The organism is Arthrobacter sp. AG258 (genome assembly GCF_004364695.1).
Classification (GTDB): domain Bacteria; phylum Actinomycetota; class Actinomycetes; order Actinomycetales; family Micrococcaceae; genus Arthrobacter.
The window spans coordinates 57,672-172,026 of the sequence record NZ_SOBI01000001.1 but is presented as its reverse complement, the minus strand read 5'-3'; the positions used below and the strand labels follow the sequence as shown (position 1 = coordinate 172,026).

Here is a 114,355-nt window from a genome sequence, read left to right as displayed (position 1 = left end):
GAACGGGTTGGTGCGGGAGGTGCCCAGGATGGTGCCACCCTGTTTCGCGATGCCGCGGACCATGGTGCGGGGGATGTCGATGATGTCGCCCTCCACCACGCCGCGCCAGCCATCGAGGAATCCGACGAATTCGTGGCCGTGGATGGCGATGCCCTTCAGCACGGCGCCGCGGATCACGGCGTTCAAGCCGGGGCAGTCGCCACCACTGGTAAGGATTCCAATTTTCATGTTCAGCTCAAATCCTGGGAGAAGGTTTACAGGCAGAGCGCCACGCTGAGCTCACCTAGAAGTGTAGTGGGGTGTGTGGGGTACGACACAAACCGGTTACATGCGGTGCGCTTTCCCGGCGGGTGGCCGCGGACAGGAAAAAGCCCCCGCATCCGTGATCCGTTCACGAGGGCGGGGGCCTGGTCCCCCAGTGGGGGAGGCACCTTCCGTAGCTACATCCGTGGGCCGTTGGTCGAGCGGCGCTCCAGGAAGGTTTGCAGCGGGATCTCGTCGCGCTGGTCCGGAAGCACCACCCAGGCCAGCAGGTAGAAGACGACGGCGGGTCCCGGGAGGAGGCAGAACAGCAGGAATGCGATGCGCACGTAGGCCACGTCCACGTTCAGCTTGGCCGCGATGCCGCCCAGCACCCCGCCGAGCCAGCGCTGCGGGCCGCGCTTCAGGCCAAGGCCCCTGACAATGCTGAAGAACTTATCCATGGTTCAAGACTTCCTTTTCAGTGGGTCGTTGTCACGTTTGCGGGCAGAGAGCAGGCCGCCGGCCACCAGGGCCACTCCGGCGCCAATCATGAGGCCGATCAGGACGTAGGTCCCGTTGAGGGTGACGATGCCCAGTTGCGCCACGATGATCAGCGCGGCCAAAGCCAGGACGATCAGGCCCCACACCACGGTTCCCACCCTGGCCGGCGCCGCATCGGCAGGCTCGTGGCCCGCCGTCGTCGGAATGTTGCTGTCCATGTCAGTTGCCTTCCTGGATTGTGACGTTGCTGAAGGTGCCATCGATCCGCACCACCAGGTGGTTGCCGGGTTTGTCCGCGTTGTAGCTGCTCTCGCGGGTGGTGGTCCCGCCGCGCTGGCCTGTGGCCTCGTTCAGGTTGCCTATGGTCATGTCCGCCTTGATATCCACGGGCACGTTCTGCGGGATCACCACGGTGACGTTGCTGGCCGTGATATCGAGCGGAACCACGACGTCGGAGGTCAGGGGGGCTAAGGGGGACAGGTCCGTGAGGTTCACGGTTCCCCGTCCGGCGGTGATGTCGATGCCGCCGCGCGCCTCCTCGATGCTGGCGGGGTTCCAGTCCACCTGCTGGAAACGCATCCTGCCGTCGTTCGCCACGTTGTAGACGCCGCCGGTAACCAGGGCGATCACGGCGAACAGGCTCAGGATCCCCGAGGTCCGGCCGCGCAGTCCCGCCACGAGGATGCCCAGGCCCAGGACTGCCGCGGCGCTGGCCCAGACAATCGCGTTGCCGGAGCCGCCAAGGTCGATGACATGCCCGGCGTCCAGTGCCTTGAGGCCTCCGCCCACCAGCAGGGCAGAGCCGGTGGCGATGGCGACGGCGGGGGCACCCGGGCCGGCCGGCCGGGGCTTGGGCGGCCGCGGCGGAACCCACGGCGCCGGGTATCCGTCCCCGCCGGAACCGCCCGGGGCGCCGGTCCCTCCGAATGCTCCCGGGCCATTCCCTGCGGGCCCGCCGGCGGTGCCGCCGCCATAGGCGGGCGCTGGAGGGAACGCCTGGGCGGGGCCGGACGTGGTGGCCGCGGAGAAGGACGACGTGTGTTCGGAACCTGGCCGTCCCGCCGTGTATGGCGCACCCGGAGCCGCCGGAGCATGGCCCGCCATGGTGGGACGTGCTTTGTTGCGCTGGGAGAGGTGGTAGATCAGGAAGATCGCGCCGGCCACCCAGAACACGGTCCAGAGGAGGCCGCTCAAGCCGTTGTGGCTCCACCCCCAGAACCCTCCGCCCAGGCCGGTGAATCCGAGGACGGTGGCGATCAGTGCGCCCGTCATGCCACTGGACCAGCGGCCCGCGCCGGCTTCCTGGACGTGGATCCGGCCGTCCGGTTCCGGGAGGAAGGCCCAGGCCAGGCCGTAGAGCAGTACGCCGATGCCTGCCAGGAGGGTCAGGACTATAAGGGCGCCGCGGATGATGATGGGGTCCACGCCGAGCCGGTGGGCTATGCCGCTGCAGACGCCGCCGATCCAGCGGTCGCTGCCCCGGGAGATGCCCTGGCTGCGGATCCAGCCGAAGAAGTCGCTTGAGGCTGCTGGCGGGGTGGGGCCGGCGTGGAAGGCATAGCCCTGTGCCGGGTCGGAAGCTGGGGGAGCGGTGGGGCCATCCTGCGAACCGCCGGGGCCGCCCTGGGCGGGGCCCGACGCCGGGCCCGGAGGAATCGCGTCGGAGGCCGGCAGCGGCTCGGTGGGCCGCTGGTTGCCGGAGCCGGGCAACGGCCCGGTTGGGTGTTCGTCGTCGGGGGAAGGGGTCTGCGAGTTCATACTTCGATCCTCCCGTCCAAGCCCGTCGCCGCTCTACTGGGGGAAACCCTGAACGGTCCCTGAGCCACCCCCGGGAAAGCGCACAACCCGGTCCGGGCTACCCTGATCCATGCTTGGATTGATCCATGACAACCCTCCCCGCGCGGCCGCCCCTGGCCCGGAGCAGTGACCGGGTCATCGCCGGCGTGTGCTCCGGCCTGGCCCTGCACCTCGGGTGGCCCGTGAAGACCGTCCGCTGGGGCATGGTCCTCGCGTCCTTCGCAGGCGGGGCCGGCCTGGTGTTTTACGCGTGGCTCTGGATCATGGTTCCCACCGCGGATGAGGCTGCCCGGCGCAATACCCGCCGCCCGGCGTCGCCCATTGCCCCGGCGGTGAGCCGGCCCGCCGCCGCAACAACGGACGACGACGGAAGTCCCACGGGTGCCGCGGGCTCCGGCCCGGCCGGCACGGGCGCAACCCCCGGCGCTCCCTGGTTCCGGGTGCGGGGCATGCGCTACGGCAAGGAGATCCTGCTCGGCTGCGGGCTCCTGCTGGTCGCCGGGATCATGATCGCCCAGTTGCTGGGTGTTGATGTGTCCCTGGGCACCCTCATCCCCGCCGCCGCTGTCCTGGGTGGCGCCTCGATCGCCTGGATGCAACTGGACGAGACCCGCCGGGCGGGACTGGTGGACAAGACCAAGGCGGACCAGGCCGGCGGCTGGGGCCGGCTCGCAGCGGGGCTGGCGCTGGTGGTTGCCGGTGTCCTGGTGATGGTGTCCGGCTCGGGTTCCTGGGAACAGACGTGGCTTGCGCTGCTGGCTTCCGTGGCGGTCCTGGGCGGCGTGGTGCTGGTCCTGCTGCCGTGGGCCTTGAAATTCTGGCGGGACCTCGAAGCCGAGCGTGCGGGCCGCATCCGGGAAACGGAACGCGCGGAGATCGCGGCCCACCTGCACGACTCAGTGCTGCAGACGCTCGCCTTGATCCAGCGGCGGGCGGGCAACGAGCACGACGTCGTCCGCCTGGCCCGCGCGCAGGAGCGTGAGTTGCGTGGCTGGCTCTTTCAGGACCACGGACGGGAAAGCGGCCAATTGTCGGACCGGATCAAGGCCGCAGCCGCCGAGGTGGAGGACCTGCTCGGCAACGCAGTGGAGGTGGTCACGGTGGGTGACGCCGACATGACGGAGGCTCACGAAGCCTTGGTCCAGGCCAGCCGTGAGGCGATGCTCAATGCCTCCCGGCACGGCGGCGGAACGGTGTCCGTTTATCTTGAGGCTTCGGACGGGCAAGCCGAGATCTTCATCAAGGACAGGGGCCCCGGTTTTGAGCTGGGGAACGTTCCCTCGGACAGGCTTGGCGTCCGGGAATCGATCATCGGCAGAATGAAAAGGCATGGCGGCTCGGCTGCCATCCTCAGTACGGATGACGGCACCGAGGTTCGGCTGAGGCTGCCGGCAGCGGAGAACGCGGAAGGGAAACCATGAGCACCATCCAGGGAACAGGGGGCGCAGCCGCCCGACCGGCCAAATCCGTGCGGGTGGTGATCGTGGACGATCACGCGATCTTCCGCTCCGGGTTGAAGGCCGACCTCGACGCCAGCATCCACGTGGTGGGGGAAGCCGCCACCGTGGAACAGGCCATCGCCGTGATCGCCGAGCAGCGGCCCGACGTCGTCCTCTTGGACGTGCACCTGCCCGGTGGGCTGGGGGGCGGCGGCCGGGAAGTCATCGCCGGCTCCGCACCCCTCCTCTCCGCCACCCGCTTCCTGGCCCTGAGCGTTTCCGACGCAGCGGAGGACGTGGTGGCGGTGATCCGCGCCGGGGCCAGGGGCTATGTCACCAAGACAATTTCCGGCGCCGAGATCACTGATGCCGTGTTCCGGGTGGCCGGCGGCGACGCCGTGTTCTCTCCGCGCCTGGCCGGGTTCGTCCTGGACGCATTCGGAACCGCTCCCGCGGACATTGCCGACGACGAGCTGGACAAGCTCTCGGCACGCGAACTGGAGGTCATGCGGCTCATCGCCCGGGGCTACAGCTACAAGGAAGTGGCCAAGGAACTCTTCATCAGCATCAAGACGGTGGAAACGCATGTGTCCGCGGTGCTCCGGAAGCTGCAGCTTTCCAGCCGGCATGAGCTGACCAAGTGGGCCGCCGAGCGCCGCCTCCTCTAACCGACGCCAGCTCACCTTTGACGCCTTAAACACCGACGCCCGCTCACTTCCTCAAGGAAAGTGAGCGGGCGTCGGTGTCTAACCGGCCGGAAGTGAGCGGGCGTCTACTGGGCCTTGCCCAGGAAGTCCTGCAGGCGCTGGACGCCGGTGGCGAGGTCGTCATCGCCCAGTGCGTAGGAGAGGCGCACGAATCCGGACGGGCCGAACGCCTCGCCGGGGACCACAGCCACCTCTACCTCATCCAGGATCAGGGCGGCCAGCTCGGCAGACGTCTGAGGCGTGGCGGTGCCTGACGCGGTGGGGAATTCCTTGCCCAGCAGCCCCCGGACGTCCGCGTAGACGTAGAAGGCGCCCTTCGGCGTCGGGCATTCCACGCCGTCAATGGCGTTCAGGCCGGCGACGATGGCCTTGCGGCGGCGGTCGAAGGCCACCTTCATCTCATCGACCGCGGTCAGCGGACCGGACACGGCGGCGAGGGCCGCAATCTGCATGATGTTGGAGACGTTGGACGTGGCGTGCGACTGCAGGTTGGTGGCGGCCTTGATGACGTCGGCGGGGCCGATCATCCAGCCCACGCGCCAGCCGGTCATCGCGTACGTCTTGGCGACGCCGTTGAGGATGACCACCTTGTCGCCAAGTTCGGGGGCTGCAGTGGCGATGGAGGTGAAGGGGACGCCGTCGTAGGTGAGGTGCTCGTAGATCTCGTCCGTGACAACCCAGAGGCCCTTTGCTGCGGCCCACTTGCCGATCTCAGCCACCTGCTCCGGCGAGTAGACGGCGCCGGTGGGGTTCGACGGCGAGACGAACAACAGGATCTTCGTCTTGTCCGTGACAGCCGCTTCCAACTGCTCGACGGTTACCAGGTACTCCTGCTCGGGCCCTGCGAAAACTTCCACGGGCACGCCGCCGGCCAGGCGGATCGCCTCGGGGTAGGTGGTCCAGAACGGGGTGGGCACGATCACTTCGTCGCCCGGATCCACCAAGGTGGCGAACGTGTTGTACACAGCCTGCTTGCCGCCGTTGGTGACCAGCACCTGCGAGGGGTCAACGGTATAGCCCGAGTCCCGGAGGGTCTTTTCGGCAATGGCCTTCTTCAGCTCCGGCAAGCCGCCCGCAGGGGAATAGCGGTGGTACTTGGGCTGGCCGGCCGCTTCGATGGCGGCCTGGACAATGTAGTCCGGGGTGGGGAAGTCGGGTTCGCCCGCGCCGAAGCCAATAACCGGCCGGCCTGCTGCCTTGAGCGCCTTCGCCTTGGCATCAACGGCAAGGGTTGCGGATTCGGCAATTGCGGATATGCGCTTGGAAACGCGGGCGGCAGACATGGCAGGTCCGTTCTTCGCTTGCAGCCTGAAGGCTGGAATGTGGGTTTCGACGAGTTCTACTCTAAGCTGTTCAGCGGACCCTCCGGGGAGCCGGTTTGGTTTTGTGACTGCTGACTGCTGCACAAGTCGGACCGGCCGGCGGATGGGCCGGGTCGGGCCGGTTTTACCTACGCGGACTTCTTGCGTAGACTGGTTCACCGGTGTTGAAACACGGATGATGGCGTGCGCCCCAGTTCAAACTGGTGCATGGGTCGTCAAAGAGTGGCATTCACTCCATAGGGTAGTGGCGCAATTGGTAGCGCAGCGGTCTCCAAAACCGCAGGTTGCAGGTTCGAGTCCTGTCTGCCCTGCGCAAGCTGTCTCCGGGCGAAAGCCCGGGGCAGGCGCAGCAACCATGGTTCTGATCAGGGCCGGGTAATCCACCATTGCAAAGATGAGCGAGGACCAGGTGACCGAAACAGCTGCCAGCAGCTCCAAGGGCCGCCCAGCTAAGAAGGAAGCCAAGGCAAGCTTCTTCGCCCGCATTGCTCTCTTTGTCCGCCAGATCATTGGCGAACTCAAGAAGGTTGTGGCCCCCACCCGCAAGGAACTGATCAACTACACGCTCGTGGTGCTGGTGTTCGTGGCCATCATGATGGTCATCGTCAGCCTGCTGGACATTGGTTTCGGAACCGCTGTCAGCTGGATCTTCGGCGGTACCGGCTCGACGGACAGCTAAGGCTGGATGGTCCGCAGGCCGCGTGTTTCGTCCGGGAAACCGGAAGGGAAGCGCCGGTGTGCGGAATTGAGCCATTTAAATAGGCATGTTAGGCAATGAGGAAGCAGGAGACCAAGTGTCTGAGCAGGAGCTCGAGGTAACCGAGTCTGGGCTGGAAGAGTCCCAGGACGTCGCGGCAGAAGCCGGTGAAGAGTCCGAGGTTGAGTCCTTCGCGCCCGAATCCGACGACGCCGGCTCCGATGCTGACGGTGCCGCCGGTGAAGAAGCCGACGCCACGGAAGACGGCGACGACGAGTCCGCCGACGCCCTCGCCGCCGCAGCGGCCACCGCAGCCGCTGATCCCGCCGAGGAGTTCAAGGCCAAACTGCGCCGCCAGGAGGGTGACTGGTACGTCATCCACTCCTACGCAGGTTACGAGAACCGCGTGAAGGCCAACCTTGAAACCCGCATCCAGACCCTGGACATGGAAGATTACATCTTCGAAATCCAGGTGCCCATGGAAGAAGTCGTGGAGATCAAGAACGCCCAGCGCAAGGTGATCAACCGCGTCCGCATCCCCGGCTACGTCCTGGTCCGCATGGACCTGACCGACGCCTCCTGGGGCGCCGTCCGCCACACCCCCGGCGTGACCGGCTTCGTGGGCAACGCCCACAACCCGGTCCCGCTGCGCCTGGACGAGGTCTTCTCCATGCTCGCCCCGGTCTTCGAGGAAGAGCAGGCCGAAAAGGGCAAGCCGGTCAACAAGCAGAACCAGGCTCCCGTGGCCGTCGACTTCGAGGTCGGCGAGTCCGTCATCGTGAAGGAAGGCCCGTTTGAGACCCTTCCCGCCACGATCTCCGAGATCAAGCCCGAGTCCCAGACCCTCGTGGTGCTGGTCTCCATCTTCGAGCGCGAAACGCCCGTCACCCTGGCGTTTAACCAGGTCACCAAGATCTGACCAACCGAGAATTCGTTCCGGCACCGCCCGCTTAGCGGCGCCGGAACGGCCGGCCGCCTTGCCATGGCGGCCACAAACCTGAGGCACGCTCCTGTGCCCCAGGACGTTATTGAGAGAAGGACCCTACATTGGCTCCCAAGAAGAAGGTCACCGGCCTCATCAAGCTGCAGATCCAGGCAGGTGCCGCCAACCCGGCCCCGCCGATCGGTCCCGCGCTTGGCCAGCACGGTGTCAACATCATGGAATTCTGCAAGGCGTACAACGCTGCGACGGAAGCCCAGCGCGGAAACGTCATCCCCGTGGAAATCACGGTCTACGAGGACCGTTCCTTCACGTTCATCACCAAGACCCCGCCGGCTGCAGAGCTCATCAAGAAGGCTGCAGGCGTTGCCAAGGGTTCATCCACCCCGCACACCGTCAAGGTTGCCAAGCTGACCCAGGCCCAGGTCAACGAGATCGCCTCCACCAAGATGGAAGACCTCAACGCCACCAGCCTCGAAGGCGCAGCCAAGATCATCGCCGGCACCGCCCGCTCCATGGGTATCACCGTCGAGGGCTAACCACCCTTCCCGCTGTCCAGCGTCAAGGTAATTGACGACGACGGGCGGCACCGCCGGGACACCGGTACCAAACACATTGAAATGTCGGTCATCCGGGCCGGATAACGAACCGGATCACCGACTGTGGCAGGGCCCAGCGCGGTCCGCAGACCACAACTGCACAAGGAGAAATAAGCAGCATGGCAAAGCGCAGCAAAGCATATGAGGCAGCAGCCGCCAAGATCGACGCGGAGAAGCACTACGCACCGTTCGAGGCAGTAACGCTGGCCAAGGACACCAACCCGTCCAAGTTCGACGCAACCGTCGAGGTGGCTTTCCGCCTGGGCGTTGACCCCCGCAAGGCTGACCAGATGGTCCGCGGTACGGTCAACCTGCCCCACGGCACCGGTAAGACCGCCCGCGTCCTGGTCTTCGCCACGGGCGACAAGGCTGAGGCAGCAATCGCAGCCGGCGCCGACTTCGTTGGTTCCGACGACCTGATCGAAAAGATCGCCGCCGGCTGGACCGACTTCGACGCAGCCGTTGCCACCCCTGACCTCATGGGCAAGGTTGGCCGCCTCGGTAAGGTCCTTGGTCCGCGTAACCTGATGCCGAACCCGAAGACGGGCACCGTGACCCCCGACGTCACCAAGGCCGTCAACGACATCAAGGGTGGAAAGATCGACTTCCGCGTCGACAAGCACTCCAACCTGCACTTCATCATCGGCAAGGTGTCGTTCGACGCCATCAAGCTGGCCGAGAACTACGCAGCAGCCCTGGAAGAGGTCCTTCGCCTGAAGCCGTCCGCTGCCAAGGGCCGCTACATCCAGAAGGCCACCGTTGCCACCACGTTCGGTCCCGGCATCTCCGTCGACCCCAACGTCACCAAGGTGCTCACCGAGGCTTAGTCCTTGATGAAAGTTCCTGCCCCGGGCTGATCCCGGAGCATCAGGAGCCCGCCCCGAGGCGCATGCGCCGGGGCGGGCTCCTTTGTTGTCCGGCGTATTTGCCTAAGCTGGCTGCATGGATAATCCGGACCCCGCTGGCGTCCCGCCTCTGCCGGCACGTGACGTACTGGTGATTGCCGCCGTCGCGATCCCTGCCGCCGGAAGCGGCCAAGGTCCCTCCGGTACGTTGGTGGACTTCCGGGAGTGCAAGTCCATGCGGGCAGCGGAGGACATGGCTGTGTGGGGAAGCCTGGAGCGTTGCCTGACCGACAAGGAGGCGCTTGAGTACTGGCGTGGCAACCCCTATGAAGAACGGCAGCTCTTCCTGGCCCGGATCGGCAGCGAACCGGTGGGCCTGTGCTCGGTCACCTTCCCGCTGCGGGACAACACGGCCACGGCGGGCATTGAGGTCCTGGTGGTTCCCCGCTGGCGCCGCCGGGGGATCGGGCGTGCGCTGCTGGGCCATGTCGAGGCCGTGGCCCACTCCCGGGGCCGGTCATCCCTTGGCGGCTTCCACGAAATACCCCTGGACGCTTCGGGACATGGCGCCGGCAGGCTGGCCGCGAAGTCCGGGGCCGGGCACTTGCCACTGGACCACCCCGCAAGCGCTTTTGCCCTGTCCGCGGGCTACCAGCTGGAACAGGTGGAACGCTCCAGCCGGCTGGCCCTGCCCGTGGCTGGTGACCGGCTGGCCCGGCTCGAAGCGGAAGGGATCGCGCGTGCAGAGTGCTACACGCTGACGGCCTGGGATGATCGTTGCCCGGAAGAGCTTGTTGCCGCCTTTGCCCGGCTCAAGGAGCGAATGAGCACGGATGCGCCTACCGCGGGCATGGACTGGGAACGCGAGGACTGGGATGCGGCCCGGGTCCGGGGGGACGAATCGGCCCTTGTCCGCAGTGGCGTCCAGTCTTCCGTGGCGGCCGCCGTGCACCGGCCCACTGGCGAGCTGGTGGCGTACACGGTCCTCACCTGGCGCCCCGAGGTGCCGGAGTCGCTGATCCAGCAAGACACCTTGGTGTCGGCAGAGCATCGCGGGCATCGGCTGGGCATGCTGGTCAAGGTGGCCAACCTCCGCCGCGCGCAGGAAAAGTGGCCCCCGGCGCGCTCGGTCCTGACATGGAATGCCAGCGAAAACCAGCATATGCTGGCGATTAATACCGCACTTGGATTCAAGCCTGCCGGCTATGAAGGTGAGTGGCAGAAACGGCTGGGATGATGCCCGAATGGCGATAGACGTAAAGATCGAACAGCTGTGGATTCCGGATTCCCTGGACACCCCGGACGCAGCCGACTTCCTGGCCGCCGTCGAGGTGGGGCGCAAGGTGCGGATGCAGACCTGGGGGAGTGACGATCTCGCCTACGGTCCGCTGGAAAAACTGCTCGAGTTCGCTGATCCCTATGAGCGGCAGCTGATCCTCGTCGCCAAGGTGGACGGAGACATCGTGGGCACTGTGGACATCGCGCTGCCGCTGACGGACCACCTGGACCTTGCCGAACTCACCCTGGACATACTGCCCGAGTTCCAGCGCCAGGGCGTGGGCCGGCGCCTGCTTGAGGCGGCCGAACAGCTGGCTCGCGGCGAGGGACGCACCATGATCCTGGTGGACACCAACCACCCCGGCGCATCACTCCACGAATTTGGTCAGGCCCAGTTGGTCCCGGGCAGCGGCCAGGGGTTCGTTCCCTTGGAAAGCCGGGAGGTGGAGTTCGCGCAGCGGACCGGGTACACACTCCAGCACATTGAGCAGTTCAGTTCCTGCATGCTTCCCCTCGACACGAAGCTGGTGGCCGACCTCCAGGCTGAGGCCGAGGAAGCCAATGGCGGCCGGTACCGGCTGCACCATTGGACGGACCGCTGCCCGGACCAGTGGCTGGAGGCCGTGGCGGTCTTGGAGAACCAGGCGGGTGCCGACGTCGACCCCTCCCTGGACGTGCCGGTTGAGCAGGACATGGTGTTCGACGGCGGGATCCTGCGTGAGGCCGAAGACGTCGCCATCGCGCAGGGAAGGCGGACGGTGGTCACCGCCGTCGAGCACATCGCCACGGGATCGCTGGTGGGACTGACCACCATCACCGTGCTGGCCCACCGCGCCGACGTCGTTTTCCAGGACGATACCTTGGTCCTGCAGGAGCACCGCGGCAACAAGCTGGGCCTGCTGATCAAAGTGGCCAACATGGAGCGGCTCAGCGAGCAGTTCCCGGATGCCCGCATCATCTACACCTGGAATGCCCCCGAGAACCGGTACCTGCTTACGGTCAACAAGCAGCTTGGGTTCCAGACGGCAGGGGTGACGGGTATCTGGCAAAAGGAACTTCCCACCTTGCGGACCAGCACCAGCTGACGCCCGATTTGGCGGACCGGTGCTCCCTCACGTAAGCTGGGAGTACCAAAGACCGTCGGTTGTTGGAAATCCACTCTCCTGTTCATGGCTCAACTCTGCAGTTGTGCGCCGGAGGCCACAGTAGGTTTCCGGACGAAGGACCCTCAACGCAGGGCGGCCGGCGCAGGTGAACGAAGCAAAGCTCCACGGCTCAGCCGTGTTGAGCCAAGCCCCGTGCATCTGCGCGGGGCGTTTTTAGTTTTAGCTCTCTTGAGCGGGGACCGTCGAATACCGGCACTATCCCCGGAAGGAGGGTTATGGCAACGCCTACCAAGGTTTCAGCAGTAGCTGAGATCACTAACGATTTCAAGGAATCGAACGCCGCTGTCCTGACCGAATACCGCGGGCTCACCGTTGCACAGCTCAAGCAGCTGCGTGTTTCTCTCGGCCAGGACACCAAGTTCGCGGTCGTCAAGAACACCCTGACCGCCATTGCAGCCAAGGAAGCCGGCGTCGAAGCATTCGACGGCCAGCTTGCCGGCCCCACTGCAATCGCGTTCATCAAGGGTGACGCAGTTGCCGCTGCCAAGAGCCTGACGGATTTTGCCAAGGCCAACAAGCAGCTGGTCATCAAGACCGGTTACTTCGAGGGCAAGGCATTGGACGCCACCGAGGTTGCAGCCCTGGCTGCCCTCGAGTCCCGTGAGCTGCAGCTCGCCAAGGTTGCGGGCGTCCTCAAGGCACCCGCCGCCGCAGCTGCACGCATCATCGACGCACTGCGCCTCAAGCTTGAAGAAGAGAACGGTGCACCGGCAGCTGCCGAAGCGCCTGCCGCTGAAGAATCTGCTGACTCTTCAGCTGAAGCAGTAGCCGAGGCACCCGCCGAAGCTGCCGCTGCCGAAGAGAACTAATTCTCTTTACCCCACCAGACTCCGGTGTCAGGCCCGGCTCCGCGCCGCTCGGACACCACAACAGGAAGGACGCCAACCATGGCGAAGCTCAGCAACGAAGAGCTCATTGAAGCTTTCAAGGAACTGACCATCATCGAGCTCTCCGAGTTCGTCAAGCTCTTCGAAGAGACCTTCGAAGTTACCGCCGCTGCTGTTGCAGTTGCCGGCCCCGCCGGTGGCGGAGCTGCTGAAGAGGTTGAAGAGAAGACCGACTTCGACGTCATCCTCGAATCTGCCGGTGACAAGAAGATCGCCGTCATCAAGGAAGTTCGCGCCATCACCTCCCTCGGCCTCAAGGAAGCCAAGGACCTGGTTGACAGCGCCCCCAAGGCTGTTCTCGAAGGCGCCAACAAGGAAGCTGCCGAGAAGGCCAAGGAGCAGCTCGAGGCTGCAGGCGCCACCGTTACCCTCAAGTAACAACGCCTTTTCCTCGGGAAACCCCGCCCCACTGCGAGCCAGTTGGGCGGGGTTTCCTGCTTTAAGCGGGGCCGAAGGGTCAGCCGGGATCTGAGATGTCGGCGACTACGGCATCCAGGGCTGCGGTCAGCGAGTCGGCGTCAACGAACGCACTGTAGCCGTGGGCTCCGGCGCCCATGGAGATCCTGCGCCCGGTGATCGTGGCGTCGGCATAGACAGGCCATGCCGTGGTGCTGCCCAGCGGCGTGATGGTGCCACGCTCGTAGCCGGTCACTTCCAGGGCAACGTCTGCCGGTGGCAGCGAGAGCTTGTTGACGCCCAGCAGGGACCGGAGTTTCGGCCAGGAAATCTGCCGGTCGCCCGGAACCAGCGCGAACAGGAATGAACCGTCCTTGTGCTTGACCACCAGTGACTTCACAATGTCGGCCGGCGGGATGCCCAGGATATCGGCCGCTTCGGCGAGGCTGGGTGCCTGCGGACGTTCCATGACGTCAACGTGCAGGCCGCGCGCGGCGGCGTCGGCCAGGAAACGTTCCCGCCCGACGCCGTCCGTTCCGTTTGCGGTCAGGCCCGCCATTAGTCGCGGTAGAGCAGGAGCGCTTCGCCCTGCCCCCCTCCGCCGCACAGGGCCACCGCGGCCTTGCCCGTCCCGCGGCGCTTGAGCTCATGGGCGGCGTGCGCGGCCAGCCGCGCCCCGGAAGCCCCGATCGGATGCCCCAGGGCGATCGCCCCGCCATGGATGTTGCACTTTTCCAGGGGGTAGTCCAAATCCTTGAGCGACTGCACGGCAACGGAACCGAAGGCCTCGTTGATCTCGATGAAGTCCAGGTCGGCCGTGCCCCAGCCGGCTTTGCCGAGGGCATTCATGATCGCGTGCGAAGGCTGTGAATGCAGGGAGTTGTCCGGTCCGGCAACCTGGCCCGGCTTCCCGACGACGGCCAGGTACTCCAGGCCGTGTTCGTCGGCGTAGGCGCGGGAAGCGAGCACCAGTGCGGTGGCGCCGTCGGACAGGGGAGAAGAGTTGCCGGCCGTGATGGTTCCGTCCGTAACGAATGCGGCGCGCAGCCCGGCGAGCGACTCCACGGAGGTGTTGGGGCGCACGCCCTCGTCGGTGTCCACCACCAGTGGATCGCCCTTCCGCTGCTTCACGCTGACCGGGGCGATTTCGCCGTCGAACGTTCCGTTCTTTGCCGCGAGGGCCGCGCGTTGGTGGGACTGTGCGGCCACGTTGTCCTGGGAGGTCCGGTCGATGCCCAGGGTGAGGTTGCGCGTCTCGGTGGACAACCCCATGGACTCGCCGTCGAAGGCGTCGGTCAAACCGTCGTGGGCGGCTGCGTCCAGTGCCTGGATGGAGCCGTAGGTCCATCCCTGCCGGGACCCGGGGAGCAGGTGCGGTGCCCGGCTCATGGATTCCTGGCCGCCGGCCACCACCACGGCTGCTTCGCCGGCACGGATCATGCGGGCGGCGTCGATCACGGCGGTGAGCCCGGAGAGGCATACCTTATTGACCGTCACGGCGGGGACGTTCCAGCCGATCCCGGCGCCGATGGAGCTTTGCCGCGCAGGGTTTTGGCCGGCACCCGCCTGCAGTACCTGGCCCATGATCACGGCTTCCACATCGGCTGCATCAATGCCGCTGGCCGCCAAGGCAGCCCTGATGGCGTGGGCGCCGAGGTCCACCGCCGTCAGGCTGGACAGTTGGCCGTTGATGCGGCCCTGCGGGGTCCGCGCTGCTGCAAGGATGACAACGTCACTGTTGTCAGGAGAGTTGCCCATGGTCATCACTTTCAATCCGGTTCAGGTGTAAGCCACCAAGGCTATCGTGAGCCTGGTCACCCATATACTCAAACGCCGAATCGCCTGTGTGCATTCCGGCGTCCCGGTTGCGGCAGGAATCCTCCCCTCCGGGCGGGAGGCCGCGGCAGGCGGGGGAGAGGTCCCCATCCCGGCATTGTGCACGACGGCGGCGCCTTGCGTAGGGTGGTGGGCGAGGCTTTCCAGGGGGACACCGGTTCCGGGGCCGTGACGGACGGAGCGAGAACATGAAGACGACATTTGCCGCAGCAGCCCTTGCCGCCGTTGCCGTGCTCACCGGCTGCTCGGTATCGACACCGTCGCCGGCGGACTCAACTCAGCCGTCCGCTTCGCCCTCGGTCCGGTCCGGCGATGGCAGCACGCCCCGTGCGTCAGCAACGTCAACAGGCGCCGGCAACGCGGCTGCGGGTACCAAGGAAGCCTGTGAACTCTTCAACACATTGTTCGCGGACTATGCTGCCGTTTCCCCCACCGATGCAAAAGGCTACGAGGACGTCTACCTGAAGGCCCAAGATGCCAAAGCCACGGTTTCCGGCGACCTTGAGGGACTCTTCGCCTCGCTCAGCCTGCTTGCGATCGACCACTCGGCTGCCGCTGAGTCCGGCGGCACGCCCGCCCAGGAGTCCAAGGACGCCGTGCGTGACGCCGTCTTCGCCAACTCGGGAACCTGCACGGCGGAAGGCGTCACGCTGCGCCTGTAGGGTGCCTGGTGCACAGCGTGAAAACAGGTGCTTGCAATCCGGCCGGATGTGGGGTAGACACGTAGGTTGTTTTGCCGTATCGTAGATATTTGCGTCTTCCCTGTTTACCTTCAGCCTTCATATAGCGGTGGGCTTTGCCTGGCAGCTGGCAATAAACGTGCCGTGACAACGTCACAGCATCGTCAGCGCGGGTCCCGGGTCATATAGCGGAACCGGATGGTAGCGCTGCGGAGTCACTCCGCAGGGTGCACAGCGGGGGAGATCTGAAAACGCCTGAAGGTCTGTGGAAGGATCCCTCTTGGTCGCCTCGAGCACCTCTAATAACGAAACCGCTAACACCGCCGACAGCACTGATGGTGCCACTCGCCGGCTCTCATTCGCAAAGATTCACGAACCTCTTGACGTTCCGAATCTGCTTGCCCTGCAGACAGACAGCTTCGACTGGCTGGTCGGCAATGAGCGCTGGCAGGCACGCGTGGCAAAGGCTGTCGAAGAAAACGATCTCAGCGTCGCCACCACGTCCGGCCTGTCGGACATCTTTGAAGAGATCTCCCCGATTGAGGACTTCCAGGGCACCATGTCCCTGAGCTTCTCCGATCCGGAGTTCGCTGACCCCAAGTACACAATGGCCGAGTGCAAGGACCGGGACGCAACGTACTCGGCTCCGCTGTACGTGAAGGCCGAGTTCATGAACAACAACACGGGCGAAATCAAGCAGCAGACCGTGTTCATGGGCGACTTCCCGCTGATGACCGAGAAGGGTACCTTCGTGGTCAACGGCACCGAGCGTGTCGTCGTCTCACAGCTGGTCCGTTCGCCGGGCGCCTACTTCGAGCGCGCCGCTGACAAGACCAGCGACAAGGACATCTTCACCGCCAAGATCATCCCGTCCCGCGGTGCCTGGTTCGAGCTCGAGATCGACAAGCGCGACCAGGTAGGTGTCCGCCTCGACCGCAAGCGCAAGCAGTCCGTCACCGTCCTGCTGAAGGCCCTCGGCTGGACCGAAGGCCAGATCCTCGAAGAGTTCGGCCAGTACGACTCCATGCGGGCAACCCTGGAGAAGGACGCCACCGAGACCCGCGAAGACGCCCTGCTGGACATCTACCGCAAGCTGCGTCCGGGCGAGCCGCCCACCGTCGAGGCTGCCCAGTCCCTGCTGGACAACCTGTACTTCAACTCCAAGCGCTACGATCTGGCCAAGGTTGGCCGCTACAAGATCAACCGCAAGCTCGGCATCGACCGCTCCCTTGGTGACAAGGAAGCCTCGGTCCTGCACGTTGAAGACATCGTTGCCATGATCAAGTTCCTCGTCGCGCTGCACGCCGGCGAGAAGACCATCAAGGGCACCCGCGATGGCCAGGAAGTGGACCTGCGCGTCGAAATCGACGATATCGACCACTTCGGCAACCGCCGCATCCGCGCCGTCGGCGAGCTCATCGAGAACCAGGTCCGCACCGGCCTGTCCCGCATGGAGCGCGTCGTCCGCGAGCGTATGACCACCCAGGACGTCGAGGCCATCACGCCGCAGACCCTGATCAACATCCGCCCTGTGGTTGCAGCCATCAAGGAGTTCTTCGGAACGTCCCAGCTGTCCCAGTTCATGGACCAGAACAACCCGCTCTCGGGCCTGACCCACAAGCGCCGCCTGTCCGCGCTTGGCCCGGGTGGTCTGTCCCGTGACCGTGCCGGCATGGAAGTCCGTGACGTGCACCCGTCCCACTACGGACGTATGTGCCCCATCGAAACTCCTGAAGGCCCGAACATCGGCCTGATCGGTTCGCTGGCGTCCTACGGCCGGATCAACCCGTTCGGTTTCATCGAAACCCCGTACCGGCTGGTCAAGGACGGCGTCGTGTCCGACGACGTCCAGTACCTGACGGCCGACGACGAGGCCGAGGTGCTGATCGCGCAGGCCAACGCCCCGCTGGACGAGAACAACAAGTTCGCCGAGGACACTGTCCTGGTCCGTGCCCGTGGTGGTGGAGGCGAGCCTGTCCTGGTTCCCGCCGCCGACGTCGAGTTCATGGACGTCTCCCCGCGCCAGATGGTGTCCGTGGCAACCGCCCTGATCCCGTTCCTGGAGCACGACGACGCCAACCGTGCACTCATGGGTGCCAACATGCAGCGCCAGGCCGTGCCGCTGGTCCGTTCCGAGGCCCCGTTCGTGGGTACCGGCATGGAACGCGCCGCCGCCGTCGACGCAGGTGACGTTGTCATCGCCAAGAAGGCCGGTGTGGTCACCGAGGTTTCCGCCGAGCTCGTCATCATGCTCAACGACGACGGTACCGAGACCAACTACCGCATCAACAAGTTCGCCCGTTCCAACCAGGGCAACTGCTACAACCACCGCGTCCTGGTGAACGAAGGCCAGCGCCTGGAAGTCGGCGGCATCATCGCCGACGGCCCGGCAACGGACCAGGGTGAACTTGCACTCGGCAAGAACCTGCTCGTGGCATTCATGTCCTGGGAAGGCCACAACTTCGAGGACGCCATCATCCTCTCGCAGCGCATCGTTGCCGAGGACGTCCTCTCCTCCATCCACATCGAGGAGCACGAGATCGATGCCCGCGACACCAAGCTTGGTGCCGAGGAGATCACCCGTGACATCCCCAACGTGTCCGAGGAAGTCCTGGCCGGCCTGGACGAGCGCGGCATCATCCACATCGGTGCCGAGGTTGAAGCAGGCGACATCCTGGTCGGAAAGGTCACCCCGAAGGGTGAAACCGAACTGACCCCGGAAGAGCGCCTGCTGCGCGCCATCTTCGGTGAGAAGTCCCGCGAAGTGCGCGACACCTCCCTGAAGGTGCCGCACGGCGAGTCCGGCACCGTCATCGGCGTCCGCGTCTTCGACCGCGACAACGACGACGAGCTGCCCCCGGGCGTGAACCAGCTGGTCCGCGTCTACGTGGCCGCCAAGCGCAAGATCACCGACGGCGACAAGCTCGCCGGCCGCCACGGCAACAAGGGCGTTATCTCCAAGATCCTCCCGGTCGAGGACATGCCCTTCCTTGCCGACGGCACCCCCGTTGACATCGTCCTGAACCCGCTGGGTGTTCCGGGCCGCATGAACGTGGGCCAGGTGCTCGAAACGCACCTCGGCTGGGTTGCCAAGACCGGCTGGAAGATCGAAGGCGAGCCCGAGTGGGTCAAGCAGCTGCCGAACCTGCCGCGCGAGAGTGGCCCCACCACTGTTGCCACGCCGGTGTTCGACGGTGCCCGCGAAGAGGAAATCACGGGCCTGCTGGATTCCACCAACGTGACCCGTGACGGCGACCGCCTGATCAACTCCTCGGGCAAGACCCGCTTGTTTGACGGCCGCTCCGGCGAACCGTTCCCGGATCCGATCTCGGTCGGCTACATGTACATCCTGAAGCTCCACCACCTGGTGGACGACAAGATCCACGCGCGCTCCACCGGCCCGTACTCCATGATCACGCAGCAGCCGCTGGGTGGTAAGGCACAGTTCGGTGGCCAGCGCTTCGGTGAAATGGAAGTGTGGGCGCTCGAAGCTTATGGCGCCGCCTACACGCTCCAGGAGCTCCTTACGATCAAGTCGGATGACATCCACGGCCGCGTGAAGGTCTACGAAGCGATCGTCAAGGGCGAGAACATCCCCGAGCCGGGTGTTCCCGAATCCTTCAAGGTCTTGATCAAGGAAATGCAGTCGCTGTGCCTGAACGTGGAAGTGCTTTCCACGGACGGAACCACAATTGAAATGCGTGACTCTGATGACGCAGTCTTCACGGCTGCGGAAGAACTGGGCATCGATCTGTCTCGCGCAGAGCCCAGCTCCGTAGAAGAGGTCTAGCAGGAGGCTGACGACGGCGGGTGACCACCCGCCGTCGTACGCCCCCTCCCTCCTCCCGCACCCAGGGCGCCCGGTGGTTGAGCTGTCGAAACCCCGGCGCCGTCAAGACTTCAGAATTTAGAGAACAAGAGAGAACAGGGACCATATGTCCAGCGAATCCTCCTTCGGCCTCATGCAGATCGGCCTCGCCACCGCGGAAGACATCCGCGGCTGGTCGTACGGCGAGGTTAAGAAGCCGGAAACCATCAACTACCGCACGCTCAAGCCCGAGAAGGACGGCCTCTTCTGCGAGAAGATCTTCGGCCCGTCCCGGGACTGGGAGTGCTACTGCGGCAAGTACAAGCGCGTGCGCTTCAAGGGCATCATCTGTGAGCGCTGTGGCGTCGAAGTCACCCGCGCCAAGGTCCGCCGTGAGCGCATGGGCCACATCGAGCTGGCCGCTCCCGTCACGCACATCTGGTACTTCAAGGGTGTTCCGTCCCGCCTGGGCTACCTCCTTGACCTGGCTCCGAAGGACCTCGAAAAGGTCATCTACTTCGCCGCCTACATGATCACCAGCGTCGACGAGGCCGCCCGCCACGAGGAACTGCCCAACCTGCAGGTTGAGCACGACATCGAGAAGAAGCAGCTGATCGACAACCGCGACGCCGACATCGCCGCGATCGCCCGCGACCTCGAAGGCGAAATCGCACGCCTCGAGGGCGAAGGCGCCAAGGCAGCGGACAAGAAGAAGGCCCGCGACTCCGCCGACCGCCAGATGGCCAACGTGCGCAAGCGCGCCGACGCCGACATCGAGCGCCTCGAGCAGGTCTGGGACCGCTTCAAGAACCTCAAGGTCGCGGACCTCGAAGGTGACGAAGGCCTGTACCGCGAACTGCGCGACCGCTACGGCATGTACTTCGAAGGCTCCATGGGTGCCGAGGCCATCAAGAAGCGTCTTGAGAACTTCGACATGCAGGCTGAGTCCGACCTGCTGCGCGACATCATCGCCAACGGCAAGGGCCAGCGCAAGACCCGCGCCCTCAAGCGCCTGAAGGTGGTCAACGCGTTCCTGACCACCAACAACAGCCCGCTCGGCATGGTGCTCGACGCCGTCCCGGTGATCCCGCCGGAACTGCGCCCGATGGTCCAGCTGGACGGTGGCCGCTTCGCGACCTCCGACCTGAACGACCTCTACCGCCGCGTGATCAACCGGAACAACCGCCTCAAGCGCCTGCTTGACCTTGGTGCTCCGGAGATCATCGTCAACAACGAGAAGCGCATGCTTCAGGAAGCTGTTGACAGCCTCTTCGACAACGGCCGCCGCGGCCGTCCGGTCACCGGACCGGGCAACCGTCCGCTGAAGTCCTTGAGCGACATGCTCAAGGGCAAGCAGGGCCGTTTCCGCCAGAACCTCCTCGGCAAGCGCGTCGACTACTCCGGCCGTTCGGTCATCGTCGTCGGCCCGCAGCTGAAGCTGCACCAGTGCGGCCTGCCCAAGCAGATGGCCCTGGAGCTCTTCAAGCCGTTCGTGATGAAGCGCCTGGTTGACCTCAACCACGCCCAGAACATCAAGTCGGCCAAGCGGATGGTGGAGCGCTACCGCCCGCAGGTCTGGGACGTTCTCGAAGAGATCATCACCGAACACCCGGTGCTGCTCAACCGTGCACCCACCCTGCACCGCCTGGGCATCCAGGCGTTCGAGCCGCAGCTTGTTGAAGGCAAGGCAATCCAGCTGCACCCGCTGGTTTGTGGCGCGTTCAACGCAGACTTCGACGGTGACCAGATGGCAGTCCACCTGCCGCTGAGCCCCGAGGCGCAGGCTGAGGCCCGCATCCTGATGCTGTCCTCGAACAACATCCTGAAGCCCTCCGACGGACGCCCGGTCACCCTGCCCTCGCAGGATATGATCATCGGCCTCTACCACCTGACCACCAAGCGCAAGGGTTCAGCCGGTGAAGGCCGCATCTTCGGTTCGGTTTCGGAAGCCATCATGGCGTTCGACGCCCGCGAGCTGCACCTGAACTCGCAGGTCAAGATCCGGCTCGAAGGCTTCGTGCCCTACGCCGGCTGGGAAGCTCCGGAAGGCTGGGAGCAGGGTCAGCCCGCTCTCGTCCAGACCTCCCTGGGCCAGGTCCTCTTCAACGAGACCCTGCCCGAGGACTACCCCTGGGTCGAGGCTGTTGCCGACAAGGGCGAGCTGTCCCGGATCGTCAACGACCTCGCCGAGCGCTACCCGAAGGTCGTCACCGCGGCAACGCTGGACAACCTGAAGGACGCCGGTTTCTACTGGGCCACCCGCTCAGGCGTCACGGTTGCCATCTCCGACATCGAGGTCCCGGCTGCCAAGCCGGAAATCCTTGCCGGTTACGAGGAACGGGCCGCCAAGATCCAGGGCCAGTACGACAAGGGCCTGATCGACGACGACGAGCGTCGCCAGGAACTGATCGAGATCTGGAACAAGGCCACCAACGACATCGCCTCGGTGATGCGCGAGAGCCTCTCACCGATGAACACCATCAACCGCATGGTGTCCTCCGGTGCACGTGGTAACTGGATGCAGGTCCGCCAGATCGCGGGTATCCGTGGCCTGGTGGCCAACCCGAAGGGTGAGATCATCCCGCGCCCCATCAAGTCCTCCTACCGTGAGGGCCTGTCGGTGCTGGAATACTTCATCGCCACGCACGGTGCCCGTAAGGGCCTGGCCGATACCGCCCTGCGTACCGCCAACTCGGGTTACCTGACCCGTCGCCTGGTGGACGTCTCGCAGGATGTCATCGTCCGTGAAGAAGACTGCGGCACCGAGCGCGGCTTGGTCACGCCCATCGCCGTCGCCGATTCCAACGGTGAGCTCGTCCTGGACGAGAACGTCGAGAACAGCGCCTACGCCCGTACGCTGGCCGTCGACGTCGTGGACTCCGAGGGCAATGTCCTCGCAGCCGCCGGCACCGACTGCGGCGACGTCGTCATCGCGGAACTCTTCAAGGCAGGCATCACCGAGGTCAAGGTCCGCTCGGTCCTCACCTGTGAGTCCAGCGTCGGCACCTGCGCCCTGTGCTACGGCCGTTCGCTGGCCACCGGCAAGACCGTGGACATCGGCGAGGCCGTGGGCATCATTGCCGCACAGTCCATCGGTGAACCCGGTACCCAGCTGACCATGCGTACGTTCCACACCGGTGGTGCAGTTTCCGCCGGCGGTGGCGACGACATCACCCAGGGTCTGCCCCGTATCCAGGAGCTCTTCGAAGCCCGTACTCCGAAGGGTGTCGCGCCGATTGCCGAAGCAGCCGGCCGCATCACCATCGAAGAGTCCGAGCGCCAGATGCGCCTGGTCATCACCCCGGATGACGGAACGGAAGAGATCGCTTACCCGGTCCTGCGCCGTTCACGCCTGCTCATCGAAGACGGTGACCACGTCACCGTTGGCCAGAAGCTGATCAACGGTCCCGTGGACCCCAAGCAGGTCCTGCGCATCATGGGTCCGCGTGCCGCCCAGAAGTTCCTGGTGGACGAGGTCCAGGGCGTCTACCGCAGCCAGGGCATCGGTATCCACGACAAGCACGTCGAGGTTATCGTCCGCCAGATGCTGCGGCGCGTCACGGTCATCGAGTCCGGTGAATCGGACTTGCTGCCCGGCGAGCTCGCCGAGCGGAGCCGGTTCGAGGAGGCCAACCGCCGCGTTGTGTCCGAGGGCAAGACTCCGGCTTCCGGACGTCCTGAGCTCATGGGCATCACCAAGGCGTCGCTGGCCACCGAGTCCTGGCTCTCGGCCGCTTCCTTCCAGGAGACCACCCGCGTCCTGACGCAGGCGGCCATGGAAGGCAAGAGCGATCCGCTGCTTGGCCTGAAGGAGAACGTCATCATCGGTAAGCTGATCCCCGCCGGCACGGGCCTCCCGCGCTACACGGAGGTCACGGTCGAGCCCACTGAAGAAGCGAAGGCCAACCTGTTCACCGGCCCCAGTGCATTCAGCGATTTCTCGTACGACACCCTGGGCGGTGACGGAGCTCCCGAGTTCCACGCCATCCCGCTGGATGACTACGACCTCGGCAACGACTTCCGCTAACCAGCAGAAGCCGGCTTAGCCGAAAGGGATGGTCCCGCACCGCACGGTGGGGGACCATCCCCCTTTAACCCGTCGATTAAGGCCTGGACACTGTCCGTGGTAGACTGGTTACCAATTGTTATTGTGGCAGTGGATGAGTGCGCCGGTATCAGCTGAAAGGTTGGACCAGAGCGACGTTTCCGGTTTGCAGGGTTCTTGTGCAACGTATGCCACATTTTTGCATGCCTAGGGACTGATGGGATCGCAAGCTCCTTCCCGGTATGCGATCCGACTATTAAAGGCTTCGCCTTCGCCGCCATGAAGATCCTCTTCAGGGCTCGGGCGGCGGGGCAACGCAACAAGAGAGTGGCCGGAAACAGCCACTCCGGATAAAACGGAGAACACGAGAGTGCCTACGATTAACCAGCTGGTCCGCAAGGGCCGCACGCCTAAGGTCTCAAAGACCAAGGCTCCCGCGCTTAAGGGCAGCCCCATGCGCCGCGGTGTTTGCACCCGCGTTTACACCACCACCCCGAAGAAGCCGAACTCGGCTCTGCGTAAGGTGGCGCGTGTTCGCCTCAACGGCGGCGTGGAAGTTACCGCCTACATCCCCGGTGTTGGCCACAACCTGCAGGAGCACTCCATTGTGCTCGTCCGCGGTGGTCGTGTTAAGGACCTCCCCGGTGTCCGCTACAAGATCGTCCGTGGCGCCCTTGATACCCAGGGCGTGAAGAACCGTAAGCAGGCCCGCAGCCGCTACGGCGCAAAGATGGAGAAGAAGTAATATGCCTCGCAAGGGTCCGGCCCCCAAGCGGCCGCTCGTTTCGGATCCGGTTTACGGCTCCCCGCTGGTAACCCAGCTCATCAACAAGGTGCTTGTTGACGGCAAGAAGTCCACTGCAGAGCGCATCGTCTACGGTGCCCTCGAAGGCGCACGCGCCAAGTCCGGTGGTGACCCCGTCGCAGCGCTGAAGAAGGCCATGGACAACGTCAAGCCTTCGCTTGAAGTTCGCTCCCGCCGTGTCGGTGGCGCCACCTACCAGGTCCCGGTTGAGGTCAAGCCGGGCCGCTCCACCGCACTCGCCCTGCGCTGGCTGGTTGGCTACTCCAAGGCCCGCCGTGAAAAGACGATGACCGAGCGCCTCCAGAACGAAATCCTGGATGCGTCCAACGGTCTCGGTGCCGCTGTGAAGCGTCGCGAAGACACCCACAAGATGGCCGAGTCCAACAAGGCCTTCGCACACTACCGCTGGTAATACTCCCCGGGCGCCGCCGGCTCAACAGAGCCGGCGGCGAACGTGTAGTCCATCCCAAAAGGAGACCCCGTGGCACAGGACGTGCTTACCGACCTTAGTAAGGTCCGCAACATCGGCATCATGGCCCACATTGATGCCGGCAAGACCACCACAACCGAGCGCATCCTGTTCTACACGGGTGTGAACCACAAGATCGGCGAAACGCACGACGGCGCTTCGACCACTGACTGGATGGAACAGGAAAAGGAACGCGGCATCACCATCACGTCTGCCGCCGTGACCTGCTTCTGGGAGAACAACCAGATCAACATCATCGACACCCCCGGCCACGTTGACTTCACGGTTGAGGTTGAGCGCTCCCTGCGCGTCCTCGACGGTGCAGTTGCCGTCTTCGATGGCAAGGAAGGCGTTGAGCCGCAGTCGGAAACCGTTTGGCGCCAGGCTGACAAGTACAACGTTCCGCGTATCTGCTTCGTCAACAAGATGGACAAGCTCGGTGCTGACTTTTACTTCACCGTAGACACCATCATCAGCCGCCTCGGTGCCAAGCCGCTGGTCATGCAGCTGCCCATCGGTGCCGAGAACGACTTCATCGGCGTCGTCGACCTGCTTTACATGCGTGCCCTGGTTTGGCCGGGCGACGCCAAGGGCGACGTGACCATGGGTGCCAAGTACGAAATCCGCGAGATCCCTGCCGACCTGCAGGAAAAGGCTGAAGAGTACCGCGCGAACCTCGTTGAGACGGTCGCCGAGTCCTCTGAGGAACTCATGGAGAAGTACCTCGAGGGCGAAGAGATCTCGATCGACGAGCTCAAGGCCGGCATCCGCAAGATGACCATCAACTCCGAGCTGTACCCGATCTTCTGTGGCTCCGCCTTCAAGAACCGCGGCGTCCAGCCGATGCTCGATGCCGTGGTGGACTACCTGCCGAACCCGCTCGACGTCCCCCCGATGGTCGGCCACGATCCTCGCGACGAAGAGAAGGAACTGACCCGCAAGCCTTCCTCGGAAGAGCCCTTCTCGGCTCTGGCCTTCAAGATTGCGGCCCACCCCTTCTTCGGCCAGCTCACCTTCATCCGCGTGTACTCCGGTCACGTGGAAGCAGGCGCCCAGGTGGTCAACTCCACCAAGGGCAAGAAGGAGCGCATCGGCAAGCTGTTCCAGATGCACGCCAACAAGGAAATGCCCGTCGAGGGTGCTACCGCCGGCCACATCTATGCAGCCATCGGTCTGAAGGACACCACCACGGGCGACACCCTGTGCGATGCCAACAACCAGATCGTGCTCGAGTCCATGAGCTTCCCGGAGCCCGTGATCTCGGTTGCCATCGAGCCGAACACCAAGGGTGACCAGGAGAAGCTCTCCACGGCCATCCAGAAGCTCTCCGCTGAGGACCCCACCTTCCAGGTGTCCCTCAACGAAGACACCGGCCAGACCATCATCGCCGGCATGGGCGAGCTCCACCTGGACATCCTGGTGGACCGCATGCGCCGCGAATTCAAGGTCGAGGCCAACGTGGGCAAGCCCCAGGTTGCTTACCGCGAAACCATCAAGCGCGCCGTCGAACGCCACGACTACACGCACAAGAAGCAGACCGGTGGTTCGGGCCAGTTCGCAAAGATCCAGATCGCGATCGAGCCGCTGGACACCGCCGAGGGCGAGCTGTACGAGTTTGAGAACAAGGTCACCGGTGGCCGCGTTCCCCGCGAGTACATCCCGTCCGTTGACGCGGGCATCCAGGATGCGCTGAACGACGGCGTCCTGGCCGGCTACCCGGTTGTCGGCATCAAGGCCACGCTGATTGACGGCGCGTACCACGATGTTGACTCTTCGGAAATGGCGTTCAAGATCGCCGGCCGCATGGCTTTCAAGGAAGCTGCGCGCAAGGCGAACCCGGTTCTGCTTGAACCGCTGATGGATGTCGAGGTCCGCACCCCTGAGGAATACATGGGTGAAGTTATCGGTGACCTCAACTCCCGCCGTGGCCAGATGCAGTCCATGGAAGATGCACAGGGCGTCAAGGTCATCCGTGCGCACGTTCCGCTGTCCGGCATGTTCGGCTACATCGGTGACCTGCGCTCGAAGACCCAGGGCCGTGCTGTGTACTCCATGACGTTCAACAGCTACGCCGAGGTCCCGAAGGCAGTTGCCGACGAGATCATCCAGAAGACCCGCGGCGAGTAGTCCTTCGGACTTTTCGCAGCGAAAAACTCGGGTGCGCTTGCCGGTTACGGAAAGCACAGCCGGTGCAGGTGGCCGGGGCTCGGTCGGATTCGTCCGGTCAAGCCGGGTCCCGGCCATCTGCACGAACAGGCTCTAGGGACTAGTATTAGTTCCTGAATCTGCAATTTCACCAATCCAAAGCCCCCCAAGTAGACTTACCTGAGTTTCTGCCGCGACAAGAGCGGCAGGAGGGTATGTCATTTGAAAACGTTCTAGGAGGAACCTGTGGCAAAGGCAAAGTTCGAGCGGACTAAGCCGCACGTCAACATCGGCACCATTGGTCACGTTGACCACGGTAAGACGACGCTGACGGCCGCCATTTCCAAGGTGCTGTACGACAAGTACCCGACTCTCAACGAGAAGCGTGACTTCGCGTCGATCGACTCTGCACCCGAAGAGCGTCAGCGCGGTATTACCATCAACATCTCCCACGTGGAGTACCAGACCGAGAAGCGTCACTACGCACACGTTGACGCCCCCGGCCACGCTGACTACATCAAGAACATGATCACCGGTGCTGCCCAGATGGACGGCGCAATCCTCGTGGTTGCCGCTACCGACGGCCCGATGGCTCAGACCCGCGAGCACGTTCTGCTGGCCCGCCAGGTTGGTGTTCCCTACCTGCTGGTCGCGCTGAACAAGGCCGACATGGTTGACGACGAAGAGCTCCTCGACCTCGTCGAAATGGAAGTTCGCGAGCTCCTGAGCTCGCAGGGCTTCGATGGCGACAACGCTCCGGTTGTCCGCGTCTCCGGCCTGAAGGCCCTGGAAGGCGACCCCGAGTGGGTCAAGTCCGTTGAGGACCTGATGGCTGCAGTCGACGAGTCCGTTCCGGACCCCGTACGTGACCGCGACAAGCCGTTCCTGATGCCGATCGAAGACGTCTTCACCATCACCGGTCGTGGCACCGTTGTTACGGGCCGCGCCGAGCGTGGAACCCTCGCCATCAACTCCGAGGTCGAGATCGTCGGTATCCGCCCGGTCCAGAAGACCACGGTTACCGGTATCGAGATGTTCCACAAGCAGCTCGACGAAGCATGGGCCGGCGAGAACTGTGGCCTCCTGCTCCGCGGTCTGAAGCGCGACGATGTCGAGCGTGGCCAGGTTGTCGTCAAGCCGGGTTCCATCACCCCGCACACCGACTTCGAGGCCAACGTCTACATCCTCTCCAAGGACGAAGGCGGACGTCACAACCCGTTCTACTCAAACTACCGCCCGCAGTTCTACTTCCGCACCACGGACGTAACCGGCGTTATCACCCTGCCCGAGGGCACGGAAATGGTTATGCCCGGCGACAACACTGAGATGACCGTTGCGCTCATCCAGCCCATCGCAATGGAAGAGGGCCTCGGCTTCGCAATCCGTGAAGGCGGCCGCACCGTTGGTTCGGGACGTGTCACCAAGATCATCAAGTAGTTTCTGCTGATCACGGACCATCCGAATCCTTGATTCGGTAATCCACAGGAAACCCCGCTGCCCAGTGCAGCGGGGTTTTCTTTTGCTACCATTTATCCAGTCGTTTGATAAATAAATGGGGATCGTTGTCTTATGGAAGAAGGCCCGACATGAGGGACGAGTCGTATGCCGCAGGGTACCGCGCCGGTCATCTGCAGGGGTGGCTGGACGCCATGGCTCAAGTAGACCAAATGCGGCGTCCGGCCAGTGCGGACCAACCCGCGGCGCAGGAAGTGAACCCGGCGCGGGTCTCTGTGGACGCGGCTCCTCCTGTGCTTCCGCCAGTTGCCGGAACGCTCGCTGCGGCAGCCGCTTTCGGGCAGCCCGCACCGGCATCCTCCGCACTGACCCGGCAGGCCGACGCCGACCGGTTGGGAAATGTCTCCGGCCCCGGACGGGCGGTACAGCCGCGTCCCCCCGCGCCAGTCCCATCGGGTGCCCGTGCCGTGCCGCGTGCCGTCACGCCGGCCGAGCGTCAGGCGCGCCGGGAACGCCGGGACCGGCAGAACATCAACATCACGCTCTACGTCGCAAGCATGCTCCTGGTGGCGGCTGCGGCACTCTTCGTCGGGAGCAGTTTGCCCCCGATGCTGCGCTTCGCCGGTGTTGGAGCCGTCACCGCAACGTTCTACTGTCTGGGCTTCGGGCTGCATGCAAAGATCGCCCGGTTGAGGCCGGCCGCCGTTGCCTTCACCGGCACCGGGCTGGCGCTGGTGCCGGTTTCGGGCCTGGCACTGTACAACTTTGCCTGGCACAACGGGCCGGCCACCTGGTTGCTGACGTCCCTGCTGGGGACCGCTGCCTATGTGGCGGCCGCCATCAGGCTGGACAGTAAAGTCCTGACCTACCTCTCGTTGACGTTTGTGGTGTCGACGGCGTGGTCGGGGGTTGCTGTCCTCGGAGGAGCACTCGTTTGGTATTTCGCGGCCATGATCAGCGTGGCCGTGGCCTTCACGTTGTTGTCGCATCGGCGCCCGTCTTGGCTGCCGCCTATTTTCGCCGGGCCGCTTGCCGCACTGCACCCCTATGTGGTGCCAGGTGTCGCGGCTGCGGCCACGTTATCGCCGTTCCTGCCCGGTGGCCCGGGATTGACCAAGGCCGAGTATGCGCTGGTCCTCGGCGCCTGCGGGGCATACTTCGCCGTGTTTGCAGTTACGACGGCTGGTCTGCGGGTGGTGTATTTCAGGGCCGCAAGGGTGGCTCTGACAATCGCGGCCACGGTGGGGATCTGGCACGTGTCAGGACGCGGGACGGTCGCCCTGTTCACCGTTGCCGTTGTGGTCGGCGCCCAGGCAGTGGCAGTGGCATTCATGGGCGGACACCTTGAAGGCTGGATCACGCGGGCAGCAAGCGGGTCCGGCGGGCACCAACGGACGGTCGACGCCGGCCCGCAGGCGGGCACGGCACGCTGGCGGCGTGACGCGTTCGTCACGTTCGGCATCCAGTTCGCGGCCACGGCCGGCTACGCGCTGGCCGTCGTCGTCGCGGGCTTCTTCCTGCCGGCCCGGATATCTGCAAGTCCGGTGCCACTGTGGTTTCCAGTCCTGCTGAGCCTTGCCACAGGCTTCGCGCTGGCTGCCAGGCTTCGCGGCCGCGCGGAGATCGCGCCACTCCCGGCACTGTTGCTGGCAGCCCTCGTCAGCCAGCACCTCGGTGAGGGCGTGTTTGCGCTGATGCTGTTCCTGGCCTGCGTCTTTTGGGCGGTCCGGGCCTGCGTGGCGGACGGGGCACTGCGGCACCGCATGGTGCTCAACGCGCGCCTGGCCTGCACGGTGCTGGCTCCTGCGCTGGCAGCAGCCCTGACCGAAGGCGCCGGGCAGAACCGGGCCGTGTGGTTCACGTTGCTGATCGCGGCGGCTGTGCAGCAACTTCTCTCTGCGGCGATGCAGCGTTTCGGAATGAGAGCCCTGGCGCCCAGCATGAGCCTGGTCGGCTTCACGCTCCTCGGCCTTGGGAGCATCGCCAGCCTCTCGTCAGTCGCGGGCCTCGGGTCCCAGGGGCTGGTGTGGGCGTCAGCGCTGATCCTGCTCACGGCTGCTCTCGTGACCGGCTTCTTGCTGACCGGCAAACCTGCGGACTGGCGCAACTGGCGGCCCGGCGCCGGAGAGGTACTGGCGCCGGTGGTGGGCGCGATGCTTGCGGCGTTCGCGTTTGGCAGGCTGACGGAGGGGGCCGGGAATGTGGTCCTCTTGCTGCTGCTGGCGTACCTGGTGGCTTCTGCGTCCAGGCTCCCGGCGCTGGGGCACCGGTGGGCTTATTGGTGGGCCGCCCGGGCGACAGGAACCGTTTTGGTGTTGACGGCGTCCTCCCAGTTGCAGCACAGCACCGGCAACCTCGTTGTCGGAGGGGAGGCGCTGCATCCGGCCACCGTTCTCGTCGCCGCCCTCTTTGCCCAGCTGTCCCTGCCGTTGGGCGCGAAGATCCTGCGACGGGCCCCGTCGGGCGTAGTTTTCGACGCTGCCGGTGTCATCGTGCTGCAGCTCGCCGCCTGTGCTGTCCTGGCGCTCCAGGCATCCGGGAGCTGGCAGCACCTTGCTGCCGTGTCCGGAGCTGCAGTTTCCGCCGCACTGACTGCCTACGTCCTGCGGACGGAGCCGGCCGCTGGAGTCTTTGCCCCTGTGTCCTTCATTGTTCTCGCGGGCCTGTCGCTCGGAAATGCCCGGGCAATGGAGGTTCTGCTGGGTGTCTTCGCGGTGTTTGCCGGCGTCATGGTGGCAGCGGTGCCCCGGCCTCGGAGCAAAGGGTGGTACTTCGTTGCCGCGCGCGTCCTGACTGCCGTCCTTGCCTTGGTGCTCAGCGACGACGTGACGGCGTCACCCACCGCTGTTTCCGTAACCTTTGCGCTCGTCCTTGCTGCCCAGCATGTCATTCGCTGGTTGATGCGTTTCCGGCTCGCTGCCGTGCCCTTCCAGCAGGCCGCCGTGTGGATCACCCTTGCAGGCCAGGCTCTGCTGCCCTTGGTGTACGCCGTGCAGCACGGGGCGTTGCGGCTTGGCCCGACCCTTGGTGCTCCGCTGCCGGGCGGTGGAACCGGGGTGGACGCCGCGGGCCGTTGGGTGTTGCTTCTAGAGCTCGGGCTGCTGGTGGTGTCGGCCGCCGTGGCCCGCAGGTTGTTCGTTGCCCGGGGTGCGCTGTACTTCGGCGTTTACGGGCTGCTCTTCGGCGTATTGTCCCTCAGCCCGGTGGTTGCTTTCGGGGACGTGGCTGCCTTCAGCTTCACCGGGACAGCCGTTGTGCTTCTGCTCCTGGGCCTTGCGGCAGCCGCCGCCGGTCCGGAGTGGCAGCGCCGCAGTGTCTCTACGGGCCCGGAGCGCCGCCTGTGGCTCGCCGCAGCAGTCACATTCACCGCTGCGGCGTTGGCTGTGTCGCCCCAGGCTTCCCACTGGGTTCCGGGAGCTTCCGTGCTTGCCGTTGCAACGGTCCTGCTGACGGCGTCCCATGTGGAAGCGAGGCCGCTCCTCTATCCGCCGGCTGCGGCCGCCGTGCTCGGCGGAGCCTTCATGCTGGCGGCCGCCTGGCTGGGAGAATCCGAGGGCAATGGCCCGGGGGAGTGGGCACAGTACCTGCCATGGCTGGCAGGGCCAGGCGTGGCGGCAGCGGGGCTCTACGCCGTGCGCCGGGCACGGTCCAGGGCCCTAACGGATGATCCGTTCCGGCGCTGGTCCTTGGCCGGCGGCGCTTTTGCCGGCCTTCTCCTGGCAGCGCTTGCGGGCCTCTACCGTGATGGAACTTCCTGGACCGGTGTGGGCGTCCTCGTTGCCGCCGCCGCTGTTGCTGTCGCCGAAGCGACACCCCGCATGCGCCGCCCTGCAGCGGAGCTGGGGGCATTCGCGATCGTGGCTGCTGTCCAGCGGGCCGCCCTGTTCGAGTTCGGCGCAGTCCAAGGACTCCTGCCGTGGCCAGCCGATTCCCACGCGGACCCCTTCTGGGTGGCGCAGTGGTACATGCTGCTGGCCTCCGTGCTGGCTGGCCTGCGATACCTGGCGAACAGTCGCACCATCGGCCGGCGCTATGTGTGTGCCGCCGCGGGGCTGCTCAGCCTGTCAGGGGCGGGCACAGTGTTCGGGGGTGAAGCCTCACAGCAATTGTGGGTACTGGTATGGCTCGCCGTGCTTCTGGTCGCCGGGCTGGTCCTTGGTGACAGGCTCTTTGTCAGGTGGGGCGCCGCGGGGATTGCCGTCTGCGTCCTTTGGGCAATGCGGCAGTACACGTTTGCGCTCCTGACCGTGGTGGCCGTCGGCCTTATTGCTTTTGCGGTCTGGCGCCTCAACCGTGGCAACGCTGGTGAGGACAAGGCCGGGAACGCGCCCTGATACTGTTTCAGCACTGAAAGGAGTCCATCATGGGGTGGCTTATTTTCCTGATCATCGCGGTTGTCGTCGTCGCCGGGGCGTTTTGGGCCAAAAGGTATTTCCGGCACGAGATCGATCGCGCCAAACGGATCAACAGGTCCAACAAGAACCAGTAACACCGTGCGGAGCAGATTCGCTGGTACACCGTAGCCCTACTTTTCGGTATATCTAAATTCGCGCTATCCTCGTCTTGTAGATGCCCGCAACGATGAGGACACGTAATGGCTGCTCCCACACTGACGGCCGGACCTGCAGGCCCCAAGGCCTGGTCCCGGCTCCTGCTGCTCGGACCCGCCTTTGTGGCGGCTATCGCGTACGTGGACCCGGGCAATGTCGCCGCAAACCTGACGGCCGGGGCCAACTTCGGGTACCTGCTGGTGTGGGTCCTCGTGGCCGCCAACGCCATGGCGGTGCTGATCCAGTACCAATCCGCGAAGCTTGGTCTCGCCACCGGCATGAGCCTGCCGGAGATCCTGGGCAAGCGCCTGGGTACCCGGCGCCGCCGCGCCTACTGGGCCCAGGCAGAGCTTGTGGCCGGGGCTACGGACATGGCCGAAGTGATCGGTGGCGCTGTCGCGCTGAACCTCCTTTTCGGAGTGCCCCTGCTGGCCGGTGGATTCATCATTGGTGTTGCCTCCATGCTGTTGCTGGCCCTTCAATCGCACCGCAGCCAGAAGTCCTTCGAGATCGCCATCCTGACGCTCCTGGGCGTGATAGCGGTGGGGTTCGTCTCGGGGCTGTTCGTCAGCCCGCCTGACGCGGGCGGTGCGCTGGCCGGCCTTGTCCCGCGGTTCGAGGGGACTGACACGGTTCTGCTGGCCGCCAGCATGCTCGGGGCAACGGTCATGCCGCACGCGATCTACCTGCACTCGGCCCTGGCACGGGACCGGCATGGCTTCTCGCCTGATCCCGGGGTCCGGTCCAGGCTCATCCGGGCAACGCGCGTTGACGTCGCCGGTGCCCTGCTTCTTGCCGGAATCGTCAACATCGCCATGCTGCTGCTGGCCGCCACCAGCCTCCGCGGGGTGGAAGGAACCGACACCATTGCCGGGGCGCATGCTGCTGTGACGTCGGCACTCGGGCCGGTGATCGGCGTCGTCTTTGCCGTAGGCCTCCTTGCCTCCGGCCTGGCCTCCACCTCGGTTGGCTGCTACGCCGGAGCCACGATCATGGGCGGCCTCCTGAAGGTGAGGGTGCCCCTCCTGGTCCGGCGGATCATCACCTTGATCCCGGCACTGGTGGTCCTGGGTGCCGGGATAGAGCCGACGCTTGCCCTCGTCTTGAGCCAGGTGCTCCTCAGCTTCGGGATTCCATTCGCGCTGATCCCCCTGATCCGGCTCACCGGCAGCCGCGAAGTGATGGGCATCCATGTGGATTCCAAGCCGCTGCGGCTTGCCGGTTGGACCAGTGCCGCGCTGATCGTCGGACTGAACTGTGTCCTAATCGTCCTCACGGTGTCCGGACATAGCTGAGCCGGCGCCGGCAGCCCTGCGCTAGCTGTCCCGGCGTGCCCGGGCCCGCGAGAGGGCCTGGTACCAGTAGAAGGACTTTTTGGGGGTCCGTTCAAGGGTCTCAAAGTCCACATGCACCAGGCCGAAGCGCTGCGAGTAGCCGGCTGCCCACTCGAAGTTGTCCATCAGGGTCCACACGTAGTAGCCGCGCAGGTCCACGCCCTCGGCAATACCGCCGGGCGCCGTGGCCTCCAGCGCAGTTCCCAGGTGCGTCGCCAAGTAGTCCACCCGGTCGGCGTCGTCCAAAGTCTCGGACACGCGGTCGGGCTCGGGGAAGCTGGCCCCGCCCTCGGTGATGTACACCGGCGGCAGGGCATCACCGTAACGGTCCCGCATTTCCTGCAGCAGGATCCCCAGATGGTGTGGCGCCACCGGCCAGCCGAAACCGGTGCTGCCGTACTCCGGATACCCCACTTCGTGGAAGGGAAGCTTGGCCAGTTCCTGGTGCATGTCCGCCGGCAGGGGCGTAATGCCGGGCCCCAGCGCCACCTTGACCGGGAAATAGTAGTTGAGCCCATAGAAATCCAGCGGCTGGTGGATGGTCTTCAGGTCTGCGTCGGAGATCCTGCCGATGGAACGCAACCACGGCCTGGCATACAACGGCAGGGACGGGTAGCGGCCCAGCAGGACGGGGTCGGCATACAGCCGGTTCATCAGCAGGTCGTACAGGCGGGCGACCATCCGATCGCCGATCTTCCGGGACGCTGGCCTGACCGGTGAGTGCAGGTTCGTCAGGCCGATGCCGCCAACAACTCCGGCGGCCCGCAACGCCTGGACCCCCAACCCGTGCGCCAGGAGCTGGTTGTGGATGGCGGGCAAGGCATCGAACATCAGGCGGCGTCCAGGTGCATGCACCCCTAAGGCATAGCCGTTCAGGGTTACCGATACGGGCTCATTGAGGGTGACCCACTGCGGCACCCGGTCCCCGAACCGCTCGCCGGCCGCCCTGGCGTACTCGGCGAAGCGATGCGCCGTGTCCCGGTTCAGCCAGCCGCCCCTGTGCTCGAGCGGCAAAGGAGTGTCCCAGTGGTAGAGAGTGGCCATGGGGGAGATGCCGGCCTCGAGGAGTTCGTCGATCAGCCGGTCGTAGAAATCCAGTCCCTGGGCGTTGAAGCTGCCCTGGCCGTCGGGCTGGATGCGGGGCCAGGAGAGCGAGAAGCGGTACGAGCCAACGCCGAGCTCCTTGAGCAGCGCCACATCTTCGGGCAACCTGTTGTAGTGGTCGCAGGCGACGGCGGGGGAGTGGCCGTCCAGGATTGCCCCGGGCTTTTCGGCAAAGGCGTCCCACCCGGAGGGTCCCCGGCCATCCGCCTTGAGGGAGCCTTCGATCTGGAACGCCGCAGCCGCAACACCCAGGGTGAACGACGGCGGCACCCGCCCGGCCAGTTCGGTCACCGATTCCGTGCCTTCCATGGTCATGCCCCTATCATCCAGTGGCTTCCGGTCCACGGCAATGGCAGTTCATGGGGCTGAAAAGCGGCGATTCGCATCTGGCAGGGTTTTCCGGCATACTAGATGAGTTGTTCAAGCGCTTCTTCGCGTCCCGATCCGGATAATGCCGGGTGCAGGGTCCAAGCTGAAGACCAAACATAACCCACCCCCATGGAACTGCGGATTCATATGCGCGCCCAGCGCGACACGCCCGACCGCGGGGGTCGGTTACGCCGGCAAGGTGAGGAACCCGGATTTATCCGGATTCAGTTTGTGCGGCGGATGGTGGTTACGACCTCAAATGCTTCGGCAGCCATACAACAGGTAAGTGAACAGGGCAGCCCTAAACCGGGGAAGCACAGACTGAAAGAGAGTCAGGCGACATGGCGGGACAAAAAATCCGCATCCGGCTGAAGTCATACGACCACGAGGTCATTGACGTTTCAGCACGGAAGATCGTTGAGACGGTCACGCGCGCAGGCGCAACGGTAGTCGGCCCCGTGCCGCTGCCGACGGAGAAGAACGTGTACTGCGTGATCCGCTCTCCGCACAAGTACAAGGACAGCCGCGAGCACTTTGAAATGCGCACGCACAAGCGTCTTATCGACATCATCGATCCCACGCCGAAGGCCGTCGACTCGCTCATGCGTCTCGACCTGCCGGCTGACGTGAACATCGAAATCAAGCTGTAGGGAGGTGCTGAGAAACTATGACCGCAACCCGTAACGTAAAGGGCCTGCTGGGCACGAAGCTCGGCATGACCCAGGTCTGGGACGAGAACAACAAGCTCATCCCCGTCACTGTGGTCCAGGCAGATTCGAACGTCATCACCCAGCTGCGCAACGCTGAGGCCGATGGCTACGTCGCCGTCCAGATCGGCTACGGCCAGATCGATCCCCGCAAGGTCACCAAGCCGCTGGCTGGTCACTTTGAAAAGGCAGGCGTCACGCCTCGCCGCCACGTCGTCGAACTCCGTACCGCAGATGCTGCCGAGTACGAGCTGGGCCAGGAGCTCTCCGTAGAGGTCTTCGAAGCCGGCCAGAAGATCGACGTCATCGGCACCACCAAGGGTAAGGGCTTCGCCGGTGTTATGAAGCGTCACGGCTTCCACGGCGTTGGAGCTTCCCACGGTGCCCACAAGAACCACCGTAAGCCCGGTTCAATCGGTGGCGCATCCACCCCGAGCCGCGTCTTCAAGGGCATGAAAATGGCCGGCCGCATGGGCGCCGTTCGTCACACCACGCTGAACCTCACCGTTCACGCGGTTGACGTCGAGAAGTCGCTGCTCCTGATCAAGGGTGCCGTTCCCGGTGCCCGCGGCCAGGTCGTCCTCGTACGTACCGCCGTGAAGGGAGCCTAGTTCAATGGCTAACACTGTCCAGGTTGACCTGCCTGCAGAGATCTTCGACGTTCAGACCAACGTGCCGCTGCTGCACCAGGTTGTCGTTGCCCAGCTCGCTGCTGCCCGCCAGGGAACCCACAAGACCAAGACCCGCGCTGAAGTTTCCGGTGCAGGACGCAAGCCGTTCAAGCAGAAGGGCACCGGCCGCGCCCGTCAGGGTTCCATCCGTGCTCCCCACATGACCGGCGGTGGCGTTGTCCACGGTCCCACCCCGCGTGACTACAGCCAGCGGACCCCCAAGAAGATGATTGCTGCTGCACTGCGCGGCGCACTCTCCGACCGGGCCCGCAACGGACGCATCCACGTTGTCGCTGAACTGGTTGAAGGCACCAAGCCTTCCGCCAAGACCGCACTGGCAACGCTCCGCGGTGTTTCCGACCGCAAGAACCTGCTGGTCGTCATCGAGCGCGACAACGACGTTGCCGCACTGTCCGTGCGCAACCTCGCCGGCGTTCACGTTCTGTACGCAGACCAGCTGAACACCTACGACGTTCTCGTCTCCGATGACGTTGTCTTCACCAAGGCAGCCTACGAAGCATTCGTAGCCGCCAAGGCAGCTAAGAACGAGGAGGATGCCAAGTGAGTGCAGCCACCATCAAGGATCCCCGCGACGTCGTGCTTGCACCCGTCGTGTCGGAAAAGAGCTACGGCCTGATCGACGAGGGCAAGTACACCTTCCTGGTGGACCCCCGTTCGAACAAGACCGAGATCAAGCTGGCCGTGGAGAAGATCTTCTCCGTCAAGGTCGAATCGATCAACACCATCAACCGTGCCGGTAAGCGCAAGCGCACCAAATTCGGATGGGGTACCCGCAAGAACACCAAGCGTGCGATTGTCACCCTCAAAGAAGGCACCATCGACATCTTCGGCGGTCCGCTCGCGTAGCGGAGACCACTTTAACGAGGAAATAAATTATGGGAATCCGTAAGTACAAGCCGACTACCCCGGGCCGTCGTGGCTCGAGCGTAGCGGACTTTATCGAAATCACGCGGTCGACGCCGGAAAAGTCGTTGGTACGTCCGCTGCCCAAGAAGGGCGGCCGTAACAACACCGGTAAGATCACCACCCGCCACAAAGGCGGTGGACACAAGCGCCAGTACCGTCTGATCGACTTCCGTCGCCACGACAAGGACGGCGTCAACGCCCGCGTTGCCGAAATCGAGTACGATCCGAACCGCACGGCTCGCATCGCCCTCCTGCACTACGTTGATGGCACCAAGCGTTACATCATCGCCCCCAACAAGCTCTCCCAGGGTGACGTTGTGGAGGCAGGTGCCGGTGCAGACATCAAGCCCGGTAACAACCTGCCCCTGCTCAACATCCCGGTGGGTACCGTCATCCACGCAGTTGAACTGCGCCCGGGCGGCGGCGCCAAGATGGGCCGCTCCGCCGGTGCATCCATCCAGCTCGTTGCCAAGGAAGGCCGTTTCGCCCAGCTGCGCCTGCCTTCCGGCGAAATCCGCAACGTTGACGTGCGCTGCCGCGCAACCGTCGGCGAGGTCGGCAACGCCGAGCAGTCGAACATCAACTGGGGCAAGGCCGGCCGTATGCGGTGGAAGGGCGTCCGCCCGACCGTCCGTGGTGTCGCCATGAACCCGGTTGACCACCCGCACGGTGGTGGTGAGGGTAAGACGTCCGGTGGACGTAACCCCGTCAACCCGAACGGTAAGCGTGAAGGCCGCACCCGCCGCCCGAACAAAGAGAGCGACAAGCTTATTGTGCGTCGCCGTCGTACTGGCAAGAACAAGCGATAGGAGCCTGGACACATGCCACGCAGCCTGAAAAAAGGTCCTTTCGTTGACCAGCACCTCTTTGTGAAGGTCGCCAGGGAAAACGAAAAGGGCACCAAGAACGTCATCAAGACCTGGTCCCGCCGTTCGATGATCATCCCCGACATGCTCGGGCACACGATCGCCGTACACGACGGACGCAAGCACATCCCGGTGTTTGTCACTGAGTCGATGGTCGGGCACAAGCTCGGCGAATTCGCTCCCACGCGGACATTCCGCGGCCATGTCAAGGACGACCGTAAGGGCAAGCGCCGCTAGGCGCCTGCGTTTACGTCAAAGACGAGAGAAGGAAAGCAATGGAAGCCAAGGCAATTGCGCGCCACATCCGCGTAACGCCTATGAAGGCCCGGCGCGTCGTCAACCTTGTTCGTGGATTGCAAGCGAATGAGGCTCTGGCAATTCTGAAGTTTGCCCCCCAGGCAGCTTCGGAGCCGGTATTCAAGGTAGTTCAGTCGGCAATCTCCAACGCCCGGGTCCTCGCGGACCGCGACGGCGTGGCGTTTGACGAAGGTGACCTCATCATCAGCGAAGCGTTTGTTGATGAAGGCCCGACCATGAAGCGGTTCCAGCCGCGTGCCCAGGGTCGTGCATTTCAGATCAAGAAGCGCACCAGCCACATCACCGTGGTAGTCGCTACCCCGGAGAAAGAGGAGGCTCGCTAAGTGGGACAGAAAGTAAACCCGCACGGGTTCCGACTCGGCATCACCACCGATCACGTATCGCACTGGTTCGCTGACAGCACCAAGGCCGGCCAGCGGTACAAGGACTTCGTTCGCGAAGACATCCGCATCCGCCAGCTCATGTCCACGGGCATGGAGCGCGCCGGTATCGCCAAGGTCGAGATCGAGCGCACCCGTGACCGTGTCCGCGTGGATATCCACACGGCCCGTCCCGGCATCGTCATCGGCCGCCGTGGAGCAGAAGCAGACCGCATCCGCGGCGAGCTCGAGAAGCTCACCGGCAAGCAGGTCCAGCTGAACATCCTCGAGGTCAAGAACCCCGAGATGGAAGCCCAGCTTGTGGCCCAGGGCGTTGCAGAGCAGCTGACTTCCCGCGTGGCATTCCGCCGTGCGATGAAGAAGGCCATGCAGTCCGCACAGCGTGCAGGTGCCAAGGGCATCCGTATCGCCTGCTCGGGCCGCCTCGGTGGCGCTGAAATGTCCCGCTCGGAGTTCTACCGCGAAGGCCGTGTGCCCCTGCACACCCTCCGCGCGAACATCGACTACGGCTTCTACGAAGCCAAGACCACCTTCGGCCGCATTGGTGTGAAGGTCTGGATCTACAAGGGCGACGTCACTGCCAAAGAACTGGCCGCCCAGGCTGCCTCGGCACCGTCCCGCGGCAACCGTGGCGACCGTCCCGGCCGTCCGGGTGGCGCCGACCGCGGTGACCGCCGCCGTCGCAACGACCGCCCGGCCGCTGACGCAGCTCCTGCTGCTGAAGCTCCGGCAGCTGAAGCTGCACCTGCAGCAGCAGAAGGAGGACAGGCTTAAATGCTTATCCCACGTCGAGTCAAGCACCGTAAGCAGCACCACCCGGGTCGTTCCGGCGCTGCAACGGGCGGCACCGAGGTCTCGTTCGGTGAGTGGGGTATCCAGGCTCTGAGCCCGGCATACGTCACCAACCGCCAGATCGAATCTGCCCGTATCGCGATGACCCGCCACATCAAGCGTGGCGGTAAGGTCTGGATCAACATCTACCCGGACCGTCCCCTGACCAAGAAGCCTGCCGAAACCCGCATGGGTTCCGGTAAGGGTTCGCCGGAATGGTGGGTCGCCAACGTCAAGCCGGGCCGGGTTCTGTTCGAACTCTCCGGTGTCAATGAAGAGGTAGCTCGCGAGGCCCTGCGCCTGGCAATCCACAAGCTGCCGTTGAAGGCACGCATTGTGCGTCGCGAAGGTGGTGAGTAGAAATGGCAGTAGGATCCAAGGATCTGGCTCCCGCACAGCTGGACGGTTTCGACAACGAGCGTCTCGTTGAAGAACTCCGCAAGGCCAAGGAAGAGCTGTTCAACCTGCGCTTCCAGTCCGCCACCGGACAGCTGGAGAACCACGGTCGCCTGCGTGCAGTAAAGAAGGACATTGCCCGCATCTACACCGTTCTCCGCGAACGCGAGCTGGGCATTCGTGCCGAGGTTGCCGCACCGGTTGTGGAAGCCAAGGAAGAAAAGAAGTCCAAGAAGGCTGCAACCAAGAAGGCCGAAAAGGCTGAAACGGTTGAGACCGAGGAGGATGCCAAGTGAGTGAAAAGGACGAGAACGTGACGGAAACTGCTACCGCCGCCAAGGCTGGGGAGCGCGGTTACCGCAAGACGCGTCGCGGCTACGTGGTCTCCGACAAGATGGAAAAGACCATCGTTGTTGAGGTTGAGGACCGCGTAAAGCACGCCCTGTACGGCAAGGTTATCCGCCGTACATCCAAGGTCAAGGCACACGACGAAGAGAACACCGCCGGAATCGGCGACCTCGTTGTCATCGCCGAGACCCGTCCGCTGTCCGCCACCAAGAACTGGCGGCTCGTGGAAATCCTCGAGAAGGCCAAGTAGCACCTGCTGCTTAGCTGTTGCCCCTGCTCCCTTCCGGGAGTGGGGGCTTCCTCGTTTAAATGGCCGGCAGTGTCACGCCAGGCACCCTTCGGACGCCGCGGACGACGCCGGCGCCTGGGCCGGCGGGGGACAGGCACCATGGGTGGGCCGAAAGGCTGCCGTGCGTGACGCCGTCGTCCGTCTTGCGGTGCGGATGCGAGGGGTGATATGGGGACTGGCGGAAAACGTGCTAGGATATTGAGTTTGTATGGCGCCTTCTGTGCGCCGTCATCAACCTCGTAAACAAGCGTGCCACAGCATAGTGCCCCTGTGCGCCCGGGATCCGTCCCGGACCGGATGGGAGCAACTGCTTCTGGCACGGGCGTTTAGGCCTGGTCTGGCAAAATCCAGGCAGGTCAAGAGACACCCCGATCAACCGTTCCGCAAGGCTCATTCCGTAGCAAGACCACGGCCTGAGAACCGGCGCGACGCAAGGAGTAAATAGTGATTCAGCAGGAGTCGCGACTGAAGGTCGCCGACAACACGGGTGCTAAGGAAATCCTTACCATTCGCGTTCTCGGTGGATCCGGCCGTCGCTACGCAGGCATCGGCGACGTCATCGTCGCCACCGTCAAGGATGCAATCCCGGGCGGCAACGTAAAGAAGGGCGATGTGGTCAAGGCCGTCATCGTCCGTACCAAGAAGGAACGCCGCCGTGCGGATGGTTCCTACATCAAGTTTGACGAGAACGCAGCTGTGATCCTGAAGAACGACGGTGACCCCCGCGGTACCCGTATCTTCGGACCGGTTGGTCGTGAACTGCGTGACAAGAAGTTCATGAAGATCGTTTCTCTGGCTCCGGAGGTGCTCTAGTCCATGGCTGCAAAGATCAAGAAGGGTGACCTGGTTCAGGTCATCACTGGCGCCAAGGCTGAGCGCGGCGGCGACCGTGGCAAGCAGGGCAAGGTTCTGCGCGTTTTCACCGACACCAACCGCGTGCTGGTTGAGGGCGTTAACCGCGTCACCAAGCACACTCGGGTTGGACAGTCGCAGCGCGGCACCAAGACCGGCGGCATCGAGGTTGTAGAGGCCCCGATTCACGTTTCCAACGTGGCCCTGGTTGACCCGTCGACCAAGAAGCCGACCCGCGTGGGCTTCCGCCTCGACACTGTGGAGAAGAACGGCGTCAAGAAGACCGTCCGCATCCGCGTGTCCAAGAGCACCGGGAAGGACATCTAATGACCGAGACTATCGAGACCCCGGCAACGAAGATCGTTCCTCGTCTGAAGACCAAGTACGCCGAATCCATCAAGGCTGCGCTGCAGGATGAATTCAAGTACTCGAACGTGAACCAGGTACCCCGTCTGGTGAAGGTTGTTGTGAACATGGGTGTTGGAGATGCCGCCAAGGACTCCAAGCTGATCGACGGCGCTGTCCGCGACCTCACCCAGATCACCGGCCAGAAGCCGCAGGTTACCAAGGCCCGCAAGTCGATCGCACAGTTCAAGCTGCGCGAAGGCATGCCCATCGGTGCACACGCAACCCTGCGTGGCGACCGCATGTGGGAATTCGTGGACCGCCTGGTCAGCCTGGCCCTGCCCCGTATCCGCGACTTCCGCGGCCTCAGTGGCAAGCAGTTCGATGGCAATGGCAACTACACCTTCGGTCTGACCGAGCAGGTTATGTTCCACGAAATCGACCAGGACAAGATCGACCGCGTCCGCGGTATGGACATCACGGTTGTCACCACCGCGAAGACCGACGACGAAGGCCGTGCGCTGCTCAAGGCGCTTGGTTTCCCGTTCAAAACCGAAGCTTAATTAACTACGTAAAAGGTCCGGCTGCTCCGCTCCCCAGCGGACGGAACGGCGGAAACCGTTATGAGGAAGGGCATGAGCCCACATGACAATGACAGATCCTGTCGCAGATATGCTTACGCGCCTGCGTAACGCAAACTCGGCGTACCACGACTCCGTGACTATGCCGTACAGCAAGCTCAAGGCACGCGTTGCCGACATCCTCAAGGCCGAAGGTTTCATCGCCGGCTGGAAGGAAGAGGACGCAGAGGTTGGCAAGAAGCTGACCCTCGAACTCAAGTTCGGTCCGAACCGCGAGCGTTCCATCGCCGGTGTACGCCGGATCTCCAAGCCGGGTCTCCGCGTTTACGCGAAGTCCACCAACCTCCCGCACGTGCTCGGTGGCCTGGGTATCGCAATCCTGTCCACCTCTTCCGGCCTCCTGACTGACAAGCAGGCCGGCAAGAAGGGCGTGGGCGGCGAAGTCCTCGCGTACGTCTGGTAACGGGAAAGGAAGAGAATAATGTCACGTATTGGACGTCTCCCCATCACCGTTCCTGCCGGCGTTGAGGTCAAGGTTGACGGCTCTGTCGTCAGCGTCAAGGGTTCCAAGGGGGAGCTTAGCCACACTGTGGCCAGCCCCATCGAGGTTGCCCTGGACGAGAACACCCTGACCGTTACCCGCCCGAACGATGAGCGCGCCTCCCGTTCACTCCACGGCCTGACCCGCACCCTGATCGCCAACATGATCCAGGGCGTCACCGCAGGCTACGAGAAGAAGCTTGAAATCGTCGGTACCGGTTACCGCGTTCAGGCCAAGGGATCTGACCTTGAGTTCGCTCTCGGCTTCAGCCACCCGGTCAGCGTTTCCGCTCCGGCCGGCATCACCTTTGCAGTAGAGGGTCCGACCAAGCTCTCTGTCTCAGGCATCAACAAGCAGCAGGTCGGCGAAGTTGCTGCCAACATTCGCAAGCTGCGCAAGCCTGACCCCTACAAGGGCAAGGGCATCCGTTACGCCGGCGAAGTCATCCGCCGCAAGGTCGGAAAGGCTGGTAAGTAACCATGGCCATCGCCATTAACAAGAAGCGTACGAACAAGAGCAAGGCAGCTGCACGCAGCCGCCGCCAGCTTCGTATCCGCAAGCGCATTGCCGGTACGGCTGCCCGCCCCCGTTTGGTGGTTAACCGCTCCGCACGCCACGTATTTGTCCAGGTTGTCGATGACAGCATTGGCCAGACCGTAGCAAGCGCGTCCACTCTGGAAGCTGACCTTCGTGCATTCGACGGTGACAAGACTGCCAAGGCCAAGCGCGTCGGCGAGCTCGTTGCCGAACGTGCCAAGGCTGCCGGTGTCGAGGCTGTCGTATTCGACCGTGGTGGTAACAAGTACCACGGCCGGATCGCCGCCGTCGCCGACGGTGCACGCGAAGGTGGGCTGTCACTGTGACCGAAGCAAACAAGGAAAAGGACACTGTGTCTGCAGATCAGAAGGCGCCCGAAGCCGCAGCTGCTGAGACCACTGCCCCCGCTGCTGAGGACCGCCGTGGTGGCGCCCGTCGCGGCGAGCGTGGAGACCGTGGCCAGGGCCGCGGCGACCGCGGTGGCCGTGGCGGCCGCGACGGTGGCCGTGAAGCCGAAAAGAACCAGTTCGTAGAGCGCGTTGTCACCATCAACCGCGTTTCCAAGGTCGTCAAGGGTGGTCGTCGCTTCAGCTTCACCGCTCTGGTGGTCGTTGGTGACGGTAACGGCATGGTCGGGGTCGGCTACGGCAAGGCCAAGGAAGTTCCCGCTGCTATCGCCAAGGGCGTTGAAGAGGCCAAGAAGTCCTTCTTCCGCGTTCCCCGCGTCGGCAGCACCATCCCGCACCGTGTTCAGGGTGAAGCCGCTGCCGGCGTCGTAATGCTGCGTCCGGCCTCCGCCGGTACCGGTGTTATCGCCGGTGGTCCGGTCCGTGCAGTACTGGAGTGCGTGGGCATCCACGACATCCTCTCCAAGTCGCTCGGTTCCTCCAACGCCATCAACATCGTTCACGCGACCGTTGATGCCCTGAAGCGCCTCGAAGAGCCGGCATCCGTGGCAGCACGCCGCGGCCTGCCGCTGGACGAGGTTGCTCCCCAGGCACTGGTGAAGGCCCTTCTCGCCCCGAAGGCAGGTGCCTAGTCATGGCTAAGAACCTGGTCCCCTCCGACGCTCAGTTGGAGATCACTCAGATCAAGTCCGCCATTGGCGGCAAGCAGAACCAGCGCGACACCCTGCGGTCGCTCGGCCTGAAGCGGATCGGACACACCGTTGTCCGCACCGCCGACGCCGTGACCGTCGGGATGATCAACACGGTTCCGCACCTGGTAAAGGTAGAGGAGGCGAAGTAAATGGCAGAGAACACTGCTGATAAGGCACAGGCTGCTGAGAAGCAGAACGCCCTGAAGGTTCACCACCTGCGTCCCGCTCCGGGTGCCAAGACCGCCAAGACCCGTGTTGGTCGTGGTGAGGCATCCAAGGGTAAGACCGCCGGCCGCGGTACCAAGGGTACGGCTGCCCGCTACCAGGTGAAGGCTGGCTTTGCCGGCGGCCAATTGCCGCTGCACATGCGCCTGCCGAAGCTGCGCGGCTTCAAGAACCCGTTCCGGGTTGAGTTCCAGGTTGTAAACCTGGACAAGCTCAACGAGCTGTTCCCGGAAGGTGGCGCAGTCACCGTGGAGAACCTGGTCGAAAAGGGTGCCGTTCGCAAGAACCAGCCCGTCAAGGTGCTGGGCACCGGCGACATCACCGTCAAGGTTGACGTCACCGCCCACGCATTCTCGGCCAGTGCCGCAGAAAAGATTGCCGCAGCAGGCGGAAGCACCACCGCCCTCTAAAGGGACGGCGCCAGCTGTTGAACTCCCGGTATCCGCGGGCTTTGGCCCCGGATACCGGGAGTTTTCCATATCCGCCGGGCGAATTTTTCCTGCCTTCCGGCGCACCCCGGCGGGGATGGATTGTTCGCATGGCGCATCAAACCGTTAGACTCGGTTGTCGGGATTTATCAAGTTCCGCAACCCCACTCTTATTGACACCACAGGAGGACGCTTGCTTAGCGCATTTGGCCGGGCCTTTCGCACGCCTGATCTGCGACGCAAGTTGTTGTTCACGCTGGGAATCATCACCATCTTCCGCTTGGGTGCTTTCATTCCCTCGCCCGGTGTGAACTACCAGAATGTCCAGCAATGCTTGCATAACGGTCAGACTGCCGGCGGGCTGTACCAGCTCGTCAACCTTTTCAGCGGCGGCGCGTTGCTCCAGGTGTCCATCTTCGCCCTGGGCATCATGCCGTACATCACGGCCAGCATCATCGTCCAGCTGCTCCGGGTGGTCATTCCCCGGTTCCAGCAGCTCTACGACGAGGGCGCATCGGGCCAGTCCAAGCTGACCCAGTACACCCGCTACCTCACCATCGCCCTGGGCCTGCTCAACGCCACCACTTTGGTGTCCCTGGCCCGCTCCGGCCAGCTTCTGCCGGGCTGCCAGCTCCCGGTGATCCCGGACACGAGCATCATCACCACCATCCTGATCATCATCACCCTCACGGCCGGCACCGGCCTGATCATGTGGATGGGCGAGCTCGTCACCGAAAAGGGTGTGGGCAACGGCATGTCGCTGCTGATCTTCACCTCCATCGCAGCGCAGTTCCCCACCTCGCTCGGCGCGATCTGGACCTCCCAGGGACCGGGGACTTTCTTCCTCGTCCTGGTGGTGGGCCTTCTCACGGTTGCCCTGGTGGTCTTCGTGGAACAGTCCCAGCGGCGCGTTCCGGTCCAGTACGCCAAGCGGATGATCGGCCGCCGGACCGTGGGCGGAACCAGCACCTACATTCCCATCAAAGTGAACATGGCCGGCGTCATTCCGGTGATCTTCGCTTCCTCCATGCTTTACATTCCAGGGCTGATCGCACAGTTCAACCAGCCTCGGAACGGCGAGCAGCTCCAGCCGTGGGTTGAATGGATAAACAACAACCTGACCCGCGGTGACCACCCGATCTACATGGCGGTTTACTTCCTCCTGATCGTGTTCTTCACCTACTTCTACGTCGCGATTACCTTCAACCCTGAAGAAGTCTCGGACAACATGAAGAAGTACGGCGGCTTCATTCCAGGTATCCGCGCCGGCCGGCCGACCGCGGACTACCTGCAGTACGTGCTCTCGCGGATCACGCTGCCCGGCGCCCTCTACCTGGGTTTCGTGGCACTGATTCCACTGGTGGCACTGGTACTGATCAACGCAAACCAGAACTTCCCGTTCGGTGGCACCTCGATCCTGATCATGGTGGGCGTTGGCCTGGAGACCGTCAAGCAAATTGATGCGCAGCTACAACAACGTCACTACGAAGGGCTTTTGCGATGACGAGAATGCTGATTATTGGACCTCCCGGTTCCGGAAAAGGAACGCAGGCGGAGCGGATTTCAGAACGCCTTGGCGTTGTGGCCATCTCCACCGGCGATATCTTCCGCGCCAACGTGAAGGGCGAAACCCCGCTCGGCATCGAGGCGAAGAAGTACATGGACAACGGTGACTTCGTGCCGGACAGCGTGACCAACAAGATGGTGCGTGACCGCCTGGGCGAATCCGACGTCGAAAACGGCTTCCTGCTGGACGGCTACCCGCGCACCACCGCGCAGGTGGACTACCTTGACGAGATCCTCGCCGACGGCGACGAGAAGCTCGACGTGGTGCTGCAGCTGACGGCCGACGACGAGGAACTGGTTCATCGCCTCCTGGGCCGGGCCAAGGAAACGGGCCGGAGCGACGACAACGAAGCCGTCATCCGCCACCGCCTTGACCTCTACCACGAGCAGACGGAGGCCGTGGTGGCGAAGTATGCCGAGCGTGGCATCCTGACCCAGGTGGACGGGATCGGTCCCATCGATGAAGTAACCAACCGCGTGATGCAGGCCATCAAGGCTGCACAGGCAGCCTGACCCAAGGCGCCACGGTTATCGAGGCTCCTCCCGGAATCCGGGAGGAGCCTCAGCCATTTGAAAGGACACACCATGGCCTTCGGCCAACCCCGCATCGAATTCAAGAACAACGCCCAGATGCGCACCATGCATGAAGCCGGACTGGTCCTCAGCCGCGCGCTGGATGCCGCCGTCGCCGCCGCAGTGCCTGGTGTCACCACCAAGCACCTGGACGACGTCTTCGCAGCGGTCCTCAACGAAGCGGGCGCGAAATCCAACTTCCTGGGCTATCACGGCTTCCCCGCCACCATCTGCACGTCAGTGAACGAGGAAGTGGTCCACGGTATCCCGGGCAGCCGGGTCCTGCAGGACGGTGACATCATTTCCATCGACGGCGGAGCCATCGTCGACGGCTGGCACTCCGATTCCGCGCGGTCCGTGATCGTGGGCACAGCGGATCCCGAAGACCAGCGGCTCTCCGACGTCACCGAGGCAGCCATGTGGCGTGGCATCGCGGCGCTGGCCACGGGAAGCCATGTGGGCGATATCGGTGCCGCCATCGACGATTACGTCTCTTCCGTTCCGGGCAAGCCCCTGGGCATCCTGGAGGACTACGTGGGCCACGGCATTGGCTCCGAGATGCACATGGCCCCGGACGTGCTGAACTACCGCACCAACCACCGGGGACCGAAGATCAAGCCAGGCCTGTGCCTTGCCATCGAACCCATGCTGGTCCGTGGCGGCATCGACACCGCGGTTCTTGAGGACGACTGGACCGTGGTCACCACCGACGGCAAGCGGTCCTGCCAGTGGGAGCATTCGGTTGCTGTGCATGAGAAGGGCATCTGGGTGCTTTCGGCCCCCGACGGCGGCGCGGAGCACCTGGTGCCGCTGGGCGTCACACCCGTTCCCATCCCTTAGGCCAAACCGCCAAGAGCGGTACGACGCGTGTTTTCCTCAGCGACACGCAAAAGCCCTGGCGAACCCATAAACGGGGTTCGCCAGGGCTTTTGCGTGTCGAAAAGCGTTAAGCCTTCAGCTTCGGCTTCACATCCCGGTCGTAGATCCCCTGCAGGGTGCTCTTCAGGTCCGTCATGGAGGACTTGACGTCGCCCTGCTGGGTGAGGATCTTCGCGGCAGCCTTCGCCATCTCCTGGTCTGCGCCCGGCAGGAACACCCGGGCGTTGTCCTGGACCTTCGTGACGGCCAGTTGGTCCATGGCCGTCTTGATCTGCGGCGTCTTGGCCAGGACCGCCGTCATGTCGGCAGACTTGCGGGTGGGCATGTAGCCGGTGGCGGCAGAGAACTCCGCGGTGCTCTCCGGCTGCGTGATGAACTTCAGGAACGTACCCGCGGCCAGCTGTTCCTCCTTGGTGATCCCGCTCGGAATGCCCAGGCCGGCGCCGCCGGTGGGGCATACGTTGGACTGCGCCTTCGGGCCGCCCGGCAGGAAGCCTACGCCCACATTGAACTTGGCGGACTTCAGGATTCCCAGCAGCGAGCCGGTGGAGGAAATGGTGGTGGAGGTCAGGCCGGCGGAGAAATCGTCTGCGGCTTCCTTGGAGGAGACGCCTGCCCACTTGTCCTTGTAGATCGAGTCCTGGGCCCACTGCAGCGCCGCCACGGACTCGGTTGAGTCGCACGTGATGTCCCATTCGTTGGACCAGCCGCCGCCCCAGCCCCACAGCATGTTCTGCAGCGTCCACCCCGCATAGCCGGCCAGGGCCGGGTAGATGTAGGCGTACTGGGCGCCGGAGCTCGCCTTCAGCTTGGGTGCCCATTCCCCGAACTCGTCCCAGGTCTTGGGGGCGCGGTCGGGCAGGCCCGCGGCGGCGAAGTGATCCTTGTTGTAGTAGAACAGGGGCGTTGAGCGGCCGTAGGGGAGGGCCCACTGCTTGCCGTCGTATTTGTAGTCGTCCACCAAGGACTTCTGGAAATCGTCCATCTTCATGTCCAGCTGCTTGGTGAGGCTGTCGACGGGGATGATGCTGCCGTTGGTGTAATAGCGGAACCACCAGACGTCGGACAGGACCACGACGCCGGGGAGGCCCGACTTGGCCGCCTGCGCGGTCTGGAATTTCTGGGCGATCTCCTCATAGTTGGCGCCGGCCGTAACCAGGTTGACCGTGATGTCCGGGTTCTGGACGTGGAATTTGTCGATCAGGCTCTTTTCGACGTCCTGGGACTGGCCAGGGTGGCTGGACCAGAAGTCGATCTTGGCCGCAGGCTTTACCCCGCTGAAGTCGATGTCGGCCGCTTGGGACGTGGCCTGGCCGCCGCCGGTGGTGGAGGGTCCGCCGCATGCTGCCAGGGCGGCCGCGGAGGCGGTAGCCCCTGCCAGGCCCAGGAAATGCCTCCGGTCCAGATGCAATGCCATGCGAGTTCCTTTCGGTTGTTGCCTTGTGGAAGGTGGAAGTTCGACGGCGGCCGGCAGCTTAGCCGGTCACGCTGCCTTGGGTGAGGCCCGCCACGATGTAGCGCTGCAGGGCCGCGAAGATGATCAGGATGGGCACGATGACCAGGACGGCGCCGGCCATGAGCACGCCCCAGCCGGCGGCGTTGCTCTCACTGTTTTGCAACAGCGTCAGGCCCACCGGGAGGGTCATGGTCTCCGGCCGGTCTGTGATGATCAGCGGCCAGATGTAGTCGTTCCATTCGGTCACGATGGTCACCAGTGCCACCGTGGCAATGGAGGGGACCGAGACCGGAACCACGATCTGCCACAGCCGGCGCCAGTGCCCGGCCCCGTCCATTTCCGCCGATTCCAGGATGGAGGCGGGCAGGGTCCGGAAGTGTTGGCGCAGCAGGAAGGTACCGAACGCGGTGCCGAGGCCCGGCAGGATGATGCCCCACAGGGTGTTCTTTCCGCCTATCCCGGCGATCAGGATGAAGTTGGGCAGGATGGAGACCTGCGGCGGCACCATGAGGGCCACCAGGATCAACAGGAAGATGAAGTTCCGGAACGGGAAGCGGACAAAGACCAGCGCGTACGCCGTCAGGATCGCGAGCAGCACCTTGATGGTGGCCCCCGCCAGGGTAACGATGGTGCTGTTCAGGAAGAACTGTCCAAACGGGACGGTGGTCATGGCGGTCCGATAGTTCTCCAGGTTCAGGCTCTCCGGGAGGATCTTCAGGTCCGTGGTGACAATCTCGCCGGAGGACTTGAAGGAGCTGAGGACCATCCAGAGCAGGGGCAGGAACACCACCAGGGTGGCAATGAGCAGCGGCAGGTAGCCGCCAACAATCGTCTGGACAAGGTTTCGGCGCGAAAAGGGGCGGTCGGGGCGGAGGGCCGGATCCGGCGTCGACACCGCCGGGGCCGCCGGGTCCGGGTTGACCGGTGATAGGGACGTCACGAGTAGTGCACCTTTCGTTCCACGAAGCGCAGCTGCAGCACGGTGATCACCAGGAGGATGGCAAACAGCACCACGGAAATGGCTGCCGAATAGCCGGCCCGGTTGTACGCCCCGAACGCTTGGAGGTAGGCCTCGTAGATCAGGGTGCTGGTGCCGGCGCCCAGCGGCGTCATGATGCGGATGAGGTCGAAGGCCTGCAACGAGCTGAGCATGGTGGTGATGAGGAGGAAGAACGTGGTGGGGGACAACAGCGGCAGCGAGATGCTCAGGAAACGCCGGAACCCGTTCGCACCGTCGAGGGATGCAGCTTCCATGACGTCCTTCGGCAGGGACTGCAGCCCGGCAAGGTACACCACGGCGCAATAGCCAAGGTTCTTCCAGACGTACACCAGGATCACCATGACCAGCGACAACTGGGGGTCGTTGATCCACTGTGGGCTCTGCTGGCCGATGCCGCGCAGCAGCCAGGCGAGGACGCCGTAGCCGGGGTCGAAGATGAACAGCCACACCAGGCCTACGCCCACGCCGGAGAGCACGTAGGGCGCAAACACGGCGGACCGGGCAAACGTGGTGCCACGGATCTTCCCGTTCAGCGCCACCGCCACCAGCAGGCCCAGCAGCATGGATCCGCCCACCGTCACCACGGTGAACACGGCGGTGGTCCCCAGGACCTTGGGGGCGTCATTGCTGGTGAAGAAGGTGGCGTAGTTGGCCAGGCCCACGACGGTGGCGGTGGGGGAACCCAGCGTCCAGTCCAGCGTGGAGTAGTACATGTTGCTGATCAGCGGACGGTAGGTGAAGACGGCGATCAGCACCAGGTTGGGCAGCGCCATGGCAAGGAAAACAAAGAAGTCCCGGCGGTTCCTTGCGGTCCACCGCCGGTGCGGAATTTTCGCTGCGGGTCCTGGCGGCCGCTTGGGCTTGGCGGACGGATGCGGGGCGAGTTGACGGGTCATGCGTGTCTCTCCCGGGTCGGGAGCCTGCTCGTGGCGGGCACTGGCTGAATCTAGGGACTAACTACACCAGACCGTCAGTGGGCTGAAGCCCGCATTTGCCCTTCTCGAAGGACTGTTATCCGAGGCTTCGTCGCCCGTTAACGCTGTGTTGGATGCAGTCTCGCATAAAGTTTGCCCTTGCGGCAGGGGCGCGCCCGCGACGTGGAGAATAGGGGCATGGGAACCATTGCAGACGTCCCGGGCGTCCGGGTAGGCCACTACCAGCGGACCGGCGATGGCTGGCTGACCGGAGTCACGGTGGTCCTGCCGCCGCCGGGCACCAAGGGGTCAGTGGACGTCCAGGGCGGCGGCCCCGCCACCCACGAAACGGATGCGCTCGACCCCACCACGCTGGTCAGCACCGTGGATGCGGTGGTCTTGGCCGGTGGCAGCGCCTACGGGCTTGCCGCCGCCGCCGGCGCCCAAGCCTGGTGCGAGGCCAACGGCCGCGGGTTCGCCGTGCCCGGGGGAGTCGTGCCCATAGTTCCGGCAGCCGCGATCTTCGACCTTGGCAGGGGCGGCGACTTCGCCGCACGGCCGACGTCGGACATGGGCTTCGCGGCAGCCGCCGCCGCGTCGGCTCAACCGGAAGGGCACGACGTCGAGCGCGGCAACGTCGGTGCCGGCACCGGAGCCCTCATCGGCAGGGGACAGTTCAAAGGTGGCGTGGGAACAGCATCGGTCATGCTGGAGAACGGCGTAGTTGTGGGTGCGCTGGCCATAGTCAACGCACTCGGGCTCCCCGTGGGTGGGCTTGTCGAGAACCGAACCCTGGATTCCGACAGGCTCCATCACCGGGAGGACAAGCCGGGACGTCCGGCGCCGTTGAACACCACCCTGGTCGTCGTGGCCACCAATGCCGTGCTGGATGCGGCGGAGTGCAAGCGCACGGCATCTGCCTCACACGCCGGGATTGCCCGGGCCCTGAATCCGAGCCATACCCTCGCCGACGGGGATACCGTATTCTGCCTCGCAACCGGCACCCTGGCGCTGGACCGCACGGACGAAGCCGCCCGGCAAACCAGCCTCATTTCGCTGCAAAGCGCGGCAGCCGACGTCGTCCGCCTGGCCGTCCTGGACGGCGTGGCCAGCGCGGAGGCCGTGACCACTCCTGCGGGTGCGTATGGTGCATACGGCGACCGGATGCGCTAGCATGGCTGGATTTAACTTTCGCCGCCAGATGGCGTAGTGTTGTCTGTTGGTTGTCTGGACTGCCGCGCCCTTTTGGGCTTGGAGATGGCAATCGATCCAACAAAAACGTTCGTAGTCATGTCCGGTGCAATCCGGCGGGGCTGCGGCAACAACAGTTAGCGGAGGGTATGGCCAAGAAGGACGGGGTCATTGAGATCGAAGGCGTTGTGACCGAGGCGCTGCCTAACGCGATGTTTCGCGTTGAGCTCACCAACAAGCACATCGTTCTGGCACACATCTCTGGAAAGATGCGTCAGCACTACATCCGGATCCTCCCCGAGGACCGCGTAGTGGTGGAGCTGAGCCCGTACGACCTCACCCGTGGTCGTATCGTCTACCGCTACAAGTAAATTGCTGGGCAGCTGCAGCGCATGCTGACTGCTGCTCCAGCTGACCAACTGTTACACGCAAAGGAACGCCATGAAGGTCAAGCCGAGCGTCAAGCAGATCTGCGAAAAGTGCAAAGTGATCCGCCGTAACGGCCGGGTCATGGTGATCTGCGAGAACCCGCGCCACAAGCAGCGCCAGGGCTAATTTCCTTCACTGAAGGAAATCCTGGGTTGCTAACCCACGCAAGTAAATAAAGGCAGCACAAGCTGATCTGGAACATTGAGCTCGAAAGAGTCCGGACAGCTAACCCCCGGTCGGAGGCTGGGGCCGTACGGAATGTGCGGGTGTACTGCCTACGACCTCCGGTTTATCAAGGAGTACTGCCACTATGGCTCGTCTCGCTGGCGTAGACATTCCCCGCGAAAAGCGGCTGGAAATTGCGCTTACTTACATCTACGGCGTGGGCAAGACCCGTGCACACGAAACCCTGGCTGCCACGGGCATCAGCGCTGACGTTCGCGTCAAGGACCTGACTGACGCCCAGCTGGTTGAGCTGCGTGACTACATTGAAGGCAACTACAAGGTTGAGGGTGACCTTCGCCGCGAAGTAGCAGCAGATATCCGCCGCAAGGTTGAAATCGGCAGCTACGAAGGCCTGCGCCACCGCAAGGGCCTGCCCGTACGCGGTCAGCGTACGAAGACCAACGCACGTACCCGCAAGGGCCCGAAGCGTACCGTCGCCGGCAAGAAGAAGGCCCGTTAAAATCCCCGCTCGGGATTTACGGACTTTCCCCAATAACTTTCTGTAGGAGAAAAAATGCCCCCGAAGACTCGTGGCGCGGTTCGCAAGCCGCGTAAGAAGGACAAGAAGAATATCGCGCTTGGCCAGGCGCACATCAAGAGCACCTTTAACAACACCATCGTTTCCATCACGGATCCCTCCGGTGCTGTTATTTCCTGGGCTTCCTCTGGCGAGGTTGGCTTCAAGGGCTCGCGCAAGTCCACCCCGTTCGCTGCCCAGATGGCTGCCGAAGCCGCTGCCAAGCGTGCGCAGGAGCACGGCATGCGCAAGGTTGACGTTTTCGTCAAGGGACCGGGTTCCGGGCGCGAAACCGCAATCCGTTCGCTGCAGGCCGCAGGCCTCGAGGTTGGCTCCATCCAGGACGTCACCCCCGCAGCGCACAACGGCTGCCGCCCGCCGAAGCGCCGCCGCGTCTAATTCTTTTCCGCAGCAGGAGCTTGCCCGGACCAGTGATGGCCCGGGCAAGCCCAGCGCGTTAAGTCTTCAGACCGAATTTCCACCACCTGTGTTGCGTCATATAGCGGATGCTCGCCGAAAGGAAACCTAAGTGCTCATTGCACAGCGCCCCACCCTCTCCGAAGAGGTAGTCTCCGAAAACCGTTCGCGGTTCATCATCGAACCGCTGGAACCGGGCTTCGGCTACACCCTCGGAAACTCCCTCCGCCGTACCCTGCTCTCCTCCATCCCCGGTGCTGCCGTAACCAGCATCCGGATCGATGGTGTGCTGCACGAGTTCACCACGGTTCCGGGTGTCAAGGAAGATGTCACCGAGATCATCCTTAACATCAAGAGCCTGTCGGTTTCCTCCGAGCACGACGAGCCCGTCGTGGCTTACCTGCGCAAGCAGGGCCCCGGAGTCGTCACCGCCGCGGACATCGCTCCGCCGGCCGGCGTCGAATTCCACAACCCGGATCTGCACATCGCCACGCTGAACTCGAAGGGCAAGTTCGAACTCGAACTGACCATCGAGCGCGGCCGCGGCTACGTTTCGGCAGCTCAGAACAAGTCCGGCGACGCAGAGATCGGCCGTATCCCGGTCGACTCCATCTACTCGCCGGTCCTGAAGGTTACTTTCCGCGTGGAAGCAACCCGTGTTGAGCAGCGCACCGACTTCGACAAGCTGATTGTCGACGTCGAGACCAAGCAGGCCATCGCCCCGCGCGATGCCGTCGCTTCCGCAGGCACCACCCTGGTGGAACTGTTCGGTCTGGCCCGTGAGCTGAACACCGCAGCTGAAGGTATCGAGATCGGCCCGTCGCCCACCGACGCTGCCCTGGCAGCCGACATGGCACTGCCGATCGAGGATCTGGACCTCACCGTCCGTTCCTACAACTGCCTCAAGCGTGAGGGCATCCACACCGTGGGTGAACTCGTTGCCCGCTCCGAGGCCGACCTGATGGACATCCGCAACTTCGGTGCAAAGTCCATTGACGAGGTCAAGGCAAAGCTGGTTGAACTGGGCCTGTCCCTCAAGGACTCGCCTCCCGGTTTTGACCTCGCAGCACGCGCCGCAGCAATCGAAGAGGACGACGCCGCCTTCGGCGACGACGAACTCTAAACCAGATCTTGGCCGCGGGCAGCACCATGTTGTGCCGCCCACGGCTTCCACATGAGGAGAAACAATTATGCCTACCCCCACTAAGGGTCCGCGCCTCGGAGGCGGCCCGGCTCACGAGCGCCTCATGCTCGCGAACCTGGCAGCATCCCTGTTCGAGCACAAGCGGATCACCACCACGGTGACCAAGGCCAAGCGCCTGAAGCCGTACGCAGAGCGCCTGGTGACCTTCGCCAAGCGTGGCGACCTCGCTTCCCGCCGCCGCGTTCTCGGCCTGATCAGCAACAAGGGCGTCGTCCACGAGCTGTTCACCGACATCGCCCAGGCAGTGGAGAACCGCGACGGCGGCTACACCCGCATCACCAAGATCGGCAACCGCAAGGGCGACAACGCTCCCATGGCTGTCATCGAACTGGTCCTGGAGCCGGTTTCCGCCAAGCAGGCCGTCGTAGCCGAGGCTACCTCTGCCGCCAAGCGCGACGCCGACAAGAAGGAAGCCGCCGCTGCCGCTCCGGCTGCCGAAGAGGCTCCGGCCGCTGAGGAAGCTGCCGCAACCGAAGAAGCACCCGCTGCCGAGGACGCCGCAACCGAAGAGGCTCCGGCCGCTGAGGAAGCTCCGGCTGCCGAGGAGAAGGACGCGAAGTAATTCGCTGACCTGCTTCGCATAGACTTAGGTCTGTGAACCACCAAAAACCCGCGGCCCCCGTCTTAGGGGGCGGCGGGTTTTTGCGTCTCCGGCTTGATCTTTCGTACGACGGCGGCCCCTTCAGCGGGTGGGCGTTGCAGCCGGGCCGCCGGACGGTCCAGGGAGTCCTTGAGGAAGCGATCGAGCTGGTGGTGCGCCGCGCGGTCCGGGTCACCGTGGCCGGCCGCACCGATGCCGGCGTCCACGCCCGCGGCCAGGTGGTCCACCTGGACCTCACTGAAGCTGAATGGCTGGCACTGCCGCGCGGGCACGAACTCGATCCCGCCGTCGCCCTGCTGCGCCGGCTCCGTGGCGCGCTGAACCGTGCCCTGGGCGACCTCCACGGCGCCGTCGAAGTCCATGACATCGCGTTGGCGCCTGTGGGCTTCGACGCCCGCTTCTCGGCCCTCTGGCGGCGCTACAGCTACCGGATCGCGGACGGACCAGCCCTCTGGGACCCGCTGGCAAGGTACTTCACGCTGTGGCACAAGAATCCGCTGGATGTTGGCCTGCTCAACCAGGGTGCCTCGCAGCTGCTGGGCCTGCAAAATTTCCTGTCGTTCTGCAAGCCGCGCGAAGGTGCCACCACCATCAGGGAGCTGCAGCGCTTCGAGTTCGCCCGCGGTGACGACGGCGTCATCGTGGCCACCGTGCAGGCCGATGCGTTCTGCCACAACATGGTCCGGGCCTTGGTGGGTTCGGCCCTTTACGTGGGGGAGGGCACCGTGGAACCCGGCTGGCTGCACGAACGGTTGCTCCTGCAGAAACGGGACGCCAAATCAGTTTTGGCCGCCCCGCACCCGCTGGTGCTGGAGGAAGTGGCGTACCCGTCCGACCACGAACTGCTGGCCCGCGCCGAACAGACACGGGCACTGCGCCACCATTAGAACGACGGCGGTGGGCCCTCGGCCGGCAGCGTCACCGTAAAGGTGCTGCCTTGGCCTTCGCCGCTCTGGCACGTGATGGTGCCGCCATGCCGCTCCACGATCATTCGGGTGATGGACAGGCCGAGCCCGGCACCGGGTATGGCGGCCTGACGCGCGGATTCGGCGCGGAAGAATCTGTTGAACACCCTGGCGGCGTCCTCCGCTGACATCCCCATGCCGGTGTCCTTGACGCTGAGTGAGACCCACTGGGCGTCCGCTTCGGCGCTGATGCTCACCGTACCGCCGTCGGGCGAGTATTTGATGGCGTTGGACACCAGGTTGTCCAGTACCTGGCCGATCCGGAGCGGATCCGCGTAGGCCCAGAGCGGTGAAGGGACGTCCGCGGCGAACTCCACGTGGGACCGCTGCGCCGACGCCTGCGCAGAACCGAGGCTGGTCTCCACCAGGCTGGCGAGGTCGGTCCGTTTCGGGTGGACGTTCATGGTGGTGGATGCCGAGGCCGTCAGGTCAGCCACGAGGTCGATCATCCGCTCCGCGTTGCGCTGCACCACCAGCAGGCGTTTGGCTGCGTGCGGCGGCAGGTCGGCGACGTCGTCGAGAACCAGGTCCACGTTGCCGATAATCGAGTTCAGCGGGTTCTTGAATTCATGCGACACGTTGGACACCAGGTCCTGGTTTGCCGCCAGCGACTCGACCCAGCCCGTCACATCGCTGTACACCACCACGGCGCCGGTGAGCTTGCCGTCTTCGCTTACCAGGGGACGGGCCGCGGTGGAGACTGCCCGCTGTTCCGGGCCCTCGCCCGCCCACACCAGGTAGTCGGCAAATGATTCCCCGGCCATCGCCCGGCTGATGGGCCGCCGGTCCGGTGGAAGCAGGGTCCGCCGGTCCTGGCCGTAGATCAGCTGGTGACCCCGGCCGGGGAATTCGTCGTCGGCGCCTGTGACCCGGCGGAAGTTGCGCTGCCGGCTGTTGGAGACCAGGAAGTGGCCTGAGCGGTCGACGGCGGCTATGCCGACGTCGGTGGCGTCCAGCACCGTTTCCAGCAGCTTCTCCCGTTCCCGGCTTGCGGCCAGCAGCTCACGGAGTTCCCGGTCCTTTTCGGCGAGTTCGCGTTGCTGCAGCCGCAGGTTCACGCTCGCGAAGCGGATGGCCAGGGAAACGGCGAGCATCATGAGGGGGAAGAGGACCACGGTGGTGAGGTCCGAGGCCGTGACGGACGGGAGGTGGGTCACGGTTGGCGGGACCATGATCAGGAAAGGGCCCACAAAGCTGAGCACCAGGCTGGTCCGGGTCAGCATTCCTGAGGCGGACAGCCAGATCACCGGGAAGACCACCAGCACGGCCAGGCCAGGGAGCAGCGGTGCGGCACCGTTGCGAAGGAACCCGATGGCCGCGAAGTCCAGGACCGGGATGAGCAGGTAGGCCCGGTGCGCCAGGCGTTCCCAAGGGACCAGGAAACAGGCAAGGAACAGGATCCCGTGCAACGCAATGCCGGCCAGGTACAGGGTGCTGTGCGTGAGCGAGGGCCAGGCGAAGGGTGTGGCTATGGCAATGATGGCCACAATGACCGTGATGGGGAGTTGGCACAGCGCCACTTGGGCGCGGGTTCCCAGCCTGCGGAAGATGCGGCCGGGTCCCCGGTGGAACAATGGCTCAGCCATGTTTCTGACTCGTACCCCTTTACCTGTGGAAAGCAAAGTGCGAGGGAGGCTTTCTTTACGGCTCCCATACCGGGCAGGTACCCCTTTCCGCCCATATTGCACATGTCTTGTCATAATAATTGACTTCTCAATTTTTAGGGCTGTTGCGGATGTCATCAGCAGGGCTTACTAGTAGCGTATAAATGGTTGGAGCGGGTATGGCATTGGCGCTGGGCCAATGGGGGGCCATTTCCGCCTGGCGCAGGGATAGCAATGGACGATCTTGGTGTAGCTGTTGTCATCGAAGATGACGCCGACGTGCGGAACCTCCTTGAAGGTGTTTTGACCCAGGCGGGCTTTGAAGTGCATACAGCTGATGATGGGCGGTCCGGGGTAGAGGTGGTCCGCAGCAAGCAGGCCAACGTTGTGACTCTCGATATCGGGCTGCCGGACATTGACGGGTTCGAGGTTTTGCGGCGGATCCGGACGTTCAGCAACGCCTACGTGGTGATGTTGACGGGGAGGACTGAGGAACCGGACCTCTTGTCAGCCTTGAACACCGGGGCTGATGACTACATCGCCAAGCCGTTCAGGCCGAGGGAGCTCCGCGCACGGGTGGCGGCGATGATGCGCAGGCCACGCCAGGAGGTCAGCGGGCTGCGCCCGTCCCCTGCCGCGTGGGGCCAAGCCGCGGCTCCTGGCGCCAGGGGTGCAGAGTCCGGTGTCCTGCAGCACAACGGGCTTCGCCTGAACCACCGGACGCGCACCGTGGAAGTCAGGGGGGAACCGCTGGGCCTGACGCGCAGCGAATTCGACCTGCTCCATGTGCTGCTGAAAGGTGGCGGCGCCGTGTGTACCAGGGCTGACCTGGTGCGGGCGGTCCGCGGGGAGTTCTACGACCACGACACGTACATCAGCGAAGCGGACGAGCGGGCCGTCGAAGTCCATGTGGGAAACCTGCGGCGCAAGCTCAAGGAGGACCAGCTCGCCCCGCGCTGGCTCCAGACTGTCCGCGGGGTGGGGTACAGGCTTGCGCCGCGCCGGCCCGACGACGCCTGACCGGACCGCTACCCCTGTTCGAGGATGAAGGTTGACTGGAGCTCGGACACCGTCCGCGCGCCGTCGTGGGCAACGCCGGCCATCATGGCCTGACCCTGGACGAAGTCGCCTTGCCGGATCAGGGCCTCGAGGACCTCGGCGAGCTTGGCCAGCCGGATACCGCCCACCATTGCGGAACTGATTTTGAGGCTGATCACCGCGTCCAAGGCTGAGGCCTCGTCCTGGCTGTCCACGGCTGTTCCCAGCCGGGCCAGGCGTGTGTCCCACATGGCGGCGTAATCCCGGGCGAAGCGCCGGGCCAGTCCGGACCCTGCGAGTTCATCGTCGAGTTCATCCAGCACGGATGCATCAATGAGAGGCAAGAGAGCGGCCGCCTCCAGCGAATGGGCCGCACCTGCGGCTGGAATGGGCGGCGGCACGATCCCGGCCGGCGGCACATCCGCAGCGGGGCTGTTTCCGCTGGAGCCGGGATCGGGATTGTGCATTGTCCAAGGCTACTTCCTGGAAATCCTTCGGTGAGCTGTTTCGGATGATTCTGTGTAAACCTTGAGGCAACCTTGCCGCCATGCTGAGCAACCCTACTGGCCAGTAAACGTGGCGATGGTATTAATGACCGCCGGCCCCAGAATGGCAATAAAGAGCACCGGAAATATAAAGAACAACAAGGGGAAAAGGATCATAACGGGCAGTTTCATGGCCTTTTCCTCGGCCCGCTGGCGCCGTTTGACGCGCATGACCTTGGCCTGGACACGCAGTACCCGGCTGATGGCGATTCCATACGTGTCGGCCTGCACCACGGCCTGCACGAAGCTGCGCAGTTCGGGAATGCTGGTCCGCTCGGCCAGGGCGATGTAGGACTCCCGGCGGCTGCGCCCCACCTGCATGTCCTGAAGGGTGCGCACCAGTTCGTCGGCAAGGGGGCCTTTGCCGTTTTCACCGGCCCGTGCCATGGCGCCTTCGAAGCCCAGCCCGGCTTCCACCGAAATGAGCATCTGGTCCAGGGTGTTGGCAAGTTCCAGCTGGATGGCCTTCTGCCGTTCCGACCCCTTGCTGTACAGCAGGAGGTCCGGGATGAAGTAGCCAAGAACCAGGATGAAGAGGCCGGCAAGCTTCATGATCGGTGAGCTGCCGATCGAGGTCAGGTACAGGCCAACGGCCGCGCCGGCCACGCCAAGTCCGAGCTTGGACCCCAGCACTTTTCCGAGCGGCATGGATGCGGGCCGGCCGGCCAGGGCCAGGAGCCGGTCAAGGAAGGCGACGTAAGCGGGGGGAGTCAGGCGCCTGCCCAACGCCTCGAGGAGTCCCGGCCCTGTTCCGGCGGGGGCGGCGGCCGCGGGCGGTGCGCCACGCGAGAGCAGTTCGGCGGCGGCGATCCGGCCCTGCTTGTCCACGGTCAGGACGGACCAGGTTAATGCGGCCAGGGGCAGGCAGACCAGCAGGATCGAGAGTACGACGGTCAGGTTCATGGCTTCCTCAGAACTTCAGGTCGATAATCTTGCGCATCCACAGCGCGCCGATGGTCATCAGGACGAACGAGGCACCGATCATCACCCAGCCCAGGGGGTGGGTGAACATTGAATTCATGTAGTTGGGGCTGACGGCCAGCAGCATGGCCACGATGCCGAACGGCATGGCGATGAGGATGTAGGCCGAGAACTTGCCTTCGGCGGCCAATGCCTTGATGTGGCCCTTGATCTCCGCGCGCTCGCGGATGGTCTCGTTCACCTGGTCCAGCACTTCGGCCAGGTTGCCGCCCACCTCACGGTTGATCTGGATGGCTTGCGAGATCCACACAAAGTCCTCGTTCTTCATCCGTTCGGCGGTGTCGTTCAGTGCTGCCAAAAGGTCGCGGCCCAGGCTGGTCTCGGTGATCACGCGGCGCATCTCTTCCGAGGTGGGTTTTTGCGATTCCATGGCCGCGGCGTCGATGGCGCGCAGGATGCTGTGTCCGGCGCGGAGGCCGCCGGAAAGCAGTTGCAGGGTATCGCCGAGCTGACCGTCGAACGCAGCCCGGCGCTTTCCGGCCAGGAACCCGAGGACAAGCTTGCCGGCGAACGGTGCCAGGAGCGCAAGGAGCAGCCCTGCCAGGGGGCCGATCGTGACGATGCCCACCAGCGTTCCCACGCAGGCTCCGATCCCCACCAGCAGGAAGAACTCCGCCTGGCTCAGCCGCAGCCCCGCGTTCTCCAGTTCCGCCCGGGAGAAGAGTTTCACTTGCCGGCCGGCGAGCAGCCGTTCGAAGGACTTGACCCCCGAGAGGGCCAGGCGGGTCAGGGAGGACGGCGGCTCGGGTTCAAAGGGGCGACGGCGGTCCAGCGGCACCGAGGGGGCGCCCGGCAGGAGGACTGCGACGCCGAGCATGCAGATGGCCGCCAGCAGGATGACGGCTCCAATGCCGATGATCATGAGTGTTGCCCCTGCTTCGCGCCCGGTGACAGCGGACCGGCGAAAACTCCCGGCGAGACATGGATGCCAAGGTCCTCGAACCGGTCGATGAACCGGGGACGGATGCCGGTGGCTACGGGCTTGCCCATGAAGCGGCCCTGGGCGTCCACGCCTGCGGAGTAGTCGAAGACGAACGCGTCCTGGAGGGTGACGATGTCGCCTTCCATCCCCTGGACCTCGGTGACATGGGTAATGCGGCGGGACCCGTCGCGGAGCCTGGAGATCTGCACGATCAGGTTAACGGCGGAGGCGATCTGTTCACGGATGGCCCGCAGCGGAAGGTCCATGCCGGCCATCAGCACCAGGGTTTCGAGGCGGGCAACGGCGTCGCGGGGCGAGTTGGAGTGCACCGTGGACAGGGAACCGTCGTGGCCGGTGTTCATTGCCTGCAGCATGTCCAGCGATTCGCCGCCACGGACCTCGCCCACCACGATCCGGTCCGGACGCATCCGGAGCGAGTTGCGGAGGAGCTCACGGATGGTCACCTCGCCCTTGCCTTCCGTATTGGGCGGCCGGCTTTCCAGCCGGACCACGTGGTCCTGCTGGATCTGCAGTTCCACGGCGTCCTCGATGGTGACGATCCGTTCATCGTGCGGCAGGAAGGAGGACAACACGTTCAGGAGGGTGGTTTTGCCCGTACCCGTGCCGCCCGAAACGATGATATTGAGCTTGGCTTTGACGCAGGCGTTGAGCAGCTCGGCCATTTCCGGGGTGAGCGTGCCGAAGTCAATGAGGTTGCGGACCGTCAACGGGGTCTTGGAGAACTTCCGGATGGTCAGCGAGGAGCCGCCCACGGCCAGCGGGGGGATGACGGCGTTGACGCGGGAGCCGTCTTCCAGGCGTGCGTCCACAAGGGGGGAAGACTCGTCGATGCGGCGGCCCACCTTGGATACGATCCGTTCGATGACCTTGCGGAGGTGTTCCTCGGAGCTGAAGCGGGATTCGGTAAGTGTCAGCTTGCCCTTTCGCTCGACGTAGATCTGGTCCATCCGGTTGACCATGATTTCGGTGACGGCGGGGTCGTCCAGCAGTCGCTGCAGGGGGCCGTAGCCCAGCACGTCGTCGGCCACGTCGCGGACCAGGCGGGCGCGTTCCTCCGCGCTGAGCGGAACCTGCTCTGCATCGATGATGCGGGTGAGCTCATCCTTGGCGGTGCTCCGCAGTTCCTGCTCGGTGACGGCGGCGTCGTTGAAGCGGGCTCCCATGCGTTCGAACAGGGCGGTGGCCGCCCTGTCCTTCATGGCTGCGAAGACGTCCACGCCGGGTGCCTTGGGCACAAAGGAAGTGCCGGCGTCGTGCGTTGAATGCACGACGGCGGCATGGGCGGGAAGGCGCTTGTCCGTACCGTCGGCGGCGGCCGGGGCGGGCGCGGGGGCAGGGTGCGGAGGCTCCAGCAGCGCGGTGCCGGCCGGTGCCGGGGGACGGCCCTGGGCCGCGTTGATGCGTTCGGAGAGTTTCATCAGATAACCACCCTTCGGTGAAGCTTCCGCTGGGCCTGCGTGCGCCATGCCGGGTTGAAGCGCTGGACGAGTTGGCGGAGGCTTTTGACGGCCGGGTCCTTCTTGGAGTCCTGGAGGACGGGGATGCCGCGGTTGGTGGACAATGCCACTGCCCGGGAGCGGGGGACGCTGACGTCCACCGGGGCGCCAATGGTGGATTCGACGTCCCGGACGTTCAGGCCTGCTTTGGCGTCGGCCATGTTCAGGACCACGTGGCGGGACTCGGGCATGATGTCCAGTTGGCGGAGGACTTCCAGGCCGGAACGGAGGCCGCGAAGGCTGGGGATGTCCATGGCACTGACCCAAACCACGTCAGTGCATTTTTCCATGGCGGCCAGCCCGATTTCCGGCATGCCGGGAGCGCTGTCCAGCACCACGTACTGGAACTCCTGGGCCAGCTGGTCCAGCAGGTGGCTGACCTGGTCCGGGGTGATATGGTCCGCGTCCACCGGGTTGGGCGGGGCGCACAGGGCATAGATGCCGGCCGGGTGCACGGTGAGGAAGGCCTTGAGGACCAGGGAGTCCTGGGCGGCGGCCGGGGTGACGGCGTCCGTGACGGTGTGTTCGGGGTTGAGGTACAGGCCGGAGGCGACGTCGCCGAACTGCAGGTCAAGGTCCACGATGACCACGCTCATGGGTGCCACCTGGCCCAGGCCGATGGCAATGTTGGTGGCCAGGGTGGTCTTGCCGACGCCGCCCTTGGGGGAGAAGACGCCGATGACCAGGCCCTTGCCGTCTCCCGGCTGCTGCGCTTCGGGGCCGCGGTGGCGGGTGGCGAACGACTGGCAGGCGCGTTCCAGCAGTACCCGGATTTCGGCGGCGTCCGCCAGGGGGCTGAGGATGTCGCGGATACCCGCCCGCATGGCGTGCAGCAGGCCGGCAGGGTCAACGTCGCTGACGAGGACCAGGCTGAGGCCGGGCAGCTGGACGTCGAAGACCTTGGCGAACCGGAGTGCTTCCTCGTACGGGACATCCGGGCCGATGATGAGCACCTCGGGCTGCTCCTGGTTGAGGAGGGCGAACAGTTCCGCCGGGCCCGCCGGGAGGATATCGCTGGAGATGGTCTGGACGGTGCCGCGCAGGCCGTTGGCGACGGCGGCGCGGAGCTTCTGGTCGAAGTCGCCGTTGGGGGAGAGGAGGACGAAGCGGCTCACTTGTACACCGTGTCCTTCCTGGCGATGAACCCGCCGTTGTCCTGGGCGTCGAGGGGCTCCTTGGTGAGCCAGAGATCGCCGTTGTTTGAGGAATAGATGATCTTGGTGGCGTCGATGTCGCTGACGGCAACGGTGACCATGAACGACCCCTGCGGGAGGGTGGTGTCCTGCGGGTTGGAGCCGTCCGTGGGCTTTGCGCTTGGTTGCGGGGCACGCTGGACGGCGGTCACCAGGATTTTGCGGAGGGTGAGCTGGGTTGTTGCCTCTCCGGGCTTCGTCTTGTCGGCGCCTGCGGCGAAGCTGAATCCAATGCCAACGTGGTCTCCGGCTTGGATCCGGCCGCCCACCACCCGCTTGGCTTCCAGTTCGAAGGTGACTTCCTGCATGCCCGCGGGCACTTTGACGGACCCGCTGGACTTGGCGTCTTGTGGGTCCACGAGCCGCTCGGCGAGGAGTTGCTCGCCCGGGACGAGGTCCACGGCGGCCACCTTGCCGGCTGAATCGTCGAGGTTCTTGAGGGCAGTCTTCGAAACGGCCGTTGCCGGAACCTGCTGCACCGCGACTGACGCCTGCACAATGTCGAAGGAGGAGCCGGCCGGTACCGCCTTGGTCACCACGAGAACCCCGGTGGGATCCATGTCCTTCATGGCGCGGGCATCGGCGCCCTGCGCGTACGTAACGATGAGGACCGCTCCGATGATGGCCAGCACCACTGCTGATACACCGGCCAACATACGTGACTTCACTGACTGCTCCTGTTGCTTTCACGAACCACTTGATGGTGGGGGCTAGCTGCTGAGGGCGACGATGGTAGCGCCGTCCGGATTCACCGGGCCCAGGGTGTAGCCGTTGGCCAGCGACACGTATTTGACGAACGTGCCGATGATTCCTTTGCATGGTTCGCGGCATTGCAGCGCAGCCGGTACGTCCGGCGTCCTGTTGTGGAAGGTGTAGGGCAGGCCGGTGGGCCCAAACTTCCAGCCCGCAACCTTGAAAGCGGCGAAGGTTGTGAGACCGAAAACGGCATTATTGCCGGTACCGGTGACTGCGTTGAAGATGGGGATCAGCACAATGACGTCCTTTCCAGCCGTTATGTCGGCCGCCCATGAATTCAGAAGACTGTCGCAGTAGGACGGGGGATTGTTGCCGGTGTCACCGCCAGCGGTGCTTTTCGAGATGTCGATGGTGGCGCCACATACAGAGGGGTCCTGCTTGAGACCGCCAAAGCCGCCTTCCACGGGGGCGCCGGACGGCCCATAGTTACACCCGGGGTTGGCTCCGCTTCCGTGCATCTGCAGGAGTTGCATGACCCCGTATTGTCCGCGGACCTGGCAGATTGAAATAGTGATCGGGAAGGCGGCCAAACCCTTGGTTGGACTGCCCCACTGGACGGCAGCCGGGGCATTGACCTCGGCGGTATTTATACCCAGTGCGCGGGCGAAGAAGAGGGACACTTGGTTTGCCGTGTGGCCTGCTTCCTGCGAACCCACAGTAACTGTCACCTTGCGGTTGGTCTTGTCCAGGACTACGGACTTGAGGTTGCTGAGGCTATCGTTGGCGTTGTTGTTCGCCAATGTTTTTGCCAGGGACGACGTGCTGGAACAGTCCGCGTCACTGGGATTCTTGGCGCACTTCTGGGCGATGGCAAGGGCCGCTGCATCCGCTCCGTTGCGAAGTTGGGTTCGTTCCGAGTACATCATCGCCACGTCCACGGCCATGGCGCCAAAGCCAAGAAAGACCACCAGCGTCAGCGCCACGATGACGCTCACGGCGCCGCGCTCGCCGTCGTTCTTTCCCATGGTCGGCTTCAGCCGCCGCATAGCATTGTTCCCTTGCCGGTCATCGTGAATGGTCCCGCTATTCCCGTCAAGGTGGACAAGGAGTAGGTGATCGTGACCGTGGCTTGGGGACTGGTTCCAGCGCTGACCGTTGAAGGGCATGGTGTGCCAAAGCTGATGTTGGTGTCTTTCAAGGCCGGCTTCAAGGAAACCGCGGTGTTCTTCGCTGCGGACCGCGCCGTTGTTTGATTACCGGTCACTGCCAACACACGCACGCCTTCGCGCGCCGCTGCTGAAAGCTCAGCCTGGGCGTTGTAAACCCGGCTGAACTCCATAATCCCCAGCAGCAACATGACGAGGACAGGCACCACGATCGCGAACTCGACGGCAGCAGCGCCACGCTCGGATTCTCGGGACATGGTGGTGCCTTCCGGTTATTCGGGTGAGGGGAACAAAAGTGGCGGCGGCCCCTTGCCGCCGCCACAAGCACACCTTGGTCGTGAGCCCAGACGGACCCTGATTATGGGGCGCAGGTTCCGCCAGCGGAAGTAGTTGCCGTCTGCGCAACCGCCGTCCAAGTACCGCCACCGACCTGGCACTTGACCTGTTCAAACATGGTGTTCAGGGACCCGCCAAGAAGTCCGACAGCGACGATGATGACGACGGCAATAAGGGCGACCATGATGCCATATTCAACGGCGGTGGCGCCCTTCTCTTCGCTGCGAAGGCGAATCATGAGGTTGGTGTAGAGAGAAAGCATTTTTGACTCCTGAGCGAGACGGATTGGCTGGCCCTGCACCAGCACTGAATTGAAGTTAGCAACGGGTTTTGCCGTCCTGACCGGATCTTGCAACATCCTGCGCAAAGCCTTTCCCTGTTGCCTGCGTCCTGCGCAAATGCTGGGCTTTTACTCGGTTGGCGGTGGGATGCAGGGACGTCAACACACAAAAACGGACCCCCTCGGTTCTGGGTGCCGAGGGGGTCCGGACTATGGGCGCAAGCTGCGCTGTTGGTGGAGGGATCAGGGGATTCCCAGAGCCGAGCTCAATGTTGTCGCGAGGTTCTGGTAGTGGAGGTTCAGGGCCTGGCCAAAAGCGGTGATGCCGATAACCAGAGCCATTGCAAGGAATGCGACCAATATCCCGTATTCGGTGGCTGTCGCTCCGCGCTGGTCCATCATCAACGTACGCAGAGCTTCGGCGCGTCGGGTTATAGAACCAGGGATCCAATTCAACATGGCTGCCCCCTAAGAGAAAACTGCCATGATCTGAAGGACAGCCGGCCCCAGCAAAATGATGAAGAGCGTCGGCAGGATGAAGAAGATCAGCGGGAAGAGCATCTTGACCGGCATCTTCATGGCGTGTTCTTCGGCCATCTGCCTGCGTTTGATCCGCATGTCTTTCGCCTGTGCCTTCAACACGCCGGCGATGGCAATGCCGTAGGTATCGGCCTGTACCACGGCCCGAACGAACGTCCGCACTGCGGGAACGTCAACTCGTTCCGAGAGGGCCAGGTACGCCTCCTTGCGGGAGCGTCCTACCTGAATGTCTTGAAGAGTCCTGATTAGTTCATCCGCAAGAGGCCCCCTGCCATTCTCACCGGCACGTCCCATGGCGGTTTCGAATCCGAGGCCCGCCTGAACCGAAATCAGCATTTGGTCCAAGGCATTCGGGAGCTCCAACCTGATTGCTTCCCGGCGCTTTTGGGCAAAGTTCCGCAAGAGGATGTCTGGAAGGAAATAGGCCAGTGCGACAATCACAAAGGCAATGAAGAACCTCCCGGCCGAGGGTGCGCCCATGAAGACCAGAAGGCCCAGGAGGGCGCCGCCGAAAGCCAGCATTGGCTTGATCATAAGGATCCGGGACAGCGGCCATTGTTTTGGTCGACCCGCGCCCGACAATTGTTTGTCAAGCCAGCCCTCGTAGCCGCGGGGTGTAATCCGCTTGGACAGGCTCGAGAATTGTTGGCTGATGTTGAGTGACTGTGATGCCTGCGCGGAACGGCCGCCCAGGTTGGCCTTGATGCGACGCAGGGCAGCCCGGTCGCCTGTGAACGACAACCAAACCATGCCCGAAATCGGCACGACGATGGCCAATATTGCTGCTAATGCGATGGGTTGCATGTCATCCCCCTAGTACTTCGGTTTGATGATGCGGCTGAGCCAGAGCCCGCCAACGGACAAGAGGATGATCGCCGCACCCAACATCGCGAATCCGACGAATGTCGTGGTAAACACCCGCGAGTAGGTTGGGTTGAACAGCACGAGGCCGATGAACATCAGGATCGGCAGGGCCATGAGGACCAATGCCGAGATACGCCCTTCTGCGCTGAGTGCCCTGACCTGGCCTTTAACTTGGTTTCGGTCGCGGATGGTCTCACCCACGTGGTCCAGGACTTCTGCCAGGTCCCCACCAACTTCGCGGTGGATCTCAATGGCTTGTGCTATCCAGTAAAAGTCCTCGCTTGCTGTCCTCCGGGAGACATCCGCCATCGATTCACCCAAATCGCGCCCGATCCTGGTTTCGTTGACGATTCGGGTGAGCTCCGCCGCCATCGGTCCATCATTTTCCTGCGCTGCTGCGTCGATAGCCCTCAAGAGGCTGTGGCCCGCCCGGAGACCGCCGGAGAACATTTGCAGCGTGTCCGGAACCTGTGCGTCGAAGGCCTTTCTGCGCCGGGAGATAAGGAAGTTCAGGCCCAGATAAAGGAGGAAAGGCGTGACAACCAGGGCCAGGATGCTCATGCCGAGGCCGCCGAGGAGGAATGCCGCCACCGTTGCCACCAAAGTGACTGTTCCGGCGATCAGGAGGTAATCCCCAGGCTCCTTGTTAAGGCCTGCCTGCTCCAACTTTTCGCGGTTGAAAATCGACGTGGGGCGCTTCTTCAGGCCGCGGTTCAGGGCGCCGACGGCTTGATTGGTCAGGCGTGTCAGGTTGGAGGATTGTTGCGCGATCTCGGGGCGTCGCCTGGAAAGGGGGACGCCTGGGCGTCCCTTCCAAACGAATACGAAAAGTAGCGCGAGCGACGTGTAGACCAGGAACAGGCCCGTCATGAAGAGGGCGACTGGCACAGACGGCGTCATGGCTATCTACCTCGGCCCGTTTCAGCGCCAAAGATGTGCGGCGAAACGTGGATGCCAAGGTCCGCGAACCGGTCCGTGAACCGTGGCCGAACACCAGTTGGCACTGGCTTACCAAGGAACCTTCCGTTCGAGTCGACTCCCGCAGCAAAATCGAAGATAAACGCGTCCTGGAGGGTGACGATATCGCCCTCCATGCCCTGAACCTCGGTGATGTGCGTCACGCGTCGGGTGCCGTCCCTCAGCCTGGAGATATGAACAATAAGGTTCACCGCGGAGGCCACCTGCTCGCGTACAGCGCGGAGCGGCAGATCCATCCCGGCCATCAATACCAAGGTCTCAAGGCGGGCTATGGCATCGCGGGGGGAATTGGCGTGGACTGTGGAGAGGGAGCCGTCGTGGCCGGTGTTCATGGCCTGCAACATGTCAAGGCATTCGCCGCCGCGGACTTCGCCGACTACTATGCGATCGGGCCGCATGCGGAGCGAGTTTCGTACGAGGTCGCGAATGGCGATCTCGCCTTTTCCTTCAATGTTCGCCGGCCGGCTTTCCAGCCTCACCACATGGTCCTGCTGAAGCTGGAGTTCCACCGCGTCCTCAATCGTGACGATGCGGTCCGATGCGGGAATGAAGGAAGACAAGGCATTGAGAAGCGTCGTCTTGCCGGTGCCTGTACCGCCGGAAACGATGATGTTCATCCTGGCCAGGACGCAGGCTTGAAGCAATTCGGCCATCTCGGGGGAGAGGCTGCCGAAGGCAATGAGCTTTTGTACCGTGAGGGCATCACCGCCGAACTTTCGGATAGTCAGCGCGGGGCCGTTGACAGCAAGCGGCGGGATGATGGCGTTAACGCGCGATCCGTCCGCGAGACGTGCATCCACGAGAGGAGAGGACTCGTCGATGCGGCGTCCAACCTTCGACACGATGCGCTCGATCACCCTCCTCAGTGCGTCGTCGGAGGCGAACTTGGTGTCTGTCAACGTCAACTTGCCGGCCCGTTCCACATAAACCTGGTCGAAACGATTGACCATCACTTCGGTGACGGACGGATCGTCCAGGAACCGCTGGATCGGACCATGGCCAAGGACGTCATCAATGATTTCGCGGATAAGGCGTTGGCGCTCGGACGAAGTCAGCGGAACCTGTTCCTCGTCGACGACGAGCTTCAACTCGTCCTTGACGAATTGGTGGAGCTCGCTCTCTTCGAGGGAAGAGTCAGTGATGCGGGCACCAAGCCGCTCGTAGAGGGCCGTGCTGGCGCGCTCTTTGAGTGCGCTCAGCGCGCCACTCGCCGCAGCCGCAGTGGGGCTCAGCTCGATGACTTCGGCCGCTTGCGCTGTTTCGGCGGTCTTGACGTCGTGGATGCGGCCCAACGTGGCCGGTTCAGCAGCGTCCTTGGCCAACACGAACGGATCATGCTTTTCTTCGACGACTGCCAAGCTCGGCTCGGTGCCGCGTGCCTTTTCAAGCCTGCGTGAGAGGTTCACTGGACTACCGCCCTTCTGTGCAACTTCTTGTGGGGTCTTGCTTCCCAGTTGGGTTCGAACCGCTTCACCAGTTGTCGGAGACCTTTTTGCGCGGGATCCCGGCTGCCATCCTGCAGGAGCGGGATCCCCTTATTGGTTGAGAACGGAAGGGTCCGCGAGCGGGGGAGCACCACATCCACCGGGGCCCCGATGGTGGCTTCAACATCCTGGAGCGTCAGCCCGCTGCGGCGGTCCGCCATGTTGAGGACCACGTGGCGGACTTCCGGCAAGAGGTTCAGTTCGGAGAGAATCTGGTTTCCGGAGCGAAGGCCCCGGATGCTCGGAACATCCATGCCGCAGATCCAAACGGCGTCCGAAGCCAGGTCAAGAGTCGCCAGTACATGTTCGCCGAGCCCCGGCGCCGTATCCACGACGACGTACTGGAACTCCTGCCGCAGCTGGCTAAGCAGGTGGCTGACGTTTTCTCCCGTGATCCGGTCCATTTCCACCGGGTTCTTTGGGGCGCACAAGGCATAGATGCCGGCAGGGTGCACGGTCAAATACGTCTTGAGGACCATGGAGTCCTGGCTCGCGGCACCAACAACGGCGTCCGTGATTGTGTGGTCAGGTTCCAGCATCAGCCCACTGGCGACGTCTCCGAACTGCAGATCCAGGTCCACGATGACCACTCCCATGGGGGCGATCTTTCCCAGCCCCACGGCCAGGTTCGTAGCCACCGTAGTCTTGCCTACCCCTCCCTTGGGGGAAATGACGGCGATGATTCGACCCCCCGCGGCGTGCTCATGATGCTCGGAGCTGCTTGGGGACAGGCCGCGCCGCCGTCCGGCTGAGGCAAGGCTTGCCCGCTCGACGATGATGCGGATGTGGTCCACTTCTGCGGCCGGATCCAAGAGATCCCGGATGCCTGCCCGCATGGCTTGGATCGCCACTTCGGACGATTCGTCGGTCACCAGGATCATGCTGATCTCCGGATACTGCAGATCCATGACCGCGGCGAACTTCAATGTCTCGTCGGCCGGGAGCCCGGGCCCGAGGATAAAAACTTCCGGAGGTTCGCCGAGGAGCTGCGTCAGGACTTCCTCGGGACCCTGGGGAAGATAGTCAGCCTGGAAGTATTGAAGGGTCCCCGGCATGGCGGCCGTGGCCAGACGAACTTTGCGCTCGAACTCCGTGTTTGGAGTGATCAGGACAAAGCGGCTCATCGGAATACCTTCGTCTTGTCCACGACACCAGTGGTGCCTTCTGTAGCCCCGGTGGGCTCTTTCGACATGTAGATCTTGCCGAATTCTGCTGCGTAAACGAGGCGTTCGGCGTCAACCGAGTTGCGGGCGACTGTGATCAGGTAGTTTCCGTCGCTTTGAGCATTGCTCCCGGAGTTGAGGGATCCTTCCGACTTTTGGGTCGAATCCTGCTGGGCCGGGCTGCCGTTGCTCAACTGGGTGGCAGTGACAAGTACTTTGTGGAAGGTCAGCTGGGTGCCCGCAGACTGCGTAGCCGTCTGCCCTGCCCCGTTGGTGGATGATTCGGTGAGGGAGATGAAGATGCCCACCGTGTCGCCGGCGGAGATCTTTCCGCCAACTACGCGTTCGATGGGGAGCTTGAGGGAGATCTCCTGCATTCCATCGGGAACGGCGACTCGTGACGGTCCTAGGAATGATTCCTTTTCCACCAGTCGGCTCGACAGCAGTTGCTCACCGGGAACCAGGGCAACGGCTGTGACCTTCGAGCCCAGGGAGTTCAGGTCGGTCACGCTGTCAGCGGTGAGCGCTGACTTGGGGAGCGGCTTCTTGGCTACCGACCCTCCCAAATCGTTGACTGCTGTCCCCGCTGGAACGGCGGACTGAACCACAAACACTTCCGATGTTTCGGTTCCGGCCATGGCACGGGCATCCGCGCTCTGTACGTATGTAATAAGAAGGACGGTGCCGGTTATCGCGATGACTAGCGCGGCGATGCCTCCCAGTAGGCGTGCTTTCACTTTCTTCCCCTTAGTTATTTACTTGGTCAGCCCGATGACAATGACGTTGCCATTAGGTGTGGTGGAACCTCCGGTGAAGAGGTTGGGGTCGGCGGAGTATCCGACGAACGTTCCGTATAGGCCCTTTTGGCTCCCGGTGAAGACGTTGGTTGGGTCATATTTGGCCTGACCAGTAAAGTTCCATGCCTGGAGTTTGAAGCCCGCCCACTTTTCGATGTAGTACTGAACGCTGGATCCATTGCATGAGCCGAACTGGGCTGCTGGCATTCCGGCGCAGGTGTACTTATAGACCGGAAGCGCGACGGTGGAGTTGGCGAGTGACGGGTTAAGCGTCGGGTTGAAGAGGTCGATGCATCCGTTTGGAACGGCAGCTCCTGCGCTTGTCATGCTCCACTGCCCAACTTCAGCGGTGACTTTGCATCCTGTGCTGCTGTCGGGATTCAGCCAAGCGAACCCACCTGGAATGATTTGATTCGAAGGGTTGAGCCCGTTGCAATCTTGTGCGCCGGCGCCCCCACCCTGGGTGAGGATCTTGTGGGGCAGCCCGTCATCTGCGAATTCGCACGTGGCGAAAGTCAGCGGGAGGATGGATATACCTTTAGTGACGTACTTCCACTTCGCCGTTGCTGTAGCGCCGACCGTCGCGGGTGGAGCGTTGAGGGCGCTGGCGAACATCTTTGTCAGGAAGCCGGCGTTTGTGGTGCCATCCTTTGTAGAGGTGGTCACGGAGACCTGGCCCGCGACGGAAAGATCCACTGACTGAACTGTCGACTGCGAGTCCAAGGAGTTGCTGTTGGCAAGTGATGAAGCAAGAGCAACAGCGCTGGCTTGGGAGCAGCCCGAGGCTGCGCAAAGGTCCACCGCTGCCAGGGCCCCGGCATCTGCGGCATTCTGCAGCTGTGCCCGTTCCGCATATATCTGGCCCGTGTCCACTGCGAGGGCGCCAGCACCTAAGAGAACCACCATCATCACAGCCACCAGGACACCAGCAGCACCCTGCTCGGCGTTCCCACGATTCTGACTTATCCGCCGCATCGCATGGCTCCTACTCCGGTCAGCCCGACTGAGGATCCAAACAGGCCTGTCATCGTTGGCGCGCTGTAGGTAATGGTTACTTTCATCGTGGTGTCAGGTGTGCAGGCCGCGGGGGAGAATGTGTAGCTGAATGGGCCGGCGATACCCGGCGCACCGGCGACTGCTGCGGCTTTCGCATCGGTCTGGCTGTTCTTGACGGCCATGGTCCGAGCGGCCTCCCTGGCTGCCTGGGTCACGGAAATTTGGGCGTTGTAGGCGTTCGCGAACTCGACGATTCCTACGACGACGGACAGAAGGATGGGAGCCACCAGTGCAAACTCCACAGCTACTGCGCCGCGGCTCTTGTGTTCCGTGTTTGCTTTGCGGATCTTTTTCAACGGATCCCCCGAGGTTGATTGCGTTTTTCGGTTGTGCCGCGGTTGGTGCGCGGCACAACCGAAAGTGGGCTGGCTACCAGGTGCCGACTGTCGTGCCCAGGCTGGTAAACCAGGTGTTGAGCGCCGTGCCGAAGGCAGTGACGCCAATGATGATGATGAGTGCGATGAAGGCCACGAGGAGCGAGTATTCTGTCGCGGTTGCACCCTTCTCCGAGGTGATGCGCTCCTTGCAGCCCGCCACGAAGGCGAGTACGGAGACCATGAATGAAGTCATTTCTGTTCCTAACTTGATTTGGCTCGGTCGCGGATGCGCCGGCTGGTCGCCCCAGGCGATCACTGACTGGCAGCTTTGGAAGCTTTGCCGCTGCCACGAAGTGCGCCGCGCCTGCTGGACTGCAAGGACGCGGCGCACTCGGGAGGGTGCCACCTACCAGGTGCCGACCTTGGTGCCGAGGCTGGTGAACCAGGTGTTGAGGGCTCCGCCAAAGGCGGTGACGCCGACGATGATGATCAAAGCGATGAAGGCCACGAGCAGCGAGTACTCAGTGGCAGTCGCGCCCTTTTCGGAAGAGAAGCGATCCTTGACGCCGGCGACGAAAGCCATCATCGAGACCATAAGAGAAGTCATTGTATTTTCCTTAATTCGGTGAAATTGAAGTGATTTTTATTTCAACGAATTTCCAGCTGCCCCCATAAATCCTTAGCGGCTGGACTTCGCTAAGAAGAGATTGTCATTTACGCCGATGAGCAACAATGCGTAGTGGTACTCGACTTTTAGGCGGCGCGCTGAAAGGACGTACTCGAATACTCGGAAAGGTACCTAGGGCGCGATCAGCCTGTTCCATTGACTACTTGGATGGGCGCGCTTCAACCTGAGCGCAAGGTGTCGCTCGGCTGCAGTCCGTGCTACTGGATGAGCAGGGCAGTGAGGGCCAAGGCGCCAAGCATGGCGGGGCCGTGTGGCACTTCCTTGGCCATATTCCGGCGTTTTCCACCGAGGAGCACTGCTGTTGTGATTCCATTCACGATAAAGCCCAGGAGGCCACCGTAGAGCAGCTGGCTCCAACCTAGGTACCCCAGGTAAAGGCCGACGGGCGCGGCCAGCTTCACATCGCCCATTCCGATGCCGCCAGGCGAAATCAACGCCAAAATAAGGTAGGCAGCGAACAAAATGACCGCGCCAACGAGAGCTCTGATGAAATCGTCAGCTTGCTGACCAAATATCAGCGGAGCTGCCAACAGGACAATGCCGGCGACTAAGAGAATAAATACGAGCTGGTTGGGCAATAAATGCAGGGCGATGTCCACCCTTGAAAGTTGAACGCCTAGCACTGCCAGGAGGATTAGGGCCGGCAGGCCCGGTATATTGCCAAAGCGCAGGACGAAGGCGGCGCACGCGGCGCCGGTGACGGCCGCCGTCGTCATCCGAACCCGCGGCGCCGGCAGGGCACCCAGCCGCGGCAGCGTCCGCGCAATCAGGATCTCAGTCGTGGGGGAGAGGAAACATCCCAGCAGGCCTATGACAACGACAAGGAGCCAACCGGCCGACCCTCCGCCCTCTGCTGATACCACTGCGCCCCCTGCATTGGTTGGGTTGGCGCATGACGAGCCAACCTCCGCTACCTCATTTTGACCCTGAACCACCTGACGCGCTAATCTAGGTAGTCGTTGTGCGTGTCCTATTCCGATGGTGCGTGCCCGCTTGAGAATCCGGTTGCAGGATAACTACTCAACGTGCACATTCGGAACTTCAGGATGACTGGTTACATGGAGCCCTCACCTCTGTTCCGGTAGCGCGCAGACAGTAGGTGCGCGAGCTAGCGACACCTAAACAAGAACGCCAGAACAAGAACGAGGCAAACACCGTGCGTACGTACACCCCGAAGCCCGGCGATATCAACCGCCAGTGGCACGTCATTGACGCCACCGACGTTGTCCTTGGTCGTCTTGCAAGCCAGACCGCAATCCTGCTGCGCGGCAAGCACAAGGCCACTTTCGCGTCCCACATGGACATGGGCGACTTCGTCATCATCATCAACGCTGAAAAGGTTGCCCTCACCGGCGCCAAGCTGGAGCAGAAGCGCGCATACCGCCACTCCGGCTACCCGGGCGGCCTGACCTCCGTCAACTACGCGGAACTGCTGGAATCCAACCCGGTCCGCGCCGTTGAGAAGGCCATCAAGGGCATGCTCCCCAAGAACTCCCTCGCTGCACAGCAGCTGGGCAAGCTGAAGGTGTACCGCGGTGCTGAGCACCCGCACGCCGCCCAGCAGCCCAAGACTTTCGAAATCACCCAGGTCGCCCAGTAGTCCTGGCCACCAAACAACTTATCTATACAAGGAGAATCGTGGCTCAGAACGAAGAGACCACCGAGGCCGTCGAGGCCGAGGAAAACCTGACCAGCTACACCTCTGAGAGCTCAGCTTCCGAAGCTGCTCCCAAGAAGGAACGCCCGGCCCTGACCGTTGCCGGCGCAGCTGTTGGCCGCCGCAAGGAAGCCGTTGCACGCGTGCGCGTTGTGCCCGGCTCCGGCAAGTGGACCATCAACGGCCGCGAGCTGGCGAACTACTTCCCGAACAAGCTGCACCAGCAGGACGTCAACGAGCCCTTCAAGATCCTTGATCTCGAAGGCGCCTACGACGTCATCGCCCGTATCCACGGTGGCGGCATCTCCGGCCAGGCAGGCGCCCTGCGTCTCGGCATCGCTCGTTCGCTGAACGAGATCGACGTCGAGAACAACCGCCCGACCCTGAAGAAGGCCGGTTACCTGTCCCGCGACGCCCGTGTCATCGAGCGTAAGAAGGCCGGTCTCAAGAAGGCCCGCAAGGCCCAGCAGTACTCCAAGCGCTAAATCCGCTTGCACAGAAGCCCGTCCCACCTTTTTGGTGGGGCGGGCTTTTTGCGTGCGGTAATTCCCTCAGGGGAATCGTCGGACGCGCCTCTAATAGCCGCTACACGAGTGTCCGCAGTGGCCCCCTGGGCTCACGAAATCGGTTTTGATAAGTCATAGATGCCTTGCCCGCCTACCATCTCAAGCTGAAAGTGGGTTTTTACCCAGTCGGTAATTTCAGCGACGGTGCTTGCCTTTGGCTGGGTTGCCAGAAACTCATCCTGGGGAAGAAAATAGCAAATTTGTCCGCCAGCGACCTTGTCCTTGAAGGCTTGGAGGGTCGGGGACGGGTCGGATCCAGCGAACCCACCGAGCGGCATGATCGGCCGCTTGGCCTCAATTTGCAGCCGTGCAGCTGTCTGCGAGGCTGAAGTGGCAGCCGCCCACAGGCACGTTTCTGAGGCCGCCAGTTTGTCGAGGATGGAAGCGTTCGGGGTTTGGCCAAAGGCAACGTCGTAAGCCCAAGCGGGGTTCCCGTGTTTCATGTCGTCGAGGAAGCGATTGATGCTGGCAGGACTTTTGCTCAGTTGACCAGATACGGGGTTGGAACCGTTCTGGGGGAGCGTTGTACTGAGCGCAGACGTTAGGAGCGGCCCCGCCAGTAATGCTGCAACCGCCATGCTTGCGGCGCACACCTCCAGCCACCGGGTCGGGGGCCTAACCACAGACAGTGCTGCTCCAAGAGTCCCCAGCAGCAAGATCCCGCTGCCTATCCATTCCGGCCAGCCAACAACGCTGCTCAGAATAAGCCAAGAGCACACTGCCGTTGACAGGATGCCGAGCGCCGCCAGGACTCTCACAACCAGCAGCCGTCGGTGCCTGATGTAGAGTGCACTGGCCACGCCTACGGTGAGGGCCAGCGGTGCCGAGAGCGCCTCCGTGTAATAGGTATGAATTTGATTGCCCATGAAACTCAACACGAGGTAGGTTCCCAGGAACCAGGTGATGGCCACAAAGGCGAGGGCCCTTACACCCCGTGCGGGGGGTAACAGCTTCCATCCGAGACATATCAGTAGCGTGCCGACCACGGCCGCAGGCAGGATCCAGCCGATTTCCTGGCCGTAGTTTGCATTCAGGAGCCGCAGAAGCCCTGCGTCCGAATCCACCTGCCTGAATTGTGCAGGTATGAGGTTAGCAACAGGATCTTCCTCGGTCCCAACTATGCGGTCCAAGCCGTTGTAGGCCAAGGTCAGTTCCAACACACTGTTGGAATGTGATCCTCCCACGAAGGGCCGCGCCTCTGCCGGTATCAAGTCCACCGCGGTCATCCAGGCGCCGCCGGTGACCGCCATCACGGAGCCTGAAATGCCGGCATGTTTCAGTTTCCTGGTCCATCCCGCGTTACTCCAGAGCAGATACGCAACACTGACGCTCGGAAGCACCAGGAGTCCTTGAAGCTGCTTGGTCATGAATGCCAACCCAACTGCTGCCCCTAAGAGAATCAGGTATCTCACTCGATCGGATTCGATCGCATGCTGGACCGCATATACCGAGACGAGCATCAGTAGAAGCATGAGGGGGTCGGGGTTGTTGTACCGCGACATAAGAACCACGATCGGAGTCGTAAAGAATATGGTGGCGGCAAGAAGTGCAGGTACTGCTGCGAATTCATGGCGAATGATGAGGTAGATGAGAAGTGTTGATGCAACTCCCATAATTGCTTGAGGTGCCAATATTCCGATGGGAGTGAAGCCGAAGATTTTGGTGGAAATCTCCATGACCCACAAACTAAGTGGCGGCTTATCAACGGTAATGGAATTACCCCAATCGGAAGAGCCAAAAAAGGCGGAGACCAGGTTCTGCGTGCCGGACTGGACTGCGGCGCTGTAGAAATAGTTACCCCATCCGTTGATCCCGAGGTTCCAGAAGTAGAGAGTGGCATTGAGGGCGAGAATGAGCAACAGGATCGGCCGCTCCCACGCTGGATCCTGAGTGCGCCCCTTCAACAGGCCTTGGAGGGACCGTCCGGCTGCTGCTCCGTAGCCAGCACTGAAGGTCGTAGATGGTGACGCCGTCAATGGTCTCCCCCTTAAAATTCGACTGAACCCACCCTGGTGGTAATGGCTGGGTCCCGGCCGAGAGAAATTTCTTTAACTATCATTTGCTGCAGCCGAAATAGGCGATGCGCTTACTCGACAGGAGGCAGGGATGTGGTGCGCCCTGTCGATGCTCAACGAACTGACTGTCCAACGGGCCGGAAGGCGAGAATGGCTGAACGCTCGTCAGCGCGGCGAACCCTGAACACCCAGAGGCGAAGAAGCACGAACCGCAGCAATGTGGCGAAGACGTTGGCGGCGGTGAGGACCAAAAGTTCGGTGCTTGGGGCTGGGTCCAAATTCACCGTATGCAGGACCAGCAGTGCCGAGGACGTGATAGCCCACGCCAGCATGAAGACCACAAGCCCCTGGAATTGTTGGGTAAACAGTTTCGCCGGGCCGCTGATGCCGAAGGTGAACCGCCTGTTCGCGGCAGTGTTGCCAACGGCCGTCAGCAACAGGGCAAGGAAGTTGGCCTGTTGCGCGCCAAAGGGCCCTTGGAGAACCAAATACAACAATGCGAATGCAATGGTTGAAAATACGCCAACGAGCCCGAACCTGACCACTTGGCCGAAAAAGCTGGGACGGCCCGGTGGGGCTATCGGCCCGCGACCGAGCTCGGCATAAATTGCCTGGACGGGAATCGAACCTCTCACCAGGGAACCGGCGACGCGCACCATCCCGCGAAGATCGTCCACCGCTGTTTGCTTAATGTTGACCCGACTATCGGGGTCATCAATCCAGTCGACCGGGATTTCGTGGATCCGCAGCCCCGAGCGCTCTGCGATGATCAGCAACTCAGTATCAAAGAACCAGCCGTTGTCTTCCACATGCGGGAGCAAACGCTTGGCCACATCGGCCCGTATTGCCTTGAATCCGCATTGCGCATCGGAAAACCGGACCTGCATCGTCCGGCGGAGCAGGAAGTTATAAGAGCGGGAGATAAATTCCCGTTTTGGACCGCGACTGACGCGTGAGCTCTGACCCAGCCTCGTGCCGATGGAAATGTCCGAATGCCCTGACAAAAGGGGCGCTACCAGCGGCGGGAGTGCGGCAAGATCTGTGGAAAGGTCCACGTCCAGGTAGGCCAGAACCTTTGCCTCCGAAGCGCTCCAAGCATCGCGAAGCGCGAAACCACGCCCTTTGACCTCGAGGCGGCGATACTCGACATTTGGCAGTTGCTCGCTGAGCCGGGCAGCAATAGCCGGAGTCCTGTCGGTGCTCGCATTGTCGGCAATGGTTATCTTCCATGTCGACGGCATTTCTTGTGAGAGATATTCGGAGAGTCTTGAGATGCTGTGTTCGAGTACGGCTTCCTCATTGAAAACCGGTACTACAATTTCGAGCGCCAAGCCCCCATAGCTAGGTGTCATGCATGGATCGTAGGAGCGCTCGTAGGGCCGGGGCGAGGCCTTTCAGGAAAGACAGGTACTCATCACTGAAATCCAAGTAGTCGTTAGCCCGAGCAGCTTGAAGGCGCGGTCACTACCTGCTCCCGTGAGTGGAGTACTTGTTGAACGACCCGAGACGTGCCGGCCACGACCGGATGTTCCTTTCGAGCGGCCTCTCCACAAACTCGTGAAGCACGCCGGCGGCGGCGACGGATATCACAATCACAGAGGCGGCCAGTCCAGATACTTCCAGGACGGACGCGGACTCAGTCCATGGCCTGATCACACGGAGCACCACCTCGTGAATCAAGTACAGAGCAAATGACCATTGTCCGAGTCTGGTCAAGGCTGGGGACCCTATTATTCCGGTTCTACCTTCGATGTCCTGCTTGGCACATGCTGCTATGACTGACAGAAATCCGGGGACCATGATCAAATTCGCGAGTGTCGCCGGTATCGGTCCTGCATTAGCATTCAGGACAAACGACGCGGCAAAAAGGCCAGCAGTCAGGACTACCTGCAGAGCGAGCGCCGTCAGCAAAGAAAGTCTTGGCCGCCAGCCGGCCTGCATTAGTCGGGCAAGACAAACTCCAAGGACAAATTCTCCAAGTCGAAACAGCGGCATAGGCACCAGCAGATAATCCGCTGCCGGTACGGACGTGATTGACGCCAAGACCCCAAATAGAACAACGCCGCTGATCGGCACAATGAACAAGACCAGGAACTTGGGGCTACTGCGCCTGAGATTCTTGAACAACAGCGGAAACAGCAAGTAGAAGAATGCTTCGCAGGACAGCGACCAAGAGACCCCATTGAAGGCGTTAAGGGATGGACTCGCAGGAATCCAAGCTTGGGTGAGTGTGGCGACAGGCAGAGCACTCAGCACGGATGCGCCGGAGGAGGTGGGCAGTGCCGGGGCCCAGATGGCCAAAAGCATCGTCAATAAATGAAGCGGCCAAATCCTGGCGAATCGGTGGAGGTAGAAGCGACTGGCCTTCACGTCGCCTTTTTGGGACCACGTCAGCACGAAACCTGAAAGCACAAAGAAGAAGCTGACCGCCGTGAACCCATAGCCGAATACGGCAAGGCCGTCGCCGATTGGCGAGAAGTAAATCCTAAGGTGGTAGAGCACCACGGCCAGCGCCGCAAAGAAACGAAGCCCTGTCAGGCTGGGCAACTTCAGTTCAGATGCCGGCATCGTCCTGCCCCCAATTAAGCCGCGTGATGTAGCTTGCTGCGGTGAGCATATCCAAGAAGCCAGTCTTCCAGGCTCAAGATAGCGTCAACCTTCTCCGGCTGCCTCCCGGAATCCGGGCCCCACGCCCCATCCTCTACACTTGACCGGTGTCTAGATTATTTGGAACTGATGGTGTCCGGGGGTTGGCCAACGGCTTGCTGACAGCTGAGCTGGCCCTGCAGCTGGCCCAGGCGGCCGCCGTCGTGCTCGGCCATGACCGCAACTCCAACGGCTCCCGCCCGCGCGCGGTGCTGGCACGTGACCCGCGCGCCAGCGGCGAATTCATCGCCGCCGCAGTGGAGGCCGGACTCTCCAGCTCGGGCATCGACGTCTATGACGCCGGTGTGCTGCCCACCCCGGCGGCGGCCTACCTGGTGGCGGACCTCGATGCGGACTTTGGCGTCATGATTTCCGCGTCCCACAACCCGGCGCCGGACAACGGAATCAAGTTCTTCGCCCGCGGCGGGCAAAAGCTGCCGGACGAGGTCGAAGACGCCATTGAAGCCCAGATGGGCAAGGAAGCTGTCCGGCCCACCGGAGCCGACGTGGGCCGCATCCAGCGCTTCTCCGACGCGGAGGACCGCTACATCGTCCACCTACTGCGTACGCTGCCGCACCGCCTGGACGGCCTCACGGTGGTCCTCGACTGCGCCAACGGCGCCGCCAGCGGATGCTCGCCCCAGCTTTTCAAGGACGCCGGCGCGCGCCTCATCGTCATCGGCGCCGATCCCGACGGACTGAACATCAACGACGGCGTCGGCTCCACCCACTTGGGTCCCCTCAAGGAAGCCGTGATCAAGCACGGGGCAGACCTGGGAATCGCCCACGACGGCGACGCCGACCGCTGCCTGGCCGTTGACCACGAAGGCAACGAAGTGGACGGCGATCAGATCATGGCCATCCTCGCGGTGGCCCTTAAGGAGTCCGGGAAGCTCAAGGACGACGTCCTGGTGGCCACGGTAATGAGCAACCTGGGTCTCAAGCTCGCACTCCGCGATGCCGGAATCACCATCATGGAAACGGCAGTGGGGGACCGCTACGTCCTCGAAGGCATGCGCGACGGCGGCTACAACCTCGGCGGCGAACAGTCCGGCCACGTGATCTTCTCCGACTACGCCACCACCGGTGACGGCCTCCTCACCGGCCTGCAGCTCGCCGCACAGGTGGCCCTCACCGGGAAGCCGCTCAAGGAGTTGGCCACCGTGATGACCAAGCTCCCGCAGGTCCTCATTAACGTCAAGGGTGTGGACCGCAGCAAGGTTGGCAGCAACGACGTGCTGGCCCAAGCGGTGGGGGCAGCGGAAGCGGCGCTCGGCGATACCGGCCGCGTCCTCCTCCGGCCCTCCGGAACGGAACCCGTTGTCCGGGTGATGGTCGAGGCGGCCGACGAGGAAACTGCCCAGTCAATCGCCGAGCACTTGGCGCAAGTTGTCCGGGCAGAACTCGCCCTGGAACTTATTAGTGAATGACTGAGCCCCTAGATGCGTTCTTGCTATGCCTCATAAGAGCCCGGTACAGGAGGATGACGGCTACGGTTTGGACGAGGAAGGCGATCGAAAGAGGCAACGCGTAGCTGTTCTTTGCAAAGTACAAGAAATAGACAAACGCTCCTGTGGTGGCCAGTAGGCAAGGAACCATACGTAGCCGTGACCAGTTCAAGAGAAGCAACGACATAACTTCAGCCGCAAAGAAGTAACGGTCATGCATTTGGGGCAGCAGCAGGGGGCACGCGGCGACCGTCGTGATGCATAAGAGAAGGCGACGCTCCGAAACGTCTTCACCACGCCAGTAGGCGAACACTGCGATCCCGATGGCGACGGCGCAGAGCATGATGCCCCACCATCTTCCTTCAGCGATGCCCAGGTTTGGGAACATAGCAAAAATGTTGGCTGCCCCGGATACCAATCGGTTGTCCTGTGCTTGTCTGACATAGATAGTGAGCGTACTTTCCCAAGACCGCCCAAAGATCACAGGCGGCAGGCTCAGCGCCAACCAAACGAAGGCAGCCATGAACACGCCCCGAATATTGAAGCGCCCACGTAGCGAGATTGCCGCCAGGGCTGGAAGAAAGAACACAGACTGGAGTTTGAACGCGACAGCGACCCCCCAAAAGGACCAGGCACAGTCGTAGTTGTTCCGAAGCAGGCTCCGTGCCGACAACAAAAGGAACGCGGTATAGATGGAATCGCACTGCCCCCACATCGCGCCGTTGACGAGCACCGTGGGCGCCAGTAGCGATATCACCGCTACTGTGCGCGGTGCCAGCCGTGATGGACCGAGCTCCTTTGCCAATGCCGCCACCGCCAAGGCGAGTGAAACATCGCCCGCGATGGACACAATTTTTATCGCGATGAGCGGGTCAATTGGAAGGAAGCTGACCAAGAACAGTAGGAACAAGTACGGGAAGTTGTAATTCGAGAAGTCCCCGCCGAGAGCCCAGACGCCGTGGTCTCGAAACTGTTCCATCCAAGGTAGGAGAAAAGTGGCGGCATCTTCACTTTCATACGGAACTAAGAGAACACGGGCAACCAGCGCCATGACGACGAGCAGGACCGTAACCGCCGGCGGAGTTGTCCGGCGCAGAGTTTTTGGTGGCACTTCCGTTTGCTTGGTTATGGCGTCCCCCATTGCGCCATCATTTGGTGAGGAACGCCGATATGTCAACGCTATTAGGAAACCAACTAAATGTGGCCCGCCTCCCGGAAGGGAAGCGGGCCACTTGCTTTTGAGGAAGGACCTAGACGGCGCGGTCCTTCAGTGCGTCACGGATTTCGGTCAGGAGCGCAACCTGCGGATCCTCCGCAGCCTCCTCCTTGACGTTCTTGTCGATGCCCAGCCGGCGGTTGCGGCGCTCGATCATGTGGTTCATGGGCATGACCACCACAAAGTAGATGGCGCCCGCAATCAGCAGGAAGTTGACGATCGCGGTCAGGAGCACACCGAACTCGATGGCGTTGCCATTCAGTTCAACCCTCGCAAAGCTGTCAAAGTTCGGCGCACCCACCAGGCCGGAAATGAATGGCATGAGCACCTTGTTCACCATCGCCGTCACCACTGCACCGAAGGCAGTACCCATGACAACCGCGACGGCAAGGTCAACGACGTTGCCTTTCATGATGAAATTCTTGAATCCTGTCAGCATGGGAACCACGCTAGCCCACAGCCGCAGGCCTCCGGATGACGCCGAGGTAAATTCCCGCTGCGTGTCAGGCCCGACAAGAGCCTGGTGCGTCCCTCACGGGTAGGCGGGCGCCGCTTCCAGGCCGAAGTATTCCTCCAGGGTGCCGATGCCGCGCTTCGCCATGTCAGTGGCAGCCTCAACCCCCACGAACCGAAGGTGCCAGGGCTCGTAGTAGTAGCCCGTGATGGGGTGAAGCATCCACGGATAGCGCACGACGAAGCCGTACCTGTAGGCGTTCGCTTTCGCCCAGGTGGCCGCCGGCTGGTCTGCGAAACATGGCTCGAAGCTGCAGGCCCCGCCGCCGTCCCCGATGTCGAAGGCCCATCCCGTCTGGTGCTCCGAGTGGCCGGGCCGCGCACTGGCGGTATCGGCGTCGGCCTGTCCCCGCGCGGCGACGTACCCGTTGTAGGTGGTCACCTGGGTGCTGTACGAGCGGTAGCCGCTGGCCAGGACCATCGCCACGCCATCCCGCGCCGCAGCCGCGAACATCGCCTCGGCCGCTGCCGCCGTCGTGCTGTTCAGCAGGGCCGCTTCACCCGAGGCGGAAATGGCGACGGCGGGACGCACCAAATCTGCCGGCGCATAGTCCGCGGGCGCCAGCGGCCGGTGCTTGTTGACGATGACCCATTGGCTTGCGGGGTCGTCCAGCGAGAACTGCCGCGCCAACGTGGTGGACGGCGATGGAGTGGGGGACTGTGCTTCCGGCGACTGGCCCACGGTGGCCACATCCGGCGTCGTGGTGGCGGCGGGGGAGGGCGGCGCGGCAGAAGGAGCAGCGGACGACGCCGGCGCAGCCGGAGGTGCCGCCGGCGTGCAGGCTGCCAGGACCGTCAGCCCTGCCCCCGCCGCGAGGAAGCGGGCAAAGCTGCGGCGCGTGGCCGATCCGCATTCGTAGCACACGTGTGCTAGACCTTCCGCAGGAGCATGCGGCGGATGGAATGGTCGGCCTCTTTGGTCAGCACCAGTTGCGCCCGGCCCCTGGTGGGCAGGACGTTTTCCTCCAGGTTGGGCTCGTTGATCCGCTTCCAGATGTCCCGCGCGGTGTTCTCGGCTTCCTCATCGGAGAGGGTGGCGTAACGGTGGAAGTAGGACTCCGGCTGCGCAAACGCGGTGCTCCGCAGCTTCCGGAACCGGTCCACGTACCACTCCTCGATGTAGGAGGTCTTGGCATCGACATAGATGGAGAAGTCGAAGAAGTCGCTCAGCGCCAGCCCTTGGCGTCCGTCATGCCGCGGCCGGGCCGGGGCCAGCACGTTCAGGCCCTCCACGATCAGCACGTCCGGCCGGCGCACCACCACTTCTTTTTCCGGCACGATGTCGTAGGTGACGTGCGAGTACCAGGGTGCCCGCACTTCCTCGGCCCCGCCTTTGATTTCGCTCACGAAGCGGAGGAGCGCCCGGCGGTCGTAGGACTCGGGGAACCCCTTCCGGTCCAGCAGTTGCCGGCGCTTGAGCTCAGCCAGCGGATACAGGAAACCGTCGGTGGTGATCAGTTCGACGTTGGGGGTACCGGGCCAGCGGCGCAGCATCTCGCGCAGCACGCGGGCGATGGTGGACTTGCCTACCGCCACTGAACCGGCCACCCCGATCACGAACGGCGTGCGCTGGGTCTGCTCACCCAGGAAGGTGGTGGTGGCGGCATGCAGCTGCCCGGCTGCCTCCACATACAGGTGCAGGAGCCGCGAGAGGGGCAGGTAGACGTCGCGGACTTCGTTCATGTCCAAGGGGTCGCCGAGCCCGCGAAGGCGCAGCACATCCTCTTCGTTAAGGGGCTGTTCCATCTGGGCTGCGAGCCGGGACCAGGTATGCCGGTCCAGCTCCACGAACGGCGAGGCACCCTCCCCGTTCGCTTCATTGCGTTGCGAAGTCACGCTAAAGATTCTGCCCCCCGCCCGGCGCATCGCGAAATGACGCCCCTGCTCAGCGCGGCGAGCTGCGTCACTTGGGCCGCGCGGCGGCGCTTACCGGTTTAGAGCAACCGGCACGCTGCCGATAGTCTTGTGCCTATGTGTGGAATCGTGGGTTACGTAGGCCGTTCGACCGACGGTGCAATTGATGGTCACAGCGCGTTGGACGTTGTCCTTGAGGGGCTCCGCCGCCTGGAGTACCGCGGTTATGACTCTGCCGGTGTGGCAGTGGTGTCCGAGGGCGCCATCGAGTCGCGGAAGAAGTCCGGAAAGCTGAGCAACCTGATCGCTGAACTTGAGGCGCGCCCGCTGCCCGAGACGGTGACCGGGATCGGGCACACCCGCTGGGCGACGCACGGCGGCCCCACGGACCGCAACGCGCACCCGCACCTGGCGGATGGCGGCAAGCTGGCCGTGATCCACAACGGCATCATCGAGAACTTCGCTGAGCTCAAGCTCGAGCTGCTGGAAAAGGGCGTCACCTTCCTCTCCGAAACGGACACCGAGGTGGCCGCTGCACTGCTGGCAGATATCCTCCGGAACAAGCTGGGCGGGGACACCGCGAACGGCGGACTGACCCACGCCATGGAGCTGGCCTGCCAGCGCCTCGAAGGCGCCTTCACCTTGCTGGCCGTGCACGCGGACCAGCCCGACGTCGTCGTGGCCGCCCGCCGCAACTCACCGCTGGTGGTGGGCCTGGGCGACGGCGAGAACTTCCTGGGCTCGGACGTGTCCGGGTTCATCGACTACACCCGCCGGGCCGTAGAGCTGGGCCAGGACCACATCGTCACCATCACGGCGGACTCGGTGGACATCACCGACTTTTACGGCAACCCGGCCCAGGGCAAGGAGTACCACGTTGACTGGGACCCGGCCTCGGCGGAAAAGGGCGGCTTCTCCTCCTTCATGGAGAAAGAGATCAACGACCAGCCCGACGCCGTGGCACAGACCCTGCTGGGACGCTCGGACATCAAGGGCAAACTGACGCTGGACGAGGTGCGGATCGATCCGGAGCTGCTCAAGCAGGTCAACAAGATCATTGTCCTGGCCTGCGGCACCGCCGCCTATGCGGGGATGGTGGCCAAGTACGCCATCGAGAACTGGTGCCGGATTCCCACCGAGGTGGAACTGGCACACGAGTTCCGCTACCGCGATCCCATCCTGGACGAGAACACCCTGGTGGTGTCCATCAGCCAGTCCGGCGAGACCATGGACACCCTGATGGCGGTCCGTTACGCCCGCGAACAGGGCGCCAAGACCATCTCCATCTGCAACACCAACGGCTCCACCATCCCGCGTGAATCCGACGCCGTCCTGTACACGCACGCCGGGCCGGAAATCGCCGTCGCCTCCACCAAGGCCTTCCTGGCGCAGATCACCGCCGCCTACCTGCTGGGCCTGTACCTCGCACAGCTGCGCGGCAACATCTTCTCCGGCCAAATCAAGGACGTCCTGGCGGACCTGAACAAGATCCCCGCCAAGATCCAAAAGATCCTGGACAACGCCGGGCCGCTGCGCGAACTGGCCCGCAGCATGGCCAACGAGAAGTCCGTGCTGTTCCTGGGCCGCCACGTGGGTTACCCGGTGGCCCTTGAAGGTGCGCTGAAGCTCAAGGAGATCGCCTACATCCACGCCGAGGGCTTCGCCGCCGGTGAGCTCAAGCACGGCCCCATCGCCCTGATCGACGAAGGCCAGCCGGTGTTCGTCGTGGTTCCGTCCCCGCGCGGACGCGATTCGCTGCACGCCAAGGTGGTCTCCAACATCCAGGAAGTCCGTGCCCGCGGCGCCCGCACCCTGGTCATCGCCGAGGAAGGCGACGAAGCCGTCAAGGCCTACGCCGAGTATGTCTTCTACGTACCGGAGACCCCCACCCTGCTCATGCCGCTGCTGACCACGGTTCCGCTGCAGATCTTCGCGGCGGAGCTGGCCGCAGCCAAGGGATACGACGTGGACCAGCCCCGCAACCTGGCCAAGAGCGTCACTGTCGAGTAGCGGTGACTCCCTAACCGCTGGAAGCCCCGGGCCCACAAGCCCGGGGCTTCCCGCGTTAACCCACGCAATTGCGCTATCGGCGGACAACGGAAAGAACCCGCGCCAACGGTGCTGCACCCGGGCGTGCGGGGGATGGTCCCACCGTAGAATGAGCCCATGATCGTTGGCATTGGGGTAGACGTAGTAGACATTGAGCGGTTCGGCCGCCAGCTGGAGCGCACACCCGGGCTGAGGGACCGCTTGTTCGTCCCCGCGGAGCGGGAACTGAACACCCGGTCCCTGGCTGCCCGGTTCGCGGCCAAGGAAGCCGTGGCCAAGGTCCTCGGCGCGCCCGCCGGAATGAACTGGCAGGACTGCTGGATCGGCCTGGACCAGAACGGGCCCACTGTCCAGGTGAAGGGCACCGTCCTGGCGGTTGCCGAGGCTAAGGGCGTCAAACGCTGGCACCTGTCCATCAGCCACGACGGCGGCATCGCCACCGCAACGGTACTGGCCGAAGGCTGACCCGGCGGCCGCCGCATGCTCACCGCCTATACCGGAACCCAGGTCCGCGCAGCCGAAGAACCCTTCCTCGCCGCCGGGCGCGGAGAGGAACTCATGCTCCGCGCCGCGCACGGCCTGGCCACCGGCGTCGTCCATGAGCTTCGTTCACGCGGTGCCCGCCTGTACGGCGCCAGCGTGGTGGTGCTGGCGGGAACGGGCAACAACGGTGGAGACGGGCTCTACGCTGCTGCCTTCCTCGCCGCCCGGGGAATGCGTACGACGGCGGTACTCACCGGGGATGCCGTCCATTCCGGCGGCCTCGACGCATTCGAGCGCGCCGGCGGCCGGGTGAACCGCCTCACCGAAGAGGCACTTCCGGAGCTGGCGGCGGAAGCCGCGCGCGCCGACGTCGTCATAGATGCCGTGCTGGGAACCGGCGCCAAGGGCGGCCTGCGGGGACTCGCCGCAGCCTTCGTCCAGGCCCTTGCGGGCGCGCGGACAGCCGGCGGCGCCCACGGCCTGGTGGTGGCCTGCGACCTCCCCAGCGGCGTCGACGCGGACAGCGGAGAGGCCGCCGGCGAGGTTCTCGCGGCCGACCTGACGGTGACGTTCGGGGGAGCGAAGTCCGGGCTGCTGGCCGATCCCGGAGCCGACTATGCCGGCCGCGTCCTGGTGGTACCGATCGGGATTGAAGGGCACTTTCCGCAGCCGTCCCTGCGCAGGCTTGAAGCTGCCGAGATGGCCGGCCTGCTGCCGCACCCCGCCCGACGCGCCCACAAGTACTCCCGGGGTGTGCTGGGAGTTGTGGCCGGCTCTGAGGACTATCCCGGTGCCGCCGTCCTCGCCTGCCGTGGCGCGCTGGCCGCCGGCGCGGGCATGGTCCGGTACCTTGGCCCGCCCTCAGTGGCGCACTTGGTCCGCCAATCCTGCCCCGAGGTCGTGTGCAGCACGGGGAGCGTCGCGGAAAACCGCGTGCAGGCCTGGCTGGTGGGCTCCGGCATGGGCCCAAAGGACCATGGCCAACTGGCCCGCGCCGGCGATGCCGTCACGTCCGGCCTGCCGGTCGTGGCTGACGCCGGCGCCTTGCCTGCCCTCCCGGACACGCTGGCGCCGCATGTGGTGCTGACCCCGCATGCCGGGGAGCTTGCCTCACTGTTCCAGCGGCTCGGTGGCGGCGAAGACCGGGAGGCCGTGGAAGCGGGTACCCTCGACGCCGTCCGCCGCGCTGCGGACCGTACCGGTGCCACCGTCCTGCTCAAGGGCGCCACCACGCTGGTGGCTTCGCCATCCGGCCAGACCTTCAGCCAGGCGGACGGCACCCCTTGGCTGGCCACCGCCGGGAGCGGGGACGTCCTGGCCGGTGTCATCGGCGCGCTGCTCGCCCAGGCGGGGTCCGCCGTCGAACCTTTCCGCCAGCTGGGCCTGGACGACGACGACCGCTGGGCAGTCCTGGCCGCACTCGGAGCCGCGCTGCATGGGCGCGCCGGGACGGCCGCGTCGGAGTCCGTGGCGGGCGGACCCATCACGGCGGCCCGCATCGCGGAGGGTATACCTGAAATTTGGGGTAAAGTCAGCATGCTTAGTAAATATGGAGCCTGGAAACGTAATAGTCACAGCCAACCACTACGGTAGGCATTAGTTCGCACCAGCAGCAGGGGCGTTCCGATGCCCTCTGCTGCTGACCACAAAATGAGGAGCACGATGGAAGTCTGGCCTGGAACTGCCTATCCGCTGGGAGCGACCTTTGATGGCACCGGCACCAATTTCGCCCTGTTCAGCGAGCGGGCCGAGCGGGTCGAACTCTGCCTCCTGGCTGATGACCTGACCGAGACCCGGATCGAACTGACCGAGGTGGACGGCTATGTTTGGCACTGCTACCTGCCGCACATCCAGCCCGGCCAGAAGTACGGCTACCGCGTCCATGGTCCGTACGACCCCGCCAGCGGGAACCGTTTCAACCCGAACAAACTGCTGATGGATCCTTACGCCAAGGCCATCCAGGGCCAGATCGACTGGGACCCGGCCCTGTTTTCCTACGAGTTTGGCGACCCGGACTCCCGCAACGACGCCGACTCCGCCCCGCACACCATGCACGGCGTGGTCATCAACCCGTTCTTCGAATGGGACGGCGACCGCCAGCTGCGGATTCCCTACCACCAGTCCGTGATCTACGAAGCCCACGTCAAGGGCCTGACCGAACTCCACCCGGAGATTCCCGAAGAGCAGCGCGGCACCTACGCCGGCGTGGCGCATCCGGCCGTGATTGAGCACCTGAAGAAGCTTGGCGTCACCGCCATTGAGCTCATGCCGGTCCACCAGTTCGTCAATGACGGAACCCTGGTGGAGAAGGGGCTCAACAACTACTGGGGCTACAACACCATCGGGTTCTTCGCCCCGCAGAACACCTACAGCGCCACCGGCGACGTCGGGCACCAGGTCCAGGAGTTCAAGGCCATGGTCCGCGACCTGCACCGGGCCGGCATCGAAGTGATCCTCGACGTCGTCTACAACCACACCGCCGAAGGCAACCACCTTGGCCCCACGCTGTCCTTCAAGGGCATCGACAACCAGGCCTACTACCGCCTGGTGGACAACGACCTCAAGCACTACATGGACTACACCGGCACGGGCAACTCGCTGAACGTACGCCACCCGCACTCCCTTCAGCTGCTGATGGACTCCCTTCGCTACTGGGTCACCGAGATGCACGTGGACGGCTTCCGGTTCGACCTCGCCTCCACCCTGGCCCGCGAGTTCTACGACGTGGACAAGCTCTCAACGTTCTTCGAACTCATCCAGCAGGATCCGATCGTTTCCCAGGTCAAGCTCATCGCCGAGCCGTGGGACGTTGGCCCCGGCGGCTACCAGGTGGGCAACTTCCCGCCGCAGTGGACGGAGTGGAACGGTAAGTACCGCGACACCGTCCGCGACTTCTGGCGCGGCGAACCGGCCACCCTGGGCGAATTCGCATCCCGCCTGACCGGTTCCGCAGACCTCTACGAAAGCTCCGCCCGCCGCCCGGTGGCGTCGATCAACTTCGTCACCGCCCACGACGGCTTCACCATGCGCGACCTCGTTTCCTACAACGAGAAGCACAACGAGGCCAACGGCGAAGGCAACAACGACGGCGAATCGCACAACAGGTCCTGGAACTGCGGCGTTGAAGGCGACACTGACGACGACAAGGTCCTGACCCTGCGGGCCCGGCAGCAGCGGAACTTCATCGCCACCCTGATGCTCTCGCAGGGCGTGCCCATGCTGCTGCACGGCGACGAACTGGGCCGCACGCAGCAGGGCAACAACAACACCTACTGCCAGGACTCCGAGCTCAGCTGGATCCACTGGGAAGCCATGGACCAGCCGCTGGTGGAATTCACCGCGTTCGTCAACAAGCTCCGGCACGACCACCCCACGTTCCGGCGCAGCCGCTTCTTCGACGGCCGCCCGGTAGTCCGTGGTGAGGGCGAAAAGCTCCCGGACATCGTCTGGTTGAAGACCGACGGCACCGAGATGCGGCCCGAAGACTGGGGAAGCGGCTTCGGCCGGACCATCGGCGTGTTCTACAACGGCGACGGCATCCAGGAGCAGGATTCACGCGGCCGCCGCATCACCGACGACAGCTTCATCATGGCGTTCAACGCCCACGACGACGTCGTGGACTTCTGCCTGCCCTCGGACGAATACTCCCAGTACTGGGAAGTCCTGATCGATACGGCAGCGCAGGCCGAAGCCTACGAACCGCTCAAAGCCGGCGCAACCCTGGCGCTGGATGCCAAGTCGATGGTGGTACTGCGCGCCTACTCAGGCCCCGAGACTGAAGTGGATACCTCGGCAGCCGCGTCCCTGGCCTCCATGGCAGAACACGAAGAGGCCCAGGGGGAGATGGTGGAGGCCCAGACCAAGGCAGCGGAGGCGAGCGAGGCGCGGGCAACCGAAGCCACCGAAGCCGCCGACGCAGCTGACGAAAAGGCAACCGAAACGGGTGCCACAAAGGCAACCGACAAATGAGGACGCCGACTTCCACCTACCGGCTCCAAATCCGGAGCAGCTTCACCCTCTTCGACGCCGCAGAGAAGGTCCCGTACCTGAAGGACCTCGGCGTGGACTGGGTGTACCTGTCTCCCATCCTTACGGCGGAGGAGGGCTCGGACCACGGTTACGACGTAACCGACCCCTCTGCCGTCGATCTTGAACGCGGCGGCCCCGAAGGCCTCCTGGCCCTCTCCAAGGCGGCCCGCGAGCACGGCATGGGCGTCCTGGTGGACATTGTGCCGAACCACGTGGGCGTGGCCTCACCGCCACAGAACCCGTGGTGGTGGTCGCTGCTGAAGGAGGGCCGCGAGTCCCCTTACGCCGAAGCCTTCGACGTCGACTGGGAACTGGGCGGCGGAAAAGTCCGGCTTCCCATGCTGGGATCGGACGCCGACTTGGACAAACTTGAGGTCAAAGACGGCGAACTCCGCTACTACGACCACCGGTTTCCGCTGGCCGAGGGCACGTACACCGAAGGGGACTCCCCGCAGGACGTCCACGCCCGCCAGCACTACCAACTGATGGACTGGCGCCGTGCCGATGCCGAGCTGAACTATCGGCGCTTCTTCGCGGTGACCACCCTCGCCGGGATCCGGGTCGAGGTACCTTCCGTCTTCGAACAGGCGCATGCGGAGGTAGGCCGCTGGTTCACCGAGGGCCTGGTGGACGGGCTCCGTGTGGACCATCCGGACGGCCTCGCGGATCCCGCCGGCTACCTCCGGTGGCTCAAGGACCTCAGCGGCGGCGCCTACGTCCTGGTGGAAAAGATCCTGGAACCGGGTGAAGTCCTGCCCCAGGAGTTCGCCTGCGAGGGCACCACCGGTTATGACGCGCTGGCCGACGTGGACAGGGTCTTCGTGGACCCGGCAGGCCAACAGGCCCTCGACGCCCTGGATTCCGGTCTGCGTGGTACCGCGGAACCGGCGGACTATGCAGCCATGATCCGCGGTACCAAGCGCATGATTGCCGATGGCATCCTGCGTTCGGAGGTGCTGCGGCTGGCCCGGCTGGTTCCCGGGTCGTACGGGCTCAGCGTGGACCAGGCAGCCGACGCCATCGCCGAGATCATCGCATCCTTCCCGGTGTACCGGTCCTACCTGCCGGTAGGCGCCGACGTCCTCAAGGAAGCCTGCGAATCCGCCGCAGCGCACCGGCCGGACCTGGACGTCGCGGTGGGCACCCTCCTCCCGCTGCTCCTGGACCCGGCCAACCCCATCGCCATCCGGTTCCAGCAGACCTCCGGCATGGTTATGGCCAAGGGCGTGGAGGATACCGCGTTCTATCGCTACACCCGGCTGGGCACCCTGACCGAGGTGGGCGCCGAACCCACCGAATTCGCCGTGGCCCCGGAGGAATTCCACCGGCGGATGCAGCGGCGCCAGCAGGACCTGCCGCTGTCCATGACCACCCTGTCCACCCACGACACCAAGCGCAGCGAGGACGCCAGGGCCCGGATCTCGGTCATCGCCGAACTGCCGCGGGAGTGGGCGGAAACGCTGGACACGCTGCGTGGCCTGGCGCCGATCCCCGACGGCCCGTACGAGAACCTGCTGTGGCAGGCAATCATCGGCGCCTGGCCCGCCAGCCGTGAGCGGTTGCAGGGGTATGCGGAAAAGGCCGCCCGGGAGGCGGGCAACTCCACCACGTGGACCGATCCCAACGAGGACTTCGAGTCCAAGGTGAAGGCCACCGTGGATGCGGTGTTCGACGACGCGAAGGTTGCCAAGGTGGTCGCGGACTTCGTGGCCCGCATCGACGCCTTTTCCGCAGCCAATTCGGTGTCGGCAAAGCTGGTCCAGCTGACCATGCCGGGTGTGCCGGATGTATACCAGGGCAGCGAGTTCTGGGAACGGTCACTCACGGACCCGGACAACCGCCGGCCGGTGGACTTTGCTGTCCGGCAGGCGGAGCTGGCAAAGCTCGACGCCGGGCAGTTGCCGGCCGCGGGCACGGAAGCCAGCAAGCTTCTGGTCACCTCGCGGGCGTTGCGCCTGCGGCGGGACCGGCCCGAGCTGTTCCAGGGCTACGCTCCCGTGGCCGCCACCGGGGCCGCAGCAGATCACCTGCTCGCGTTCTCCCGCGGAACCGAGGCCTCCTCCGGTGTGCTGGCACTTGCTACCCGGCTCCCGGCCGGACTGGAAGCCGGCGGCGGCTGGCGGGACACCGCCGTCGACCTTTCCACCGCCATGCGCGACGAACTGACGGGAGCCGGCTACGGACCGGGCCCGGTTGCCGTGGCCGAGCTGCTGGGCACCTACCCGGTGGCCCTGCTGGTCCCCGTGGATGGAGGGAACGAATGACGCTCGTCAACGCTGGCCCCGGGCGGTTCGATGTGTGGGCGCCGGACGCTTCATCGGTGGTCCTGCAGGCCGATGGCCGTGCATACCCCATGCAGAAAATGGACACGGCTCCCGGATCCGAGGGATGGTGGACCGCACCTGACGCCCCGGCCGGCGGCGAGGTGGACTACGGCTACCTGCTGGACGGGGACTCCACTCCTGTCCCGGATCCAAGGTCGCGCCGCCTGCCCGCCGGTGTGCACAAGCTGTCCCGCACCTACGATCCTGCCTCCTTCGCGTGGCAGGACACGGGGTGGCGCGGCAAGGATCTGCAGGGTTCCGTGATCTACGAACTCCACGTGGGCACCTTTACTCCCGAAGGAACCCTGGATGCCGCGGTGGACAAGCTGGGCTACCTGGTGGACCTGGGCATCGACTTCGTGGAGCTGTTGCCGGTCAACGGGTTCAACGGAACGCACAACTGGGGCTACGACGGCGTCCAGTGGTACGCGGTGCACGAGGGCTACGGCGGGCCGGCCGCGTACCAGCGGTTCGTGGATGCCGCCCATGCCGCCGGGCTCGGCGTCATCCAGGACGTGGTGTACAACCACCTGGGACCCAGCGGCAACTACCTGCCCAAGTTCGGCCCGTACCTGAAGCAGGGCGATGCCAACACGTGGGGCGACTCGGTGAACCTGGACGGGCCAGGTTCGGATGTGGTGCGCGAATACATCCTGGACAACGCGGCCCTCTGGCTGCGCGACTACCACGTGGACGGACTCCGCCTCGATGCCGTGCACGCGCTGCGGGATGAGCGCGCAGTCCACATCCTTGAGGAATTGGGCGCTTTGGGCGACGCTGTCTCGGCTGAAACCGGGCTGCCCAAGACCCTCATTGCCGAATCGGACCTGAACAATCCGCGCCTGATCTACCCCCGGGACGCCAACGGGTACGGCCTGGCCGGCCAGTGGAGCGACGACTTCCACCACGCGGTACACGTCAATGTCAGTGGCGAGACCACCGGCTACTACTCCGACTTCGAGTCCTTGGCCGTGCTGGCCAAGGTGCTGAAGGACGGGTTCCTGCACGACGGCAGCTACTCCAGCTTCCGAGGCCGGCACCACGGGCGGCCTATCAACGGTGCCCTGGTGCACCCGGAGGCACTGGTGGTCTGCAACCAGAACCACGACCAGATCGGCAACCGGGCCACGGGGGACAGGCTCTCGCAGTCCCTGTCGTACGGACAACTGGCCGTGGCCGCGGTGCTCACCCTGACCTCGCCGTTCACGCCCATGCTGTTCATGGGCGAGGAATACGGTGCCACCACGCCGTGGCAGTTCTTCACCTCCCACCCGGAACCCGAGCTTGGGAAAGCCACCGCGGAAGGGCGCATCAGGGAGTTCGAGCGCATGGGGTGGGATCCCGCCGTCGTGCCCGATCCGCAGGACCCGGAAACCTTCCGCCGGTCCACGCTGGACTGGGCCGAGGCCACCACGGGCGAGCACGCCCGGTTGCTGGAGCTGTACCGGTCGCTGACGGCGCTGCGCCGCTCCCATCCGGAGCTGGCAGGCCTTGGCTTTGACGGCACGCAGGTGGAGTTCGACGACGACGCCGGCTGGCTGCGGTTCCGCCGCGGTTCCGTTGAGGTGCTGGTGAATTTCACCGACGCGAAGGTACGCCTCGACGCTTCGGGGAACGTCCTGCTGGCCACGGATGACGGGACCGGCCTGGACGGCGGCTACCTGGCCTTGGCTCCGTGGAGCGCGGCCATCCTCGCGTCCTAGGAACGAGAAGTTACGCCGCGGGCATCCGCGGCGTAACTTTTCTGCTGAGCGCTAACACATGATGTGCAGCGCGTCACAACTGGCAGGATGGAACCCATGACTTATTCAGCAGCGGACGACCGCTACGACTCCATGCCCTACCGCCGTGTCGGCCGCAGCGGACTCAAACTCCCTGCCATCTCCCTGGGCCTCTGGCACAATTTCGGCGACGACAAGCGCTTTGAAGAGCAACGGGACATCCTGCGCCGGGCCTTCGACCTCGGCGTGAACCACTTCGACCTCGCCAACAACTACGGGCCCCCTGACGGCTCCGCCGAAACCAACTTCGGCCGCCACCTCAAGGACGACTTCAAGCCCTACCGGGACGAACTGGTGATCTCCACCAAGGCCGGCTATTACATGTGGCCCGGCCCGTACGGCGAGTGGGGATCCCGCAAGTACCTGATCTCCAGCCTCGACCAGTCGCTGCAACGCATGGGCCTTGATTACGTGGACATCTTTTACAGCCACCGGCCCGATCCCGAGACGCCGCTGGAAGAGACCATGGGCGCCCTGGACTACGCGGTCCGGTCCGGCAAGGCACTCTATGCCGGCATCTCCTCCTACACTCCTGAGCAGACGCTTGAGGCAGCCCGGATCCTGAAAGAGATGGGAACGCCGCTGCTCATCCACCAGCCCAGCTACTCCATGCTGAACCGCTGGACCGAGGACGGATCGCCCAACCTGTACGAGGCGCTGGACCAGGTGGGCGCCGGGTCCATCGCATTCTCGCCCCTCGCCCAGGGGATGCTCACCGACCGCTACCTCCATGGCATCCCGGAAGATTCCCGTGCCGCCAAGGCCCGGTTCCTTTCCGAGGACTCCATCACTGAAGAGAAGCTGGACCGGGTCCGCGGGCTGCGGCGCATTGCCGAGGGCCGCGGGCAGTCACTGGCCCAAATGGCCATCGCCTGGATCCTGCGCGACCAGCCGAAGGGCTCACCGGTCACCTCTGCCCTGGTGGGCGCCTCCAGCGTCAGCCAACTCGAGGACACACTCTCCGCCATCAACAAGCTCGAGTTTTCCGCCGACGAACTCACCGCCATCGACGAGTTCGCCGTGGAGTCCGATATCAACCTCTGGAAGCAGGAGTCGTAACGTCCGCTTCAACGGACAGCGCTGACGAAGCTTTCTTACGCAGCGGGACCCGGCGCAGCAGCGCCGGGTCCCGCTGCGTTGGGTAGTATGAAAAGGCGCCGTGCGGCGCCGTGCCAGCCGGCCGCCGTCGGACTTCCTGCGGAGCCATACCCGGCCGGCTGACGTTTGTTCCCAAAGGAGTTTTGTGTCTTCACATCCGATCCGTGTTGCAATCGTTGGCGTGGGCAACTGCGCCGCTTCGCTGGTGCAGGGCGTCCAGTACTACAAGGATGCCGATCCCGCGGAGACCATTCCGGGCCTGATGCACGTTGAGTTTGGCCAGTACCACGTGGGCGACGTTGAATTTGTCGCCGCGTTTGACGTCGACGGCAAGAAGGTCGGCGTTGACCTCTCCGACGCCATCCTGGCGAGCGAGAACAACACCATCAAAATCGCTGACGTTCCGCCCACGGGCGTGACGGTCCAGCGCGGCCACACCCTGGACGGGCTGGGCAAGTACTACCTCGAGACCATCGAGGAATCCACCGAAGAACCCGTGGACGTTGTCCAGGCGCTCAAGGACGCCAAGGTGGATGTCCTGGTCTGCTACCTGCCCGTGGGTTCGCAGAAGGCGGCAGAGTTCTACGCGCAGGCCGCCATTGACGCCGGCGTGGCCTTCGTCAATGCGCTGCCGGTCTTCATCGCCGGCACCAAGGCGTGGGCCGACAAGTTCACCGCCGCGGGCGTGCCGATCGTGGGCGACGACATCAAGAGCCAGATCGGTGCGACCATCACGCACCGCGTCATGGCCAAGCTGTTCGAGGACCGCGGCGTGACCCTGGACCGGACGTACCAGCTGAACGTCGGCGGGAACATGGACTTCAAGAACATGCTCGAGCGCGACCGGCTAGAGTCGAAGAAGATCTCCAAGACCCAGGCGGTGACCTCGAACGTTGAGGCGGAACTGGCTGCCAAGGACGTGCACATCGGCCCGTCGGACTACGTGCAGTGGCTCGATGACCGCAAGTGGGCGTTCGTGCGCCTGGAGGGCCGGAACTTCGGTGATGCCCCCGTCTCGCTGGAGTACAAGCTCGAGGTCTGGGACTCGCCGAACTCGGCCGGTGTGATCATCGATGCGATCCGTGCGGCGAAGATTGGCCTGGACCGTGGCATCGGCGGCCCGCTGCTGTCGGCGTCGAGCTACTTCATGAAGTCCCCGCCGGAGCAGTTCAACGACGACCTCGCCCGCGAAAAGGTCGAAGCCTTCATCCGCGGCGACCTCGAACGCTAGCACCCCTCGAACGCTCCCTCACCCATACAGGTGGGGGAGCGTTCCTGCTTAACCACGCCCGCTCACCTTTGACGTGTTTTCCTGAAACGCCCGCTCACGTGTGACGCGTTTTCCCGGAACGCCCGCTCACCTTTGACGTGTTTTCCGCGATTAGCTGAGGGTGCGATCCTCTATCCAGCGGGTTTCACTCGTTGGCGAAGCCCGAGGCGGCCACAGGATTGGCGGCGGAATTCCTTAGGGCATGCCTGATTCTGTTGAGCGCTCCCGCAAAACCGTCCTCCTGATCGGCCTTTTCGACGATGATGACGGTCCAGCCGGCTCGTTCGAAGGCCTTGTTCCTGCGCCGATCGATCTGTTGCTGCGGTTCGAAAAGGTGATGGCCGCCGTCGTACTGAATAGCAACTCTGGGCAGACGAAAGCCGAGGTCGGCCGATGGCGAGCGGGGGTCCCCCGGACGAAGTTCTATCTGCAGCTCCGGTTCAGGAAGACCGGCGTCCAGCATGGACAATCGAAGGAATGTCTCCGGTGCAGAGTCCGCCCCTACCCGCATGAGGTCCAGTGCTTGCCGGGCGCGGACAACGCCTTGAAGATTTGGATGTCGGCCGACCAAAGCCTTTAGTTCCCCAAGTGTTGAGTACGCGCCCTCTCTGCCTTCGAGGTCAGGCCGTGGTCTCCGGATGAGCTGGTCTCCCGCAGCCACCAAATCGTTCAATGGGAGTAGCCGTGCCAAATCCAGCCACGTCCGGGCACGGGTGCTGAGCCACATCCCTTCAACGCACTCAATCTCGCCAGGCTTCACAATGAGCCGATGGCCGTGGATTCCCCTCCTGCGTGCGCCGGGAAGGGCGCTGGGTTTACTGAGGTGCAGCTCGTTGGAGTCTGACAGCCAAGGCGGAAGGAGGAAACTCCGGAGTCGAGCCGCGGTGACATGGGAAATCCACGCGCCAGGCGAAGCCTCCGACAGGCTGCGGGCGGCCTCCTCCAGACAGAAATCCCAACCGGCCGGACGGTATAGCCCACGGCTTACATGCTCAACATCTGCGCGCCGTAAGCGGCTGTAGTGCAGCCCTGCGCGCCTGGAACTTTCGAGGGTGAACGGACTGCTTGCCAAGTGGGAGGGCAGGGGCGGCTGGGATCGCATACTGCATTCTTATTCAAGCAGCCGGAGCCCGTCGGAAGTTATCCACAGGCGCTCATTCGGTTTGGTCGAAAGTGAGCGGGGGTTTTGTTGGAGAGGGGCAAGAAGTGAGCGGGGGTTCGTTGGAGAGGGGCAAGAAGTGAGCGGGGGTTCGGTGGAGAGGGGTAAGAAGTGAGCGGGGGTTTCAGGTGAGGCCCACAGGGTTGCCGTCGGCGTCCACGTCCATGCGGAGCGCAGCCGGGACGGGCGGCAGGCCGGGCATAGTCATCACGGCACCCGTCAACGCAACGATGAAGCCTGCCCCGGTTTTGGGCAGCAGGTCCCGGACGTGGATGGTGAAGCCCTTCGGGGCGCCGAGGCGGGAGGCGTCGTCCGTGAAGGAATACTGCGTTTTGGCCATGCACACGGGCAACCCGCTCCAGCCGTTCCGTTCGATATCTGCCAAGCGCTTCAAGGCCGGCACGGAGAAGTCCACCCCGTCCGCCCCGTAGATCTCCTGGGCGATGGTCCGGATCTTGTCCTCCACAGACAAATCCAACGGGTACAAGTGTCGGAATTTGCCGGGAGCGTCCACCGCCTTCGCCACCAGCGCCGCGAGCTCGTCACCGCCGTCGCCTCCTCCGCCGCGGCCCCATACGTCCGCGACGGCGGCCTGCACGCCCTCCGCGTGGCACCAAGCCAGAAGCCAGTCCAGTTCTTCCTGCGCATCGGAGGAGAACTTGTTGATGGCCACTACCGGGGTCACACCGAACTTCTCCACGTTGTGGACGTGCCGGCGCAGGTTCGCCACGCCGGCCTCAAGCGCGGCCAGGTCCGGGCGCGTCAATGCGTCCTTGGCCACGCCGCCCTGCATTTTGAGCGCCCGCACGGTGGCCACCACCACGACGGCGGACGGGGCCAGGACGCCGTACCGGGCCTTGATGTCCATGAACTTCTCTGCCCCCAGGTCGGCACCGAAACCGGCTTCCGTCACCACCAGGTCCGCGAGCCGCCGCGCGGTTTGGGTGGCGATAAGCGAATTGCAGCCATGCGCAATATTGGCGAACGGCCCGCCGTGCACCAAAGCGGGAGTCCCTGCGATGGTCTGCACCAGGTTGGGCTTGACCGCCTCCTTCAGGAGCAGGGTCAAGGCACCCTCCACGCCCAGGTCCGCCACCGTCACCGGCGTCCGGTCGTAGGTGTAGCCGAACGTGATCCGGCCCAACCGCGTCCGCAAATCCGACAGGTCCGTTGCCAGGCAGAAGACGGCCATGATTTCGGACGCCACCGTGATGTCGAACCCGTCCTGCCGCGGCACCCCCTGTGTTGGACCGCCCAGCCCGATGACAACCTCGCGCAGGGACCGGTCGTTCATGTCCAGGACGCGCTTGAACGTCATCCGGCGCGGATCGATGTTCAAGGCGTTGCCCTGGTAGATGTGATTGTCCACCAACGCCATGAGCGCGTTGTTGGCCGAGGAGATGGCATGGAAGTCACCGGTGAAGTGCAGGTTGATCTCGTCCATGGGCAGCACCTGCGAGTAACCTCCGCCGGTAGCGCCGCCCTTCATCCCGAGCACGGGTCCCAGGGACGGCTCCCGCAGCGCGATCATCACCTTGTGGCCGGCGCGGGCGAGCGAATCGGCCAGTCCCACCGTGGTGGTGGATTTGCCTTCTCCAGCCGGGGTGGGGGACATGGCGGACACGAGCACCACCTTGCCGTATGGTGCCGGTGCCTCGAGCCTGGCCGGATCGATCTTCGCCTTGTACCGCCCGTAGAGCTCCAGGGCGTCGGCGTTGATCCCGGCCGCTGCAGCGATTTCCCCGATGGGCCGGATCCGGGCGGCCCGGGCTATCTCAAGATCAGAAGGAAGACCAGACATCGTTGTCCTTTCCTGTACCGGCCGGCGCCGGACACCTGCCCCTAAGCTAACAGCACCCGGGCCGGCTCCGAGGGAACAGCCGTCACGGGAGTGGCCTCCGAAGCAAGGGCGGAGGTTTGTCAGGAGGCCGGCACGGCCGGGGCGAGGCGGTGCCCCGAGTAATGGTCGACGGCGGCGTGGTAGCTTTCGAGCGTGATGGCGGCCGTGCGCTGCCAGCCGGAGCTCTGGGCACGGATGGCGGCCGCCCGGCCCAGGTCCTCGCGCGTGGCGGGATCGTCGTACAGGGCTTCGAGCGCATCCGCCCAGTCCGCCGCATGGTGTCCGTCCACCAGGAGCCCGGTCCGGCCGTGGAAGATTGCGCGGGACAGGCCGCCCACCCGGGTGGCCACCACGGGCGTCCCGCAGGCTTGGGCCTCAAGGGCCACCAGTCCAAAGGACTCGCTGAAGGAAGGCATCACCACCACGTCCGCCGCGCGGAACCAGGATGCAAGCTCAGGTGCCTTCACCGGCGGAAGCTGAGTGACGACGTCGTCCATTCCCGCCTCCGCCACCAGGCAGCGGAGGTTGAATTCCTTGTTGCCGCTCAAGGCGCCCAGGATGGTGACCCGAAGGTCGATGTCCGGGCGGCGTTTGCGCAGCAGCGCCGCTGCCTTGACCAGGACCTGGGGACCCTTGAGCCGCTGGATCCGGCCGGCAAACACCAGATGGAAGGTGTTGGGGCCGACGCCGTGCTCTGCCCTGGCCCGCGCCCGGAACGCCGGGGTGAAGGTGCTCAGGTCCACGCCGGGCGGCGCGATGTCGATCCGGTCGTAGGTGGCGCCGTAGTGGGACACGAGTTCGGCGGCCTCGGAACTGGTGTTAGCGATGAGCCTGGCCGCGCCCTCCACGATGCGGTGCTCGCCCAGCTCGCGCCGGCGGGGTTCGGGTTGTTCGCCGGACTCCAGCAGCAGGTTCTTGACCTTTGCCATGGTGTGCATTGTGTGGACCAGCGGAACGTCCCAGAGCCGTGACAGCTCAAGCCCGGCGATCCCGGACACCCAGTAGTGCGAATGGATGACGTCATACCGGCCGTGCGGCTGGCGGCGGCGGATCTGCTCGATTTCCGCCACCATGGCGTGCAGCAGTCCCGGCAGCTCCTCCTTGGGGACCTTCGTGGGCGGTCCGGCCAGGACGTTGTGGACGCAGACGCCGGGATCCGGGTGTTCGACGGCGGGCTGGTCGGGGGAGGTGGCGCGGGTGAAGATTTCGACCTCAACACCGGCTTCCGCCAGCGCCGAAGCCAGCTCACGGATGTACACGTTCATTCCGCCGGCATCGCCGGAACCGGGCTGTTCCATGGGGGAGGTGTGGAGGGAGAGCAAAGCGACCCTGCGGATCAGCGCCACGGGACCTCCTTCCGGCCGCCGGCGCGCGTGAGCGGAGCCGGTCGAGTGCACATTCGATAAAACATTACTCCTTCACTCAACGCCCGCCGCCCGCCCAGATCTTCCCCAGTGCCGGAAACGCCTGCTCGTATCCGTCCAGCAGCCTGGCGGCCAGGTCCGTCGAAGCCACGAGCGGGTGGCGGGCAAAGGCCTGCACGGCGGCGTCGCGGCTGCCCTCGGCAGCGGCCAGGACGGTGAGCCGTTCGACGTCCTTGACCTGCCGGATCAGTTCGAGCTGCGGTCCGGCAGGCGCTTGCTGGGGCAGCGGGGCGGCGCCGGCGGGGGTGACGGTGCAGGGAACTTCGACGACGGCGTCCGCCGGCAGGCCGGGGATGGCCGGTTGGGGAATAGCCGAATCTGCCGTGGCGGCCTGGGGAGCGGGACGTTCCGGGGCCGTTTCGGCTGCTTCGCCGGCGGCCGGGAGGACGTTGCGGGTGTTGAGGATCAGCTGCGTGTCCCCGCCGCCGGCGAGGGCGCGCATGGCGGCCAGGGCAACGCGTTCATAGCCGCCGCCGGCCAAATCTTCCTCGTTCCGGCGCTCGCTGGCTCCCCTGGCCTCGGCCAGGTATCCCTCTTCCCGGGACCTGCGGGCCTCTTCCCACAGCCGGTAGGCGTCCGGGCCGGCCGCGGCAAGCCGGGGATACAACTCCTGCTGCTGGCTGTGGATGGCCTCGCCGCGGGTCTGCGCCATGGCGTCCATGGCCTGCCGGGCGGCGTCGCGCCGGTAGTAGTAGTACAGGTATTCGTTGGGGAGCATGCCCAGGCTGGCCAGGAACGGCTGTGGGAAAAGCCTGCCTTCTTCGAACGACTGGAGGGCCGGCGCGTTGGCGAGCAGGTCCGGGAGCACGTCCCGGCCGCCGGCTTCAAGGCGGTACAGCCAGCCAAGATGGTTCAGCCCGTAGTAGCCGACGCCGCCCAATCGCCCCTCCGGCAGGGGGACGCCGGCGGCCGACGCAGCCCGCTGCACCAGGCCGGCCGCTGAATCGCAGATTCCGATGACCCGGTGCCCCAGCACGGGGAGCAGCGCCTCCGTCACCATGCCCGCGGGGTTGGTGAAATTGATCAGCCACGCGTTCGGACAGTGTTCCCGCATCAGCCGGGCCAGCTCCAGCATGGGGGGAATGGTCCGCAGGGCGTAGGAAATCCCGCCGGCTCCTGTCGTTTCCTGGCCGAGCAACCCCAGGCCCAGCGGCACCTTTTCATCGGTGATCCGGCCCGCGGTGCCGCCGGGCCGGATCGCGGCGAACACCATGGAAGTGCCTTCGAGGGCCCCGGCGGGATCCGTAGTGGCGTGCACGGCGGGCCCGGCACCCGAGCCGCCGGGCATGCTGGCCAGGACTGCGGTGACGGCTTCGAGCCGGGCAGGATCGACGTCGTAAAGCACCACCTCGGTGACCAGCCCGGTATAGCGGCCGGACGTCAGGGCCCGGTATATCAGGGGCACGCGAAAACCCCCGCCGCCCGCAATCATAAGCCGCATACCATGCAGTCTAGGACCCGTGCCGGCCAGCTTGTCCACAGCGTTCCTGCGCCCCTACCGCCGCATGGCGCCACGGCGTATTGTGCCGAACATGGACGCGATTCCCGCACGCCCGTTCGATCCCTTGGCCGCCGTCCGTTCACCCGTCGAGCCGGGATTCGATCTGTTGCTGGCCGGGACCGTTTTCCAGGACATCATCTTCACCGGACTGCCGCACGGGCCGGAGCCCGGGACGGAAGTCTGGAGCGACGGCATGGGCAGCTGTCCGGGCGGGGTGGCAAACCAGGCCATCGCCGCCGCAAGGCTGGGCCTGCGGACCGGCCTGGCGGCAGCCTTCGGCGATGACGGGTACGGCGACTTCAACTGGAAGATCCTGTCCAGCCAGGAACACGTGGACCTCAGCCTCTCCCGCCGCGTCCCGGGCTGGCATTCCCCGGTGACGGTCTCCCTGTGCGTGGACCAGGACCGCTCAATGGTCACCCACGGGCATTCGGCACCGGTGACCAACTCCGAGCTGATCGGGGACCCGCCCCGGGCACTGGCCGGCATCGCAGAACTGGGTGTGGAAGTGGAACCGTGGGCGAAAGCGGCCCACGCGGCGGGAGTTCGGCTCTTCGGCGACGTCGGCTGGGATCCCAGCGGGGAGTGGGCGCCGGTGCGGCTCGAGAACCTGCAGCACTTTTACGCCTTCCTGCCCAACCAGCGCGAGGCCATGGCGCTCACCGGCAAGGACAACCCTTGGAGCGCCCTCTACGCGCTGGCGGACCGGGTTCCGGTGGCTGTGGTGACGCTCGGCGCCCAGGGCGCCATGGCGGTCGATTCCCAAACCGGGGAGGAGGAATGGGTGCCGTCCCTTCCGGTCAAGGCGCATGACCCCACCGGTGCCGGCGACTGCTTCGACGCCGCGTTCATCGTGGGTACCTTGGCCGGGTGGCCGCTCGGGGACCGGCTGCGGTTCGCCAACCTGTGCGCATCGCTGGCGGTGCAGGAGGTGGGCGGATCGCTGGCAGCCCCGGGCTGGGGCGACATCGCCGACTGGTGGAAACGCGCCAACGCCCGCCCCGAACGGCAGACGAGCCAGTGGTTGCGGCGCTTCGGTTTCCTCGCGGACATCGTCCAGGACGTACCGCTCGCTGCCCAGCGCCGGGCGGCCGCCACCATCGCCCACCTGTCGGACGCCTGAGGCCAGGCCGTCGCCGATTATTCGGCGCGAAGTGCCCGCACTAGAATCACTTAGGTGACTTACCCCGCAACAACCGGTGATTTCAGTGCTGCCTCCGGGCCGGACCCCCGCCACGAACGGTCCGCGGTGATCGACCTGGATGCCATCCGGCACAATGTCCGCCGGCTGGCCGACGCCGCGTCCCCCGCGAAAGTCATGGCCGTGGTCAAGGCCGATGCCTACGGGCACGGCGCCGTTCCCGTGGCCCGTGCGGCCCTGCAGTCGGGTGCGGCCTGGCTGGGGGTGGCCCACATTTCCGAGGCCCTTGCGCTGCGCGCCGCCGGTATCGACGCACCGCTGCTGGCCTGGCTGCACACCACCGACAGCAACTTTGGCGCCGCCGTTGCCGCCGGCGTCGACATTGGCTGCTCGGGGTGGGAACTGGAACGGATCGTTGCCGCGGCCCGCGAACAGGAGCGTCCGGCCCGCGTGCACCTCAAGGTGGACACGGGCCTGGGGCGCAACGGTGCCACCCCCGAAGCCTGGGACCGCCTGGTGGGCGAAGCCGTGGAATACCAGGACCAGGGTCTGCTGCGCGTGGTGGGAATCTTCTCCCACCTGGCCGTGGCCGATGAACCGGACCGCCCTGAAACTGATGACCAGTTGGCGGCGTTCAGGGAAGCCCTCGCCATTGCCGAGGACGCGGGCGTGGACCCGGAAGTGCGGCACCTGGCCAACACCCCCGCCACCTTGTCCCGGCCGGATACCCACTTCGACCTGGTGCGGGTTGGCCTGGGTATCTATGGGCTCTCGCCGTTCGAAGGCCAGACGTCCGCGGAACTTGGCCTTCGCCCTGCCATGACGCTGCGCACACTGGTGTCCCAGTGCAAAGGGGTTCCGGCCGGGCAGGGCGTTTCCTACGGCCTGCACTACCGGACCAGGGAGGCCAGCACACTGGCGCTGATTCCGCTGGGCTATGCCGACGGTGTCCCGCGCGTGGCCACCGGCGGCCCCGTCCGCGTGGCCGGGAAGACCTACCCGGTGGTGGGGCGGATCGCGATGGACCAGATGGTCATCGACCTTGGGCCGGAGGCCCGGGATTCCGGCCTGCTCGGTGCCGAAGCGGTGCTGTTCGGGACCGGTGCCGACGGCGGTCCCACGGCTGACGACTGGGCACAGGCGGCAGGAACCATTAATTACGAGGTGGTCACCCGCATCAGCCCGCGGGTTCCGCGCCGCTTCATCAACGAGGACCAGCCGGCCGGCAGCAGCCCCGGCCTGGCGGGCGTACCCGGTAACGCGGGAGCGGCATGAGCGGGACAGGGCGGCCGGCCGCCAACTGGGAAGTGACGCTGGCTGCGACGACGGCGGAGCAGACGCAGGCGCTCGGCCGGCATATTGCGGAGGTGCTCCAGGCCGGAGACCTGCTGGTCCTCTCCGGTGAACTTGGCGCCGGAAAGACAACCTTTACCCAAGGCCTGGGGGAGGGGCTGGGTGTCCGCGCTGGCATCATCTCGCCCACCTTTGTCCTGGTCCGCATCCACCCGAACCTGCCGGACGGTCCGCGGCCAGGCGGCCCGGACCTGGTGCACGTGGATGCCTACCGCCTGGGATCTGCGGCGGAGATCGATGACATCGACCTCGAGAACACGATGGACTCTTCGGTGACCGTGGTGGAGTGGGGCCTTGACCGGGTGGAGCACCTGAGCGAGAGCCGCCTGGAGATCGACCTGCACCGTGCCATCGGTCTTGGCACCGCCGCGGAAGCCGCAGGTGACGCCGGCACCACGGGCGGCCCGTCCGCAACCCTCGACTTTGACGACGACAACGACGAACCGCGCACCATCGTGGTGCGCGGATACGGGCCCCGCTGGGCGACGGCACCGGCGCTGGGCGGTTTTGAAGGGGGACTCCCATGCTGATCCTCGCCATTGACACCTCGGCGGTGGCCAGCGCCGCCCTGGTGTCCGACGACGCCCCTGAAAGCGTGGTCGCGAGCTTCGCGACGGCGGACACCCGCAGCCACGCCGAGGTGCTCGCGCCCGGCATCCACGCCATGCTGTCCGAGGCCGGGGTCAACGGCGCTGACCTCGACGCCCTGGTGGTGGGCGTCGGCCCCGGACCGTTCACGGGGCTGCGTTCGGGCATTGCCACGGCCCGCACACTGTCGTTCGTCTGGGGCAAACCCCTGCATGGGCTGATGAGCCTCGACGCCGTGGCCTTGGAAGTGGCCGAATCCACCGCTGCCGCCCCGGAATTCCTGGTGGTCACCGATGCCCGGCGCAAGGAGGTCTACTGGGCCCGCTACAGCTTGGCCGACGGCCAGTTGCCGCTGCTCCAGGACGGTCCGCACGTCAGTGTCGCCGCGGACCTTCCCGAACTGCCCGCGTTCGGTGCCGGTGCCGGGCTCTACGGCGACGTCCTGGATGCCCACCCGGAATTCGCGGCCGAGCAGCCGGACGCGCTCTACCTTGGCCAGTTCGCCCTCGCCAGGCTGGCCTCCGGAGAAGCCCTGTTGGACTCTACCCCCCTGTACCTCCGCGAATCCGACGCCCAGGTCCCCGGACCACGGAAGAGGGCACTGTGAACACCATGCAGGATCCGCGGTCGGCGGGAATCACGGTCCGGGACATGACCTTGGACGATGTCCCCGCCGTCGGACTCCTCGAACACCGGCTGTTCCCGATCGATGCCTGGCCAGTGCAGATGTTCCTGGATGAGCTGTCCCAGCCGGAAACACGCCGCTACCTGGTGGCGGAGGGCAATGACGGCATCGTGGGCTACGCCGGCCTGATGTGCATCGAGCCGATCGCAGACGTGCAGACCATCGCCGTCGTCCCGGAGTACGAAGGGCGCGGCATCGGCAGCGACCTGCTCACCCGGCTCATCGGAGAGGCCCGACGGCGGGGCGCCGCCGACGTCCTGCTCGAAGTCCGGGCGGACAATCCGCGGGCCCAGCAGCTGTACCTGCGGTTCGGTTTCGAGCAGATCCATATCCGTCCCCGCTACTACCGCGACGGCGTGGACGCCCTGATCATGCGGCTCCCCTTGGCCGCTCAAACCGCCGGTGACGACGCAACGGAAGCAGGCAGGCAATGAACCGTACGCAGCCCCTGGTCCTGGGGATCGAATCTTCCTGCGATGAGACAGGCGTGGGGGTTGTCCGCGGCACCACCCTCCTGGCCAACACCGTTTCCTCCTCGATGGACGAGCATGTCCGGTTCGGCGGGGTTATCCCGGAGATTGCCTCCCGTGCACACCTGGACGCCTTCGTTCCCACCCTGGAGCAGGCGCTGGCGGACGCGGACGTGCGCCTTGCCGACGTGGACGCCATCGCGGTGACATCAGGCCCCGGACTCGCGGGCGCACTCATGGTGGGAGTCTGCGCCGCCAAGGCGCTCGCCGTCGCCACCGGGAAGCCGCTGTACGCGATCAACCACCTGGTGGCCCACGTTGGTGTCGGCCTCCTGGATGACCGGGCAACGGGCAGGACGCAGGACCTGCCGGCCAACCTGGGCGCCTTGCTGGTGTCCGGCGGCCACACGGAGATCCTGCGCATCAACAGCATCACCAGCGATGTGGAGCTCCTGGGCGCCACCATCGACGACGCCGCCGGTGAGGCGTACGACAAGGTGGCCCGCATCCTGGGCCTGGGCTACCCCGGTGGGCCGGCCATCGACAAGGTGGCCCGCAACGGCAATCCCAAAGCCATCCGCTTCCCCCGGGGACTGAGCCAGCCCAAGTACATGGGCACGGCGGACCAGCCGGGGCCGCACCGGTATGACTGGTCCTTCAGCGGCCTCAAAACCGCCGTGGCCCGCTGCGTGGAGCAGTTCGAGGCCCGCGGGGAGGAGATCCCGGTGGCTGACATCGCTGCCGCCTTCCAGGAAGCGGTGGTGGACGTGATTTCGTCCAAGGCGGTGCTGGCCTGCCGCGAGCACGGAATCAAGGACGTCCTGCTGGGCGGCGGGGTGGCGGCCAATTCACGCCTGCGGGAACTGACCGGGCAACGCTGCGCGTCGGCCGGGATCCGGCTGCACGTTCCCCCGCTGGATCTCTGCACCGACAACGGCGCCATGGTGGCAGCCCTCGGTGCGCAACTGGTGATGGCCGGCGTGGAACCCAGCGGAATCGGCTTCGCCCCGGACTCGTCGCTGCCGGTCACCTCGGTGTCGCTGCCGGCCTGACGGCAGGGGCCCGGCGAAAGCGAACCGCCGCGGGCCGCTTTGGCGGCCCCGCCGTCGTACATCACGACGGCGGCCGGCGTGTCCGTGCCGAAGTTCCCCGCCTCGGCAGAAGCAGACTAGGCGGTGGGGCCGTTGCGCATCTGCTTGACCAGGTCCAGCACCACAGCCTGCAGGTTTCCGCCGTTTTCGGCTGCCACCCGGCGCTGTCGCTGGTATCCGGCGCCGCGGCGGATGATCTTCTCGACGTCGGCGAGCTCGTCGGAGCAGCGCAGCTTGGCTGCCACGGGCTCCAGCCGGTTCAGCGTCTCCAGCAGGTGGTCCGTGACCAGCTGTTCCTTGCCTGCGGCGTCCAGGATGATGATGGCATCCATGCCGTAGCGGGCGGCGCGCCACTTGTTTTCCTGGACATGCCACGGCGGCATGGTGGGGATGGTGCCGCCGTTGTCCAGGGTGGTGGAGAACTCATCCACCAGGCACTGGGTGAGGGCGGCGATGGCACCCACTTCCTCCAGCGTGGCCAGGCCGTCGCAGATGCGCATTTCGATGGTGCCCAGGGCCGGCACTGGCCGGATGTCCCACCGGATCTCGGAAATGGTGTCGATGACACCGGTGGTGAACATGTCCTGGACGTAGGACTCGTACTCCGCCCAGGATTTGAACTGGAAGGGCAGCCCCGCGGTGGGGAGCTGCTGGAACATCAAGGCCCGCTGGGACGCGTAGCCCGTGTCCTCACCGCCCCAGAAGGGACTGGAGGCAGAGAGCGCCTGGAAATGCGGGAAGTAGTTGACCAGTCCGTCCAGGACGGGCAGCGCCTTGTCCCGGCGGTCCAGTCCAACATGGACGTGGACGCCGTAAATGACCATCTGCCGTCCCCACCACTGGGTCCGGTCGATCAGCTTGGCATAGCGCGCCTTGTCCGTGACCGGTTGCAGCTGCGGCGGGCTGAACGGGTGGCTGCCCGCGCAGAACAACTCCACGCCCATGGGATCGGTGATTTCGCGGACCGCGGCCACGGACCGGCTGAGGTCCGCCTTGGCTTCGGCGGCCGTTTCGCAGATCCCGGTGACGAGTTCCACGGTGTTGAGCAGGAGTTCCTGCTTGATGTGCGGGTGCTCGTCGTCTTCGTTGAGTTCCGGGTGCCGGGAGGACACCCCGCGGAGCACCTGGTTGGCGACGGAGGCGAGCTCGCCCGTCTTTCCGTCCACCAAAGCGAGCTCCCACTCAACACCGAGGGTTGACTGCCTCGATGACGCGAAGTCGATCTTCACACAATTCCTTACTGTCCGGTTTGCCGCTGGCTGGTGCCGCTCACAGGCTGCAGCCGGCAGGCGAACGGATGGTCCAAGTCTAGTCCAGGGGTAGCATCGTACTGATGGCCTCGTTCCCGCTGCGTCACAGTCCCGCCAAATCCTTTCCCCTCATCCTCGCGTTGTCAGCCGTTGCCCTGAGCTCCTGCACCGCCTCGCCCAGCGCCGCGCCGCCGTCGTCGACGGCACCTGCGCCCAGCGCGTCCGCCTCGGAAAGTACGACGCCGGCGCCCCCTTTGGCTTCCCCGTCACCTGATCCGGGTTCCCGGCCCCTGGGGTGGGGCCCCGAGCAGCGGGACCAGGACGCCGCCGTGGCGGCTGTGGCGGCCATGACGCCGGAGGAAAAAGCCGGCCAGGTCCTGCTCCCGTTCTTCAAGGGCAACCAGGTGGAAGCCCACGCGGCGCTCATCCAGCGCCTCCACCTGGCCGGGTCCATCATCATGGGCGACAACGTCCCGCGCGACCCGCAGGGGAAGGTGGACGTGGCCGCGATGGGGGCCGTGAACCAGCGGCTGCGTCAGGCCGCCACCGCGGACGGCCGGCCATGGCCCGGGATCATCGGCGTGGACCAGGAAGGCGGCGCAGTGGCCCGCCTGGGCGCCCCGCTCACCGAATGGCCGGTGCCCATGAGCTACGGCGCCGCGGGCAGCGAAGACCTGACCCGCCAGGCCGGCAAGGCGTTGGCCGCCGAGCTGCTGCCGTTGGGGTTCGACCTCGATTTCGCGCCCGACACGGACGTGACCATCGGCCCCAAGGACCCCACCATCGGTGCCCGCTCGATGTCCGCCGATCCGGCAGTGGCGGCAGCGCAGGGCGTGGCGTTCTCCCGGGGCATGCTGGACGCAGGCATCCTCCCCACCGTCAAGCACTTCCCCGGGCACGGCTCGGTGACGACCGATTCCCACCTCAACCTCCCCGTCCAGCCGGCCTCCATCGACGAGCTCCGGGTCAGGGACTGGAAACCGTTCCAGGCCGCCGTGGCCGCCGGCTTGCCGGTCGTCATGACCGGGCACATCGCCGTGCCCG

The 114,355-nt window shown here is 64.3% G+C and carries 114 protein-coding genes, 1 tRNA gene and 1 pseudogene (2 of these 116 only partly in view); 71 read left to right on the top strand and 45 right to left on the bottom strand.

Annotated features, from left to right (window positions below; genetic code table 11):
• The 4 genes from DFO47_RS00775 to DFO47_RS00760 all read right to left on the bottom strand — a co-directional run.
• Nucleotides 1-228, bottom strand: the 5' end (the start) of a protein-coding gene (locus DFO47_RS00775) for an ATP-dependent 6-phosphofructokinase (protein ID WP_018760481.1). The gene continues 798 nt to the left of window position 1, outside the view; the window shows 228 of its 1,026 coding nt (coding positions 1-228); its start codon is at nt 226-228; its stop codon lies beyond the left edge, outside the window.
• A gap of 212 nt (nt 229-440) precedes the next feature.
• Entirely contained in the window at nt 441-704 is a 264-nt protein-coding gene (locus DFO47_RS00770) for a PspC domain-containing protein (protein WP_018760480.1), read from the bottom strand.
• A 3-nt stretch (nt 705-707) separates the two neighbouring features.
• A complete protein-coding gene (locus DFO47_RS00765) occupies nt 708-962 on the bottom strand; it encodes a hypothetical protein (protein ID WP_018760479.1) in 255 nt (84 codons plus the stop codon).
• A gap of 1 nt (nt 963) precedes the next feature.
• Nucleotides 964-2,502, bottom strand: a complete 1,539-nt coding sequence (locus tag DFO47_RS00760) for a PspC domain-containing protein (protein ID WP_133830331.1) — start codon at nt 2,500-2,502, stop codon at nt 964-966.
• 125 nt (nt 2,503-2,627) lie between these two features.
• On the opposite strand from DFO47_RS00760, the gene DFO47_RS00755 reads away from it, so the two are divergent.
• Nucleotides 2,628-3,962 carry an ATP-binding protein gene (locus tag DFO47_RS00755; RefSeq protein WP_133830330.1) on the top strand — a complete coding sequence of 445 codons (1,335 nt, stop codon included), beginning with the start codon at nt 2,628-2,630 and terminating at the stop codon, nt 3,960-3,962.
• On the top strand, nt 3,959-4,648 hold the full coding sequence (locus DFO47_RS00750; RefSeq protein ID WP_208294350.1) for a response regulator transcription factor: 690 nt from the start codon (nt 3,959-3,961) through the stop codon (nt 4,646-4,648). Before DFO47_RS00755 ends, DFO47_RS00750 begins: the two co-directional genes overlap by 4 nt.
• Before the next feature lie 104 nt (nt 4,649-4,752).
• On the opposite strand, the gene DFO47_RS00745 is transcribed toward DFO47_RS00750, so the two are convergent.
• Nucleotides 4,753-5,970 carry a pyridoxal phosphate-dependent aminotransferase gene (locus DFO47_RS00745; protein ID WP_109044351.1) on the bottom strand — a complete coding sequence of 406 codons (1,218 nt, stop codon included), beginning with the start codon at nt 5,968-5,970 and terminating at the stop codon, nt 4,753-4,755.
• Between the two features lie 277 nt (nt 5,971-6,247).
• Here DFO47_RS00745 and DFO47_RS00740 point away from each other — a divergent pair.
• The 9 genes from DFO47_RS00740 to rplL all read left to right on the top strand — a co-directional run bounded on the left by DFO47_RS00740 (nt 6,248) and on the right by rplL (nt 12,799).
• A tRNA-Trp gene (locus DFO47_RS00740) sits at nt 6,248-6,320 on the top strand.
• Nucleotides 6,321-6,403: 83 nt separating this feature from the next.
• Nucleotides 6,404-6,688: a preprotein translocase subunit SecE gene (secE, locus tag DFO47_RS00735; protein WP_018760474.1), complete on the top strand. Its 285-nt coding sequence runs from the start codon at nt 6,404-6,406 to the stop codon at nt 6,686-6,688.
• A gap of 115 nt (nt 6,689-6,803) precedes the next feature.
• Entirely contained in the window at nt 6,804-7,625 is an 822-nt protein-coding gene (gene nusG, locus DFO47_RS00730; RefSeq protein ID WP_018760473.1) for a transcription termination/antitermination protein NusG, read from the top strand.
• 128 nt (nt 7,626-7,753) lie between these two features.
• The gene (gene rplK / locus DFO47_RS00725) at nt 7,754-8,185 is read left to right on the top strand and encodes a 50S ribosomal protein L11 (RefSeq protein ID WP_018760472.1); all 432 of its coding nucleotides are present in this window, start codon (nt 7,754-7,756) and stop codon (nt 8,183-8,185) included.
• Nucleotides 8,186-8,364: 179 nt separating this feature from the next.
• Nucleotides 8,365-9,072: a 50S ribosomal protein L1 gene (rplA, locus tag DFO47_RS00720; protein WP_018760471.1), complete on the top strand. Its 708-nt coding sequence runs from the start codon at nt 8,365-8,367 to the stop codon at nt 9,070-9,072.
• A 115-nt stretch (nt 9,073-9,187) separates the two neighbouring features.
• Nucleotides 9,188-10,327 carry a GNAT family N-acetyltransferase gene (locus DFO47_RS00715; RefSeq protein ID WP_133830329.1) on the top strand — a complete coding sequence of 380 codons (1,140 nt, stop codon included), beginning with the start codon at nt 9,188-9,190 and terminating at the stop codon, nt 10,325-10,327.
• A gap of 7 nt (nt 10,328-10,334) precedes the next feature.
• Nucleotides 10,335-11,453 carry a GNAT family N-acetyltransferase gene (locus tag DFO47_RS00710; protein ID WP_133830328.1) on the top strand — a complete coding sequence of 373 codons (1,119 nt, stop codon included), beginning with the start codon at nt 10,335-10,337 and terminating at the stop codon, nt 11,451-11,453.
• 296 nt (nt 11,454-11,749) lie between these two features.
• Nucleotides 11,750-12,343, top strand: coding sequence for a 50S ribosomal protein L10 (gene rplJ / locus DFO47_RS00705; protein WP_018760468.1), 594 nt, complete (start codon nt 11,750-11,752; stop codon nt 12,341-12,343).
• 78 nt (nt 12,344-12,421) lie between these two features.
• Nucleotides 12,422-12,799 (top strand): 50S ribosomal protein L7/L12, encoded by a 378-nt coding sequence (gene rplL / locus DFO47_RS00700; protein WP_018760467.1) that lies wholly within the window; start codon nt 12,422-12,424, stop codon nt 12,797-12,799.
• 79 nt (nt 12,800-12,878) lie between these two features.
• On the opposite strand, the gene DFO47_RS00695 is transcribed toward rplL, so the two are convergent.
• Nucleotides 12,879-13,376 (bottom strand): YbaK/EbsC family protein, encoded by a 498-nt coding sequence (locus DFO47_RS00695; protein WP_133830327.1) that lies wholly within the window; start codon nt 13,374-13,376, stop codon nt 12,879-12,881.
• Complete coding sequence (locus DFO47_RS00690) at nt 13,376-14,575, bottom strand: acetyl-CoA C-acetyltransferase (RefSeq protein WP_026264303.1); 1,200 nt, start codon at nt 14,573-14,575, stop codon at nt 13,376-13,378. Before DFO47_RS00690 ends, DFO47_RS00695 begins: the two co-directional genes overlap by 1 nt.
• A 266-nt stretch (nt 14,576-14,841) precedes the next feature.
• Between DFO47_RS00690 and DFO47_RS00685 the strand changes: the two genes are divergently transcribed.
• The 10 genes from DFO47_RS00685 to DFO47_RS00645 all read left to right on the top strand — a co-directional run bounded on the left by DFO47_RS00685 (nt 14,842) and on the right by DFO47_RS00645 (nt 33,905).
• Nucleotides 14,842-15,315 (top strand): hypothetical protein, encoded by a 474-nt coding sequence (locus DFO47_RS00685; protein ID WP_133830326.1) that lies wholly within the window; start codon nt 14,842-14,844, stop codon nt 15,313-15,315.
• A 298-nt stretch (nt 15,316-15,613) separates the two neighbouring features.
• Complete coding sequence (gene rpoB / locus DFO47_RS00680) at nt 15,614-19,123, top strand: DNA-directed RNA polymerase subunit beta (protein WP_018760463.1); 3,510 nt, start codon at nt 15,614-15,616, stop codon at nt 19,121-19,123.
• Nucleotides 19,124-19,268: 145 nt separating this feature from the next.
• Nucleotides 19,269-23,168, top strand: coding sequence for a DNA-directed RNA polymerase subunit beta' (locus DFO47_RS00675; RefSeq protein WP_018760462.1), 3,900 nt, complete (start codon nt 19,269-19,271; stop codon nt 23,166-23,168).
• A 388-nt stretch (nt 23,169-23,556) separates the two neighbouring features.
• Nucleotides 23,557-23,931 carry a 30S ribosomal protein S12 gene (gene rpsL, locus DFO47_RS00670; RefSeq protein WP_009358312.1) on the top strand — a complete coding sequence of 125 codons (375 nt, stop codon included), beginning with the start codon at nt 23,557-23,559 and terminating at the stop codon, nt 23,929-23,931.
• Between the two features lies 1 nt (nt 23,932).
• Nucleotides 23,933-24,403, top strand: a complete 471-nt coding sequence (gene rpsG, locus DFO47_RS00665) for a 30S ribosomal protein S7 (protein ID WP_003803829.1) — start codon at nt 23,933-23,935, stop codon at nt 24,401-24,403.
• 69 nt (nt 24,404-24,472) lie between these two features.
• A complete protein-coding gene (fusA, locus tag DFO47_RS00660) occupies nt 24,473-26,587 on the top strand; it encodes an elongation factor G (RefSeq protein WP_018760461.1) in 2,115 nt (704 codons plus the stop codon).
• A gap of 264 nt (nt 26,588-26,851) precedes the next feature.
• The gene (gene tuf / locus DFO47_RS00655; protein ID WP_018760460.1) at nt 26,852-28,042 is read left to right on the top strand and encodes an elongation factor Tu; all 1,191 of its coding nucleotides are present in this window, start codon (nt 26,852-26,854) and stop codon (nt 28,040-28,042) included.
• A gap of 149 nt (nt 28,043-28,191) precedes the next feature.
• Complete coding sequence (locus DFO47_RS00650) at nt 28,192-32,394, top strand: hypothetical protein (RefSeq protein WP_243835282.1); 4,203 nt, start codon at nt 28,192-28,194, stop codon at nt 32,392-32,394.
• 29 nt (nt 32,395-32,423) lie between these two features.
• Entirely contained in the window at nt 32,424-32,549 is a 126-nt protein-coding gene (locus DFO47_RS21415) for a hypothetical protein (RefSeq protein WP_018760458.1), read from the top strand.
• A 105-nt stretch (nt 32,550-32,654) separates the two neighbouring features.
• A complete protein-coding gene (locus tag DFO47_RS00645) occupies nt 32,655-33,905 on the top strand; it encodes an Nramp family divalent metal transporter (RefSeq protein ID WP_018760457.1) in 1,251 nt (416 codons plus the stop codon).
• 21 nt (nt 33,906-33,926) lie between these two features.
• Here DFO47_RS00645 and DFO47_RS00640 read toward each other — a convergent pair whose 3' ends face one another.
• Nucleotides 33,927-35,363, bottom strand: coding sequence for a GH1 family beta-glucosidase (locus tag DFO47_RS00640; RefSeq protein ID WP_133830325.1), 1,437 nt, complete (start codon nt 35,361-35,363; stop codon nt 33,927-33,929).
• A gap of 395 nt (nt 35,364-35,758) precedes the next feature.
• On the opposite strand from DFO47_RS00640, the gene rpsJ reads away from it, so the two are divergent.
• From rpsJ to map, 23 genes are all read left to right on the top strand, one after another.
• Nucleotides 35,759-36,067: a 30S ribosomal protein S10 gene (gene rpsJ, locus DFO47_RS00635; protein WP_003803825.1), complete on the top strand. Its 309-nt coding sequence runs from the start codon at nt 35,759-35,761 to the stop codon at nt 36,065-36,067.
• 17 nt (nt 36,068-36,084) lie between these two features.
• Entirely contained in the window at nt 36,085-36,735 is a 651-nt protein-coding gene (gene rplC / locus DFO47_RS00630) for a 50S ribosomal protein L3 (RefSeq protein ID WP_013601833.1), read from the top strand.
• A 4-nt stretch (nt 36,736-36,739) separates the two neighbouring features.
• Nucleotides 36,740-37,360, top strand: a complete 621-nt coding sequence (gene rplD / locus DFO47_RS00625) for a 50S ribosomal protein L4 (RefSeq protein WP_018760455.1) — start codon at nt 36,740-36,742, stop codon at nt 37,358-37,360.
• The gene (gene rplW, locus DFO47_RS00620) at nt 37,357-37,662 is read left to right on the top strand and encodes a 50S ribosomal protein L23 (RefSeq protein ID WP_011692807.1); all 306 of its coding nucleotides are present in this window, start codon (nt 37,357-37,359) and stop codon (nt 37,660-37,662) included. The genes rplD and rplW overlap by 4 nt, the downstream gene beginning before the upstream one ends.
• A 29-nt stretch (nt 37,663-37,691) precedes the next feature.
• The gene (gene rplB / locus DFO47_RS00615) at nt 37,692-38,531 is read left to right on the top strand and encodes a 50S ribosomal protein L2 (RefSeq protein ID WP_026264302.1); all 840 of its coding nucleotides are present in this window, start codon (nt 37,692-37,694) and stop codon (nt 38,529-38,531) included.
• A gap of 12 nt (nt 38,532-38,543) precedes the next feature.
• Entirely contained in the window at nt 38,544-38,825 is a 282-nt protein-coding gene (gene rpsS, locus DFO47_RS00610) for a 30S ribosomal protein S19 (protein WP_003803803.1), read from the top strand.
• A 38-nt stretch (nt 38,826-38,863) separates the two neighbouring features.
• Entirely contained in the window at nt 38,864-39,229 is a 366-nt protein-coding gene (gene rplV, locus DFO47_RS00605) for a 50S ribosomal protein L22 (RefSeq protein ID WP_009358304.1), read from the top strand.
• On the top strand, nt 39,230-40,060 hold the full coding sequence (gene rpsC / locus DFO47_RS00600; RefSeq protein ID WP_018760453.1) for a 30S ribosomal protein S3: 831 nt from the start codon (nt 39,230-39,232) through the stop codon (nt 40,058-40,060).
• The gene (gene rplP, locus DFO47_RS00595) at nt 40,061-40,477 is read left to right on the top strand and encodes a 50S ribosomal protein L16 (RefSeq protein ID WP_015937848.1); all 417 of its coding nucleotides are present in this window, start codon (nt 40,061-40,063) and stop codon (nt 40,475-40,477) included.
• 2 nt (nt 40,478-40,479) lie between these two features.
• Complete coding sequence (gene rpmC, locus DFO47_RS21410; RefSeq protein WP_018760452.1) at nt 40,480-40,809, top strand: 50S ribosomal protein L29; 330 nt, start codon at nt 40,480-40,482, stop codon at nt 40,807-40,809.
• Nucleotides 40,806-41,111 (top strand): 30S ribosomal protein S17, encoded by a 306-nt coding sequence (rpsQ, locus tag DFO47_RS00585; protein ID WP_018760451.1) that lies wholly within the window; start codon nt 40,806-40,808, stop codon nt 41,109-41,111. The genes rpmC and rpsQ overlap by 4 nt, the downstream gene beginning before the upstream one ends.
• Nucleotides 41,112-41,594: 483 nt before the next feature.
• Nucleotides 41,595-41,963: a 50S ribosomal protein L14 gene (gene rplN, locus DFO47_RS00580; protein WP_003803789.1), complete on the top strand. Its 369-nt coding sequence runs from the start codon at nt 41,595-41,597 to the stop codon at nt 41,961-41,963.
• Between the two features lie 3 nt (nt 41,964-41,966).
• Nucleotides 41,967-42,329 carry a 50S ribosomal protein L24 gene (rplX, locus tag DFO47_RS00575; RefSeq protein ID WP_018760450.1) on the top strand — a complete coding sequence of 121 codons (363 nt, stop codon included), beginning with the start codon at nt 41,967-41,969 and terminating at the stop codon, nt 42,327-42,329.
• Nucleotides 42,329-42,910, top strand: coding sequence for a 50S ribosomal protein L5 (rplE, locus tag DFO47_RS00570; RefSeq protein WP_018760449.1), 582 nt, complete (start codon nt 42,329-42,331; stop codon nt 42,908-42,910). Before rplX ends, rplE begins: the two co-directional genes overlap by 1 nt.
• Nucleotides 42,911-42,992: 82 nt before the next feature.
• Entirely contained in the window at nt 42,993-43,391 is a 399-nt protein-coding gene (rpsH, locus tag DFO47_RS00565; protein WP_018760448.1) for a 30S ribosomal protein S8, read from the top strand.
• Nucleotides 43,392-43,409: 18 nt separating this feature from the next.
• Nucleotides 43,410-43,946, top strand: a complete 537-nt coding sequence (rplF, locus tag DFO47_RS00560; protein ID WP_018760447.1) for a 50S ribosomal protein L6 — start codon at nt 43,410-43,412, stop codon at nt 43,944-43,946.
• A 2-nt stretch (nt 43,947-43,948) separates the two neighbouring features.
• Nucleotides 43,949-44,332: a 50S ribosomal protein L18 gene (gene rplR / locus DFO47_RS00555; protein WP_018760446.1), complete on the top strand. Its 384-nt coding sequence runs from the start codon at nt 43,949-43,951 to the stop codon at nt 44,330-44,332.
• Nucleotides 44,333-44,358: 26 nt separating this feature from the next.
• Entirely contained in the window at nt 44,359-45,045 is a 687-nt protein-coding gene (gene rpsE, locus DFO47_RS00550) for a 30S ribosomal protein S5 (protein ID WP_231369818.1), read from the top strand.
• A gap of 2 nt (nt 45,046-45,047) precedes the next feature.
• Nucleotides 45,048-45,254 carry a 50S ribosomal protein L30 gene (rpmD, locus tag DFO47_RS00545; RefSeq protein WP_018760444.1) on the top strand — a complete coding sequence of 69 codons (207 nt, stop codon included), beginning with the start codon at nt 45,048-45,050 and terminating at the stop codon, nt 45,252-45,254.
• Nucleotides 45,255-45,740, top strand: a complete 486-nt coding sequence (rplO, locus tag DFO47_RS00540) for a 50S ribosomal protein L15 (RefSeq protein WP_013601817.1) — start codon at nt 45,255-45,257, stop codon at nt 45,738-45,740.
• A gap of 211 nt (nt 45,741-45,951) precedes the next feature.
• Entirely contained in the window at nt 45,952-47,262 is a 1,311-nt protein-coding gene (gene secY / locus DFO47_RS00535; RefSeq protein ID WP_026264301.1) for a preprotein translocase subunit SecY, read from the top strand.
• A gap of 5 nt (nt 47,263-47,267) precedes the next feature.
• Nucleotides 47,268-47,837 carry an adenylate kinase gene (locus DFO47_RS00530; RefSeq protein WP_018760442.1) on the top strand — a complete coding sequence of 190 codons (570 nt, stop codon included), beginning with the start codon at nt 47,268-47,270 and terminating at the stop codon, nt 47,835-47,837.
• Between the two features lie 72 nt (nt 47,838-47,909).
• On the top strand, nt 47,910-48,737 hold the full coding sequence (gene map / locus DFO47_RS00525; protein WP_018760441.1) for a type I methionyl aminopeptidase: 828 nt from the start codon (nt 47,910-47,912) through the stop codon (nt 48,735-48,737).
• 106 nt (nt 48,738-48,843) lie between these two features.
• Here map and DFO47_RS00520 read toward each other — a convergent pair whose 3' ends face one another.
• From DFO47_RS00520 to DFO47_RS00510, 3 genes are read right to left on the bottom strand one after another with little or no spacing between them, the layout of a single operon-like run.
• Nucleotides 48,844-50,193, bottom strand: a complete 1,350-nt coding sequence (locus DFO47_RS00520; protein WP_133830324.1) for an ABC transporter substrate-binding protein — start codon at nt 50,191-50,193, stop codon at nt 48,844-48,846.
• Between the two features lie 58 nt (nt 50,194-50,251).
• Nucleotides 50,252-51,172 carry a carbohydrate ABC transporter permease gene (locus DFO47_RS00515; protein WP_018760439.1) on the bottom strand — a complete coding sequence of 307 codons (921 nt, stop codon included), beginning with the start codon at nt 51,170-51,172 and terminating at the stop codon, nt 50,252-50,254.
• Nucleotides 51,169-52,128 (bottom strand): sugar ABC transporter permease, encoded by a 960-nt coding sequence (locus tag DFO47_RS00510; RefSeq protein WP_208294349.1) that lies wholly within the window; start codon nt 52,126-52,128, stop codon nt 51,169-51,171. Before DFO47_RS00510 ends, DFO47_RS00515 begins: the two co-directional genes overlap by 4 nt.
• Before the next feature lie 216 nt (nt 52,129-52,344).
• On the opposite strand from DFO47_RS00510, the gene DFO47_RS00505 reads away from it, so the two are divergent.
• The 8 genes from DFO47_RS00505 to DFO47_RS00470 all read left to right on the top strand — a co-directional run bounded on the left by DFO47_RS00505 (nt 52,345) and on the right by DFO47_RS00470 (nt 57,617).
• On the top strand, nt 52,345-53,319 hold the full coding sequence (locus tag DFO47_RS00505; protein ID WP_208294348.1) for a P1 family peptidase: 975 nt from the start codon (nt 52,345-52,347) through the stop codon (nt 53,317-53,319).
• Nucleotides 53,320-53,486: 167 nt separating this feature from the next.
• Nucleotides 53,487-53,708 carry a translation initiation factor IF-1 gene (infA, locus tag DFO47_RS00500; protein ID WP_009358723.1) on the top strand — a complete coding sequence of 74 codons (222 nt, stop codon included), beginning with the start codon at nt 53,487-53,489 and terminating at the stop codon, nt 53,706-53,708.
• Nucleotides 53,709-53,778: 70 nt separating this feature from the next.
• Nucleotides 53,779-53,892 carry a 50S ribosomal protein L36 gene (gene rpmJ / locus DFO47_RS00495; protein WP_009358722.1) on the top strand — a complete coding sequence of 38 codons (114 nt, stop codon included), beginning with the start codon at nt 53,779-53,781 and terminating at the stop codon, nt 53,890-53,892.
• Between the two features lie 184 nt (nt 53,893-54,076).
• Nucleotides 54,077-54,451, top strand: a complete 375-nt coding sequence (rpsM, locus tag DFO47_RS00490) for a 30S ribosomal protein S13 (RefSeq protein WP_003803743.1) — start codon at nt 54,077-54,079, stop codon at nt 54,449-54,451.
• Between the two features lie 54 nt (nt 54,452-54,505).
• A complete protein-coding gene (gene rpsK, locus DFO47_RS00485; protein WP_018760435.1) occupies nt 54,506-54,907 on the top strand; it encodes a 30S ribosomal protein S11 in 402 nt (133 codons plus the stop codon).
• 130 nt (nt 54,908-55,037) lie between these two features.
• Nucleotides 55,038-56,048 (top strand): DNA-directed RNA polymerase subunit alpha, encoded by a 1,011-nt coding sequence (locus tag DFO47_RS00480; RefSeq protein WP_013601812.1) that lies wholly within the window; start codon nt 55,038-55,040, stop codon nt 56,046-56,048.
• A gap of 67 nt (nt 56,049-56,115) precedes the next feature.
• Nucleotides 56,116-56,691 (top strand): 50S ribosomal protein L17, encoded by a 576-nt coding sequence (gene rplQ / locus DFO47_RS00475; RefSeq protein ID WP_109044358.1) that lies wholly within the window; start codon nt 56,116-56,118, stop codon nt 56,689-56,691.
• A 32-nt stretch (nt 56,692-56,723) separates the two neighbouring features.
• The gene (locus DFO47_RS00470) at nt 56,724-57,617 is read left to right on the top strand and encodes a tRNA pseudouridine synthase A (protein WP_133830323.1); all 894 of its coding nucleotides are present in this window, start codon (nt 56,724-56,726) and stop codon (nt 57,615-57,617) included.
• Here the strand turns inward: DFO47_RS00470 and DFO47_RS00465 are convergent.
• Nucleotides 57,614-59,281, bottom strand: a complete 1,668-nt coding sequence (locus tag DFO47_RS00465; protein WP_133830322.1) for a sensor histidine kinase — start codon at nt 59,279-59,281, stop codon at nt 57,614-57,616. The two genes, DFO47_RS00470 and DFO47_RS00465, sit on opposite strands and share 4 nt — an antisense overlap.
• A gap of 252 nt (nt 59,282-59,533) precedes the next feature.
• Between DFO47_RS00465 and DFO47_RS00460 the strand changes: the two genes are divergently transcribed.
• Nucleotides 59,534-60,319, top strand: coding sequence for a response regulator transcription factor (locus DFO47_RS00460; RefSeq protein WP_133830321.1), 786 nt, complete (start codon nt 59,534-59,536; stop codon nt 60,317-60,319).
• 8 nt (nt 60,320-60,327) lie between these two features.
• On the opposite strand, the gene DFO47_RS00455 is transcribed toward DFO47_RS00460, so the two are convergent.
• The 21 genes and pseudogenes from DFO47_RS00455 to DFO47_RS00360 all read right to left on the bottom strand — a co-directional run bounded on the left by DFO47_RS00455 (nt 60,328) and on the right by DFO47_RS00360 (nt 76,723).
• Nucleotides 60,328-60,804 (bottom strand): Hpt domain-containing protein, encoded by a 477-nt coding sequence (locus tag DFO47_RS00455; protein ID WP_133830320.1) that lies wholly within the window; start codon nt 60,802-60,804, stop codon nt 60,328-60,330.
• A gap of 93 nt (nt 60,805-60,897) precedes the next feature.
• Entirely contained in the window at nt 60,898-61,785 is an 888-nt protein-coding gene (locus DFO47_RS00450; RefSeq protein ID WP_133830319.1) for a type II secretion system F family protein, read from the bottom strand.
• 7 nt (nt 61,786-61,792) lie between these two features.
• Nucleotides 61,793-62,725: a type II secretion system F family protein gene (locus DFO47_RS00445; RefSeq protein WP_133830318.1), complete on the bottom strand. Its 933-nt coding sequence runs from the start codon at nt 62,723-62,725 to the stop codon at nt 61,793-61,795.
• A complete protein-coding gene (locus DFO47_RS00440) occupies nt 62,722-64,224 on the bottom strand; it encodes a CpaF family protein (RefSeq protein ID WP_133830317.1) in 1,503 nt (500 codons plus the stop codon). Before DFO47_RS00440 ends, DFO47_RS00445 begins: the two co-directional genes overlap by 4 nt.
• The gene (locus DFO47_RS00435; RefSeq protein ID WP_133830316.1) at nt 64,224-65,417 is read right to left on the bottom strand and encodes an AAA family ATPase; all 1,194 of its coding nucleotides are present in this window, start codon (nt 65,415-65,417) and stop codon (nt 64,224-64,226) included. Before DFO47_RS00435 ends, DFO47_RS00440 begins: the two co-directional genes overlap by 1 nt.
• Nucleotides 65,414-66,163, bottom strand: a complete 750-nt coding sequence (cpaB, locus tag DFO47_RS00430) for a Flp pilus assembly protein CpaB (protein WP_243835280.1) — start codon at nt 66,161-66,163, stop codon at nt 65,414-65,416. The genes DFO47_RS00435 and cpaB overlap by 4 nt, the downstream gene beginning before the upstream one ends.
• 42 nt (nt 66,164-66,205) lie before the next feature.
• A complete protein-coding gene (locus DFO47_RS00425) occupies nt 66,206-67,237 on the bottom strand; it encodes a pilus assembly protein TadG-related protein (RefSeq protein WP_133830315.1) in 1,032 nt (343 codons plus the stop codon).
• Nucleotides 67,225-67,614, bottom strand: coding sequence for a TadE/TadG family type IV pilus assembly protein (locus DFO47_RS00420; RefSeq protein ID WP_081624098.1), 390 nt, complete (start codon nt 67,612-67,614; stop codon nt 67,225-67,227). Before DFO47_RS00420 ends, DFO47_RS00425 begins: the two co-directional genes overlap by 13 nt.
• 101 nt (nt 67,615-67,715) lie before the next feature.
• The gene (locus DFO47_RS00415; RefSeq protein WP_243835279.1) at nt 67,716-68,051 is read right to left on the bottom strand and encodes a Flp family type IVb pilin; all 336 of its coding nucleotides are present in this window, start codon (nt 68,049-68,051) and stop codon (nt 67,716-67,718) included.
• A 165-nt stretch (nt 68,052-68,216) separates the two neighbouring features.
• The gene (locus DFO47_RS21405; protein ID WP_269208826.1) at nt 68,217-68,372 is read right to left on the bottom strand and encodes a Flp family type IVb pilin; all 156 of its coding nucleotides are present in this window, start codon (nt 68,370-68,372) and stop codon (nt 68,217-68,219) included.
• Between the two features lie 69 nt (nt 68,373-68,441).
• On the bottom strand, nt 68,442-69,317 hold the full coding sequence (locus DFO47_RS00405) for a type II secretion system F family protein (RefSeq protein WP_133830313.1): 876 nt from the start codon (nt 69,315-69,317) through the stop codon (nt 68,442-68,444).
• 9 nt (nt 69,318-69,326) lie between these two features.
• Nucleotides 69,327-70,277 carry a type II secretion system F family protein gene (locus tag DFO47_RS00400; RefSeq protein ID WP_109044373.1) on the bottom strand — a complete coding sequence of 317 codons (951 nt, stop codon included), beginning with the start codon at nt 70,275-70,277 and terminating at the stop codon, nt 69,327-69,329.
• Nucleotides 70,278-70,279: 2 nt separating this feature from the next.
• Nucleotides 70,280-71,761, bottom strand: a complete 1,482-nt coding sequence (locus DFO47_RS00395) for a CpaF family protein (RefSeq protein WP_018760418.1) — start codon at nt 71,759-71,761, stop codon at nt 70,280-70,282.
• On the bottom strand, nt 71,758-72,963 hold the full coding sequence (locus tag DFO47_RS00390) for an AAA family ATPase (RefSeq protein ID WP_133830312.1): 1,206 nt from the start codon (nt 72,961-72,963) through the stop codon (nt 71,758-71,760). Before DFO47_RS00390 ends, DFO47_RS00395 begins: the two co-directional genes overlap by 4 nt.
• Nucleotides 72,960-73,739, bottom strand: coding sequence for an RcpC/CpaB family pilus assembly protein (locus DFO47_RS00385; protein ID WP_243835277.1), 780 nt, complete (start codon nt 73,737-73,739; stop codon nt 72,960-72,962). Before DFO47_RS00385 ends, DFO47_RS00390 begins: the two co-directional genes overlap by 4 nt.
• An 18-nt stretch (nt 73,740-73,757) precedes the next feature.
• The gene (locus DFO47_RS00380) at nt 73,758-74,495 is read right to left on the bottom strand and encodes a hypothetical protein (protein WP_243835323.1); all 738 of its coding nucleotides are present in this window, start codon (nt 74,493-74,495) and stop codon (nt 73,758-73,760) included.
• A 114-nt stretch (nt 74,496-74,609) separates the two neighbouring features.
• Nucleotides 74,610-74,774: pseudogene (locus DFO47_RS21400) on the bottom strand (pilus assembly protein TadG-related protein); the annotation flags it as partial.
• Nucleotides 74,762-75,097, bottom strand: a complete 336-nt coding sequence (locus tag DFO47_RS00375) for a TadE family protein (RefSeq protein WP_347876390.1) — start codon at nt 75,095-75,097, stop codon at nt 74,762-74,764. The gene DFO47_RS00375 and the pseudogene DFO47_RS21400, both read right to left, overlap by 13 nt.
• Before the next feature lie 127 nt (nt 75,098-75,224).
• On the bottom strand, nt 75,225-75,425 hold the full coding sequence (locus DFO47_RS00370; protein ID WP_133830309.1) for a Flp family type IVb pilin: 201 nt from the start codon (nt 75,423-75,425) through the stop codon (nt 75,225-75,227).
• 153 nt (nt 75,426-75,578) lie between these two features.
• Nucleotides 75,579-75,779 (bottom strand): Flp family type IVb pilin, encoded by a 201-nt coding sequence (locus DFO47_RS00365; RefSeq protein ID WP_026264290.1) that lies wholly within the window; start codon nt 75,777-75,779, stop codon nt 75,579-75,581.
• Nucleotides 75,780-76,057: 278 nt separating this feature from the next.
• Nucleotides 76,058-76,723, bottom strand: coding sequence for an A24 family peptidase (locus DFO47_RS00360; protein ID WP_133830308.1), 666 nt, complete (start codon nt 76,721-76,723; stop codon nt 76,058-76,060).
• 293 nt (nt 76,724-77,016) lie between these two features.
• On the opposite strand from DFO47_RS00360, the gene rplM reads away from it, so the two are divergent.
• Both rplM and rpsI read left to right on the top strand, forming a co-directional pair.
• The gene (gene rplM, locus DFO47_RS00355) at nt 77,017-77,460 is read left to right on the top strand and encodes a 50S ribosomal protein L13 (RefSeq protein ID WP_015937805.1); all 444 of its coding nucleotides are present in this window, start codon (nt 77,017-77,019) and stop codon (nt 77,458-77,460) included.
• 38 nt (nt 77,461-77,498) lie between these two features.
• On the top strand, nt 77,499-78,002 hold the full coding sequence (rpsI, locus tag DFO47_RS00350; protein ID WP_018760410.1) for a 30S ribosomal protein S9: 504 nt from the start codon (nt 77,499-77,501) through the stop codon (nt 78,000-78,002).
• 131 nt (nt 78,003-78,133) lie between these two features.
• Here rpsI and DFO47_RS00345 read toward each other — a convergent pair whose 3' ends face one another.
• The 3 genes from DFO47_RS00345 to DFO47_RS00335 all read right to left on the bottom strand — a co-directional run bounded on the left by DFO47_RS00345 (nt 78,134) and on the right by DFO47_RS00335 (nt 82,666).
• A complete protein-coding gene (locus DFO47_RS00345) occupies nt 78,134-80,059 on the bottom strand; it encodes a glycosyltransferase family 39 protein (protein WP_133830307.1) in 1,926 nt (641 codons plus the stop codon).
• A 152-nt stretch (nt 80,060-80,211) separates the two neighbouring features.
• Nucleotides 80,212-81,450, bottom strand: coding sequence for a bifunctional glycosyltransferase family 2/GtrA family protein (locus DFO47_RS00340; protein ID WP_133830306.1), 1,239 nt, complete (start codon nt 81,448-81,450; stop codon nt 80,212-80,214).
• Between the two features lie 112 nt (nt 81,451-81,562).
• Nucleotides 81,563-82,666 (bottom strand): acyltransferase, encoded by a 1,104-nt coding sequence (locus DFO47_RS00335; protein ID WP_133830305.1) that lies wholly within the window; start codon nt 82,664-82,666, stop codon nt 81,563-81,565.
• A gap of 146 nt (nt 82,667-82,812) precedes the next feature.
• Between DFO47_RS00335 and glmM the strand changes: the two genes are divergently transcribed.
• Nucleotides 82,813-84,174 carry a phosphoglucosamine mutase gene (gene glmM / locus DFO47_RS00330; protein ID WP_133830304.1) on the top strand — a complete coding sequence of 454 codons (1,362 nt, stop codon included), beginning with the start codon at nt 82,813-82,815 and terminating at the stop codon, nt 84,172-84,174.
• On the opposite strand, the gene DFO47_RS00325 is transcribed toward glmM, so the two are convergent.
• From DFO47_RS00325 to coaA, 4 genes are all read right to left on the bottom strand, one after another.
• Nucleotides 84,164-85,333 (bottom strand): hypothetical protein, encoded by a 1,170-nt coding sequence (locus DFO47_RS00325; RefSeq protein ID WP_133830303.1) that lies wholly within the window; start codon nt 85,331-85,333, stop codon nt 84,164-84,166. The two genes, glmM and DFO47_RS00325, sit on opposite strands and share 11 nt — an antisense overlap.
• A 109-nt stretch (nt 85,334-85,442) precedes the next feature.
• Entirely contained in the window at nt 85,443-85,847 is a 405-nt protein-coding gene (mscL, locus tag DFO47_RS00320) for a large conductance mechanosensitive channel protein MscL (RefSeq protein ID WP_133830302.1), read from the bottom strand.
• A 93-nt stretch (nt 85,848-85,940) separates the two neighbouring features.
• On the bottom strand, nt 85,941-86,786 hold the full coding sequence (locus DFO47_RS00315; protein ID WP_133830301.1) for a M15 family metallopeptidase: 846 nt from the start codon (nt 86,784-86,786) through the stop codon (nt 85,941-85,943).
• A gap of 5 nt (nt 86,787-86,791) precedes the next feature.
• On the bottom strand, nt 86,792-87,787 hold the full coding sequence (coaA, locus tag DFO47_RS00310) for a type I pantothenate kinase (protein WP_196803302.1): 996 nt from the start codon (nt 87,785-87,787) through the stop codon (nt 86,792-86,794).
• Nucleotides 87,788-87,892: 105 nt separating this feature from the next.
• Here coaA and glmS point away from each other — a divergent pair, with 105 nt between their 5' ends.
• The 8 genes from glmS (at nt 87,893) to DFO47_RS00270 (ending at nt 100,770) form a co-directional block, all read left to right on the top strand.
• The gene (gene glmS, locus DFO47_RS00305; RefSeq protein ID WP_133830300.1) at nt 87,893-89,785 is read left to right on the top strand and encodes a glutamine--fructose-6-phosphate transaminase (isomerizing); all 1,893 of its coding nucleotides are present in this window, start codon (nt 87,893-87,895) and stop codon (nt 89,783-89,785) included.
• A gap of 156 nt (nt 89,786-89,941) precedes the next feature.
• The gene (locus DFO47_RS00300; RefSeq protein WP_018760400.1) at nt 89,942-90,289 is read left to right on the top strand and encodes a holo-ACP synthase; all 348 of its coding nucleotides are present in this window, start codon (nt 89,942-89,944) and stop codon (nt 90,287-90,289) included.
• A gap of 15 nt (nt 90,290-90,304) precedes the next feature.
• Nucleotides 90,305-91,900: an NAD(P)H-hydrate dehydratase gene (locus DFO47_RS00295; RefSeq protein WP_133830299.1), complete on the top strand. Its 1,596-nt coding sequence runs from the start codon at nt 90,305-90,307 to the stop codon at nt 91,898-91,900.
• Nucleotides 91,901-91,969: 69 nt separating this feature from the next.
• Nucleotides 91,970-94,276 carry a glycogen debranching protein GlgX gene (glgX, locus tag DFO47_RS00290; RefSeq protein ID WP_018760398.1) on the top strand — a complete coding sequence of 769 codons (2,307 nt, stop codon included), beginning with the start codon at nt 91,970-91,972 and terminating at the stop codon, nt 94,274-94,276.
• Nucleotides 94,273-96,600 (top strand): malto-oligosyltrehalose synthase, encoded by a 2,328-nt coding sequence (gene treY / locus DFO47_RS00285; protein ID WP_133830298.1) that lies wholly within the window; start codon nt 94,273-94,275, stop codon nt 96,598-96,600. Before glgX ends, treY begins: the two co-directional genes overlap by 4 nt.
• Complete coding sequence (gene treZ / locus DFO47_RS00280; protein ID WP_133830297.1) at nt 96,597-98,363, top strand: malto-oligosyltrehalose trehalohydrolase; 1,767 nt, start codon at nt 96,597-96,599, stop codon at nt 98,361-98,363. The genes treY and treZ overlap by 4 nt, the downstream gene beginning before the upstream one ends.
• Nucleotides 98,364-98,459: 96 nt before the next feature.
• Complete coding sequence (gene mgrA, locus DFO47_RS00275) at nt 98,460-99,500, top strand: L-glyceraldehyde 3-phosphate reductase (protein WP_133830296.1); 1,041 nt, start codon at nt 98,460-98,462, stop codon at nt 99,498-99,500.
• A 184-nt stretch (nt 99,501-99,684) separates the two neighbouring features.
• Entirely contained in the window at nt 99,685-100,770 is a 1,086-nt protein-coding gene (locus tag DFO47_RS00270) for an inositol-3-phosphate synthase (protein WP_018760394.1), read from the top strand.
• Nucleotides 100,771-100,954: 184 nt separating this feature from the next.
• Here the strand turns inward: DFO47_RS00270 and DFO47_RS21465 are convergent, their stop codons facing one another.
• From DFO47_RS21465 to DFO47_RS00250, 4 genes are all read right to left on the bottom strand, one after another.
• Nucleotides 100,955-101,278 carry a hypothetical protein gene (locus DFO47_RS21465; RefSeq protein WP_347876389.1) on the bottom strand — a complete coding sequence of 108 codons (324 nt, stop codon included), beginning with the start codon at nt 101,276-101,278 and terminating at the stop codon, nt 100,955-100,957.
• Between the two features lie 814 nt (nt 101,279-102,092).
• Entirely contained in the window at nt 102,093-103,769 is a 1,677-nt protein-coding gene (locus tag DFO47_RS00260) for a formate--tetrahydrofolate ligase (protein ID WP_133830294.1), read from the bottom strand.
• 119 nt (nt 103,770-103,888) lie between these two features.
• Entirely contained in the window at nt 103,889-105,154 is a 1,266-nt protein-coding gene (gene mshA / locus DFO47_RS00255) for a D-inositol-3-phosphate glycosyltransferase (RefSeq protein ID WP_018760391.1), read from the bottom strand.
• Nucleotides 105,155-105,230: 76 nt separating this feature from the next.
• Nucleotides 105,231-106,673: a 6-phospho-beta-glucosidase gene (locus DFO47_RS00250; protein WP_133830293.1), complete on the bottom strand. Its 1,443-nt coding sequence runs from the start codon at nt 106,671-106,673 to the stop codon at nt 105,231-105,233.
• 91 nt (nt 106,674-106,764) lie between these two features.
• Between DFO47_RS00250 and DFO47_RS00245 the strand changes: the two genes are divergently transcribed.
• Genes DFO47_RS00245 through tsaD form a run of 6 tightly spaced genes read left to right on the top strand, consistent with a single transcriptional unit; the run spans nt 106,765 to nt 112,022 of the window.
• A complete protein-coding gene (locus DFO47_RS00245) occupies nt 106,765-107,856 on the top strand; it encodes a carbohydrate kinase family protein (protein WP_026264285.1) in 1,092 nt (363 codons plus the stop codon).
• A 54-nt stretch (nt 107,857-107,910) separates the two neighbouring features.
• Nucleotides 107,911-109,149: an alanine racemase gene (gene alr / locus DFO47_RS00240; RefSeq protein WP_018760388.1), complete on the top strand. Its 1,239-nt coding sequence runs from the start codon at nt 107,911-107,913 to the stop codon at nt 109,147-109,149.
• Entirely contained in the window at nt 109,146-109,757 is a 612-nt protein-coding gene (gene tsaE / locus DFO47_RS00235; protein WP_133830292.1) for a tRNA (adenosine(37)-N6)-threonylcarbamoyltransferase complex ATPase subunit type 1 TsaE, read from the top strand. Before alr ends, tsaE begins: the two co-directional genes overlap by 4 nt.
• On the top strand, nt 109,751-110,422 hold the full coding sequence (tsaB, locus tag DFO47_RS00230; RefSeq protein ID WP_109044398.1) for a tRNA (adenosine(37)-N6)-threonylcarbamoyltransferase complex dimerization subunit type 1 TsaB: 672 nt from the start codon (nt 109,751-109,753) through the stop codon (nt 110,420-110,422). Before tsaE ends, tsaB begins: the two co-directional genes overlap by 7 nt.
• Before the next feature lie 5 nt (nt 110,423-110,427).
• A complete protein-coding gene (rimI, locus tag DFO47_RS00225) occupies nt 110,428-110,934 on the top strand; it encodes a ribosomal protein S18-alanine N-acetyltransferase (RefSeq protein WP_133830642.1) in 507 nt (168 codons plus the stop codon).
• Nucleotides 110,931-112,022 (top strand): tRNA (adenosine(37)-N6)-threonylcarbamoyltransferase complex transferase subunit TsaD, encoded by a 1,092-nt coding sequence (gene tsaD, locus DFO47_RS00220; protein WP_133830291.1) that lies wholly within the window; start codon nt 110,931-110,933, stop codon nt 112,020-112,022. The genes rimI and tsaD overlap by 4 nt, the downstream gene beginning before the upstream one ends.
• A gap of 116 nt (nt 112,023-112,138) precedes the next feature.
• Here tsaD and DFO47_RS00215 read toward each other — a convergent pair whose 3' ends face one another.
• Nucleotides 112,139-113,290: a glutamate--cysteine ligase gene (locus DFO47_RS00215; RefSeq protein WP_109044400.1), complete on the bottom strand. Its 1,152-nt coding sequence runs from the start codon at nt 113,288-113,290 to the stop codon at nt 112,139-112,141.
• A gap of 368 nt (nt 113,291-113,658) precedes the next feature.
• On the opposite strand from DFO47_RS00215, the gene DFO47_RS00205 reads away from it, so the two are divergent.
• Nucleotides 113,659-114,355 carry the 5' portion of a glycoside hydrolase family 3 N-terminal domain-containing protein gene (locus tag DFO47_RS00205; RefSeq protein WP_133830641.1) on the top strand. It continues 755 nt past the right edge of the window, so the window shows 697 of its 1,452 coding nt (coding positions 1-697); its start codon is at nt 113,659-113,661; the stop codon falls past the right edge of the window.

Coding starts and splice junctions, on each gene's coding strand:
- DFO47_RS00770 (WP_018760480.1), bottom strand. CDS start 704: ATGGATAAGTTCTTCAGCATTGTCAGGGGCCTTGGCCTGAAGCGCGGC.
- DFO47_RS00765 (WP_018760479.1), bottom strand. CDS start 962: ATGGACAGCAACATTCCGACGACGGCGGGCCACGAGCCTGCCGATGCG.
- DFO47_RS00760 (WP_133830331.1), bottom strand. CDS start 2,502: ATGAACTCGCAGACCCCTTCCCCCGACGACGAACACCCAACCGGGCCG.
- DFO47_RS00755 (WP_133830330.1), top strand. CDS start 2,628: ATGACAACCCTCCCCGCGCGGCCGCCCCTGGCCCGGAGCAGTGACCGG.
- DFO47_RS00750 (WP_208294350.1), top strand. CDS start 3,959: ATGAGCACCATCCAGGGAACAGGGGGCGCAGCCGCCCGACCGGCCAAA.
- DFO47_RS00745 (WP_109044351.1), bottom strand. CDS start 5,970: ATGTCTGCCGCCCGCGTTTCCAAGCGCATATCCGCAATTGCCGAATCC.
- secE (WP_018760474.1), top strand. CDS start 6,404: ATGAGCGAGGACCAGGTGACCGAAACAGCTGCCAGCAGCTCCAAGGGC.
- rplA (WP_018760471.1), top strand. CDS start 8,365: ATGGCAAAGCGCAGCAAAGCATATGAGGCAGCAGCCGCCAAGATCGAC.
- DFO47_RS00715 (WP_133830329.1), top strand. CDS start 9,188: ATGGATAATCCGGACCCCGCTGGCGTCCCGCCTCTGCCGGCACGTGAC.
- DFO47_RS00710 (WP_133830328.1), top strand. CDS start 10,335: ATGGCGATAGACGTAAAGATCGAACAGCTGTGGATTCCGGATTCCCTG.
- rplJ (WP_018760468.1), top strand. CDS start 11,750: ATGGCAACGCCTACCAAGGTTTCAGCAGTAGCTGAGATCACTAACGAT.
- rplL (WP_018760467.1), top strand. CDS start 12,422: ATGGCGAAGCTCAGCAACGAAGAGCTCATTGAAGCTTTCAAGGAACTG.
- DFO47_RS00695 (WP_133830327.1), bottom strand. CDS start 13,376: ATGGCGGGCCTGACCGCAAACGGAACGGACGGCGTCGGGCGGGAACGT.
- DFO47_RS00690 (WP_026264303.1), bottom strand. CDS start 14,575: ATGGGCAACTCTCCTGACAACAGTGACGTTGTCATCCTTGCAGCAGCG.
- DFO47_RS00685 (WP_133830326.1), top strand. CDS start 14,842: ATGAAGACGACATTTGCCGCAGCAGCCCTTGCCGCCGTTGCCGTGCTC.
- DFO47_RS00675 (WP_018760462.1), top strand. CDS start 19,269: ATGTCCAGCGAATCCTCCTTCGGCCTCATGCAGATCGGCCTCGCCACC.
- rpsG (WP_003803829.1), top strand. CDS start 23,933: ATGCCTCGCAAGGGTCCGGCCCCCAAGCGGCCGCTCGTTTCGGATCCG.
- DFO47_RS00650 (WP_243835282.1), top strand. CDS start 28,192: ATGAGGGACGAGTCGTATGCCGCAGGGTACCGCGCCGGTCATCTGCAG.
- DFO47_RS21415 (WP_018760458.1), top strand. CDS start 32,424: ATGGGGTGGCTTATTTTCCTGATCATCGCGGTTGTCGTCGTCGCCGGG.
- DFO47_RS00645 (WP_018760457.1), top strand. CDS start 32,655: ATGGCTGCTCCCACACTGACGGCCGGACCTGCAGGCCCCAAGGCCTGG.
- DFO47_RS00640 (WP_133830325.1), bottom strand. CDS start 35,363: ATGACCATGGAAGGCACGGAATCGGTGACCGAACTGGCCGGGCGGGTG.
- rpsJ (WP_003803825.1), top strand. CDS start 35,759: ATGGCGGGACAAAAAATCCGCATCCGGCTGAAGTCATACGACCACGAG.
- rplC (WP_013601833.1), top strand. CDS start 36,085: ATGACCGCAACCCGTAACGTAAAGGGCCTGCTGGGCACGAAGCTCGGC.
- rplD (WP_018760455.1), top strand. CDS start 36,740: ATGGCTAACACTGTCCAGGTTGACCTGCCTGCAGAGATCTTCGACGTT.
- rplB (WP_026264302.1), top strand. CDS start 37,692: ATGGGAATCCGTAAGTACAAGCCGACTACCCCGGGCCGTCGTGGCTCG.
- rpsS (WP_003803803.1), top strand. CDS start 38,544: ATGCCACGCAGCCTGAAAAAAGGTCCTTTCGTTGACCAGCACCTCTTT.
- rplV (WP_009358304.1), top strand. CDS start 38,864: ATGGAAGCCAAGGCAATTGCGCGCCACATCCGCGTAACGCCTATGAAG.
- rplP (WP_015937848.1), top strand. CDS start 40,061: ATGCTTATCCCACGTCGAGTCAAGCACCGTAAGCAGCACCACCCGGGT.
- rpmC (WP_018760452.1), top strand. CDS start 40,480: ATGGCAGTAGGATCCAAGGATCTGGCTCCCGCACAGCTGGACGGTTTC.
- rplX (WP_018760450.1), top strand. CDS start 41,967: ATGGCTGCAAAGATCAAGAAGGGTGACCTGGTTCAGGTCATCACTGGC.
- rplE (WP_018760449.1), top strand. CDS start 42,329: ATGACCGAGACTATCGAGACCCCGGCAACGAAGATCGTTCCTCGTCTG.
- rpsH (WP_018760448.1), top strand. CDS start 42,993: ATGACAATGACAGATCCTGTCGCAGATATGCTTACGCGCCTGCGTAAC.
- rplF (WP_018760447.1), top strand. CDS start 43,410: ATGTCACGTATTGGACGTCTCCCCATCACCGTTCCTGCCGGCGTTGAG.
- rplR (WP_018760446.1), top strand. CDS start 43,949: ATGGCCATCGCCATTAACAAGAAGCGTACGAACAAGAGCAAGGCAGCT.
- rpmD (WP_018760444.1), top strand. CDS start 45,048: ATGGCTAAGAACCTGGTCCCCTCCGACGCTCAGTTGGAGATCACTCAG.
- rplO (WP_013601817.1), top strand. CDS start 45,255: ATGGCAGAGAACACTGCTGATAAGGCACAGGCTGCTGAGAAGCAGAAC.
- DFO47_RS00530 (WP_018760442.1), top strand. CDS start 47,268: ATGCTGATTATTGGACCTCCCGGTTCCGGAAAAGGAACGCAGGCGGAG.
- map (WP_018760441.1), top strand. CDS start 47,910: ATGGCCTTCGGCCAACCCCGCATCGAATTCAAGAACAACGCCCAGATG.
- DFO47_RS00520 (WP_133830324.1), bottom strand. CDS start 50,193: ATGGCATTGCATCTGGACCGGAGGCATTTCCTGGGCCTGGCAGGGGCT.
- DFO47_RS00510 (WP_208294349.1), bottom strand. CDS start 52,128: ATGACCCGTCAACTCGCCCCGCATCCGTCCGCCAAGCCCAAGCGGCCG.
- DFO47_RS00505 (WP_208294348.1), top strand. CDS start 52,345: ATGGGAACCATTGCAGACGTCCCGGGCGTCCGGGTAGGCCACTACCAG.
- infA (WP_009358723.1), top strand. CDS start 53,487: ATGGCCAAGAAGGACGGGGTCATTGAGATCGAAGGCGTTGTGACCGAG.
- rpmJ (WP_009358722.1), top strand. CDS start 53,779: ATGAAGGTCAAGCCGAGCGTCAAGCAGATCTGCGAAAAGTGCAAAGTG.
- rpsM (WP_003803743.1), top strand. CDS start 54,077: ATGGCTCGTCTCGCTGGCGTAGACATTCCCCGCGAAAAGCGGCTGGAA.
- rpsK (WP_018760435.1), top strand. CDS start 54,506: ATGCCCCCGAAGACTCGTGGCGCGGTTCGCAAGCCGCGTAAGAAGGAC.
- rplQ (WP_109044358.1), top strand. CDS start 56,116: ATGCCTACCCCCACTAAGGGTCCGCGCCTCGGAGGCGGCCCGGCTCAC.
- DFO47_RS00465 (WP_133830322.1), bottom strand. CDS start 59,281: ATGGCTGAGCCATTGTTCCACCGGGGACCCGGCCGCATCTTCCGCAGG.
- DFO47_RS00460 (WP_133830321.1), top strand. CDS start 59,534: ATGGACGATCTTGGTGTAGCTGTTGTCATCGAAGATGACGCCGACGTG.
- DFO47_RS00455 (WP_133830320.1), bottom strand. CDS start 60,804: ATGCACAATCCCGATCCCGGCTCCAGCGGAAACAGCCCCGCTGCGGAT.
- DFO47_RS00450 (WP_133830319.1), bottom strand. CDS start 61,785: ATGAACCTGACCGTCGTACTCTCGATCCTGCTGGTCTGCCTGCCCCTG.
- DFO47_RS00445 (WP_133830318.1), bottom strand. CDS start 62,725: ATGATCATCGGCATTGGAGCCGTCATCCTGCTGGCGGCCATCTGCATG.
- DFO47_RS00440 (WP_133830317.1), bottom strand. CDS start 64,224: ATGAAACTCTCCGAACGCATCAACGCGGCCCAGGGCCGTCCCCCGGCA.
- DFO47_RS00425 (WP_133830315.1), bottom strand. CDS start 67,237: ATGCGGCGGCTGAAGCCGACCATGGGAAAGAACGACGGCGAGCGCGGC.
- DFO47_RS00420 (WP_081624098.1), bottom strand. CDS start 67,614: ATGTCCCGAGAATCCGAGCGTGGCGCTGCTGCCGTCGAGTTCGCGATC.
- DFO47_RS00415 (WP_243835279.1), bottom strand. CDS start 68,051: ATGTTGCAAGATCCGGTCAGGACGGCAAAACCCGTTGCTAACTTCAAT.
- DFO47_RS21405 (WP_269208826.1), bottom strand. CDS start 68,372: ATGGACCAGCGCGGAGCGACAGCCACCGAATACGGGATATTGGTCGCA.
- DFO47_RS00405 (WP_133830313.1), bottom strand. CDS start 69,317: ATGCAACCCATCGCATTAGCAGCAATATTGGCCATCGTCGTGCCGATT.
- DFO47_RS00400 (WP_109044373.1), bottom strand. CDS start 70,277: ATGACGCCGTCTGTGCCAGTCGCCCTCTTCATGACGGGCCTGTTCCTG.
- DFO47_RS00390 (WP_133830312.1), bottom strand. CDS start 72,963: ATGAGCCGCTTTGTCCTGATCACTCCAAACACGGAGTTCGAGCGCAAA.
- DFO47_RS00370 (WP_133830309.1), bottom strand. CDS start 75,425: ATGACTTCATTCATGGTCTCCGTACTCGCCTTCGTGGCGGGCTGCAAG.
- DFO47_RS00365 (WP_026264290.1), bottom strand. CDS start 75,779: ATGACTTCTCTTATGGTCTCGATGATGGCTTTCGTCGCCGGCGTCAAG.
- DFO47_RS00340 (WP_133830306.1), bottom strand. CDS start 81,450: ATGACACCTAGCTATGGGGGCTTGGCGCTCGAAATTGTAGTACCGGTT.
- DFO47_RS00335 (WP_133830305.1), bottom strand. CDS start 82,666: ATGCCGGCATCTGAACTGAAGTTGCCCAGCCTGACAGGGCTTCGTTTC.
- DFO47_RS00325 (WP_133830303.1), bottom strand. CDS start 85,333: ATGGGGGACGCCATAACCAAGCAAACGGAAGTGCCACCAAAAACTCTG.
- mscL (WP_133830302.1), bottom strand. CDS start 85,847: ATGCTGACAGGATTCAAGAATTTCATCATGAAAGGCAACGTCGTTGAC.
- coaA (WP_196803302.1), bottom strand. CDS start 87,787: ATGCGCCGGGCGGGGGGCAGAATCTTTAGCGTGACTTCGCAACGCAAT.
- glmS (WP_133830300.1), top strand. CDS start 87,893: ATGTGTGGAATCGTGGGTTACGTAGGCCGTTCGACCGACGGTGCAATT.
- DFO47_RS00300 (WP_018760400.1), top strand. CDS start 89,942: ATGATCGTTGGCATTGGGGTAGACGTAGTAGACATTGAGCGGTTCGGC.
- DFO47_RS00295 (WP_133830299.1), top strand. CDS start 90,305: ATGCTCACCGCCTATACCGGAACCCAGGTCCGCGCAGCCGAAGAACCC.
- glgX (WP_018760398.1), top strand. CDS start 91,970: ATGGAAGTCTGGCCTGGAACTGCCTATCCGCTGGGAGCGACCTTTGAT.
- treY (WP_133830298.1), top strand. CDS start 94,273: ATGAGGACGCCGACTTCCACCTACCGGCTCCAAATCCGGAGCAGCTTC.
- treZ (WP_133830297.1), top strand. CDS start 96,597: ATGACGCTCGTCAACGCTGGCCCCGGGCGGTTCGATGTGTGGGCGCCG.
- mgrA (WP_133830296.1), top strand. CDS start 98,460: ATGACTTATTCAGCAGCGGACGACCGCTACGACTCCATGCCCTACCGC.
- DFO47_RS00260 (WP_133830294.1), bottom strand. CDS start 103,769: ATGTCTGGTCTTCCTTCTGATCTTGAGATAGCCCGGGCCGCCCGGATC.
- DFO47_RS00250 (WP_133830293.1), bottom strand. CDS start 106,673: ATGCGGCTTATGATTGCGGGCGGCGGGGGTTTTCGCGTGCCCCTGATA.
- DFO47_RS00245 (WP_026264285.1), top strand. CDS start 106,765: ATGGACGCGATTCCCGCACGCCCGTTCGATCCCTTGGCCGCCGTCCGT.
- tsaE (WP_133830292.1), top strand. CDS start 109,146: ATGAGCGGGACAGGGCGGCCGGCCGCCAACTGGGAAGTGACGCTGGCT.
- tsaB (WP_109044398.1), top strand. CDS start 109,751: ATGCTGATCCTCGCCATTGACACCTCGGCGGTGGCCAGCGCCGCCCTG.
- rimI (WP_133830642.1), top strand. CDS start 110,428: ATGCAGGATCCGCGGTCGGCGGGAATCACGGTCCGGGACATGACCTTG.
- tsaD (WP_133830291.1), top strand. CDS start 110,931: ATGAACCGTACGCAGCCCCTGGTCCTGGGGATCGAATCTTCCTGCGAT.